General features: G+C 70.9%; 81 protein-coding genes, 2 tRNA genes and 1 pseudogene (2 of these 84 running past the window's edge). 42 read left to right on the top strand and 42 right to left on the bottom strand.

Going from position 1 to position 115,343, the window contains the following annotated elements; translation table 11 throughout:
- The 3 genes from ACIOGX_RS23495 to ACIOGX_RS23485 form a co-directional block, all read left to right on the top strand.
- Positions 1–397, top strand: partial view of a class I SAM-dependent DNA methyltransferase gene (locus tag ACIOGX_RS23495; protein WP_401915860.1) — the 3' portion only. It extends 221 nt beyond the left edge of the window; only the last 397 of its 618 coding nucleotides appear in the window; the start codon falls outside the window, past its left edge; it ends in the stop codon at positions 395–397.
- Positions 394–1,146, top strand: a complete 753-nt coding sequence (locus ACIOGX_RS23490) for a glycosyltransferase family 2 protein (protein WP_356516543.1) — start codon at positions 394–396, stop codon at positions 1,144–1,146. The genes ACIOGX_RS23495 and ACIOGX_RS23490 overlap by 4 nt, the downstream gene beginning before the upstream one ends.
- Before the next feature lie 91 nt (positions 1,147–1,237).
- The gene (locus ACIOGX_RS23485; RefSeq protein ID WP_240045510.1) at positions 1,238–1,393 is read left to right on the top strand and encodes a DUF6131 family protein; all 156 of its coding nucleotides are present in this window, start codon (positions 1,238–1,240) and stop codon (positions 1,391–1,393) included.
- A gap of 111 nt (positions 1,394–1,504) precedes the next feature.
- Here the strand turns inward: ACIOGX_RS23485 and ACIOGX_RS23480 are convergent, their stop codons facing one another.
- The 4 genes from ACIOGX_RS23480 to ACIOGX_RS23465 all read right to left on the bottom strand — a co-directional run bounded on the left by ACIOGX_RS23480 (position 1,505) and on the right by ACIOGX_RS23465 (position 6,282).
- On the bottom strand, positions 1,505–2,833 hold the full coding sequence (locus tag ACIOGX_RS23480) for an enolase C-terminal domain-like protein (RefSeq protein ID WP_356516545.1): 1,329 nt from the start codon (positions 2,831–2,833) through the stop codon (positions 1,505–1,507).
- A gap of 172 nt (positions 2,834–3,005) precedes the next feature.
- Complete coding sequence (locus tag ACIOGX_RS23475; RefSeq protein WP_383963951.1) at positions 3,006–4,343, bottom strand: gluconate:H+ symporter; 1,338 nt, start codon at positions 4,341–4,343, stop codon at positions 3,006–3,008.
- A gap of 122 nt (positions 4,344–4,465) precedes the next feature.
- The gene (locus ACIOGX_RS23470; RefSeq protein WP_356516549.1) at positions 4,466–5,425 is read right to left on the bottom strand and encodes a 5-dehydro-4-deoxyglucarate dehydratase; all 960 of its coding nucleotides are present in this window, start codon (positions 5,423–5,425) and stop codon (positions 4,466–4,468) included.
- A 335-nt stretch (positions 5,426–5,760) separates the two neighbouring features.
- Complete coding sequence (locus tag ACIOGX_RS23465; RefSeq protein WP_356516550.1) at positions 5,761–6,282, bottom strand: MarR family transcriptional regulator; 522 nt, start codon at positions 6,280–6,282, stop codon at positions 5,761–5,763.
- 142 nt (positions 6,283–6,424) lie between these two features.
- On the opposite strand from ACIOGX_RS23465, the gene ACIOGX_RS23460 reads away from it, so the two are divergent.
- From ACIOGX_RS23460 to ACIOGX_RS23445, 4 genes are all read left to right on the top strand, one after another.
- Complete coding sequence (locus ACIOGX_RS23460) at positions 6,425–7,615, top strand: FAD-dependent monooxygenase (RefSeq protein ID WP_401915856.1); 1,191 nt, start codon at positions 6,425–6,427, stop codon at positions 7,613–7,615.
- Positions 7,616–7,702: 87 nt separating this feature from the next.
- A complete protein-coding gene (locus ACIOGX_RS23455; protein ID WP_401915853.1) occupies positions 7,703–8,272 on the top strand; it encodes a TetR/AcrR family transcriptional regulator in 570 nt (189 codons plus the stop codon).
- A 109-nt stretch (positions 8,273–8,381) separates the two neighbouring features.
- The gene (locus tag ACIOGX_RS23450; RefSeq protein WP_401915851.1) at positions 8,382–9,566 is read left to right on the top strand and encodes a GDSL-type esterase/lipase family protein; all 1,185 of its coding nucleotides are present in this window, start codon (positions 8,382–8,384) and stop codon (positions 9,564–9,566) included.
- Positions 9,567–9,714: 148 nt separating this feature from the next.
- Positions 9,715–9,801 (top strand) — tRNA-OTHER (locus tag ACIOGX_RS23445).
- Between the two features lie 96 nt (positions 9,802–9,897).
- Here ACIOGX_RS23445 and ACIOGX_RS23440 read toward each other — a convergent pair.
- The gene (locus ACIOGX_RS23440) at positions 9,898–10,287 is read right to left on the bottom strand and encodes a hypothetical protein (RefSeq protein ID WP_356516558.1); all 390 of its coding nucleotides are present in this window, start codon (positions 10,285–10,287) and stop codon (positions 9,898–9,900) included.
- A gap of 56 nt (positions 10,288–10,343) precedes the next feature.
- On the opposite strand from ACIOGX_RS23440, the gene ACIOGX_RS23435 reads away from it, so the two are divergent.
- Positions 10,344–11,123 (top strand): helix-turn-helix transcriptional regulator, encoded by a 780-nt coding sequence (locus ACIOGX_RS23435; protein WP_383963940.1) that lies wholly within the window; start codon positions 10,344–10,346, stop codon positions 11,121–11,123.
- 50 nt (positions 11,124–11,173) lie between these two features.
- On the opposite strand, the gene ACIOGX_RS23430 is transcribed toward ACIOGX_RS23435, so the two are convergent.
- The 8 genes from ACIOGX_RS23430 to ACIOGX_RS23395 all read right to left on the bottom strand — a co-directional run bounded on the left by ACIOGX_RS23430 (position 11,174) and on the right by ACIOGX_RS23395 (position 19,635).
- Entirely contained in the window at positions 11,174–12,544 is a 1,371-nt protein-coding gene (locus tag ACIOGX_RS23430; RefSeq protein WP_401915847.1) for an NAD(P)/FAD-dependent oxidoreductase, read from the bottom strand.
- Positions 12,541–13,083, bottom strand: a complete 543-nt coding sequence (locus ACIOGX_RS23425) for a flavin reductase family protein (RefSeq protein WP_356516564.1) — start codon at positions 13,081–13,083, stop codon at positions 12,541–12,543. The genes ACIOGX_RS23430 and ACIOGX_RS23425 overlap by 4 nt, the downstream gene beginning before the upstream one ends.
- Positions 13,084–13,189: 106 nt before the next feature.
- The gene (locus tag ACIOGX_RS23420; RefSeq protein WP_384771617.1) at positions 13,190–13,714 is read right to left on the bottom strand and encodes an SRPBCC family protein; all 525 of its coding nucleotides are present in this window, start codon (positions 13,712–13,714) and stop codon (positions 13,190–13,192) included.
- Positions 13,711–16,080 carry an MMPL family transporter gene (locus tag ACIOGX_RS23415; RefSeq protein WP_401915843.1) on the bottom strand — a complete coding sequence of 790 codons (2,370 nt, stop codon included), beginning with the start codon at positions 16,078–16,080 and terminating at the stop codon, positions 13,711–13,713. Before ACIOGX_RS23415 ends, ACIOGX_RS23420 begins: the two co-directional genes overlap by 4 nt.
- Complete coding sequence (locus tag ACIOGX_RS23410; RefSeq protein WP_356516569.1) at positions 16,077–17,096, bottom strand: hypothetical protein; 1,020 nt, start codon at positions 17,094–17,096, stop codon at positions 16,077–16,079. The genes ACIOGX_RS23415 and ACIOGX_RS23410 overlap by 4 nt, the downstream gene beginning before the upstream one ends.
- 91 nt (positions 17,097–17,187) lie before the next feature.
- Positions 17,188–18,627 carry a cytochrome P450 gene (locus tag ACIOGX_RS23405; protein ID WP_401915840.1) on the bottom strand — a complete coding sequence of 480 codons (1,440 nt, stop codon included), beginning with the start codon at positions 18,625–18,627 and terminating at the stop codon, positions 17,188–17,190.
- Positions 18,628–18,644: 17 nt separating this feature from the next.
- Positions 18,645–19,325: a methyltransferase domain-containing protein gene (locus ACIOGX_RS23400; RefSeq protein WP_356516573.1), complete on the bottom strand. Its 681-nt coding sequence runs from the start codon at positions 19,323–19,325 to the stop codon at positions 18,645–18,647.
- Between the two features lie 211 nt (positions 19,326–19,536).
- Positions 19,537–19,635 (bottom strand) — tRNA-OTHER (locus tag ACIOGX_RS23395).
- A 178-nt stretch (positions 19,636–19,813) separates the two neighbouring features.
- Here ACIOGX_RS23395 and ACIOGX_RS23390 point away from each other — a divergent pair.
- The gene (locus tag ACIOGX_RS23390; protein ID WP_383963922.1) at positions 19,814–20,563 is read left to right on the top strand and encodes a GDSL-type esterase/lipase family protein; all 750 of its coding nucleotides are present in this window, start codon (positions 19,814–19,816) and stop codon (positions 20,561–20,563) included.
- On the opposite strand, the gene ACIOGX_RS23385 is transcribed toward ACIOGX_RS23390, so the two are convergent.
- The 7 genes from ACIOGX_RS23385 to ACIOGX_RS23355 form a co-directional block, all read right to left on the bottom strand.
- A complete protein-coding gene (locus tag ACIOGX_RS23385) occupies positions 20,550–21,806 on the bottom strand; it encodes a beta-ketoacyl-[acyl-carrier-protein] synthase family protein (RefSeq protein WP_401915837.1) in 1,257 nt (418 codons plus the stop codon). The two genes, ACIOGX_RS23390 and ACIOGX_RS23385, sit on opposite strands and share 14 nt — an antisense overlap.
- On the bottom strand, positions 21,806–22,045 hold the full coding sequence (locus ACIOGX_RS23380) for an acyl carrier protein (protein WP_356516579.1): 240 nt from the start codon (positions 22,043–22,045) through the stop codon (positions 21,806–21,808). Before ACIOGX_RS23380 ends, ACIOGX_RS23385 begins: the two co-directional genes overlap by 1 nt.
- Positions 22,046–22,065: 20 nt before the next feature.
- Positions 22,066–22,542, bottom strand: a complete 477-nt coding sequence (locus ACIOGX_RS23375; protein ID WP_356516581.1) for a hypothetical protein — start codon at positions 22,540–22,542, stop codon at positions 22,066–22,068.
- Positions 22,542–23,057 carry an SRPBCC family protein gene (locus ACIOGX_RS23370; RefSeq protein ID WP_356516582.1) on the bottom strand — a complete coding sequence of 172 codons (516 nt, stop codon included), beginning with the start codon at positions 23,055–23,057 and terminating at the stop codon, positions 22,542–22,544. Before ACIOGX_RS23370 ends, ACIOGX_RS23375 begins: the two co-directional genes overlap by 1 nt.
- Positions 23,050–24,384, bottom strand: coding sequence for an aspartate aminotransferase family protein (locus ACIOGX_RS23365; protein ID WP_401761972.1), 1,335 nt, complete (start codon positions 24,382–24,384; stop codon positions 23,050–23,052). Before ACIOGX_RS23365 ends, ACIOGX_RS23370 begins: the two co-directional genes overlap by 8 nt.
- A gap of 14 nt (positions 24,385–24,398) precedes the next feature.
- Complete coding sequence (locus ACIOGX_RS23360; RefSeq protein WP_401915833.1) at positions 24,399–25,538, bottom strand: acyl-CoA dehydrogenase family protein; 1,140 nt, start codon at positions 25,536–25,538, stop codon at positions 24,399–24,401.
- 116 nt (positions 25,539–25,654) lie between these two features.
- On the bottom strand, positions 25,655–27,211 hold the full coding sequence (locus ACIOGX_RS23355) for an aldehyde dehydrogenase family protein (protein ID WP_356516588.1): 1,557 nt from the start codon (positions 27,209–27,211) through the stop codon (positions 25,655–25,657).
- 337 nt (positions 27,212–27,548) lie between these two features.
- Here ACIOGX_RS23355 and ACIOGX_RS23350 point away from each other — a divergent pair, with 337 nt between their 5' ends.
- Complete coding sequence (locus ACIOGX_RS23350; protein ID WP_129768349.1) at positions 27,549–28,556, top strand: bifunctional lysylphosphatidylglycerol flippase/synthetase MprF; 1,008 nt, start codon at positions 27,549–27,551, stop codon at positions 28,554–28,556.
- On the opposite strand, the gene ACIOGX_RS23345 is transcribed toward ACIOGX_RS23350, so the two are convergent.
- From ACIOGX_RS23345 to ACIOGX_RS23335, 3 genes are all read right to left on the bottom strand, one after another.
- The gene (locus tag ACIOGX_RS23345; protein WP_356516590.1) at positions 28,540–29,337 is read right to left on the bottom strand and encodes an AfsR/SARP family transcriptional regulator; all 798 of its coding nucleotides are present in this window, start codon (positions 29,335–29,337) and stop codon (positions 28,540–28,542) included. The genes ACIOGX_RS23350 and ACIOGX_RS23345 overlap by 17 nt on opposite strands.
- A 549-nt stretch (positions 29,338–29,886) precedes the next feature.
- Positions 29,887–30,546, bottom strand: a complete 660-nt coding sequence (locus ACIOGX_RS23340; protein WP_384771593.1) for a response regulator — start codon at positions 30,544–30,546, stop codon at positions 29,887–29,889.
- Entirely contained in the window at positions 30,543–31,838 is a 1,296-nt protein-coding gene (locus ACIOGX_RS23335) for a sensor histidine kinase (protein ID WP_401915828.1), read from the bottom strand. Before ACIOGX_RS23335 ends, ACIOGX_RS23340 begins: the two co-directional genes overlap by 4 nt.
- A 134-nt stretch (positions 31,839–31,972) precedes the next feature.
- Between ACIOGX_RS23335 and ACIOGX_RS23330 the strand changes: the two genes are divergently transcribed.
- Together ACIOGX_RS23330 and ACIOGX_RS23325 are read left to right on the top strand one after the other, a co-directional pair.
- Positions 31,973–32,881, top strand: a complete 909-nt coding sequence (locus tag ACIOGX_RS23330) for an ATP-binding cassette domain-containing protein (RefSeq protein ID WP_356516596.1) — start codon at positions 31,973–31,975, stop codon at positions 32,879–32,881.
- Positions 32,878–33,765, top strand: coding sequence for an ABC transporter permease (locus ACIOGX_RS23325; protein WP_401915824.1), 888 nt, complete (start codon positions 32,878–32,880; stop codon positions 33,763–33,765). The genes ACIOGX_RS23330 and ACIOGX_RS23325 overlap by 4 nt, the downstream gene beginning before the upstream one ends.
- An 85-nt stretch (positions 33,766–33,850) precedes the next feature.
- Here ACIOGX_RS23325 and ACIOGX_RS23320 read toward each other — a convergent pair.
- Positions 33,851–34,030 (bottom strand): annotated as a pseudogene (locus ACIOGX_RS23320) (hypothetical protein); the annotation flags it as partial.
- Positions 34,031–34,061: 31 nt separating this feature from the next.
- On the opposite strand from ACIOGX_RS23320, the gene mptB reads away from it, so the two are divergent.
- Positions 34,062–35,588: a polyprenol phosphomannose-dependent alpha 1,6 mannosyltransferase MptB gene (gene mptB / locus ACIOGX_RS23315; protein WP_401915821.1), complete on the top strand. Its 1,527-nt coding sequence runs from the start codon at positions 34,062–34,064 to the stop codon at positions 35,586–35,588.
- 38 nt (positions 35,589–35,626) lie between these two features.
- Here the strand turns inward: mptB and ACIOGX_RS23310 are convergent, their stop codons facing one another.
- Both ACIOGX_RS23310 and ACIOGX_RS23305 read right to left on the bottom strand, forming a co-directional pair.
- Positions 35,627–37,816, bottom strand: coding sequence for an FUSC family protein (locus ACIOGX_RS23310; protein ID WP_401915922.1), 2,190 nt, complete (start codon positions 37,814–37,816; stop codon positions 35,627–35,629).
- Between the two features lie 301 nt (positions 37,817–38,117).
- Positions 38,118–39,452, bottom strand: a complete 1,335-nt coding sequence (locus ACIOGX_RS23305; protein WP_401915818.1) for a geranylgeranyl reductase family protein — start codon at positions 39,450–39,452, stop codon at positions 38,118–38,120.
- 374 nt (positions 39,453–39,826) lie between these two features.
- On the opposite strand from ACIOGX_RS23305, the gene ACIOGX_RS23300 reads away from it, so the two are divergent.
- The gene (locus ACIOGX_RS23300) at positions 39,827–40,123 is read left to right on the top strand and encodes a hypothetical protein (protein ID WP_356508183.1); all 297 of its coding nucleotides are present in this window, start codon (positions 39,827–39,829) and stop codon (positions 40,121–40,123) included.
- A gap of 200 nt (positions 40,124–40,323) precedes the next feature.
- On the opposite strand, the gene ACIOGX_RS23295 is transcribed toward ACIOGX_RS23300, so the two are convergent.
- The 3 genes from ACIOGX_RS23295 to ACIOGX_RS23285 all read right to left on the bottom strand — a co-directional run bounded on the left by ACIOGX_RS23295 (position 40,324) and on the right by ACIOGX_RS23285 (position 55,327).
- Positions 40,324–41,196 (bottom strand): TauD/TfdA dioxygenase family protein, encoded by an 873-nt coding sequence (locus tag ACIOGX_RS23295; protein WP_384771575.1) that lies wholly within the window; start codon positions 41,194–41,196, stop codon positions 40,324–40,326.
- Positions 41,197–41,303: 107 nt separating this feature from the next.
- Positions 41,304–51,269: an amino acid adenylation domain-containing protein gene (locus ACIOGX_RS23290; protein ID WP_401915815.1), complete on the bottom strand. Its 9,966-nt coding sequence runs from the start codon at positions 51,267–51,269 to the stop codon at positions 41,304–41,306.
- Positions 51,269–55,327 (bottom strand): amino acid adenylation domain-containing protein, encoded by a 4,059-nt coding sequence (locus ACIOGX_RS23285; RefSeq protein WP_401915812.1) that lies wholly within the window; start codon positions 55,325–55,327, stop codon positions 51,269–51,271. Before ACIOGX_RS23285 ends, ACIOGX_RS23290 begins: the two co-directional genes overlap by 1 nt.
- Before the next feature lie 611 nt (positions 55,328–55,938).
- Here ACIOGX_RS23285 and ACIOGX_RS23280 point away from each other — a divergent pair.
- The 7 genes from ACIOGX_RS23280 (at position 55,939) to ACIOGX_RS23250 (ending at position 71,907) form a co-directional block, all read left to right on the top strand.
- Positions 55,939–56,397 (top strand): VOC family protein, encoded by a 459-nt coding sequence (locus ACIOGX_RS23280; protein WP_356508177.1) that lies wholly within the window; start codon positions 55,939–55,941, stop codon positions 56,395–56,397.
- 283 nt (positions 56,398–56,680) lie between these two features.
- Complete coding sequence (locus ACIOGX_RS23275; protein ID WP_401915809.1) at positions 56,681–57,262, top strand: superoxide dismutase family protein; 582 nt, start codon at positions 56,681–56,683, stop codon at positions 57,260–57,262.
- 351 nt (positions 57,263–57,613) lie between these two features.
- Positions 57,614–58,564, top strand: a complete 951-nt coding sequence (locus ACIOGX_RS23270; protein WP_401915807.1) for an LLM class F420-dependent oxidoreductase — start codon at positions 57,614–57,616, stop codon at positions 58,562–58,564.
- 176 nt (positions 58,565–58,740) lie between these two features.
- Complete coding sequence (locus ACIOGX_RS23265; protein ID WP_401915804.1) at positions 58,741–59,928, top strand: DUF418 domain-containing protein; 1,188 nt, start codon at positions 58,741–58,743, stop codon at positions 59,926–59,928.
- A gap of 155 nt (positions 59,929–60,083) precedes the next feature.
- Positions 60,084–64,385, top strand: coding sequence for a LamG-like jellyroll fold domain-containing protein (locus ACIOGX_RS23260; RefSeq protein WP_401915802.1), 4,302 nt, complete (start codon positions 60,084–60,086; stop codon positions 64,383–64,385).
- Positions 64,386–64,574: 189 nt separating this feature from the next.
- The gene (locus ACIOGX_RS23255; RefSeq protein WP_401915920.1) at positions 64,575–71,441 is read left to right on the top strand and encodes a polymorphic toxin-type HINT domain-containing protein; all 6,867 of its coding nucleotides are present in this window, start codon (positions 64,575–64,577) and stop codon (positions 71,439–71,441) included.
- Positions 71,380–71,907, top strand: a complete 528-nt coding sequence (locus ACIOGX_RS23250) for a DUF4265 domain-containing protein (protein ID WP_401915799.1) — start codon at positions 71,380–71,382, stop codon at positions 71,905–71,907. Before ACIOGX_RS23255 ends, ACIOGX_RS23250 begins: the two co-directional genes overlap by 62 nt.
- Positions 71,908–72,590: 683 nt before the next feature.
- On the opposite strand, the gene ACIOGX_RS23245 is transcribed toward ACIOGX_RS23250, so the two are convergent.
- Positions 72,591–74,024, bottom strand: coding sequence for a M20/M25/M40 family metallo-hydrolase (locus tag ACIOGX_RS23245; RefSeq protein WP_356508169.1), 1,434 nt, complete (start codon positions 74,022–74,024; stop codon positions 72,591–72,593).
- Positions 74,025–74,261: 237 nt separating this feature from the next.
- On the opposite strand from ACIOGX_RS23245, the gene ACIOGX_RS23240 reads away from it, so the two are divergent.
- Positions 74,262–75,464 carry a cytochrome P450 gene (locus tag ACIOGX_RS23240; protein ID WP_401915796.1) on the top strand — a complete coding sequence of 401 codons (1,203 nt, stop codon included), beginning with the start codon at positions 74,262–74,264 and terminating at the stop codon, positions 75,462–75,464.
- Positions 75,465–75,594: 130 nt separating this feature from the next.
- On the top strand, positions 75,595–75,861 hold the full coding sequence (locus ACIOGX_RS23235; protein WP_383963844.1) for a hypothetical protein: 267 nt from the start codon (positions 75,595–75,597) through the stop codon (positions 75,859–75,861).
- A 142-nt stretch (positions 75,862–76,003) separates the two neighbouring features.
- On the opposite strand, the gene ACIOGX_RS23230 is transcribed toward ACIOGX_RS23235, so the two are convergent.
- The gene (locus ACIOGX_RS23230; protein WP_356508163.1) at positions 76,004–77,407 is read right to left on the bottom strand and encodes a cytochrome; all 1,404 of its coding nucleotides are present in this window, start codon (positions 77,405–77,407) and stop codon (positions 76,004–76,006) included.
- Between the two features lie 478 nt (positions 77,408–77,885).
- Here ACIOGX_RS23230 and ACIOGX_RS23225 point away from each other — a divergent pair, with 478 nt between their 5' ends.
- The 3 genes from ACIOGX_RS23225 to ACIOGX_RS23215 all read left to right on the top strand — a co-directional run bounded on the left by ACIOGX_RS23225 (position 77,886) and on the right by ACIOGX_RS23215 (position 83,460).
- Positions 77,886–81,989 carry a CHAT domain-containing protein gene (locus tag ACIOGX_RS23225; RefSeq protein ID WP_401915792.1) on the top strand — a complete coding sequence of 1,368 codons (4,104 nt, stop codon included), beginning with the start codon at positions 77,886–77,888 and terminating at the stop codon, positions 81,987–81,989.
- Positions 81,990–82,052: 63 nt separating this feature from the next.
- Positions 82,053–82,760, top strand: a complete 708-nt coding sequence (locus ACIOGX_RS23220) for a hypothetical protein (protein WP_356508159.1) — start codon at positions 82,053–82,055, stop codon at positions 82,758–82,760.
- Between the two features lies 1 nt (position 82,761).
- Positions 82,762–83,460 carry an RES family NAD+ phosphorylase gene (locus ACIOGX_RS23215; protein ID WP_401915789.1) on the top strand — a complete coding sequence of 233 codons (699 nt, stop codon included), beginning with the start codon at positions 82,762–82,764 and terminating at the stop codon, positions 83,458–83,460.
- A gap of 60 nt (positions 83,461–83,520) precedes the next feature.
- Here ACIOGX_RS23215 and ACIOGX_RS23210 read toward each other — a convergent pair whose 3' ends face one another.
- From ACIOGX_RS23210 to ACIOGX_RS23180, 7 genes are all read right to left on the bottom strand, one after another.
- Positions 83,521–84,726 (bottom strand): CaiB/BaiF CoA transferase family protein, encoded by a 1,206-nt coding sequence (locus ACIOGX_RS23210; RefSeq protein WP_401915787.1) that lies wholly within the window; start codon positions 84,724–84,726, stop codon positions 83,521–83,523.
- A gap of 104 nt (positions 84,727–84,830) precedes the next feature.
- Positions 84,831–86,291 carry a sensor histidine kinase gene (locus tag ACIOGX_RS23205; RefSeq protein ID WP_401915784.1) on the bottom strand — a complete coding sequence of 487 codons (1,461 nt, stop codon included), beginning with the start codon at positions 86,289–86,291 and terminating at the stop codon, positions 84,831–84,833.
- The gene (locus tag ACIOGX_RS23200; protein ID WP_383963824.1) at positions 86,288–86,989 is read right to left on the bottom strand and encodes a response regulator transcription factor; all 702 of its coding nucleotides are present in this window, start codon (positions 86,987–86,989) and stop codon (positions 86,288–86,290) included. Before ACIOGX_RS23200 ends, ACIOGX_RS23205 begins: the two co-directional genes overlap by 4 nt.
- Positions 86,986–89,244, bottom strand: a complete 2,259-nt coding sequence (locus tag ACIOGX_RS23195; protein ID WP_401915782.1) for an MMPL family transporter — start codon at positions 89,242–89,244, stop codon at positions 86,986–86,988. Before ACIOGX_RS23195 ends, ACIOGX_RS23200 begins: the two co-directional genes overlap by 4 nt.
- 107 nt (positions 89,245–89,351) lie before the next feature.
- Positions 89,352–89,678: a DUF4387 domain-containing protein gene (locus ACIOGX_RS23190; RefSeq protein ID WP_401915779.1), complete on the bottom strand. Its 327-nt coding sequence runs from the start codon at positions 89,676–89,678 to the stop codon at positions 89,352–89,354.
- Between the two features lie 2 nt (positions 89,679–89,680).
- Positions 89,681–91,045, bottom strand: coding sequence for an acyclic terpene utilization AtuA family protein (locus ACIOGX_RS23185; protein WP_401915776.1), 1,365 nt, complete (start codon positions 91,043–91,045; stop codon positions 89,681–89,683).
- A 1-nt stretch (position 91,046) separates the two neighbouring features.
- Positions 91,047–92,408 carry an MFS transporter gene (locus ACIOGX_RS23180; protein ID WP_401915774.1) on the bottom strand — a complete coding sequence of 454 codons (1,362 nt, stop codon included), beginning with the start codon at positions 92,406–92,408 and terminating at the stop codon, positions 91,047–91,049.
- Between the two features lie 103 nt (positions 92,409–92,511).
- On the opposite strand from ACIOGX_RS23180, the gene ACIOGX_RS23175 reads away from it, so the two are divergent.
- On the top strand, positions 92,512–93,225 hold the full coding sequence (locus tag ACIOGX_RS23175; RefSeq protein WP_401915772.1) for a GntR family transcriptional regulator: 714 nt from the start codon (positions 92,512–92,514) through the stop codon (positions 93,223–93,225).
- 118 nt (positions 93,226–93,343) lie between these two features.
- Positions 93,344–95,179, top strand: coding sequence for a Na+/H+ antiporter NhaA (gene nhaA / locus ACIOGX_RS23170; protein WP_401915917.1), 1,836 nt, complete (start codon positions 93,344–93,346; stop codon positions 95,177–95,179).
- A 9-nt stretch (positions 95,180–95,188) separates the two neighbouring features.
- Here nhaA and ACIOGX_RS23165 read toward each other — a convergent pair whose 3' ends face one another.
- Positions 95,189–95,494, bottom strand: a complete 306-nt coding sequence (locus ACIOGX_RS23165) for an STAS domain-containing protein (RefSeq protein WP_401915770.1) — start codon at positions 95,492–95,494, stop codon at positions 95,189–95,191.
- 270 nt (positions 95,495–95,764) lie between these two features.
- Here ACIOGX_RS23165 and ACIOGX_RS23160 point away from each other — a divergent pair, with 270 nt between their 5' ends.
- The 4 genes from ACIOGX_RS23160 to ACIOGX_RS23145 all read left to right on the top strand — a co-directional run bounded on the left by ACIOGX_RS23160 (position 95,765) and on the right by ACIOGX_RS23145 (position 99,827).
- Positions 95,765–97,084: a PP2C family protein-serine/threonine phosphatase gene (locus ACIOGX_RS23160; protein WP_401761921.1), complete on the top strand. Its 1,320-nt coding sequence runs from the start codon at positions 95,765–95,767 to the stop codon at positions 97,082–97,084.
- 7 nt (positions 97,085–97,091) lie between these two features.
- Positions 97,092–98,810, top strand: coding sequence for a CHASE3 domain-containing protein (locus ACIOGX_RS23155; protein WP_356508134.1), 1,719 nt, complete (start codon positions 97,092–97,094; stop codon positions 98,808–98,810).
- Entirely contained in the window at positions 98,807–99,268 is a 462-nt protein-coding gene (locus tag ACIOGX_RS23150) for a response regulator (RefSeq protein WP_356508132.1), read from the top strand. The genes ACIOGX_RS23155 and ACIOGX_RS23150 overlap by 4 nt, the downstream gene beginning before the upstream one ends.
- 100 nt (positions 99,269–99,368) lie before the next feature.
- Complete coding sequence (locus ACIOGX_RS23145) at positions 99,369–99,827, top strand: ATP-binding protein (RefSeq protein WP_129768383.1); 459 nt, start codon at positions 99,369–99,371, stop codon at positions 99,825–99,827.
- Between the two features lie 18 nt (positions 99,828–99,845).
- On the opposite strand, the gene ACIOGX_RS23140 is transcribed toward ACIOGX_RS23145, so the two are convergent.
- Positions 99,846–101,030: a PP2C family protein-serine/threonine phosphatase gene (locus ACIOGX_RS23140; protein WP_401915765.1), complete on the bottom strand. Its 1,185-nt coding sequence runs from the start codon at positions 101,028–101,030 to the stop codon at positions 99,846–99,848.
- 96 nt (positions 101,031–101,126) lie between these two features.
- Between ACIOGX_RS23140 and ACIOGX_RS23135 the strand changes: the two genes are divergently transcribed.
- The 6 genes from ACIOGX_RS23135 to ACIOGX_RS23110 all read left to right on the top strand — a co-directional run bounded on the left by ACIOGX_RS23135 (position 101,127) and on the right by ACIOGX_RS23110 (position 105,857).
- Positions 101,127–101,642 carry a MarR family transcriptional regulator gene (locus ACIOGX_RS23135; protein WP_356508128.1) on the top strand — a complete coding sequence of 172 codons (516 nt, stop codon included), beginning with the start codon at positions 101,127–101,129 and terminating at the stop codon, positions 101,640–101,642.
- 207 nt (positions 101,643–101,849) lie between these two features.
- Positions 101,850–102,185 (top strand): STAS domain-containing protein, encoded by a 336-nt coding sequence (locus ACIOGX_RS23130; RefSeq protein WP_356508126.1) that lies wholly within the window; start codon positions 101,850–101,852, stop codon positions 102,183–102,185.
- 132 nt (positions 102,186–102,317) lie between these two features.
- On the top strand, positions 102,318–102,737 hold the full coding sequence (locus ACIOGX_RS23125) for an ATP-binding protein (protein WP_356508245.1): 420 nt from the start codon (positions 102,318–102,320) through the stop codon (positions 102,735–102,737).
- A gap of 191 nt (positions 102,738–102,928) precedes the next feature.
- Positions 102,929–104,122, top strand: coding sequence for a Gfo/Idh/MocA family protein (locus ACIOGX_RS23120; RefSeq protein ID WP_401915761.1), 1,194 nt, complete (start codon positions 102,929–102,931; stop codon positions 104,120–104,122).
- Between the two features lie 2 nt (positions 104,123–104,124).
- Complete coding sequence (locus ACIOGX_RS23115; protein ID WP_401762687.1) at positions 104,125–105,099, top strand: PmoA family protein; 975 nt, start codon at positions 104,125–104,127, stop codon at positions 105,097–105,099.
- Positions 105,096–105,857 carry a cupin domain-containing protein gene (locus ACIOGX_RS23110; protein WP_401915759.1) on the top strand — a complete coding sequence of 254 codons (762 nt, stop codon included), beginning with the start codon at positions 105,096–105,098 and terminating at the stop codon, positions 105,855–105,857. Before ACIOGX_RS23115 ends, ACIOGX_RS23110 begins: the two co-directional genes overlap by 4 nt.
- 89 nt (positions 105,858–105,946) lie before the next feature.
- Here the strand turns inward: ACIOGX_RS23110 and ACIOGX_RS23105 are convergent, their stop codons facing one another.
- Positions 105,947–108,304, bottom strand: a complete 2,358-nt coding sequence (locus tag ACIOGX_RS23105; RefSeq protein ID WP_401915757.1) for a discoidin domain-containing protein — start codon at positions 108,302–108,304, stop codon at positions 105,947–105,949.
- Between the two features lie 299 nt (positions 108,305–108,603).
- Between ACIOGX_RS23105 and ACIOGX_RS23100 the strand changes: the two genes are divergently transcribed.
- Positions 108,604–111,984: a family 78 glycoside hydrolase catalytic domain gene (locus ACIOGX_RS23100; RefSeq protein WP_401915913.1), complete on the top strand. Its 3,381-nt coding sequence runs from the start codon at positions 108,604–108,606 to the stop codon at positions 111,982–111,984.
- 127 nt (positions 111,985–112,111) lie between these two features.
- On the opposite strand, the gene cobF is transcribed toward ACIOGX_RS23100, so the two are convergent.
- Positions 112,112–112,993 carry a precorrin-6A synthase (deacetylating) gene (gene cobF, locus ACIOGX_RS23095; protein ID WP_401915755.1) on the bottom strand — a complete coding sequence of 294 codons (882 nt, stop codon included), beginning with the start codon at positions 112,991–112,993 and terminating at the stop codon, positions 112,112–112,114.
- Positions 112,994–113,161: 168 nt separating this feature from the next.
- On the opposite strand from cobF, the gene ACIOGX_RS23090 reads away from it, so the two are divergent.
- The 3 genes in view from ACIOGX_RS23090 to ACIOGX_RS23080 are tightly spaced (each overlapping or abutting the next) and all read left to right on the top strand, a layout consistent with a single transcriptional unit that may run on beyond the window.
- A complete protein-coding gene (locus ACIOGX_RS23090; protein ID WP_356508117.1) occupies positions 113,162–113,881 on the top strand; it encodes a (Fe-S)-binding protein in 720 nt (239 codons plus the stop codon).
- On the top strand, positions 113,878–115,317 hold the full coding sequence (locus ACIOGX_RS23085) for a LutB/LldF family L-lactate oxidation iron-sulfur protein (protein ID WP_401761908.1): 1,440 nt from the start codon (positions 113,878–113,880) through the stop codon (positions 115,315–115,317). The genes ACIOGX_RS23090 and ACIOGX_RS23085 overlap by 4 nt, the downstream gene beginning before the upstream one ends.
- Positions 115,314–115,343: the beginning of a lactate utilization protein C gene (locus ACIOGX_RS23080; protein ID WP_401915751.1), read on the top strand. The gene runs 669 nt beyond the window's last position; the window shows 30 of its 699 coding nt (coding positions 1–30); it begins with the start codon at positions 115,314–115,316; the stop codon falls past the right edge of the window. The genes ACIOGX_RS23085 and ACIOGX_RS23080 overlap by 4 nt, the downstream gene beginning before the upstream one ends.

Genomic DNA, 115,343 nt, shown 5'->3' with positions numbered 1-115,343 from the left:
CTCGGCGGTCAGGACGGCCTCCGGGCGCGTACGCGATCTGCCGCACGTCGAGGTACGCCGGCTGACCGTTCCCGACGAGTGGCCGCCGGGCACCTTCGACCTCATTGTCCTGTCCGAAGTCCTCTACTACTTCGACGATCACACACTGGACCGGCTGTTCACCCGTGTCATGGACAGCCTCGAACCCGGTGGGACGCTCGTCACCGCGCACTGGGACCACCCCGTCCCCGAACACCGGCGCGTCGGCTCGGACCTGGCCCCGCTGACGGCGTCCCTGCCCGGCCTGAGCCTGTTCGCGGCCTACCGCGATCCCGACTTCACCCTGAGCGTCCTCACCCGTCGCCACCCCGACGGGAGCGCCGCCCCGTCGCCGGCCGCCGACGAGGGGCTGGTGTGAACACCGCGCCGGCCGTGTGCGTGGTCGTCATCCCCGCGCACAACGAGGCCGCCACCCTCCCGGCGGCCCTGCGGAGTGTGCGCACGGCCGCGCGCCATCCGGCGCTGACCGGCGTCGGCGTACTGACCGTGGTCGCGGCCGACGACTGCGGCGACGACACCGCCGCCGTCGCGCGAGCGCTCGGCGCACATGTCGTCGAGATCCTCCGCCGGAATGTGGGCGCCGCCCGCGCCGCCGGGGTCGCGCGGGCCCTGGACCTCCTCCGTCACCACCGCGACGGTGTCTGGATCGCCTCCACGGACGCGGACACGGTGGTGCCCTCCCACTGGCTCGCCCACCAGTTGCACCACGCGCGCGGCGGCTGGGACTGCGTCGTCGGTACGGTGCGCGTCGCGCCGCACCCTTCGCTCACCGCCGCGGCGGCCGTCCGGCACGACGCCCGGTACTTCGCCGGCCGCCCGAGCGCGGCCGGCGGCTGGTCACATCCGCATGTGCACGGCGCCAACCTGGGCGTGGCCGCCGCCTCCTACCAGCGGGTGGGCGGCTTTCCCGAGCTGAGACACAGTGAGGACCGCGCGCTGGTCGCCGCCCTCGAACGGGCCGGTCACCGGATCGTACGCACCGACCAGTGCCCTGTCCTCACCTCGGGCCGGACCACCCCCAGGGCCCCTTACGGTCTGGGGGCCCTGCTCGGTTCGATGACACGGGACCTGTCGGGTTCCGGGCACGGCCGCGGGGACCGGCCGTAGCTTCGCCGCAGCCGCGCGACGACCGCCCGCGGGTTTACCGGGGGGCCATCCGGGGATCTCTGACATGGGGGACTCCATGATCGGAGGCATCATGATCATCGTCGGAGTCATTCTGCTGATCATCGGTTTCGTGGTCGGCATCCACGTTCTGTGGACGATCGGCATCATCCTGGCAGCGATCGGCATCGTGCTCTGGGCACTCGGAGCGCTGGGGCACGCGGTCGGCGGACGGCGGCATTACTGGTGACGCTTCCGGTGCGTCGGTGACGCCCCCGGTGCGTGCCCTCAGCCGGATGTCCGGCCGAGGGCCCCTGGCCGTCTTCGCTGTCGCGCGCGGCCAACTCGTACCGCGGCGCCCTCAACGCACCAGGCAGGGGCGTTTGCTGTCGAACGTCCAGTCGGGGACGAGGTAGCGCATCCCGACGGCGTCGTCGCGCGCCCCCAGTGCCTTCTCCTGGTACAGCTCGTGGGCCGCCAGGAGGCGGTCCATGTCGATCCGGACTCCCAGGCCGGGGGCGTCGGGTACGGCGATCTCGCCGCCGACGATGCGTGGCGGGGCGGTGGTGAGGCGTTCCCGTCCTTCCTGCCAGATCCAGTGGGTGTCCAGGGCGTTGTACTCGCCCGGGGCCGCGGCTCCGCAGTGGGTCACCATGGCCAGGGAGATATCGAAGTGGTTGTTCGAGTGGCATCCCCAGGTCAGGCCCATCGCGTGGCACAGCTGGGCCACGCGTACCGAGCCCTGCATGGTCCAGAAGTGCGGGTCGGCCAGCGGGATGGACACCGACTGGAGGGCCAGGGCGTGGGTGAGCTGCCGCCAGTCGGTGGCGATCATGTTGGTCGCCGTGGGAAGGCTGGTGGCGCGCCGGAACTCGGCCAGGATCTCGCGTCCGGAGTAGCCGCCTTCGGCTCCGCACGGGTCCTCGGCGTACGCGAGGGTGCCGACCAGGGGCCGGCACAGCTCGACCGCCTCGCGCAGCGACCACGCGCCGTTGGGGTCGAGGGTGATCCGGGCCTGGGGGAAGCGGTCCTTGAGCGCGCGTACGGCCTTGACCTCCTCGCCGCCCGCCAGGACGCCGCCCTTGAGTTTGAAGTCGCGGAAGCCGTACAGGTCGTAGGCGGCCTCGGCCTGACGGACGATAGCCTCGGGCGTCAGGGCCTCCTCGTGCCGGATCCGGTACCAGTCCACGGCGGAGCCGGGATCGCGGACGTACTCCAGATCGGTGCGGTCGGGGTCACCGACGTAGAAGAGGTAGCCGAGGACCCGGACGGAGTCACGCTGCTGCCCGTCGCCGAGGAGTGCCGCCACGGGCACGTCGAGGTGCTGCCCCAGGAGGTCGAGCAGCGCCGACTCGACGGCGGTGACGGCATGGACGGTGGTGCGCAGGTCGAAGGTCTGGTCGCCCCGTCCGCCGGAGTCGCGGCCGGCGAACCGGTCGCCGATCTCGCGCAGGACGCGCTTGTAGTCGCCGACCTTCGCACCGACGACGAGGGACTCGGCATCACGCAGCGTCCGGGTGATCTTCTCTCCGCCCGGTACCTCCCCCAGCCCCGTACGTCCCTCGGAGTCCTCGAGGACCACCACGTTGCGGGTGAAGTAGGGGCCGTGCGCGCCGGAGAGGTTGAGCTCCATGCTGTCCCGGCCGGCGACCGGGTAGACGGAGAGTGCGGTGACGGTCGGCTGGCTCATGACCGGGTACCTCCGGGGGTGCGGCGGCTGTGCGCCGGGGTGGCTGTCAGTGGCATGGGAGTGGTGAGTCCGATTCTCATCAGGATGCGTTCTGTCGCGAGGCGATCAGAGGTTTCGGCGGCTTCGGTGGCTTCGGGAGCTTCGGAGGTCGCGGAAGGCGCAGTGCAGTGGTTCAGAGGCTGAGGACGTCGAGGGCCCACTCGACCGCGAGCACGCCGCCCAGCCCGAGGACCGCGAGCACCGTCGTGTAGGTGGTGCGGGTCTTGATCGCGTCGATGACCGAGAGGTTGAAGTACTCCTTGAACATCCAGAATCCGGGGTCGTTGACGTGGGAGAGCGCGATCGATCCGCAGGAGACGGCGAGGACCATGAGCTCGGGGTGGACCCCGCTGCCCGCCAGGAGCGGCAGCACCACGCCCGAGGCCGTGACGACGGCGACCGTCGCCGACCCGAGAGCGACCCGGAGGATGACCGCGATGAGCCACGCGAGGATGATCGGCGAGATGGACCAGCCGTGTGTGAGGTCCTTGATGTAGTCGGAGATCCCGCCCTCGACGAGGACCTCCTTGAAGGCGCCGCCGGCTCCGATCACCAGCAGGATCATCGCCATCGCCTGGGCCGCCGAGGTGCAGGACGCGGCGACGTCCGCCAGACCGCGGCCGATCCGCGGTCCGAACACCCAGATCGCCAGGAGCAGGGTCAGCAGGAGCGCGATCGGCGCCGATCCGATGAAGGCGACGAAGTGCAGGAACGGGTTCGAACCGGATACGGCCATGTCGGTCACGGCCGCGCCCGCGATCAGCACCACGGGGAAGAGGGCCACGGACAGCGACCAGGCCATGCCGGGCATCTCCTCGTCGGTGAACACCCGCTCACTGACGAGCCCCTTGGGCAGGGAAGGGTTCATCGCCCTGACGAAAGGAAGGCGCGGCCACACCAGGGCGATCAGCGCGCCGATGGGGATGGCGATGAACAGGCCGTAGAACAGCGTCAGGCCGACGGAGGCGTGGAAGGAAGCGGCCACGGCGGTGGGGCCGGGGTGCGGCGGGAGGAAGCTGTGCATGGTGGACAGGGCGATCGACATCGGCAGCCCGACCCACAGCAGGTTCGCCCCGGTGACGCGGACGATGGTGAACGCGACGGGCACGATGATGACGAAGGCGACCTCGTAGAACATGGTGACGCCGATGAGCATCGCCGTCACCACCATGGCCACCTGGACCCCACGCGGGCCGAAGGTGTCGAGGAGCTTGCCGGCTATGCGCTGCGCCGCGCCGGAATCCCCCATGACGCGGCCGACCATGGCACCGAGTCCGATGGTGAGCATCGTGTCACCGATCTGGCCCCCTATGCCCTCCGAGAGGACGTCCGGGATCTTGGCCACCGGAATCCCCTGGACCAGCCCGACCCCGACCGCGACGAGCAGGAGCGCGGCGAAGCCGTTCAGTCTCAGCCTGGTCATGAGGAGGAGCAGAACGAGAACGCTGATCCCGACGACGAGCAGAGGCATGTCAGTTCCCCTTTGAACTGTGGATCGATTGGCCGGAGGCTCTGCGGGGCCGTCGGGTGGCGCGGTGGCGCGCGGTACGGCGGCAGAGCGGGCACGGTGTGGGCGCGGTGTTCGCGCGTGCGTCAGCCCGGTCGTCGTACGGCCCCCACCAGGTTCAGGCCGTCGTCCAGCACCTTCGTCAGCTGGGCGAGATCGTCCGGACCGGGGTCGGTGAGCGGGGCGCGTACCGGACCGACCGGGAGGCCGCGCAGCCGGGCGGCGGCCTTGACCAGGGAGACGGCGTAGCCGGGCACCCTGTCGCGCAGCTCGACCAGCGGGACGTAGAAGTCCCGCAGGAGCGTGTCGACACGAACCGCGTCCCCGTCCCGCAGAGCGGTGAAGAAGGCGTTCGCGATCTCGGGCGCGAAGGCGTGAACGGCCGACGAGTACGCGGGAACGCCCACCGTGCCGTAGGCGCGGGCCTGGATCTCGGCGGTGGCGGCGCCGTTGAAGAAGAGGAAACCGTCAGGTGCCGCGAGGGTGAGGCGCTGGAGCCGGTCGAGGTCGCTGTGCCCGTCCTTGAGCCCGATGACGGTGGGGATGTCCGCGATCCGGCGCAGACTGCCGGCGGTGAAGGCCACTTGGCCGCGCTGGTACGCGATCAGCGGCAGCCGGGTGCCGGCGGCGATCCGGCGCAGCTGCTCCACCAAGCCGTCCTGCGGGGCCTCGACGAGGTAGTGGGGGAGCACCAACGCGGCGTCCGCGCCCGCCTCTTCCGCGATCCGGGCGAAGCGCAGCGCCTGCGCCCAGCCGTAGCCGATGCCCGCGACGACCGGCAGCCGGCCGTCGGTCACCTCGACCGTGGCCGTGACGACAGCGCGGTACTCGTCCTCGTCCAGTGCGCCGAACTCCCCGGTACCGCAGGCGGGGAACACCGCGCCGGGCGCCGTGGCCAGCTGGGCGGTCAGATACGCCCGGTACGACTCCGGATCGAGGCCGCCGTCCTCGCGGAAGCTCGTGAGAGGGAAGGCCAGCACCCCGCGCGCCATGCCGTCACGCAGCCGCTGGGTAATGCCTTCGACCTCCGCGCTGAACCGTGTCATGAAACCTCGTCCCTGTATGCAGATGGTGTCTACGTATGGGAACAGAGGTTAGAGTCGTGAACGGGGCGGGGTCAATGGGTGTGGACGACACGGATGTGGCGCCGTGGTGGGGTGGGACCGCCTCTCGCGCCGTCCGGGTGTGCGCTGTGGGTGTGTGCGGGCAGGAGAGCGCGCGGTCCGGTCCCGGGCCGGTCGGCGCCGGTGTGCTGCCGGGCGGGCCTGGTTCGTGGATGTGAACTCTGGCCCTCGGCCTTCGGTCATCGGCCGCTGCCCGGGGGTGTGCGACGGCCGATGACGCCGTGGCCGGGTGCCCGTCCCCGAGGCCCCCGGTGGTCCTACTCGGAAGCCGGCTGGTCGTCGAGGGCTGCCAGATGTGTGGTCAGGTCGTCGGCGAAGCGCCCGAGGAGGCGGCCGAAGTCCTGGCGGTCCTGCCGGGGCCAGTCCGCGAGGGCGTCGGAGAACCATCCGATGAGGGTGCGCATGTAGCGTCCCGCCGCCGCCGCGCCGTCGGGGGTCGCCTCGATGAGGCGGGCCCGCTGGTCGTCCGGGTCGGTGACCCGGAGGACCAGGCCGCGCCGCTCCAGCTCGTTCACCTGCCGGGTGATGTGCGGTCCCGCGACCTGCATCCGCGCGGCGATCTCGCCGATCCGCAGCGGCCGGTCCGCCATGTGCAGGGCGAGGAGTACGGACATCGCCGGCCGGTCCACGTGGATCGCGGCGGTCTCCATGGCGCGTTCGACCAGGCGGCCGCGGTTCAGCACGTTGCCGAGCTGCGTCAGCCGGGGGAGCGCGGCCAGTATGTCCTGCTCGCGCTCGTCGTCCCGCGCCGCGGACGCGTCTGGCTGCTGGGGATCCATCTCGACTCCTCATTGGATACCTAAGTTAGGTATATAGTTCCTTCATGGCGCACGGACCGGCGGTTCGTCGCGCCTGCCAAGAAGATAACTAACGTACGTATCTGGTCGCGTTCCGCGGAATCCGGCCAGGGGAGGAGCCCCCATGAACACGGCACCCGACCGGACGGTCCTCATCTCCGGCGCCAGCATCGCCGGGCCCGCGCTGGCCTACTGGCTTCACCGGTACGGCTTCGAGGTCACCGTCGTGGAGAAGGCCGGCGCGATACGCGGCGGCGGTTACCCCATCGACATCCGCGGCACCGCGCTGGACGTGGTCACGCGGATGGGCCTGCTCCCGCGCCTCCGGGCCGCGCACGTCGACAGTCGCGAGATCACCTTCGTCGGCGCCGACGGCGGCCCGGTCGGCTCCGTACGGCCGGAGGCGATCACCGGCGGTGTCGAGGGCCGCGACCTCGAAGTGCGCCGCGGGGACCTCGCCGACGCCCTCCACGACACCGTCCGGCAGGACGTCGAGTTCCTCTTCGACGACTCCATCGCCACCCTCCACGACCACGACGGAGGTGTGGACGTGACCTTCCGCGGCGGCGCCCGGCGTACCTTCGGCCTGGTCATCGGCGCCGACGGACTCCACTCCCACACCAGGCGCCTCGCCTTCGGGCCCGAGGAGGACTACCACCGGTACCTCGGCTACTGCTTCGCCGGATTCACCATGCCCAACCATCTCGGCCTCGCGCGCGAGGCGATGATGTGGAACGTCCCCGGCCGGGCCGCGGCCCTCTACGCCGTCGGCGCGGGCGAACAGGTGCACGCCTTCCTCAACTTCGTCCGCCCCGAACCGCCCGTCGACGCCTTTCGCGACCCCGACGCCCAGCGCGAGCTCGTCGCGGCCGTCTTCGCCGACGCGGGCTGGGAGATTCCGCGCATGGTCGCCGCCCTGCGCACCGCCGAGGACCTGTTCTTCGACACCATCAGCCAGATCCGCATGCCCCGCTGGTCCACCGGACGGGTCGCCCTCGCCGGCGACGCCGCCCACGCCCCGTCCTTCCTCTCGGGACAGGGATCCAGCATCGCGCTGGTCGGCGCCTATGTCCTCGCCGGTGAACTGGCGTCCCACGACAGTCACATCGCGGCCTACGCGGCCTACGAGGACCGGACCAGGGAGTTCGTGAAGCTGAACCAGGACCTCGCCACCGCAGGAGGCGCCGGCGTCCTTCCCCGCACCGCCGACGAACTCGCCCTGCGCAACCGCGCCCTGCGCGACCCCGCCCGCCTCCCCGGTGACCAGGGGCGGTCCGCCCACTCCGCGCTCGTCCTCCCCGACTACGCCCGCTGACCCGGCGCGGGCGCCTGAAGTGCCACGGGATTTGCCTAGGACGATTAGGTAGATGCATAATCGCCACAGGCTGAGGGAAGGATGGTCATGGCAAGGGCTGGGCTGACGGCGGAACGACTGACACAGGCGGGGGCGGAACTGGCCGACCAGGTCGGCTTCGACAAGGTGACCGTCTCGGCGCTCGCCCGGCGGTTCGGCGTCAAGGACGCGAGCCTGTACTCGCATCTGAAGAACTCCCAGGACCTCAAGACCCGGATCGCTCTGCTGGCCCTGGCGGAACTCGCCGACCGGGTCGCCGCGGCCCTGGCGGGGCGGGCCGGCAAGGACGCCCTGGTGGCCTTCGCGAACGCCTACCGCGACTACGCCCGGGAGCACCCCGGCCGCTACGCGGCGACGCGGCTCAGGCTCGACCCGGAAACGGCGGCCGCCAGCGCCGGCGGCAGGCACGCGCGGATGACGCGGGCGATCCTGCGCGGCTACGACCTGACGGAGCCGGACCAGACCCACGCGGTCCGGCTGCTGGGCAGCGTCTTCCACGGCTACGTCAGCCTGGAGATGGCCGGAGGCTTCAGCCACAGCGCCCCCGGCTCGGAGGAATCCTGGTCACGGGCGCTGGACGCGCTCGACGCCCTGCTGCGGAACTGGCCCGCACCCTGAACCCGGCCACCACGGCATCCACCGGCCGCCGACGCACCGTCAGGACACCTCGGCGCGGCCGGACTCCTGAGTCGTCCCGACCCGGGCGTCTTGATCAACAGGCGGAGAAATGAACACCACGCACCACTGGATCACCACCCCCATCACCACCGACATCCTGCGCGGCGCGCTCGACCTGGAACACACCGCACACGGCGTCCTGCCGCACCGGCTGCCCGCCCGTGCCCGCGCCCAGTACTCCGACGGACAGCTCGCCATGGCCGAGTCCCAGCCCTCCGGCGTCCGGCTGGCCTTCCGCACCGGCGCCACCGTCATAGAACTGGACGTGCTGCCCACCAAGCGGGTCTACGTGAGTGCCCCGCCCCGTCCCGACGGTGTGTACGACCTGCTCGTCGACGGCCGCCTGGCCGGCCGGGCCAGTGTGACCGGCGGCAACACCCTGACCATCGACATGACCACGGGGACCGCCGAGCACCGGCCGGGGCCCGCCGGCAGCCTCCGCTTCGCCGACCTGCCCGACGGTGTCAAGGACATCGAGATCTGGCTGCCGCACAACGAGACCACCGAACTCGTCGCCCTGCGCACCGACGCCCCCGTCGAGCCCGCACCGGACCGGGGCCGCAAGGTATGGCTGCACCACGGCAGTTCGATCAGCCACGGCTCCGACGCCGCGAGCCCCACCACCACCTGGCCGGCGCTGGCCGCCTCCCTCGGCGGTGTGGAGCTGATCAATCTGGGTCTGGGCGGCAGCGCCCTGCTGGACCCGTTCACCGCCCGCGCGCTGCGGGACACCCCCGCCGACTTCATCAGCGTCAAGATCGGCATCAACGTGGTCAACGCCGACCTGATGCGTCTGCGCGCCTTCACCCCCGCCGTCCACGGCTTCCTCGACACCATCCGCGAAGGCCACCCCACCACACCGCTGCTGGTCGTCTCGTCCATCCTGTGCCCCATCCACGAGGACACCCCGGGCCCCAGCGCACCGGACTTCAGCGACGTCAGCGAGGGGAAGATCCGGTTCCGGGCCACGGGCGACCCCGGGGAACGGGCCGCCGGGAAGCTGACGCTCACGGTCATCCGGGACGAACTGGCCCGCATCGTGGAGCAGCGGGCGGCCGAGGACCCGAACCTGCGGTACCTGGACGGCCGTGAACTCTACGGCGAGGCCGACGCCGCCGAGTTGCCGCTGCCCGACCGGCTCCACCCGGACGCCGCGACCCACCACCGCATCGGCGAGCGCTTCGCCGGACTGGCCTTCGCGCCGGACGGCCCCTTCGCGGACCGCAGCGCCTGACACCGGTTCTGTGCGCCTGGCCATCGGGGGAACGGCGCGCACGGCCAACGCGCTTGAGGCGTCTCAGGATGGTGTCAGCGAAATCTCAGGCGGGTCCAGCAGAATCATGAGCACCGAAGGGAACGGGGGAGACCCCGCCCCGAGGTGGGGAGAGGTACCCGAAGCGGCCCAACGGGGTTCCGGGGAAACCTGGACCGGGTGCAAGCCCTCGCAGGTTCGAATCCTGCCCTCTCCGCACACCGGTGGCCCGGCCGCCGCCCGATACGGGCGGCGGCCGGGCAGTGGACACCGGGGAGGCGAGGTGCGGACGCGCACCTCGCCTCCCCGGTGTTCAGGCGTTCTTGCGCCAGACCAGGACGGCCGCCACCGCCAGCAGTGCGATCGCCGCGATATCGATCCGCGCCACCCGCATCGTCGCGTCGTTGAGCCCCGGGGTGGAGTAGGCGAACAGCAGGAACGTGCCCATGCTGACCCCGCCGCCGACGAGGGCGGGCACCCGCAGCGACGGGATGAACGCCGCGCAGAGCAGGGCGATTCCGACGAGTCCCAGTAACACCGCGCGGTGCCGCAGAAGCACCGTCAGATCAGCGGAGTGGGGACCGTCGATCGACACCCCGTAGGCCGTGGTGATCCGGGACGGGGCCAGTGCGACGACTCCGGGCAGGAGGTTCACCGCCCCCACGACGACGAACAGCGCGGAGGTGAGTCGGTCGGTCCACATGTTTTATCCGTTCAACAGAAGAAAGGGATGATCGGGGTGTTGGTTAGCATGCCCGCATGCGACCGGCGCTGCTTTCAGAAACGTGCCGTGACCAGGCCGCGTTGTGGTTGTGGCCGGGGCACGCGCTGTATGTCGGACCGTCCCTCGAACTGGACGTCCACTCCGGGGCGGTGAGCTGTCTCGCGGTGGGTGTCGACGGGGAGTTCACGGTCCGGCTGGAACACGGCCGGGCCCGCGCCGCCCGCACGGCGCTGGTGGCGGCGCGCGTGCGGCACCGGATCGTGGCCGGCGGGAGCCGGATGGCCTTCTGCTACCTGGACCCGGCGTCCGCGCGGGAGCGGGCGTGCCGCCGGCTGATGAGCGGGAGCGCGGAACTGGCGGGAGACCACCGGTACGAGCACGAACTGGCCTCGCTGGCCGCCCTGTTGGAACAGGACGCGCCGCTGCCGACCGTACGGCGTTGGCTGGACCTCGCCGGACCCGACGGCCTCTCGGGCCGCCGGGATCCGCGCGTACAGCAGGCGACCCGCCGGCTCTCCGAGGGGTCCGGGCAGCGGCTCCCGGCAGCGGAACTGGCGGCCGAGGCCGGTCTGTCCGTCTCGGCCTTCCTGCGGCTGTTCCGGGCCGAGACGGGCACGACGTTCCGCCGCTACCGGATGTGGACGCGCATGCTGAGGGTGGCGACCCTGCTGGAGACCTGGCCTGATCTCAGCACGGCGGCCGTCGAGGCGGGCTTCGCCAGCCCGTCCCACTTCAGCAGCGCCTTCCACGCGATGTTCGGCCTGCGGCCCAGCAGTCTGTTCTCCTCTCGGCTGACGATCAAGGCCGCCGGCTAGGGCGTGTTGCGAAAGTCCCGCCCGGCCCGACCGGCTCACGGATCCCGGTCTCATGGTGTGCGGCGGGCTTCCCGGTCCATGCTGTTCAGGTAGGCCCGCAGCAGCCCCCTCGCCGGGCGCGCGGTGAGCGGGACCCGTGGGGCCCGGTCGCGGTGCCACGGGTGGGGGCCGGGGCCGCGGGTCGCCGAAGGGTCCTCGACGAGGGACTCCGCGACATGCGCTCCATGGGCCACCGACATGGCCAGGCCATGGCCGCAGCAGCCGCCGATGTACCAGACGTCCGGGTGGCCGCCGACGCGGCCGACCACGGGGAGGTCATCGGTGGTCATGCCTATCTGCCCCGACCAGCGATGGGTGACCGGCACCTCGGTGAGGGCGGGGTGCAGCCGCCGCAGCCGCTCCTCCAGCCAGGTCCAGGTGGCGGTGCGCAGCGCGGCGGCCCGGCCGGCGGGCAGCCCCGGCAGATGGACGGCCCTGCCGCCGCCCACCACCAGCCGGCCGTCGTGGGTGAGCCGGAAGTACGGCGCCAGGGACATGCTGTCGACGAGGGACGTTCCGGTGCCGCCCCCCAGCGCCGCGCGGGCCTCGGGGCCGAGCGGGGCGGTGGCGACGGCGTGCACCTGAAGGGGCAGGACCGTGCCGACCGGCAGCCCGAGCGGCCCGGCCGCCGCGTTGACGGCCAGGACCGCCTTGCGGGCCCGGAGCGTGCCGCTGGGGAAGAGCAGTTCGGTGGGTGTGCCGCCGTCACCGGGGTGCATCCCGCGCAGAGGGCTGTCGTCGTGGAAACGGACGCCCTTCGCGGCACAGGCGGCGGCCAGCGCACCGCTCAGCGCGGCCGGGTCGAGGGTGGCGGCGGTGCGGTGGAACAGGCCCGCGTGATAGGGGACATCGAGGCGCTCGCGGATGCCGGCGGCCGACAGTACCGGGACGTCCAGGCCGAGCGCCTGATACGTCCGCGCCTGCCGGGCGAGGGACGCCAGGCCGGAGGCGGTACGGGTCGCCACGATCTGCCCGCCCTCGCGCAGCCCGCACGGCGCGCCCAGCTCCTCCGTCAGCGCGATCACGCGCTCCACCGCGGTCACGGAGGCCAGATACATGTCCCGTGCCATGGACGGGCCGTAGCGGCGGGCGGCCCGGTCGATGGACGGACCGACCCGGGGCCCGAGGAGGCCCGTGCCCCGGCCGCTCGCACCGGCCGCCGGATGGCGGGCGTCCACGACGACGACATCCAGGGAGGGATCGCGTTCGATCAGGTGGTAGGCGGTGGACAGACCGGCCAGTCCGGCTCCCACCACGGCGACATCGGCGGTGAGCCCGCCGGTCACCCGCCCGGAGGACGCGCCGGCGGTGGCCCGGCCGGGGCGGTCCCCGGGGGAGGCGTCGGGCGCCCAGCAGGGCTCCTCCCGTACCGGGGCCGTCACCGCCCGTCTCCTTCCGCCAGGGTGTGGAAGCCGCGGTCGTGCCAGATCAGGGGCCGTCCGCCGGCCGTGTGCAGGGCGGCCACGCGCCCGACGACCAGGCAGTGGTCGCCGTACGCGCGTACCTCCTCGGTCCGGCAGACCGACCAGGCGAAGGTGTCCGAGAGCACCGGCGCGCCGAGCACCTCCTCGTACGGTTCGGCGGCGAAACGCTCGGCGGGGGTGGCGGTGGAGAACAGCCGCGCCCGGCCGCTCTGTTCCGCGTGCAGCAGGTGCACCGCGAAGGCGGAACCCGGTGTGATGGCGGCGAGCGTCCGCGAGGTGTGGGACAGGCAGACGAGCAGCAGCGGCGGGTCGGCCGAGAGCGAGGTGACGGTCGAGACGGTCGTCCCCACCGGCCCGTCGTCCGAGGGCGCCGTGACCACGGCGACGCCGGAGGCGAGGCCGGCGTAGAAGTCCAGGCAGAGTTGGGCGCCGGGAACGGACGTCTGATCCACTTCCGGGCCGCCGGTACGCGCACCGGCTATGACGGGCTGCATCATGAGGCTCCTTCCTGTCCGGTTTCTTGTGTTCTGTTCCGGCGGCCCGGGGGTGTGACGGCATGGCGGAGCCGACAGCCCGCGGACCGCGTCTCACGGGCGGACGGCGCTACTTCGACGATCGGCCGGACTCCAGCGTGTCCCGCAGCGCCACGAGGGTGGTGCGCATGGTCGCCCGGTTGCGGGCCCTGCGGCGTACGACGCCGGTCACCAGCGGCGTGACGGCGGTGAGCGCCATGCCGAACGGGCCGGAGCGCCGGTCCCGCCACTCCTCGTGTACCTCGCATCCCTCGGGCAGCGGTGTGAAGCGGTACGTCCAGCCCGCCACCGCGATACCGAGGAAGCTCACATGGAAGGCGAAGGCGCGGCCGGGATCCGCCTCGACCACATGGCACAGGGTCGGCCACGGCAGCCATCGGGCGCGGTTGCGCCCGATGAACCGCATGCCCGTCCTGGCCGGGCCGTTGCGTCCGATGATCCACGCGCCGCGGCACTCCGGGCTCCACTCGCCCATCCTCGCCACATCGCTGACCGCCGCGTAGGCGGTCTCAGGCGGCACCCGGATAACGATGCTCTCGGATATCCGTGAGGGGGACTCGGCTTCCGGTGGTGTCGCGGCGGTCTGGTCCGTCACTTGTGGGTCGTCCTCTCCATGCCGGCCATCTCCGTGGCCTGTACGGGTTCGGGCACGTGCGTGGGCCCCGGGGCGTGCTCACGGCCCGGCAGCCACCAGTTCCAGCGGCTCATCAGGCGCATGGACGCCGGGACGATCAGCAGCCGGATGACCGTCGCGTCGAGCGCGATGGCCAGAGCCATGCCGAGGCCCAGTTGCTGCATGGGCAGGATGCCAGTGAACGCGAAGGCCGCGAAGACCGCGACCATGAGGACGGCCGCGCCGGAGATCAGCGGCATCGTGGCGGACATACCGCGCGCCACGCTCCCGATGTCGTCCCCGGTGGCGAGATGGTCCTCGCGGACCCGGCTGAGGAGGAAGACCTCGTAGTCCGTGCTGAGGCTGAACAGCAGGGTGACCAGCAGTACGGGAACGAAGTTGGTGAGGTGGCCGTCCACGTCGAAGCCGAACAGCCCGCCGCCCAGGCCGTCCTGGAAGACCAGCACCAGCACCCCGTACGTGGCACCCACCGAGAGCAGGTTCATCGCGATGGCCTTGAGCGGCAGGAACAGCGAGCGGAAGGTGAGGAGCAGCAGCAGATAGATGACGGCGAGCATGGTCGCGATGACCAGCACCAGCCTGTCCTCGATCACCTTGTTCGCGTCGACACCCTCGGCCGTCTCCCCGCCGACATCGATGTTCCAGCCTCCGCCGCCGGCCGTGAAACCGGCGGCCTCGGCGCGTACGGACGTGAGCAGGTCCCGTACCGGGCCGGAGGAAGCGGTGTCACCGCCCACCACCTCGATGAGCAGGGTCCTGCCGTCCGCGGACACGAAGTGCCGGACCGTGCCGCGGGCGTCGGCGGGAAGCCGGTCCGGCGCCGCGAGGACGGCGAACGGCCGGTCCCGGCCCGCCTCGCGGAGCGTGCCGATCGCCGAGTCGGTCCGTACCACCCCCGGCAGTCCGGCGACGGAGTCGTGGAACCGCAGCAGCTTCGCCACCTCCGCGTCGGAGCGCGTGTGGAGCGGTACGCGCGACTCGACGACCACCTGGACCGGCGCGGCGCTGCCCACCCCGAACTCGTCCCTGACCGCGTCGTATCCCTGGCGTACGGCCGCGTCCGCGGGCACGACCCGGGCGTCCGGGGTGAAGGTGTCCAGGCGCAGGGCGGGCAGGGCGAGCGCGGTCAGCGCCGCGACACCGACCACCAGGAACAGCACCGGGCGGCGCATGACCGCGTGGGTCACGGCGACCCAGCCGCCGCCGGACCGGGCCGTGCGCGCCCCGCGGCGGCCGATCCGGCCCCACTCGATCCGGGACCCCAGCAGATGCAGCAGCACGGGGAGCAGCAGCACACTGGTCAGGACCGAGAAGGCGACCACGACCACGGCGCCGAGAGCCATCGACTGGATGACGCTCAGATCCACCAGGAAGAGGGTGGACATGGCGGCCACGATGGTGATACCGGACGCCACGACGGTCTCGCCCGAGGTGCGCAGTGTGCGCGCGAGCGCGCGCTCGCGGTCCTCCCGGGAGAGCGGGCCGCCCCCGGTCGGCAGTTCACTCTTGAACCGCATGATCATGAAGAGCGAATAGTCCACGCCCACGCCGAGCCCCAGCATCGTCGCGGCGTTCTGCACGAACACCGACAGCTCGGTCCGCCGGGCGATCAGCGCGAGCACCGCGAGGGCGAAGACCACCGAGGAGACGCCGACCAGCAGGGCGGCGAGCGCCGCCGCCACGCTGCGGAAGAGCAGCAGCAGGACGAGGAGGATCAGCGGCAGGGTGACCAACTCCGCGAGGATCAGCCCGCGTTCGCTCAGATGGTTCACCTCGCCCCACAGCGCGGCCTGGCTCACCAGCGACACCCGCAGGCCCTGCGGCTCGTACTGCCGGCTCAGCCTGTCCTGGATGCCGGGCAGCAGGCGGCGCGCGGTTCCGTCGTCCAGCTCGGAGCCGACGCGGACCAGCGCGGTACGGTCGTCGTCGCCGAGGAAGGCGGCGCGCGCCCGGTCACCGGTGAGCGTCGTGTATCCGTAGCCGCCCGAGGCCCTGAGGGTGTCGTCCCCGAGCACGGCCCCGGCGGCGTCCCGTACCCGCGCCTCGAAGGCGGGATCGCCGGCCCGGTGCCGGGTGTCCTCGATCACCAGGGTCAGGGAGGTGGCGCCGCGCCCGTCGAACCCGTCGGTCAGCCGCTCGGCGGCCACGGCGGAGCCGGAACCCGGCACGTACCACCCACCACCACTGAGCAGCCCCGGCAGCGGGGCGGCCTGCCAGCCGGCGACCACGAGCAGCAGCAGCCACAGGACGGCGAGCGGCCGTCGCCGACGGCTGGTCAGGCGGGACAGACGCGTCGGTAACCGGGACGGGGCGCGGCGGTCCCTCATGCGCGGATCGCGATTCCGTGTTCGCGGTCGTCGGTCAGGATCTCCATCAGCGCGCGATTGCCCGTGGTGAGACGCTGGCGCTTGCCGGTCGCCTTGTTGACCATCTCCAGCTCGCACCTGCCGATCTTGGTGTTCAGGCAGTGCTTGATGCCACCGGGCGGGTTGTAGTAATTGAGCCCGACGAAGTCCTCGGGCGCCGCGGTGAAGCGGCCCCGGATGGCGACGGTCTCGTCGGAGCTGCTGAAGTCCCAGAAGAAATAGCCGAAGTCGGCCTTGGCCTTGAGCGCCTGGCGGGGCGCGGACAGGGAGTACTCGCGCTCCTCGTGACGGAGCACCAGGAACGTGATCTTCGGCGTCTTGACCGGGCCCACCAGCTTCGTACGGCCGGTGACGATCTCCAGGAAGCTGTCCGGGTGCTCGTCGAACCCGGCCACCTGGCCGAAGGCGTAGTGATCGGTGTGCCGGCTGCCCCAGTTGTGGTTCTGGCTGCCGGTCCAGCCGTCGACGTCGATCGTCTCGCCGTCGACCGTCAGCTTGCCGCTGTATGTCGCCAGGGGGACCCCGACCAGGCTCTTGGCCTTGGGGAAACCTCCTGTGTACATGCCCGGCGGCAGCAGGAGCAGCGGTGGTTCCGAGCCCTCGTACGTCAGGTCCCAGCCGATGTGACCGTTGGTACCGGCCGCCTCGCCCTTCAGCGCGCCCGTCTCCAGGACCCGGTCGTTCACCCGGGCGCCGAAGGAGTCGGGGCTGAAGTGGCAGTCGGAGATCGGGTGTTCCTCCTTCGCCACCACATGACGGCCGGTCGTCCCGTCGAAGTAGATGGCCCACAGTTCACCGATGGCGGCCTGGGGCATGCCGGCGGGACTGAAGATCGTGTACCGGATCCAGAAGGCCCGGGGCTCCGTCGGGTGGTTGCCCCGCTGGTAGAAGCTCTCGTAATGGCCGGCTTCCTGACCCGGACGGTACTGCGTCCAGTTCAGGCGCTCCGCGTCCGCTGTGCTGGGGTCCAAGTTCATCGGGTCCGTCTTCCCATCCGATACCGGTACTGGCTGTGCTGTGCGGTGCTCTGCCGTGCTGGTGGTGGCACCCCGCGCCGGAGCGCCGCCCTTATGAAGCGCCGGGCGCTCCCGTACGCGCGTGCGCGGTCATCGACATTCCGTAGCGCGGTCGCAGGGTGATCGACGCCTGGTTGACGACCCGGTGCGAGGGCACGTGCCGGAACTCGTACCGCCGTACCAGGGCGGCGAGCAGCAGATGTGCCTCCATCAACGCGAAGTGCTTGCCTATGCAGAGATGCGGACCGGCTCCGAAGGGCATGTGCGCGAAGCGGTGGCGGCCCTTCCTGCCCTCGAGGGAGAAGCGGTCCGGGTCGAAGCACTCCGGGTCGGTCCAGTGCCGCTCATGGCGGTGGATGTTGTAGAGATTGACCAGCAGCCGTGAGCCGGCCGGCACGGTGTGGCCCCCCAGCACGGTGTCCTTGAGCACCAGCCTGGGGACGATCGGCGCGGACGGGTACAGCCGCAGCGCCTCCTCGAAGACCTGGAGCGCGTACGGCATGGCCGCCAGGTCGTCCATGGTGGGCATACGGTCGCCGAGGACCTCGTCCACCTCGTCCTGGACCCGGCGCAGTGCCCGGCGATTCCCGGAGAGCAGATAGAAGGCCCAGGTGAGGGTGATCGCGGTGGTCTCGTGCCCGGCGCCGAAGGTGGTGATGACCTCGTCGCGGACCTCGCGGTCGCTCATGCCCTCGCCGGTGTCGGCGTCCCGTACGTCCAGCATCATGTCGAGCAGATCGGGCGGCCCTTCACCGCGGGGGACACCGCCGGCCGCCGCCTTGCGGCGCTCCGCGATGATCCCGTACGTCATCTCGTCGATGCCCCTCATCACCTCCTGGAAGCGGCGATTGCGCGGTGTGGGCCACTGGGTCGGCGGGCTGAACGGGTTCTGGAGGCGGTCGAAGGCGTAGTTGATGGCGACATCGACGGCCTCCGGGCTGATGCCGTCCCTGGTCTGCTCGACATCGGTGCTGAACATGCACCGGCTGACGATGTCGAGCGTGACCCGCATCATCTCCTCGTGCACGTCGACCACATCGCCGCTGCGGTACGTGGCGGCCATGTGGGTGACCTGGTCCGCGGTCGACGCGGACATCGACTCAAACATGCGGGCGATCGCCTGCTTGGTGTAAATGGGCTGCATCATGCGCCTGTTGCGCATCCAGCTCTCGTGATCGTCGCTGGTGAGCAGACCCTCACCGAGGATCAGCCGGAGCGGGTTGTCCGGGCCGAGCTTCCCGTAGGTCGCGCTGTCGGTGAGCACCTCACCGGCCAGCTCGGGGCTGGACACGCCGTGCACGACGACGGGACCGAGCCGGTAGCGGACCAGATCACCGTGGTCGCGCCAGCCCTGGTGCATGGCGTCCAGGATGTCCTTGCGGAAGTCCAGGACGCTGCCCAGCACGGGCAGCCCACGCGCCTCCGGCGCGGAAGGGGGCGTCGCCCCGGACGCGGACGGAGCGGTGGCGGCGGTGCCGTGTGTTGCCGTCATACGAGAATCCCTCCCCTTCACTTCCGGGCCAGGGCGCAGACCCAGCCGAACGAGCGGAGCGGCTCCGCGACGAACCGGGCGTCCTGGAAACCGGCCTTGCCCAGCATCTCCACCAGATCGGCCCCCGACAGGATCCGCAGACCCTCGCGCTCGGAACGCTCGGTGAACCGCCGCCCGAGCAGACGCTGTTTCGCCGTGGGCCTCTCGGCGGCCTCCCGGCTCATCTCCAGGGTGATCGCCACCTGGCCGCCGGGCTTGAGCACCCGGTACGCCTCGCTGAGCCCGCGCATCGGGTCGGGCCAGAAGTAGAACGTCTCGATGGCGCTGACCTGGTCGAAGGACGCGTCGCCGTACGGCAGTGCGCCGGCGTCGCCCCGCTTGATCTCCACCCGTCCCGCGGCGACGCCGTCGACATTGCGCCGCACGGACTGACGGACCATCTCCTCGGAGTAGTCCACGCCGGCGACGAACCCCTGAGTCGCCTGCTCCGACAGCAGCTTGACGGCCATTCCGCCGCCGCAGCCGATGTCCAGGACGCGCTGGGAACGGCGTATCTCCATGTGCTCGATCGCCCACACGGTGAGCGTACGGTGCTGCTTCGCCATCACATGGCCGATCAGCCGCCCGGCGCGCCCGTTCGGCTGCCGGAAGTTGTCCTCCACCAACTCGAGCGGCCTCTTCAGCAGTTTGTCGATCATCCGGACTTCCCTTCGCGGTTCGCAACGTCTCGGGTGGTGCCACGGAAGGGGACGCCGACCCCGGAGGGCGGGCCCGGCGACTTCCGGGAACGGGTATGCGGGCCGCGGCGCGCACAGCGGGCGGCGCGCCGGTACCGCGTCTGCCTGACGGCCCTGGGCGCGGTTCCCGCACCCACGGGAACGGCGCCGCGGCACGGCGTCGGATGGTCGGCGGAGAGGGCAGGATTCGAACCTGCGCGGGCCGGAGCCTGTACGGCGACCCGATCCGGGTTGCCCCGGAACCCCGTTGGACCACTTCGGGTACCTCTCCCTGCCGCGGAGGCGGACCGGCCGCTGCTCCCGCCGCGCCACCGATGCTGCCGCAGCTTCCTGAGATCACGCTGAGATCTTCCTGAGACCGCTCGCCGCGCCGCGGACAGGGGCAAAACGGTGGAGTGGACCGGAATCGAAGCGGGCAGCAAGGAAGGGTTCAACGGGAGGGGAACACCATGAACGACACGACCGGACAGCGAAAATCCCATGTCCGGGAGGGCGCCGACCCACGGTGCCTGCGGCCCGGCGAGGCCGGACGGCTCCTCGCCGGTGCCCCCTGGCGCCGCCTGGTGGTGCTGGGCGACATAGCGGTGGAGCGGGCCGTGGAACAGGTCGACGGATACGGGCCGAGGCCCTGGTACGACCGGGTCGCGACGGCCCTGGGCGACGCCGCCGAGGGCTTCGCGTACCTCAACCTCCTCGGCCGGCGGGAGCTGCGCGCCGCGCAGGTGCGCTCCGGGCAGCTCCCGGCCGCGCTCGCCTTCCGGGGAGACCTCGCGCTGGTCTGCTGCGGCACCGCGTACACACCGGACGAGGCGCTCGACATGTACGGACCGACGGCGGAGCTGGCACGGATCGTCGCGCCGCTGCGTGACGCAGGGTACGACGTCGCGCTGCTCGGCTCCTACCAGCTGGCGGGCTGGCCCGGACTGCCGGCCGGCCGCCGGGAACAGGTGGCCGAACAGCAGAAACGGGTCTCCGAACAGGCCAGGGCCGTCGCCCTGCGCCACGGCACGCTCTACATCGACCTCGCGTCCCACTACTCCGACACCGAGGTGGCGGCCGTGTGGAGCCGCGACCGGGCGCGGCCGAACAGCCTCGGCCACGCGGTCGCGGCCGCCTCCGTGGTGCGTGCCCTCGGCGGCAGGACGGCCGCCGCCGTGCCCACGGCCGGCGCCGACCACGGCCCGGTCAGGCCCTGGTGAACAGCAGTACGGCATTCTGACCGCCGAATCCGAAGGAGTTGCTGACGGCCACCTCGGCGCGCAGATCGCGCCCGGCCTTGAACACCATGTCCAGTTCCAGTTCCGGATCCAGGCTCTCCAGATTGGCGGTCGGCGGGATGTGACCCTCCTGGAGGGTCAGCGCCGTCACCACCGCCTCGATGGCCCCGGCCGCGGCCAGGGAGTGGCCCACCACACCCTTGACGGAGGTGACGGCGGGCCGCTCCCCGAGCACCCGGCGGATCATGCGGGCCTCGGTGGCGTCGTTGAGTACCGTCGCCGTGCCGTGCGCGTTGACATGGTCCACCTCGCCCGCGCCGACCCCCGCGTCGCGCAGCGCGGCGCGCACGGCGAGCTCGGCGCCCCCGCCGTCCGGATCGGGGGCGGTCGCGTGGAACGCGTCGGCGGAGGCGCCGTACCCGCTCACCATGGCCCGGATCGTGGCTCCGCGCGCCCTCGCGTCCGCGGCGCGTTCCAGGACGAGTACGGCCGCGCCCTCGGCCGGTACGAATCCGTCCCGGTCGGCGTCGAAGGGACGGGAGGTGGCGGACAGATCGTCGCGGCGGTCGGCCAGGGCCCGCATCTGGCCGAAGCCCGTGATGAGCGAGGGGACCAGGGGCGCCTCGGTGCCGCCGGTGATCACCACGTCGCAGGCTCCGCTGCGCAGCAGTTCGCGTGCCGTGCCCACCGCCGTGGTCCCGGAGGCGCAGGCCGTCGCCGTCACCAGACTGGGTCCCCGGGCGCCGAACATCATGGACACGTATCCGGCGCACATGTTGGGCGACAGCATGGGGACGAGCAGCGGGGAGACCTTGCGCGCCCCGCGTTCCAGCAGCACCTTGTGCTGTTTCTCCCAGGTGGCGGCGCCGCCGATGCCGTTGCCCAGGACGACACCGACCCTGGTGGCGTCCCAGGAGTCCCGGTCGAGGCCGGAGTCGGTGACCGCCTCGTGAGCGGCGACCAGCGCGAGCTGGCTGCTGCGGTCCAGCCGCCACAATTGCTTGCGCTCGATGAGCCCGCCGGGGTCGAAATCGGTGACGGCGCACGCGAAGTCGGCGGGCAGGCCGGCGAGCGCCGGTACGTCGGTGGCCGCCGTACCGGCCCCGGCACGGATCCGTTCCCAGCTCCGCTCGACCCCGGTCCCGGCGGCCGTGACCATGCCGACCCCGGTGATCGCGGCGTCGAACGGGGCCTGTGCCGGGGCGGTCGTCGGTGGACGGCCCATCAGACGGTGGCCAGCTTGCCGGAGATCAGCTCGGCGGCCTGCCCGACGGTCGACTCGGGGCCCAGGTCGCTGTCCTCGAGCGGTACGCCGAACTCCTCCTGCGCGGCGACGGAGAGCTCCACGAGGGCGAGGGAGTCGAGTTCGAGGGCGCTGAGCGTGCTGGTCGGTTCGATGCTCTCGGCGTCCAGGCCGAAGGTGCTGGTGAGCAGTTCCAGCAGCTGCTGGTAGACGTCGTCCATGAGGGGTTTCCTTCCGGAGCCTAGACGTTCGTGGGTGTGCCGGCCGCCGGTGCCGGCGCGGCGTCGAACTGATCGGTGAAGCGGGAATACGCGGGATGGGCCACCGGCTCGAACTCCAGCGCGAAGGGCTTGAGGAAGTTGCCGAACAGCGCGCGGTCGCCGAACAGATGGATGGGGATGACCAGCAGCGCCCACTCGGGGCCCCACAGCCAGATCCACGCGAGCACCACGAGGGTCTGGGTGACCAGGCTGTGCATGACGTTGTAGAGCACGTAGTACGCCCGGTGTATCCGCTTGGACGCGCTGCGGTGGTACGCGATCGCCCCGGGGATGTATCCGATGAGGTCGATATAGGCGAACAGCAGGATCGCGGGGAGCCATCTGACCTCGTCGAGATGGGTGAAGAAGAAGGCCGCGGCGATCACGAGACCGAGTCCGTACTCCAGCCGGATCAGCCGGTAGGTGGTACGTGTCTCGAAGAGGTTCTTGCCGTCCATCAGCGCGATCCCGACGCGGCGGTGACGGGCGCGGCCATCACCTCGGCGACGGCGCGGGCGACCGCCTCGTCGCCGACCACCGAGGCGTTGCCCTCGAAGAGGCTGATGACGACACGGGCGATGGTCTCCTTGAAGACCCGTTCGGCGACCGGGTCGAGGATGCCCGCCAGGCTGGGGATACCGAAGTCGAACTCGGCGCTGAAGTCGACCACGCAGTCGTCGCCGTCCGCGACGAGCCGCCAGACACCGGAGAACTCGGCGAAGTCACCGTCGGTCTGCTCGAAGGTGATGGTCAGACCGTCCCGGTCGAACCGGTCGGTCTCGGTCCAGCACAGGATGCCGTTGCGGAAGTAGACCTCCCAGTCGCTGACCTCCTGCGTGCCGGATTCCTGACGGGATGTCACCGAGCGGATGACCTCGGTGAATTCGGAGTACCGGCCGAACGCGCTGACGCGATCGAACGCCACCGCCGCGTCGACGTCGTGGACGCGGACCTTCACTTGCACGCTACGCATGGATGTTGTCACCTTCTGCTGTGGGTGCGTACCGGGCGCCCTGCGCGCGGCACGCGCGGTCGACCGCCTCGTAGAAGAAGTCCAGGTCGCTTCTGGTCAGAACCGCCGGCGGGGTGAAGCGCAGGACGAGATGGGAGTTGAGGGAGTGGTTGGCGATGACACCGTTCATGATCAGCTCGATCAGCAGATCGCCCGCCGGCCCCGGCTGGGCGAACTCGATCCCCAGCAGCAGCCCCTGGCCCCGTACCTCGCGCACGGCGTCGCCGTAGTGCGACCGGACGATACGGTCCAGCTCCGGGAGGATCTCGGCGCCGAGCTCGCGGGAGCGGGTCACGAGATCGTCCTCGCGCAGCGCCGTGAGCGCCCCGCGTACGGCGGCCATCGCCAGCGGCGCGCCGGAGAACGTGGACGTGTGCAGATACGGGTCCCGGTCGAAGGCCCCGAACGCCTCGCGGGTGGCGACCACGGCCGACACCGGTACGACGCCGCCGCTGAGTCCCTTGCCGACGAGCAGCACATCGGGGCTGATGTCCTCCCGGTCGGCGCCCCACCAGGAACCGAGCCGGCCCAGACCGGTCTGGATCTCGTCCAGGACGAGGAAGGCCCCGTACCGGTCGCACAGCTCCCGCACCGCGCGCAGATAGCCCGCGGGCGGGATCACCACTCCGGCCTCGCCCTGCACCGGCTCGACGAAGACACACGCCTCGCCGGGGGTCGCCGCCAGCAGCGATTCGAGCGCGGCGGCGTCGCCGTACGGCACATGGCCGGTCTGCGGCAGCAGCGGCCGGAACGGGTCCTGGAAGACGCTCTTGCCGGTCAGGCTGAGCGCGCCCATGGTCTTGCCGTGATAGCCGTTCTCCATCGCGATCAGCCGGTGGTGGCCCCGGGTGCGGGCCAGCTTGATGGCCGTCTCGGCCGCCTCCGCCCCCGAGCCGGCGAAGTGCACCCGCTCCAGGCCTCGCGGCGCCACCGACACCAGGGCGTCGGCGGCCAGGGCGACCTGCGGTTCGAGGAAGAGCCGGGTGGCGACGGGGTGCGTGGCCAGCTGCTCGGCGACATGCCGGATGACGGTGGGATGCCGGGCGCCCATCAGGAAGACGCCGTACCCCCCGCAGTTCAGGAAGCGTTCGCCCGTCGAGGTGGTGACCCAGGCGCCTTCCGAGGCCACCTCGATGTGCCCGCCGAACAGCTCGCCGAGGGTCGCCCGGCCCTTGCTGAGGCGCGCCCGGTACAGCTTGCCCAGCTCCTCACGCCCGAGAGCGGGCGCGGCGGGGACGGCCGGGGGCACGGCCGGCGGAAGAACGGATGTCGCTGTCGTCGATGGCATGGATCTCCCTCTCTTCAGGTCAGGCGCAGGGGATGGCCCGCGACATGGTCGAGGTACGGGCCGGTGAAGCTGGACCGCGACGGCGGATGGAACGACAGACCGTGTGCGGCGCCGGCCAGGTAGGCCACGTCGGAAGAGGACATGAAGGCCGTGCCGCCGAGCAGTTCGACGGCCTGGTTCAGCGCGTCGCCCAGCGCGTCCTGGGCGGCGTACCGGGCGACGAGCGTGCGGGCCAGCGCCGCGTTGCCGGTCTCGCCGTCCCTGATCATCCGGGCGGTGCCCTCCAGCAGCAGGGCGGCCGTCTCCAGCCGGGTGAGCACCCGGGCACGGTCGGAGTCGCTGCCCCGGCCGCCGTCGACGACCCGCTCGACCAGTCCGCTGACGATGCCGAGATAGCAGGCGGAGATGAGCAGTTCGAACCAGATCAGGCCGACGGTCTGGAGATCGTCCAGATTCCCGGCGTCGCCCTCCGGCTCGGTGCGCATCAGCAGCTGCTCGTCGACGAAGACGTCCGTGAGCCGCACCTCGTCGCTCTCCGCGCCCGCGAGGGTCCGGCTTCCCCAGAACGGATGGACACTGACCCCCTCGGTCTCCCGGGGAATCAGCAGCACCGCCATTCTCGGCTCACCGCTGTCGGTCGGCAGCGCCACGCTGGCGGTGAGCAGGTCCATCGAGTGCGACAGACTGCACGGCTTCTTGGAACCGTTGATCACATAGCCGTCGTCCGCCTTCGACGCCGACATCATCGGCGAGAGGATGCCCCGCCCCGGCCGGCCCTCCGCGAAGCCCGAGGCGACCAGCAGTCGCTGCTCCGCGATCCCTTCGAGCAGCGCCCACTCCATGCCGCTGCTCTGGATGGAGCCGGCCAGGGTGAACAGGGTCGCCACCGAGAAGTGGTGCATCGTGGTGGCGATCGCCAGGGACGGTGCCCGGGAGGCCAGGGCCCGCACCACGGCGAGGGCCTGGAGCGGATCGGCTCCCGTCCCGCCGTAGGTCTTGGGGATCACCAGACCGGGACCGCCCGCCGTGCGGAAGTGGTCGAGTGCGGGGTTCTTCGGTGCTTCCAGCTCTTCCAGCGGGGTGCCGGAGAGCAGATCGAGCAGGCCGGGCAGGAATGATTCGCACGTCTCGCGTGCGGCTTCCAACGAGCGCATGGATCCCCCTCTGTTCTGTCGTTCCGTCGTCGTTCTGTCGTGATGGCTCGCGGCCGGGGCGTGCGACGGGTTCCGTACGGGCCGTGCGGGCCGTACGGGACCGGTGCGCGGTGCGGTCAGCGGCCGGCGGCGGCCTGGAGGGCCTTCCAGGCGCCGAACACCGCTTCCGAGGGACGCGCGCCGGACGCGACGCTCACGCCCTGGATGTGGGAGGTGCGCAGGATCGGGTAGTTGGCCTCGCCGAACACACCTCCGGTGAGCCCGGTCCCGCCATGCGTCGGCAGATAGGGCAGGAACCCGATGTGGGAGTCGTTCACCTTGAGCAGCCCGCCCTGGGTGATCCGGGTCACGATCCGGTCGACCACCCCGGGATCACGTGCCCACGCCGAGTTCCGCAGCCCGTAGGCGTTGCTGTTGACGAAGTCGATGAACCGCTCCAGCTGCACCTCGTCGGGGGCGGGCTCGGCCACGATCACCGGCAGCAGCGGGAAGAACGTCTCCTCGCGGACCGCCTGGACCTCCCGGGCCTCATCGAGACCGCGTACCCGCACCACCGTGGGTTCGAGGAAGATCCCGGCGGTGTCACGGGTTCCGTCCTCCTGGATCGCGTGCCCGCCGCACACCAGCTCCGCGCCCCGGTCGAGAGCGTCACGCAGACACGAGAAGAACTTCTCGTTGCGCAGCACCGGAGTGAGCAGAACGCCCTCCTCCGACGACCGGCCGGGCCTGATCCGCGCCGCCTTCTCGGCCAGCAGGGCGACGAGTTCGTCGCTGACGTCCGGGTGGACCACCACCTGGTTGGGGATCATGCACAGCTGGCCGGAGCCGTAGAAGCTCTCCGTGATGGCCTCGGCCGCCAGATCCAGGTCGGCGTCCTTCCACACCAGCACCACGTCGTTGCCGGCCAGTTCGAGGATCGGCTTCTTGCCCGCCGCGATACAGCGCTCCTGGAAGCGCATCCCGTTCTCACTGCTGCCGAAGTACATGATGTCGTCGACGAGCGGGCTCTCCAGCCAGGCGTCCAGCATCGGAGCCGGGTCGCCGCACACCACACCGAGGGTGCCCGAGGGAGCGCCCAGCTCGGCCAGTACCGGCGCCACGACCTCCTGGAGCACGTACATGACGCCCAGCGGGGCGCTGCGCGGCGCCCGTACGACCAGGGAGTTGCCGGCCATGATCGCGGTCACACCGAGCAGCGCACTGGAAAGCGGCGCGTTCTGCGGGGGGTTGAGGCAGACCACACCGTCGGGACGGCGGCGCACCGAGATCTCCCGCTCGCCGTGCCGGTACTCCTGGAGCATCTGGCTGCGGTAGAAGCCCAGCGACTCGGGCCCGAACACCTCCAGCGCCCCGGACACCTGCCAGCGGGCCAGTGCCAGCGGGTGCCCCTCCTGGACGAGCACATCGGTGATCCGCTCGGCCTGCTCGGCGAGCCTGCGGTACAGCAGGGTGCCGAACTGCTCGATCCGGGTTTCCGGGGGGAACGCCGCCCAGGGCGCGGCGGCCGCGGCCGCCGCCTCGATCGCCAGATCCGTGGTCTGACGGTCCGCCCGCGCCACCCGGCCCACAATGGTGGCCGGCAGGTTCTCGGCGGGAATGCGCCCGCTCTCCAGCTTCCGCTTCATGGTGAGCGTGGAAAAGGCGTCGTCGAGCAGGGCGTCCGAGTCGACCACGTACACCCAGGTCCCGCTCGGAACGGCCTTTCCGTCAATGAGGGAAAGGTAGGTGGGGATTTCCTGACGAGGCGCTCCGGAATCTTCTTTTCCTGACGCCGAAGGCGTCGCGATATCGCTGCTCACGCAGCCCCTCCGCTCTCCATTTCCCATCGGCAGACGGGAATGTTCGCAGTTCCAAGTGGTGGCTACGACTTTCACACGGCCACCTGAAAATCCTCGGAGACGGCGCTGAGACGGCGCTGAGACGGACGTTTCAGGCAAATGGAAGAGGTGCTGAGGAGCATGTCCCCGGGCACCGGCCCGGTAAATCGACGCCTGAGGCAACGGGAGTGAGATGACGACGCGCAGCGGAGAGGTATCCGACGAAGAAGTACTCGGAGTGCTGGAAAAGCTCCGTAAGGACGGCGACAATCCCAGTGCCTTCCTCGCGCTCAACTCCGGTAACGCGTACTTCACCGATCCGGCGGCGGACGGAGTGGTCGCCTATCGCGAGGCGGGCTCGTATCTGATCCAGTTCGGCGGCGTCCACGCCGCGCCGGAACAGCGGGAGGCGCTGCTGCGGGCCTTCCTCGCGCACGCGCGCCGGCGGCGCCGCAAGGTCGTCGCCGTACAGGTCCTCACGTCGGACGTGGAGCTGTACGTCCGGTGCGGTTTCACGGTCAATCAGGTCGGCTCGTCGTACTCGGTGCACCTGCCGGACTTCGCCCTGCGCGGCACGCGCTTCATGAAACTCCGCAACAAGATCTCGCGGGCCCGGCGCAGCGGCCTGGAGGTGACGGAGGTCTCCCACGAGGAGTGCGCGGCGGACATAGCCGGCATCGACGGCGCGTGGCTGCGGAGCAAGGGCCGGCACGTCAAGGAGATCGAGTTCCTGGTCGGTGAGCTGGGCGGGCCCGTACAGCACGCGCGCCGGCTGATGCTCGGCCGGCTCGACGGAGTGCCCATCGCCTATATCTCGTACTCACCCGCGTACGGCTCGCGTCCCGGGTGGCTGCACGACCTGAGCCGCCGGCTCCCGGACGCGCCTCCCGGTGTGATGGAGGCGATCAACCTGACCGCGCTGGAGATGTTCCGTCAGGAGGGGGCGGAGTGGCTGCACTTCGGCTTCACCCCGTTCACCGGACTGTCCGACGAGCACGATCCGCCCGAGGCCAGCGGGGCCACCCGGAAGATCATGCGGCTGCTGGCCGACCACGGGGACAAGGTCTATCCCGCGGCCAGCCAGCTCGCCTACAAGGAGAAGTGGGGCCCCCAGCTGGTACTTCCGGAGTATCTGGCCTTCCACGGGCGCGCGAGGCTGGGTGCCATCTGGCAGATCCTCCGCGTCACGAAGTCCGTATGACCTCTTCCCCGGCCCGGGATATGGACAGGTGGGGGGATTGCCGGAGGATGTCCTGGAACCTGTCTCTCAGTCCGTGTCCGGGCTGAAGTCCCAGATGCTGCGACAGGTACTCGCGGGTGCGGTGGTACGTGTTGAGCGCGTCGGCCTGCCGTCCGGACAGGTAGAGGGCGGTGATGAGCTGTTCGCAGAATCGCTCGTGCAGCGGGTACCTGGCGTGCAGTTGCTCCAGGCCGGGGATGACGGCCCGGGGATGGTCGAGCCGGAGCCGGATATCGAAAAGCCTTTCGTAGGCTCCTACTCTGATCTCTTCCAGCTGGGTGTAGGCGACCTGACAGATCATTCCGTGCCCGGCGTCGATCAGCGCCGGGCCCCGCCATAGGGAAACCGCCTCGGTCAGCAGATCGACGGCGCCTTTGGGGTGGTGCTCGCTCGCCGCTTCGGCGCGGGCCACCAGGTGGAGGAGCCGGGAAGCGTCGACGTCCTCCTCGGTCAGCTCCAGGACGTATCCGGTCGGTGAAGTCCGGATGACATTGCGCAGAGCCGCCTTCCCGCCGTGTGCGACCAGAACCCGGCGCAGCCGGGCGATATGACCGTGCAATGAGTTCTCGGCGCTGTTCGGAGGCTCTTCGCCCCATAGCTCGTCGATGAGTTCACTACGCGAAACGGAGCGCCCCACCGATAACGACAATGCCGCGAGGATCGAGCGTAATTTCTCTCCCGGTATCCGGACCTGAACCCCGTCATCCATTACTTCCATCGGTCCCAGAAGATTGATCTGCAATTGGTGCCCATTGCCTTTCTCATACGACCGGGGATCAGGCGCATGGAACGCCTCCCCCGGGGCCGACCCTGCGTACCTGTCGATAGTGACGTCCTACTCGTAGGTAAGAAGGTGCGGCGCGACAGGTCGGATGCATCGGCCATGAAATTTGGCTCGTTCTCGACGTTCCATGCCAGATATCACGCCAACGAGAGGTGGGTGCGCGCCACGTCGTCCGGAAGCTTCTCCCGGGGCGAGGAGAAAACGCCGCAGGGACGGCCGGGCGTCGCCGCAGACCGAATCCGAAGTTCCGTTTGGATGCCCCACCCCCGAACAGGCCCTTGCTCCGCCGGGCTTCGCGCGGGGGCGGCGCGGAACCGGCGAAACGGGCGGTGTTCGTTGATCTGAATTTGTTCAGTTATTTGCCATACACGTGCCGGGGGAAGTGGCATCAAGAGGCCGTCAATTTCCGGTCGGTGCCGACCGGCGAACGGGGCCGCCGCCTTGCCCGTTTCCTTCCTGCCGCCGCCCGTTCCGCCCGGCTCGGCGGGGCCGCTCGCCCGCGCCGGCTCAGGACGACGGGGTCACGAGACCCGTCTCATAGGCCAGGATCACGAGCCGCACACGGTCGCGGGCGCCGAGCTTGGAGAGCAGGCGGCTGAGATACGTCTTGGCGGTGGCGACGCTGATGCAGAGCCGCTCGGCGATCTCGGTGTTCGACAGACCGCGGCCGACCAGCGTCAGCACTTCGCGCTCCCTGTCGGTGATGCCGCCGAGATCCGCCCTTCGCGCTGGGCCGGCCGCCGGGCGGCCGGCGAACTCCTTGATGAGGCGGCGGGTGACGCTCGGTGCGATCAGGGCGTCGCCGGCGGCGACGGTGCGTATCGCGGCGAGGATGTCGTCCAGGGCCATGTCCTTGACGAGGAATCCGGACGCGCCGGCGCGCAGTGCCCCGTGGACGTCATCGTCGTCGTCGAAGGTCGTCAGCATGATGACGTGAGCGGAGCCGGTGGCCGTGGTGATCAGCCGGGTGGCCTCGATACCGTCCGTACCCGGCATCCGGATGTCCATCACGACGACATCGGGGGCGAGTTCCCCGGCCAGAGCGACGGCTTCGGCGCCGTTCGCCGCCTCGCCCACGACCTCGATGTCCGCGGTGTCGGTGATCACCATCTGGAGGGCGGCGCGGACCAGGGGCTGGTCGTCGGCGAGCAGGACGCGGATGGTCATCGGGCGTCCGCCTTCGGTTCCGCCTCGGTCCACGCGGACCTCGGGACCGGCAGCCGGGCCGAGACCAGGAACCCGCCGCCGTGGCGCGGTCCGGCCGTGAAATCGCCGTGCAGCAGGGCGACCCGCTCGCGCATGCCGACGAGGCCGTACCCGGTGCCCGTACCGCCGGCCCTGCCGCGGTCCTGGCCACCGCCGCCGCCGCGGTCCGAGACCTCGATGGCGAGCGCGTCGTCGAGCTGGTCGACACGCACCCGGCAGGACGTGGCCCCCGAGTGCCGTACGACATTGGTCACCGACTCCTGGACGATCCGGAACGCCGCGAGGTCGACGTCCGCGGGCAGCGGGCGGCGCCTGCCCCGCCATCGCAGATCCACACGGACACCGGCGGCCGTGGTCGTGGCGACGAGCCGCTCCACGTCCGCAAGACCGGTGGCCGGCGGAGCGGCCGGTGCGGGCCGCGGGCCCCCGGGGGTACGTTCCCGGTCCTGGTCCGTACGCGCCTGTTCCTGGTCGGCCTGGCGCAGCGCGCCGAGCGTCCGCCGCAGTCCGGACAGCGTCTCGCGGCCGGCCTTCTCCACGGTGAGCATCGCCTCGCGGGCCCTGGCCGGCTGGGTGTCGACGACCCGGGCGGCGGCGCCCGCCTGGAGGGCGATGATGCCGATGCTGTGGGCGACCGTGTCGTGCATCTCCCGTGCGATGCGCAGCCGTTCGGCGGTGACGGCCTGGGCGGCGGCGCGGGCGTGCAGCTCCTCGGTGTGGGCGCGGGCCTGGAACACCGAATTGCCGACGAGCCAGGCGATGACGACGGTCAGGGCCACGTACGGCTCGGCTGCGGTGCCGGAATCGTCGCTCGCGAACGGCCGCAGGAGGAGGTAACCGGACAGTACGCCCAGCGTCACGGCCGCCGCGCGGAGCGAGATCCGCCGGGGCCGGGTGGCCGCGACGTACCCCAGGACGACATCCACTCCCAGGAACTGCATCGGCGGGATCTCGTTCTGACGCCACGCCATCGTGGAGAGGACCGTCCCGGCGAGGACCAGTCCGTACGCCACCGACGCCCCGCGCCGGAGCAGGGCGCTGCCCGCCAGGACGAGCGCGAAGGCGACGAGGAGCAGCGTCCGGGCCGCGAACGAGTGCAGTCCGTCCCGGGGATAGTCGAGCGAGTACCCGGGCCCCGGCGGCAGCACGACGTACTCGATGATGGGCTGCACGGCCGCCGCGAACCACACCAGCGCCGTCCACAGGCCCGGCGGTACGCGCTTGAGCAGCGGCAGAGGCGGTGAGGCGGACATGCCGCGATCGTAAACGGCGTGCGTACGGGCGGTCATCGGCCCGTGGTCGTACAACCGGGGTCGACATCGGCGCCCCGCGATTGCCGGCCGGAGCCGGACGACGGACACGGCCGCCCACCGGCACCGTTGTTTCCGTGATCGAAGTCAACGAACTCACCAAGCGGTACGGCCGCACGACAGCCGTCAACGATCTGACCTTCACCGTGCGCCCCGGCCGGGTGACGGGTTTCCTCGGGCCGAACGGCGCCGGCAAGAGCACCACGCTGCGGATGATCCTCGGCCTGCACGAGCCCACCGGTGGCACGGTCACCGTCGGCGGCCGGCCCTTCCGCGACCGCCCCCGCGGTCTGCGCCATGTCGGCTCGCTGCTCGACGCGCACGATGTGCACGGCGGGCGCAGCGCGCTGGCGCAGCTGTCCGCCCTGGCCCGCGGCAACCGCATCCCGAAGCGCCGGGTGGACGAGGTGCTGGAGGAGGTCGGCCTCGTCGAGGTCGCACGGCGCCGCGTCGGCGGATTCTCCCTCGGCATGAAACAGCGGCTCGGTATCGCGGGCGCCCTGCTCGGCGATCCTCCGGTGCTGCTCTTCGACGAACCGCTCAACGGCCTCGATCCGGAGGGCGTGAAGTGGGTACGCGAGCTGTTCCGGCGGCTCGCCGCCGAGGGCCGCACCGTCTTCGTCTCCAGCCATCTGATGTCCGAGATGGAGCACACCGCCGACCAGCTGATCGTCATCGGCCGCGGCGAACTGATCGCGGCGGAGAGCCTCGCGGAGTTCTCGGCCCGCGGAACCCGGCAGAGCGTCACGGTGGGCACATCCGCCGCCTCCGTTCTGAGCGACCTGCTGACGGCGCGGGGCGCGACCGTGCACGCGGACGGCGAGTCGCTCACCGTCACCGGTCTGGACTCGGTCCGGATCGGTGAGATCGCCCAGGAGCACCGCATCCCGCTGCACCACCTCCATACCAAGTCCGCCTCCCTGGAAGAGGCGTTCATGGAGCTCACGGCCGACAGCGTCCAGTACCTCGCAGGAGAATCCCGATGAGCGCGACCAGCTCCACGCCCACGCCCACGCCCACATCCACTTCGGCGTCGTATGTACCCGCTGGCGCGTCCGGCGCCGCCGAACCCCGCGCGCGCTTCCGCGATCTGGTCGCCGCCGAGTGGATCAAACTCCGGTCGCTGCGCTCGACCTTCATCGCGTACGGCGCGACCGCCCTGGCCGTCCTCGCCTTCAACGGGGGGACCGCCTACGACACATACAACTACTGGGGCATGCGCGACGCGGCGGACCGGGCCGGCTTCATCGAGGACGGAATCGCGCTCCAGCATGCCTTCACCGTGAACGGCGCGATGGTGATGGTGCTGGCCCTCGGTGTGATGGGCGCGCTCGCCGTCATCGGCGAGTACGGCACGGGCACGATCCGTACGACCTTCGCGGCCGTGCCCGCCCGCCGCTCGGTGATGGCGGCCAAGGCGGTCGTCGTCGCGGGGATCACGACCGTGTTCGGTGTGTTCGTCGCCGGAGCCTCGTTCGCGCTGACCCAGGCGATTCTCGGCGCCCGGGACGTGGGCGTCCCGATCGGCCATCCGGGCGCCCTGACCGTCGTGGTCGCGTCCGCCCTCCTCGCGCCGGTGTGCGCGCTCGCCGGTCTTGCGCTCGGCGCCGTCATCCGGCACACGGCGGCCACCATGACCGCCACCGTCGCGGTGCTCGTCCTGCTGCCCCTGGTCTTCACCGATGGCCGCCGCTGGTCGGCGGTGATCAGCCATGCCCTGCCCACGGAGGCGTGGATCCGGCTCACGGAGGCCGACCACTCACGGACCGCCTTCCCCTGGACGGCCTCCGGAGCGTGGACCGTCTACGCGGTGTGGGCCCTGGCGGCGGCCGTGCTCGCCGTCCTCAGCGTGCACCGGCGCGACCAGTAGGAAGCGCCCACCCGTCCCGTCGGGATCGTCGCAGCGCGATGGTGTCGCGGGCGTTGACGGCCTCGCCCCGGGTGGCAACCCGACGCGTGGCGGCGCCCCTGGCCGCGTCCGGCACCGCACCCGGCGTGGTCGTGGTGCCGGTCGGTGTGAGGGCGACGGAGCACACCTTCACGCTCCCGGCACCGTCGTCCACGCTCAGGGCCGGCTTCGCCGCCGTGCCTGCGCTGAACGTGCTCTGCCCGACCCACTGGGGTGCGCCGCTGGTGGCCGCCGGTCGTTCGATAGGTTGGCTGGTCATGTGGGCATGGAACGCCGGTGGGTACCGCCGGCTGGGCGCGACCGGTTCCGTGGCGGTCGCCGCCGGCGGCTGGGTCGCCGGTACGCTGCCGGACCGTGAACCGTGGGGGATCTGGGTGCCCCACGGGGCCGGGTCCGCGGTGACCGTGGCGGGCGCCGTCCTGGCCTACGCCGGGCTGACGCTGCTCGTCGTCGCCTGGTGGCGGTACGGCAGGACCGGGGCCTCCACGCGCGACACGCTCGTCACCCTCGCCTGGTGGGCCACCCCGCCGGCGCTGGCGCCGCCGCTCTACAGCGCCGATGTGTACAGCTACATAGCCCAGGGCGCGATGGTCCTCGAAGGACACGACGTCTACAGCGCCGGGCCGTCCGTCCTCGACCCGGCCGGGCTCGGTGGCGACGCCGCCGCGAGTGTCGGCGGGAACTGGACCGACGCCCCCGCGCCGTACGGTCCGTTCTTCCTGATCCTCGCGCGCTGCGTGACCTGGGCGACGGGCGGGACGATCGTCCCCGCCGTGCTGGGGATGCGCCTCATCGCCGTGGCCGCGCTGGTGCTGATCGTGTGGGCCCTGCGGCGTCTCGCGCGGGAGCGCGGCACGAGCGAGAGCGGCGCGCTGTGGCTCGGGGCGCTCAACCCGCTGTTGCTCATGCATGTGATCGGCGGCGTGCACAACGACGGGCTGATGATCGGTCTCATGCTGGCGGGCGTGGTGTTCGCCCTGCGCGGCAGGTGGATCGTGGGGGGCGCGCTCGTCGGTCTCGCCATGATGGTCAAGTCCCCGGCGGCGATGGCACTGCTGTTCATCGGCGTGTTCGTGGGCAGGGCGGCGACCGGACCGCTCGTACGGCGGGTGGCGAAGGGCGCGGCGCCCGGCCTGGTCGCGGTGGGGGTCGCCGTCGCGGCGACGCTGCTCGGCGGCACCGGCTTCGGCTGGCTCAGGACCCAGAGCGTCGCGGGCACCATACACACCGCGCTCTCGGCCACCAGCGACATCGGTCTCGGCCTCGGCGAACTGCTGCGCCTGCTGGCCGGTACCGACCCGGGCCCGGTCAAGGCCGCCGTCCAGAACCTGGGGCTGGCGGCGGCGCTCGTCCTGATCGCGTGCCTGGCGTGGCGGACGCTGCGCGCCCGCCCGGACGCGGCCCGCGCCCCGGACACCGACCCCGCCCCGGAACGTGTCCGTCCCCTGGACCCGGTCCATGCCCTGGGGCTCGCCCTGGTCGCCCTGGTCGCCCTCTCGCCGATGGTGCAGCCGTGGTACCTGCTCTGGGGCATGACGGTGATCGCCGCCACCAGGCCGTACGGCCGTACCGCCACGGTGCTGACCGTGCTGTCGGCGGCGCTCGTGTACGAGACCCATCCCTCCGGGGCCACCCCGTGGTACGGCTTCGTCCTGGTGGCCGTCGTGTGCGTGATCGGCACGCTTCTCGTCCGCCGCGACCGGAAGACCCCGGACGCGGCCCCGCCGCCGGTTGACGCGCTTGCCGCCGCCGCACACCCCCGGACCGGCGGCGCGGTGCCGTAGCCGTCGTCGCACGCCCGGCTGGGATTACCGGACAGGGCCTAGTCCTGAGCGGCCCTGCGCTCCGCGCGGTCCGCGACCGGTACGCCGAGGGGGCGCGCGAGGCCCGCCACGCCTTCGTCGAGACGTTGCAGATGGCGCAGTACGCGAGCCGTCACCGTGTCCGAGTGCGGCGCGCCCGAGGCGTCGGTCCTGAGCATGGAGGCGATGCTCGCGCCGGACTCGACCTCGCCCTCGGTCCTCGCGTCCTTGACGCGCGCGGCGATCACTCCGATGTTGTGCGCGATACGCCGCCCCGCCCGCCCCAGGCGCGGGTCGGGCGAGACCGTCCTGCTCTGCGGCACCAACTCGGCCGTCGCCGCCAGGGAGCGGGCGTGATAGGCGCAGGTCTCCAGCAGCGCCACCAGATAACGGACGGTCCTGCGCCGCACGCGCAGCGGGGAGATCGGATGCGTCAACGGCTTGGTGGAATCCCGCAGATCGTCCAGCGCGGTGTCCAAATCCCGCGCCTTGCTCAGCAGATCGGACGCCGGGCCGCCGCTGAGCTGCTCCACCGCCGCCGACACCACATCGCCGAGCCGGTCCAGGACCGTGCCCAGCAGTTCGTCGGTACGGCGGTCGGTGTGCACCGGCAGCACCAGTACGGCCGCGATGATGCCACAGACCGCGCCGAGCGCCGTCTCCTCGATGCGCAGGACCAACACGTCGAAGCTGTACTTGTTCAGCAGTGTGTAGAGCAGTCCCAGCATCGCCGTGACGAAGAAGGACATGAGCGCGTACGACAGCGGCGCCGTGAAGAACATGGCGAAGATGAAGACCAGGACCAGCGTGAACGCGAGCCAGGTGTGGTGGCCGACCAGCCCCGCCAGCAGGACACCGGCGACCACCCCGAGGACCGTACCGAGCACCCTCCGGTAGCCCTTGACCAGGATCTCGCCCGTGGACGCGGTGTTGAGGAAGACCACCCAGCAGGTCAGCACCGCCCAGTACCAGCGCTGCGTGGAGAGGAACTCACCGCCGATGATGGCCAGCACCGACCCCACCGAGACCTGGAACGCCGCGCGGGTGGTGGGGCGCCGGAGGCCGGTGCGGTCCTCCTCCTCGGGCTCCTCGGGACCGGTGAGGGAGACATCCTCGGCGTCGAACTCCTCACGCGAACGCGTCGTCGCCGGTGAGTCGCTGGACTCGTCCTGCGGCCCGTCCAGCGCGAGGCGCAGGCCCAGGACGGCGCGGGCCACCTCACCGATGCCGCGGAAGACGTCCTGGACGGCGTCCGAGGCGCGCGGCAGCCGCTCCTCGTCGCGGTAGCCGAGCAGCCTGTTGCGTACGTGCGCCAGCGCCGTACCCCGGTCGTCGGTGCCCGCGCGGGCCATCAGCAGGTGCAGTGCGTTCAGGTCCCGGCGCAGCGTCCCGATCACGTCGCCGCCGGCGGCCGTCACCAGGTTCCCCGTGGCCGGCACGGGCGCGTTCGGCAGATGAAGCGTGAGGGTGTCCGCGCTCTCGGCGCTGCGGGCGTTCAGCAGCAGTACGCCCAGCCGCTCCGTGGTGATCTCGGCGTCCGCGACGCGCCGTTGCAGCAGCGCAGCCGTGGCCGCGTCGCGCGTGCCCTCCTCCAGACGGCTCTGGATCATCAGAGCCGCCTCGTGCAGTCGCGCGGTACGCCGCCGCAGATCGTCGAGGACCTTGTCCAACTGCTCGGGGGCGGCGTCCAGCAGCTCGATCTGACTGGTCACGACCTGGGCGAGCCGCGCCCGGAAGGCGTCGCGGAGCCGCAGCAGTTCGCGCTGGGGCGTTTCCGGTACGACGGCGAACCGTACGATCGCGCTGCACACGAAGCCGATGGCCAGGGTCGCCCAGAGTACGGGCAGACCGGCGGGGCGGGCTCCCACGAAGAGCGCGACGAAGTAGACCTGGAAGCCCATCAGCCCCAGAGCGGTACCGCGTTCGCCGAATCTGCGGCTGTAGACGGCGGCGAAGATCAGGGCGATGAAGAGCACGTCACCCGCGATGATCCGGGTGCTCAGCAGCGCTCCCAGGGAGATCGCGGCGAGCGCGACGGGCAGGCCGAGCGCGAGCGTGATCGCCTGGTCGCGTACCTGCCTCTCCTTGATCGCGAAGGTGGAGACCATCGCCGTCATGGCGCCCGCGACCAGGTACGTGACGCCGGTGCCGAGCAGGGCGAGGACGAGGAGGGTGAGCGCGATCGCCGCGACCGTCCGCAGCCCCGCCATCAGCCGCAGCAGACCCGGGTCCGATGCCGCGAAGCGATCCCAGGTGCCGGTGCCGGCCCGTCGTGTCCCTGCTCTCACGCTGCCGGACTCTCCTGTTCTCCCGCTGTGTTCCGCGCGGTTGTCCTCGCCGCCGTGCGCGCGGCCGTCCGCCCTGATGGCCGCCCCGACGTCTGTCCTGACGTCTGCCCTGTTCTCCGCACTGTTGTCCGCACTGTTGTCCGCACTTCAGCATCGCATGCGCGGTGGTGCCGGACGCGGCCGGCCGGAACCCGTCACTCCGGTGTCGTGGACGGCCGCGTCCTCAGCGGCGGCGTACGGGCGGTGCCGGGACCAGCCGGACGACGGTGTTGAGCAGATGGTCGGTCATGTCCCGCGAGGGCTTGTCGGTGAGGTTGGAGAGCAGCCGGGCCAGGGTCCTGAGCAGAAACGGCGAGCCCATGACATAGCGGTTGAGGACCGGTTGGAAGCCCGACCGGCTGAAGACGACATCGGCGGCGGCATTGCCGAGACGGTAGTAGCGCCCCCAGCGGCGGTTCATCTCCACGGGGTAGTCGCGCAGCACACGCTCGCGCCTCGGCCCCGCCGGAAGGGCCAGGGCGAGCGCCGCCCGCTCGGCCGCGACCTCGCCCGCCTCCAGGGCCTGGCCGATGCCCTCGCCGTTCCACGGGCTGATCATGCCCGCGGAGTCGCCGACCAGCAGGAGCCCGCGCGTGTACAGCGGATGACGGTTCAGGCCCAGCGGCAGAGCCGCGCTCCTGACAGGACCTTCGGCGTTCTCGTCACGCAGTCCCCAGGCGTGCGGGGTACGGGCGAGCCAATGGTCCAGCGCGGACCGCAGATCCGCGTTTCCGTACCGGCGGTGCGGCAGCGCGCCGAGACCGACATTGACCCGGCCGTCGCCCATCGGGAAGATCCAGCCGTATCCCGGCAGGTAGTGATCGGTTCCCGCATAGCGCAGATCGGCCCACAGCTCCAGGTAGTCGTCCTGGGAGCGCTCCGCGCTGCGGTAGTAACGGCGGGCGGCCGTCGCGATCTGCCTGCTCGGGTCCCGGCGCAGGCCCAGGGCGAGGGCGAGGCGGGCGGAGGCGCCGTCGGCCGCGATGACGATCGGCGCGCGGTAGACCGCGGGCTCCCCGGCCCCGGCCGCCGTTCCGGGCCCTGCCGCAGGTGCCGCCGCCCCGTCCGCCGCTCCCGCCGCCGTCGTTTCGGCCGCGGCGGTGACACCGATGACACGCCCGCCGCGATCGGTCACCGGGCCCGTCACCTTCACGCCCTCGCGCAGCCGCGCTCCGGCGGCGACCGCGCGCCGGGCCAGGATGTCGTCGAAATCGTGCCGGCTGCGCGAGAGCCCGAAGTCCGGATAGCTTCCCAGGCCCGGCCAGTCGATATGGACCCGGTGCTCTCCGGCCACCCAGCGCATCCCGCGTGACCGCATCCACCCCGGAGCCTTGATGTCGACGCCCATCCGGATGAGTTGATGCACCGCCCGTGGCGTGAGGCCGTCGCCGCACACCTTTTCCCGGGGGAAGCGGGTCTTCTCCAACAGCAGGACGTCGATGCCCGCCCTGGCCAGATGGTAGGCGGCGGACGAGCCGGCCGGCCCGGCCCCCACCACGATCACCTCGGCTTCGTCCATGAGGAACCCCTTCCTGGGACAGCCGGTGCCGCACCGAGGAGCGCGGCCCTGCACGTCATCATCGGCCAGGACGAGCGGATGCGGAACCTGGCCCCGTGGCGCCGAGGTCGTGAGTGTCCCGGGCCGGTGGAGCGGCCGGCCGATCCCGCCCACCTGGTGCGGCGGTTGTTGGGCCGAGAGGTCTTCTTGTGCGGCGCCGAGGCACGCCGATATCCTGGAAGGCTTTCCACCCGTACGGAGAGCGCTGTGAACCGCCGTCCGCTCCAGGACGGCCGGTACGGCGGACAGAGAAAGGGGTGGGTCGCCGTGAGGTGGCGAACCCGGCCGCCCGCCCGGAAAGTCCGGGACGGGGCGGCGGTTCCGGAAGGAACGAGATGTCCCGTACGGACAGGACCAAGCCCCTGCGGGTGCGCTTCACGGAGCACAACCCCCGGCCGGTCCACGATCACCGCTACGGCCCCTGCGATCTGCCGGCCAGCCCGATGTGGGAGGACACGGACACCCGCTGCCGGTGGGGACACTCCGACTTCGGCCGGACGTGCTGTTCAGGACCGAACGGACGTGCCGCCAAGAAGGAATGGGGGGAGATGAACAGGGCCCGCAACCGCAAGGATCGCTACGCGGCCCGGCGCGAGGCGCGCCGTTTCGCCACCGGAGAGTACGGCGACTGACACCGTCCGCTCGTCGGCGTCGGCGTCGGCGTCGGCTTCGGCGTTGTCGGCACGGTCGGCTCCGTCGGCCTCCTCATGGGCCCTTTGCAAGACACCCCCAGGGTCCGTCCGCTGTCCCGCCGTCCGCCGTCCGCCGTCCGCTGTTCGCTGTCCGGCGGATCTTCGCTCGTCCGCGAAGGTCCGCCGGACACGACCGCGCCCTACCCCTTGAGCGGGCCGCCGTTGATGGCGACCCGCTGGCCGTAGCGCGTGAACGGGTAGTAGTCGTACGTCGCGTGGTGCTGTACGCAGCGGTTGTCCCAGAACACCAGGGTGTTGGGGCTCCACCGGACGCGGCAGCTCAGCAGCGGCCGGTTCGGCACCACGTCGAACAGCATGCCGAGCACGGCCCGGCTCTCGTCGGCCGACAGCTGCGGTATCCGTCCGGTGTAGGCCCTGTTGACGTAGAGGATCGGCCGGCCGGTCTCGGGGTGACGTACGACCAGCGGGTGTTCGCTCTTGGGGATCACGTACCCCGGCGGCGGGGTGTGGCCCTGAAAGGCGATGAGACCGTCGTGGATGGCGGTCATGCCGTCCAGGAGCCCGCGCATGGCCGGCGACAGCATCTCGTAGGCCAGGTGCATATTGGCGAACAGGGTGTCGCCTCCGCTGCCCGTCTCCGGTACGCGGGTGAGGTAGAGCATCGAGCCCAGCGACGGTTCCGCGTCGGCGGTGCCGTCCGCGTGCCAGCCGTTGCCCGCCACGTTCGACGCCTCGGCGGTGGTACTGATCTCCAGGATGTAGGGATCGCCGTCCTCCGGCGGCGGGTTCACCGGGCGGAGCTCGCCGAAGTGGCCCGCGAAGCGCTTGTGGTCCTCCTGCGTGAGGAACTGGTCCCGGAAAACCAGGACATGGTGGTCGAGGAACGCGGTCCTCACCTCGCCCAGTTGCTCCTCCGACAGCTCCTGGGAGAGGTCGACGCCCGAGACCTCCGCGCCGATGACGGGGGTGAGGGAGGCGACCTCGATGGTCCGGTACTCCCTCGGGGGACGTGAGGTGACGCGTTCCAGGGCGTCCAGTTCGTACTGCTCCACAACTTCCTCCTGTGAGGTGGGAAAACGGGTTTGGATCACCAACGCGCCCAAAGCCCGCGGGCCATCAGTCGGACAGGATGAGACGTCCGCACTCCACGCGGGCGCGGTCAGCGGTGCTCGGGCGCCTCGTGCACGCCCGCGTCGATCGACTCGGCCACCGCCTCCACGTACGGCGGTCGGACGATGCCGTAGTGGGTGGTGTCGAGCCGGTGCCAGGCGGTGGACTCCGGGAGGTACGGCCGCCACAGCGCCCGCTGTTCATCCGGGGAGCCGAGCGAGGGCATGCCCGCCACCGGCCGCTCGGCCAGCCACAGACCGCTGGGAGTGACGGCGAGCCGTCGCACCCGGTGGCCGGCCATGCTGCGCAGATTGGCCCGGCAGCAGTGGGCGAGCCGCTCCGCATAGGCCCGTGCGTGGTCACCGGCCGACGTGCCCGACTCGTCCCCGCTGTGTCGGAGTTCGGCCGCGAACACCGCTTCGAGCTGTGTCTCGTCGTACTCCTGGAACAGTGTTCCGGCACCTGGCGGCGGCGGGTCGAGCAGATGGAGCGTCTCCACGGGACGGCCGGCCGCCTCCGCTTCCGCGGCCATCTCCGCCGCCACCCACGCACCGAAGGACCACCCGGCCAGCCGCAGGCGCCACGCCGCCTCGGGGAAGCGGGCGAGCAGCGCGGCGCGGTACCGCCGGGCGCGTTCCGCCAGGGTCCAGTCCGGCGGTACGGGCCGCCGCAGCGCCGGGTCGGCGATGAGGCAGACCGTCAGCCGGGGGCCGAGGGCGGACACCAGCGACCGGTACGCCTGGATGTCACCGCCGACGGGGTGCACCAGACAGAGCACCTCGCGTCCGGTGCCCTCCTGCCAGACCTCCAGCGCCACGTCCTCGTCGGCGGCTCCGGCCGCGGTCCCCTCGGGAGTCGTCGAGTCGAGTCGCGTCAGGATCTCGTTGAGCGAGACCCGGTGGCTGAGCCACGACAGTTCGAGTTCGACCCCGAAGTGCCGTTTGACCTCGCTGATCAGATCCAGCATCGTCAGCGAATCCGCGCCCAGGTCGTAGAGCGGTACGTCCGGGTCGAGCTGGTCGACGCCCACCCACTCGGACAACCGCTCGGCGAGGAGACCGGCCGCCGTGCCCGTGGCACCGCGCCTGCCCTCGCGCGCGCCCTCGCCGCCGTCGGAATCCCTGACAGGTGCCGGAACGGGATCGGTTGTCGATGACGCGGCCGCGAACGGCACGGATGGCACTGATGGCGCTGACGCGGCGTAGAAGACGCGTGACTCGTCCAGACCGGTCGTGGAGACGAGCAGCTGCGGCAGCCGCAGTCCGACGGCTCGCGCGAACAGCCGCTTTCCCTCGTCCACCGTCAGGCCGACCGACAGATGCGCCTGGTGGCGGGCGTCGGACAGGGGCGCCCGCAGCGCCATCCCGGTCTCGCGCCACACATCCCAGTTGACGGTGATCCGCGCGGTGGTCTCGGCGTCGCCCGACCGGTGGTGGGCGAAGCCGTCGAGGAGCGCGTTGGCGGCGGCGTAGTCGAACTGGCCGACACCGCCGAGCAGAGCCGACATCGACGAACAGTAGACCGCGACCTCCGGCAGGTAACGCTCGATCAACCGCTCCATCAGCAGCGCGCCTTGTACCTTGGCCGCCGTCGCCTGCCGCATCGCGGTGGCGTCCCGCCGTACGAGCAGCCCGCCGGCCGCCACGCCGGCCGCGTGGATCACGCTGCTGAGGCGCGCCGTCCGTCGGCCGATCCGCGACAGGATCTCCTCAAGTGCCGAGGGTGCCGAGGGCGCCGAGGGAGCCGAAAGCGCGGTCGCGGCGAGGTCCGCCTCGATCAGCTCGACCCGGTCGGACCAGGGCGTCAGCTCCGCCGGAAGCCGGGACGTTCTGGCCAGCAACAGCACCCGGCCCTCGGTCCGTTCAAGGAGCCAGGCGGCGAGGGCGGTGCCGAGGCCGCCCGTGCCGCCCAGAATCAGATGGACGCTCTCCTCGCTCCCCTTACTGTCCTCGCTCCCCTTGCCGTCCTCGTTCTCGTCGGTCTCCCCTTCGAGCAGCGCCATGGGGGCGATTCCGGCCGGGGACACCGGAAGCGTGATCTGCTCCCACCAGAAGCCCTGGCGCAGTGCGAGCTGTCGCGGCAGCCGGACCTCGGGACCGGCCTCGGCGTCCGTCCCGGCCAGCAAGGCGGCCAGTCGTGGAGCCCAGCCGGCCAGATCCGCGCTGGGCAGATCGAGCCAGTGGCCGTCGATCTGACCCTCCTGCGGTGCCACCTCGACGGCACCGGCCAGCAGGTTCAGTTCCGGGCGCGATACGGAACCGTCGACCGGCCTGGCGCGGTACGACAGCCACCACGGCCGCACCCTCGGTGCCCCGGGCGCGGCGGCCACCGCCCGCACCAGCGCGGCCGGCGTGTCGAGACACGCCCGGTGGGCGTGCGCCAGCGTGTCGGACCCGACCGGACCCTCGACGGCCAGCGGCAGCGCGTGCAGCCAGTCGATGCCGTCCCGGCCCGCCTCCGCCAGCGCGTCGAGCAGCCGGGCCAGCGATATGTGGTCGGACGGGTCGACCTCGAAGACATCCTCGCCCCGCCGGGCGAAGGCGTCGGCCGGGCTGACCCGTACCACTCGGGTATAGACCGCCGCGAAGGCGCGGACCGTTTCGGGCGGCGTCGGACGGTCCGTCAGCACTACCAGCAGACGGGAGGTACGCGACGCGGTCCTGGGAGCGGCCCTGCGCAGCCGTACCCAGTGGGGTTGGTGCAGCCAGTCGGCCTCCGGAAGCCGTGACGGTCGCTCGCCGCCCGCCGTATCGACCGGGCGCGCCGGGCGCGTGGTGCGCGTGAAGTCGTACTCCGCCAGCTCGAACGCGGGCGGCGGGAAGTCCCACGGCGCCTGCGCGGGACCGGCCGGCCAGTCGATCCGCCGGCCGGCCCGCCAGGCCTCGGCCAGCTCCTCCGCCGACCGGCCCGCCGCCGCGAGCGATTCCCCTGCCGATTCTTCTTCTCCGGCGACGGCGATGGCGACGGCGACCGGGGCCGGTACTGATAGCGGTACCTGTCCCACTCCCGGGACCGCCGTACGGAGCCACTCCACCGCGGTCGACGCGTCCGGGCAGACCGCCGCGATCCGCAGCCGCCGCGCCGGCCGGCCCGCCTGCACATGGCGCAGTACCTGCCGGTACGTCTCGGGACGGGCCGTCAGATAGTCGGCGATACGGGCGGCGTCCCTGCGGAGACCGGCCTCGCTGCTGCTCGACAGCACCAGGCACGGTTCCGTCGCGTCCGGCGTGAGCGCGTCCGGCGCGAGCGCGTCACCCCGCTCGTCCGCTTCGAGGAGCACATGGGCGTTGGTGCCGCCGATCCCGAAGCTGCTGACCGCCGCCACCCGGTCCCGTCCGGCGGGCCAGGCCCGCGCCTCGGTCGGGATGTAGAACGGCGTCGGATCGGGACCGATCTGCGGACTGAGGGCGTGGAAATCGGCGTGCGGCGGGATGAGGCCGTGATGCACGGCGAGGGTGGCACGCACCAGCCCGACCACGCCCGCCGCGGCGCCCAGATGACCTATCTGGCTCTTGACCGAGGTCAGGGCGCAGCGACCGGACTCCGCCAGGTCGAACGCCTGCCGCAGAGCGCCGACCTCGACCGGGTCGCCCAGCCGGGTGCCGGTGCCATGCGCCTCGACATAGCCCAGGTCGGCCCCGCCGCGGCCGGCGCGGCGCAGGGCCGCGCGGATCACCTCGCGCTGACCGGAGAGCGAGGGGGCGCTGTAACTCAGCTTGTCGGAACCGTCGTTGTTGATGGCCGAGCCGGTGATCACCGCGTACACGGTGTCCCCGTCGCGCCGGGCCAGCCGCAGAGGCTTGAGCACCACCACACCGACACCGCTGGCGCCGATGGTGCCGCTCGCGTCATCGCTGAAGGCCCGGCAGTGTCCGTCCACGGAGAAGATGTGCTGCGGCCGGTAGCGGTACCCGTCGGTCAGCTCCGTGTCGACCAGCACCCCGCCGGCCAGCATCACATCGGCGTCGCCCTGGCGCAGCAGCCCTGCGGCGAGGTGGACGGCGACCAGTGAACTGGCGCACGCCGCCTGGGCGGTGAAGGCGGGTCCCGTCAGGCCCAGGTGGTACGCGGCCTTCGTCGCGAGGTAGTCCTTCTCGTGGTGCAGGGCCAGCTGAAAGCCGTCGGGCAGCTGTCCGGGGTCGGCCTCGCGCAGCATGGCCTGGAAGTAGGTGTTCTCACCGGCACCGGCGATCAGTCCGACGCGCCGGGCGGAGGGGTCGGCGATTCCGGCGTGTGCCAGCGCGTCGGCACAGCTCATCAGCAGATGCCGCTGCTGGGGGTCCATCAGCCTGGCCTCCTGCCGGCTGATGCCGAAGTGGTCCGGGTCGAAGGCCAGCAGACCGTCCATCTGGCTGCGCGCCCCGACGATGCCGTCGGGTGCGTCGAAGTGCTCGATCCCGCTGCCGCCCGCCTTCACCATGTCCCAGAAGGCGGACAGGTCCGGCGCGCCGGGCAGCCGTACCGCCATGCCGATGACGGCGATCGGTTCGTCGGCCGCGCCGGAGGACACAGGGGCGGCCTCGGTGGTGACATCCGCGATGGCGGACACAGAGGCGGCCGAGCCGGCGGCTGCCGTGACGGCCACGCCGGTGCGGCTCGGATCCCGCTCCGCCGTGGCCGCCCGTCCGTCGAGGAAGCGCGCCAGCGCGCGGAGCGTGACGTGCTCGAACAGGTCGGCGACGGTGAAGCGAAGGCCCAGTTCAGTGGTGCAGCGCAAGTGGAAGCGCATCAGTCCCAGGCTCGATGCTCCGGCGTCGAAGAAAGTCTGGTCGGGGCCGATGGCCGAGCCGGTCACCGCCTCGAACGCCTCGGCGAGCCGGGCCTCTCGTGGCGAGAGCGGGGTCGCCGGAACGTCCGCGAGGCCGGCCGCCGCCTCGGGACCAGGGCGCAGCTCCTCGCCCGGAGCGCGCAGGACGCCGCGGCGGTCCAGCTTGCCGCTGGGGGTACGCGGCAGGGCGCCCAGCAGCCGGAAGCGGCCGACCCGTACATGGGGCGGGAGCAGTGGTGCCAGATGGGCCGTGAGAGTCCGGGCGGTGAGCGGCTGTCCCGGTGTGCTGCCCGGTGCCTGTCCCGGTGCGCTGCCCGGTGCATGTGCCGAAGTGCTGCCTGATACGTGTCCCGGCGCCCGGACCGGTTCCTGTCCCGCGTCCTGTCCCGCGGCCCGGCCCGCGTCCCGATCCTCTTCCCGGCCCGCTTCCCAGCCCGGCGTACGGTCGCGGCGCTGGACACAGGCCACCAGCTCGTCGCCGTCATGTACCACCACGGCCTGGACGATCTCCGGGTGCCGCAGCAGCGCCGCCTCGACCTCTCCCAGCTCCAGCCGGTGTCCGCTCAGCTTGATCTGATCGTCGTCCCGGCCCCGGTAGTGCAGCAGGCCCTCCCGGTCGAAGCTCGCCCGGTCACCACTGCGGTAGAAGAGGCCGAGACCGGGCAGCTCCACGAATCGCGCCTCGTTGAGCGCCGTGTCGCCGAGATAGCAGCGGGCCGCCATCGTTCCGCCGATGAGCAGGTCGCCGGTGCGGCCCGGCGGCAGGGGCTCGCCCGCCTCGTCCACCACCCGCAGCACCGCGCCCGCCACCGGCCGGCCGATGGCCGGGCGGTCCGGCCAGCGCGCCGGGTCGCCGTCGAGGCACAGGGCGCTCACCACATGCGTCTCTGTCGGGCCGTAGTGATTGAACAGCCGCGCGCCCGGCATGCCCGCGAACCAGCGGCGGATCGCGTCGGTGCACACCAGCTGCTCGCCCGCCGTCACCACCTCCCGCAGCCGCGAGGGATACCGGCCCAGGTGTACGGCGTGCTCGGCGAGAAGCTGAAGCGCCACGTAGGGCATGAAGACGCGCTCCACACCGGCCGATTCCAGCTGGTCGAGGAGGGCGGGGGCGTCCTGCCGCCAGCCGGGGCGCACCAGATGCAGACATCCGCCGGTCCACAGAGTGCCGAAGATCTCCTGGAAGGACACGTCGAAGGAGAGCATGGAGAACTGCTGGGTGGCGGCGGGCGCCGCCAGACCGCCCGACTCCGCCTGCCACTGCAACAGGTTGCTCAGCGTACGGTCCGGCACCCGCACGCCCTTCGGGGTGCCCGTGGAGCCCGAGGTGAACAGTGTGTAGAGCGGACGAGCACCGTCGTGCGCGGGACAGGCCGCCGGTTCGGTCGGCCCGCCGGAGGTCGACAGAATGACCAGGTGCCGTACGGTGCCTCCCGGATCGACGGCGTCGAAGGCCGCGTCACCGCCGGGCGGGAGCAGCACGCAGAGCGGCTCCACCTGTTCCAGGATCCGCCGCAGCAGCGCCGGCGGATAGGACGGGTCGAGCGGCACGATGGTCAGGTTGAGCCGGGCCAGCGCCAGGAGGGCCACCACGTGCTCGACCGAGGGTTCGAGGAACAGCGCGACGTGGCAGGGCCGGTCACTCTCCTCAGGCAGCGGGTGGTCCGCCCGCAACTCGGCGGCGAGCGCGGCCGCGTAGGCGTCGAGTTCGGCGTAGCTGACCACGCCGTCGCCCTCGGTGCTGCTGACGCTGCTGTCACCGCTCCTCAGGGCCGGCGCGTCGGGCGTACGCGCGACCTGCCGCGCGAACCCCTCCGCCACCGTCGTGCAGATCAGGGACACGGGCTCGGCGCGGCCGGGCTCGGGCAGCGCGCGGCGGTACGGAGCCGCCAGCTCGGCCGGGGTCGCGGTCGCCCCGTCGGCGAGCAGATCCAGAGCGCGCCCGAACAGGCCGGCCATCGCCGCCACTTCGGCGGCCTCGAAGCGGTCGTCGGCGTACTCCCACAGGCAGTCGAGACCGTCCGCCCGCTCGACGACGGAGAGCGTCATCGGGCACTTGGCCTCGGCCGGTGCCCACCACAGGGGCCTGGAGGAGCAGCCCGGCAGGGCCGGTGTGCCGAAGTCGGTGTTCTCCAGAACGAAGAGGAAGTCGAAGGGCGGCGCCCCACCGGCGCCCGTCTCGCGATCGGCCAGTACGTCGGCCAGCGCCACGTCCTGCCGGTCGAGCACCTCCCGAGCGGCGGTGCCCAGGCGCCGCAGCTGGCTGCGCAGTTCCTCGCGTGGCGCGACGGCCAGCGGCAGCAGGACGGTGTTGGCGAACATGCCGACACTGGTCTCGAACTCCCGCACCGGCCGGTTGGCCACGGGACCGGCGACGCGCGGACGGGTGCTGCCGGTCACCCCGTACAGACTCGACGCGAAGACTCCGAGCAGCAACTGGAAACGTGTCAGGCCCAGTTCACCGCAGAGCCGGTCCACGGAGGCGCGGCGTACGGCGTCGAGAGAGGTGTGCAGCAGCCGCGCGCGCGAGGACCGCCGGGAGCCGGCCGGTGCCTGCGGCCCGCCCGGTCGGTTCGTCCTGTCCTGCTCGCCCGGATCGTCCGGCTCACTCGTCTCGTCCAGCCCGGCGTAGTGGGCGCGCAGTTCCGCCCGCTGGGCCAGGTAGGCGGGGCTGGAGAACCACTCGGCCTGCCAGACGGCATAGTCGAGCGGGGTGGGCGCCCCGGAGCCGGAGGAGGGTACGGGGTCCACCGCACCCGCTGCGTCCTCGCCCCGGAGGGCGTCGGCGTACCCCGCCGACAGATCCGCCAGCAGCACATTGAGCGACCAGCCGTCGACCGCGATGTGGTGCAGGTGCAGCAACAGCAGGCCGCCGCCCTCCCGGGGCAGCCAACTCGCGCGCAGCATCCGGGGCTCGGCCAGATCGAAGGGACGGCCGAAGAGACGGTCGGCGAAGGCCCGCCCGCCCGTGTCCTCACCGTCAGTCCCGTCCGTCCCGTCCGTCCCATCCATCGGATCCGTCCCGTCCGTCCGTCCCTCACGGAGCGCGTCCGGACCGGGGCCGGCCCACGGCTCGTCCTCGTCCTCGGCGTCGGCACACGGCTCGGCATCCGCGTCGGCGAACGGCAGGTCATCGGGGTCGACCCACGGGTCGTACGGTTCGCCCACGACCTGGCGCAGCCCCTCGGGCGCCGCCTCGAAAGCCGTACGCAGCGCGGGGTGGCGCTCCACCAGTCTCCGCAGCGACCGCCGCAGCGCGACCGCGTCGACGGTTCCCTCCAGCCGGAGGACCTGGCCCACGTTGTACGCCCGGGACCCCGGCGTCCGCTGTTGCAGGAGCCACAGGCGCTGCTGTTCGCTGGTGGCCGGAGCCGAACGCGCACCCGTGGGAGCGGCCGGCACCGGATAGGGCGTGTCGTCCGCGTTCCTGGCCCGGTCGATCGCCTCGGCGATCCCGGCGAGGTTCCCGTCGAGGACGGCCGCCTGGGACAGCTCGCAGCCCCAGCGCCGCCGCACCTCGAAACGCAGCCGCAGGGCCTTGAGCGAGTCGCCGCCGACGGCGATCCAGCGGTCGCCGAGGCGCGGTCGCGGCACCCTCAGAACCTCGGCGGCCACACCCAGCACCTCGCGCTGCCAAGCGGTGGCGGCAGGCTCCTCGCCGTGCGGACTCCGCCAGGGGCGATGGCCGGCGCGCTCCAGCGCGGCCTGGTCGACCTTGCCGTTGGCGTTACGGGGGAGCGCGGCCACGACATGGATGTGGTGCGGGCGCATATATGCCGGCAGCCCGGCCGCGAGATGCCGGTCGAACTCCTCGAAGGACAACTCCCCGGACGACGCGCCGCCCAGCACCACATAGGCCAGCAGTTCGTTGGGCCCGTCCTCTCCGTCGCGACGGGTGCAGACGTACGCCTGGCGTACGGCGGGATGCGCGACGATCCGCCGTTCCAGCTCGCCGGGTTCGACACGGAAGCCCCGGACCTTCACCTGACGGTCGGCGCGCCCGAGATACTCGACGAGGCCGTCCGCGTCGGCGCGTACGAGGTCGCCGGTGCGGTAGTGGAGTGTGGTGCGGCCGTCGCCGTGCCGGGGGAGCGGGACGAAACGCCGCTCCGTCTCCTCGGGCAGGTTGCGGTAGCCGGCCGCGAGCCCCTTGCCGGCCAGCAGGAGTTCGGCCGTCTCACCGGGCGCGGCCGTACGGGTGGTGCCGGGGACCACCAGCAGCGTGTCCGTTCCCGGCAGGGCCCGCCCGATCGGCACCCGGTCCCCGTCGAAGTCGCGCGGGACGGGATGGCACAGGGCGAACGTGGTCGACTCCGTCGGCCCGTAGACGTTGTAGAGCTGGGTGGCGCTCGCCGCGTTGTGGCGGTACCAGCGGCGTATCAGACGGGCGTTGAGCTGTTCGCCGCCCACCAGGACCTGCCCGGCCCCGGCGAAGCAGTCGGGCGCGGTGTCGACCACCGCGTTGAACAGCGCCGTCGTCACGAACGCCGTGTCGACACGTTCGCGCAGCAGCGCCGCCGCCAGCTCGTGCGGTGTCTGGACGGCCGCGTCGCCGAGGATCACACAGCAGCCGCCGGTCAGCAGCGGCACCCAGACCTCGAAACTCAGCGCGTCGAACGCCGGATTGGACAGACAGGCGAAGCGCGCGCCCTCCGCCTGCCGGATGTATCCGGACCGGGCGAGGCGCAGGACACCGGCGTCCCGCACCTCGACTCCCTTGGGACGGCCCGTCGTTCCCGAGGTGTAGAACAGGAAGGAGACCGGCGCGCCGGTGAACGGCGGTTCGGACGCGGTCTGTTCACGATGGCCCGCCGCGAGGAGACCGGCCACCGGCAGCGCCTGTACGGAGTCCGGCAGGGCCTCCGGGGCGGCCGTCCCGTCGTGGATCACCGCCACACTGGCCGAGTCCGTCAGGATATGGCGGTGGCGCTCCGGCGGGCTCTGGGCGTCGAGCGGTACGACCAGGGCGCCGAGCCGCAGGATGCCGAGCATGGCGCAGACCAGCTGCCAGGAGCGCGGCAGCGCCACGGCCACGGCCTGCCCGGGACGGACACCGGCGCGGCGCAGCGCCCCGGTCACCGCCGCGCCGGTGGCGTCGAGTTCGGTGTAGTCGAGCCGCCGGTCGCCGTCAACCAGTGCGACAGCCCCCGGGGTACGCAGAGCCTGCTCGTACACCCCTCGCGCCACACCACCGGCGCCCGGCGAGGCGGGAGAACCCGTTCTGGAGAGGTCCGCTCCGGATCGCATCAGACCTCCAGCGCCGCGGACGGACCGGCCTGGCGCCCCACACGGGGATACCCGTCGCCCGGTGGGGCGGATGCGGTGGACATCCGGGCCAGCTCGGCCTCGATCAGCTCGGCCACCCGCGGCAGCTCGTCGCTCTCCAGCATGTCCCAGTGACCGCACTCCACCGGCTCGGCCAACAGGCCCCCGTCGGCCCGCCGTTGCCAGAACGCGCGCACCTCCGCCCCGTCCTCGCCGTCCGCCGTGGCCTGTACGAGAACGAGCCGGGCCGCCGACGCCGGTGCCAGGTAGTCACGGGCGGTCATCCGGTTGTGGTTGTAGATACGGAAGTACCGGTCGATCTGGTCGTCCTCGATACCCGGATACATTCCGTTGAACCTGACCAGTTTCTCCCGGAACTCGGACGCGTCCACCGGCGCGATCGCCGCGCGTTCCGCCGCGTCCTCCGTGCCGTGCGTGTCGAGCAGGACCACGCTCAGCCGGGTGTGTCCGGCCGACGCCAGCCGTTGTCCCATCTCATGGGCGATCAGTCCGCCGTAGGAGAGTCCGCACAGGACCAGCGACTCATCGGGCCGCGCATCGACCAGCCTCAGATACTCCTCCGCCATGGCCTCGACCGTGGGCAGTGGTATCTCACCCGCGTTGAGGCCGGGGGACTGGACGCCCTGCACGCCCACCGACCCGGGCAGCGCGGCGGCCAGCGGCAGATAACAGAAGGCGGTCCCGCCCGCCGGATGGACACACACCACCCGCTGCTTCCCGTCGCCCGCGCGGAACTCGATCAGGTTGTCGCCCGGCCGCGCCGGCGCCGCCCCCTTCCGCAGCCGCTCGGCCAGCGCCTCGATGGTCGGGTGCAGCATCAGGTCGCGGATCGGCAGGGTCTCGCCGAACTCCTCCTGGACGGCATGGGCCACCTTGATGGCGGAGATCGACGTGCCGCCCAGTGCGAAGAAGTTGTCGGTGACGCCGACGGCGGGATGGAGCAGCAGCCGCGTCCAGATCCGGTGGAGCGCCATCTCGACATGATCGCGCGGCGCGGCCGTGTTCACCTGGGCGGGCAGCGCGGACCGCGAACGCTCCAGCAGCGCCGTACGGTCCAGTTTGCCACTCCGGTTCAGCGGCAGGCGCGGGAGTTCGACGAAGACCGTCGGGATCATGTAGTCCGGCAGCCGCGCGGCGAGCGCCGCGCGCCACTCGTACGGGGGCCGGGCCGCCCCGTCACCCCGGCCGACGCCCGCCACCAGACGCGGCCCGCCGGGGGCGTCACGGTCGGCGAGCACGGCCGCCTCCCGTACCCCGGGCAGTTCCCGCAGCGCCGCCTCCACCTCGCCCGGTTCGATACGGAAACCCCGCAGCTTGATCTGGTCGTCGAGGCGGCCCACGTACACGGCGTTGCCGTCCGGCAGCCAGCGGGCCAGATCGCCCGTGCGGTACATGCGCTCTCCGGGCACGAAGGGGTCGGGGACGAACCGTTCGGCCGTCAGATCCGGACGGCGCACATAGCCGCCGGCCAGGCTCGCACCGGCGACGCAGACCTCGCCCGCCACCCCGGGCGGCACCGGCCTCAGCCGCTCGTCCAGCAGATAGAGACGCGTGCGGGGGAGCGGCCGGCCGATCGGGCAGGGCCGGTCCAGCGGACGCGGATCGGTGTAGGCGGTGGTGTAGAGCGTGGCCTCGGTCGGCCCGTACCCGTAGCAGATCCGCAGGCCGGGCAGCACCTGCCCCATGCGGTACAGCGCTCTCTCGGGAAGAGACTCCACCCCGGTCAGCAGCTGGCGCAGCGCCAGTCCCTTCAGCCGCGCCTCGGGGGCCTCGTCGATCCACGTGACGTAGGACGGCGGCAGGAACGCGGTCGCGACGTGGTGGTCCCGCATCCAGCCCATCAGCGCCTCCGGGTCGCCGCGCAGCTCGTCCGGGACCAGATGCAGGGTGGCGCCGGTGGTGAGCGGCAGGAGGATCTCGTGCACCGACGCGTCGAAGCCGATGCTCGACCAGGCCGACGCCGCCTCGCCGGGCACGCCGCCGAACCGGGCCAGCCACTGGTCGAACAGCTGGGTGACGGAGGCGTGCGTCACCACCACACCCTTGGGGCGGCCGGTGGAGCCGGAGGTGTAGATGACATAGGCGGGATCCGAGGGGCGGACCACGATCCCGGGAGCGTCGTCGCGCCGCCCCTCGGCCTCGACGGCGGTCAGGGAGCACCAGTCCGCGCGCGGCGCGTCGGGGACGTCGCTCAGTACGAGTACGGGTGCGGCGTCCTCGACCATGGCGGCGAGACGCTCGGCGGGCTGGCCCGGATCGAGCGGCAGATAGGCGGCGCCCGCCGTGAGGATCCCGAGGACCCCCACCACCAGCTCCGTCGACCGCCCCGCGTGCAGGCCCACCACCCGGCCCGGTCCCGCGCCACGGCTGATCAGGGCGTGGGCCAGCCGGTTGACGCGCCGCTCCAGCGTGGCGTAGTCGAGCCGTTCGCCCGCGTGGACGAGGGCGGCCCCGGTGGGGCGGGTGCGCACCTGGGTCCCGAAGCGCTCGACCAGACCGCCGGGCCACGGGGCCGGGGGAGCCCCGGTCTCCTCGGCGGTGCTCCAGTTCGCCAGCAGCTCCCGGCACTCCCGCGCGTCCATGAGGGCGACGTCCGCGACCTCCCGGCCGGCCTCCTCGGCCAGCTGCGCCAGCACCCGCCGCAGATAGCGTGCGTACCGCTCGACCGTCTCGTGGTCGAACAGGGCACTGGCGTAGTCCAGCTCGCCGACGATCCGGCCGTCCTCCTCGGCCAGCGCGAGCACCAGATCGAACTTGGCCGGCGCGTACGGGATATCGAGCGGCTCGGCCTCGACGTCCGCCAGATCGAGCAGGCCCCTCAGCGAGGGAACCCAGGCGAACATGGTCTGGAACAGCGGGGTGTGGGCGGCGCTGCGCGGCGGATTGACGAGTTCCACCACGCGCTCGAAGGGCAGGTCGGCATGGTCCAGGGCGCCCCGGAGGGTGCCGCGCACCCGCCCCAGCATGTCGGCCCCCGTCGGAGATCCCGACAGATCGACCCGCAGTGCGAGGGTGTTGACGAAGAAGCCCATCAGTCCGGCGACATCACCGCGCCTGCGGTTCGCCGTGGGGGCGCCGACAACGATGTCGGACTGTCCCGTCAGACGCGACAGCAGTACGGACCAGCCGGTCAGCAGGGTCGAGTACAGCGTGGTGCCGTGCCGCTGGGCGAGCGCCTTGAGAGCCGTGGTGAGATCGTCGTCGAGCGAGATCCGCACCCGGGCGCCGCGATAGTCCTGCTCGGCGGGGCGCGGCCGGTCGGTGGGCAGTTCGAGCAGCGGCGGGGCGTCGGCCAGGGTCTGCGCCCAGTACGCGGTCTGCTCGGCGGGCTCGTCGCCGGCCAACCACTGCCGCTGCTGGTCGGCGTAGTCGGAGTACTGCCAGGTCAGCGGCGGCAGCGCGGGATCCTCGCCGCGCAGGAACGCGGTGTGGAGCACGCCCAGTTCACGCAGCATGATGTTTCTGGACCAGCCGTCGAACACGATGTGATGCACCGTGATGAGCAGCACATGGTGGTGCGCGTCCAGCACCAGCAGCCGGCCGCGGGCCGGCGGGCCCCCGCTCAGATCGAACGGGGTGGTGCATTCCTCGCGTTGCCGGGCGGCGAGCCGCGCGTCGGCGTCCGGCTGTCCGGTCAGGTCCTCGACCACGAGCGTGAAGCCGGTGTCCGGCGGATCGATCCGCCGGTACGCCTCGCCCGCCACGGGGACGAACCGGGTCCGCAGCGCCTCGTGCCGGGCGACCAGCGCGTCCAGCGCGCGGACCAGCACCGCGCGGTCCAGCGGACCCCGCAGCGCGAAGGCCACCGGTTCGTTGTACGCCGCGTTCGCGCCGTCCAGCTGGGCGAGCGCCCACAACCGCTCCTGCGCCGGCGACAGCGCCGGAGGCGTCTCCTTCTCCGGAGGCGTGCCCTTCTCCGGGTGGGGCGCATCGGCGTCGGCGTTCCGCGCCGGTACCGCGCGCTGCCGCGTCGTGGTGGTGGTCGTGGCCGTGGTGGAGGAGGTACGTATCGCCGACAAGACCGGCCCTTTCCCGTAGGGGAGGCTCATTGCGGAGGTGGGATCGCGGAGAGGCGCCATCGCGCTGGGCTCGATCGCGGTGGGCTCGATGGGGTGAGGCGCCTCGCGGTGGGGCGCCATCGCCCGGGGAGGTGGCCGACGAGCGCGGGCGATCGCTCTCCGTACGTATCGACGCGGTGCAGGTCGACCTGTACATGCCAGCCCGTACATCCGTACGTATCAACCCGCGCGTATCAACCGGGACGAGACGGCCGACCGGGCGCGGAACCGGGGCGTCTCATCCGTCCGCCCGCGGCGCCCTGCTGTTCACCAGTTTGATCAGCATGTGCCTTCAATCACTCGCATCGCTCATGTCACTGGCATCACTGGCGTAACTGTCTGGATGATGATTGGACAAGTGCTCGATCATGTCAATGGCGGCCTGAGGCAGGGGTGTTCAGCCCGATGGCCGGTCCGAGTCGCCGCCGTCGGCGGTTCCTGCGACGCGGGCGGCGGGGAGGCTCGGACCCGCCCCCGGCGCCCGGACGCCGAGTTGCCCGCGTACCCCGGTGCCAGCAGGGTGGAGACGACTGCCCCGACTCCCCGCGGGCCGACAGAAGTGGGCGACGACGATGGCGAAGCGAGAGGATCTGCCGGCCCCCGCGCAGGGGCTGGTGCTGACACACTTCCTGACCGTGCGGGACGTTCATGTCTCCAGCCGCTTCTACGCGGACATCCTCGGCGGCGAGGTGGTCCTCGCGGAGAATCCGGGCATCGTGAAGATCGCCAATGGCTGGATCATCATGAACCCCGGTGGCGGGCCGACCCCGGACAAGCCCGAGGTCGTCCTCACCGCGCCCGAGCCCGGCGACCCCGTGTCGTCGTTCCTCAATGTGCGGGTGGCCGATCTGGCCGCGTTCTACGAGCAGGCCACCGCCAAGGGTGCGCAGTTCCTGACCGAACCGCTCGACCGCAAGGCCGAACTCCGCTGCTATCTGCGCGATCCCGACGGCTATCTGGTGGAGGTGGGGCAGGCGACCGGCATGCTGCACGGCGTCTTCGCCGATCGCACGCCCGCCGACGGCGGCTGAGCGGTCACACACCGCCGATCAGCGGATGTCCCGCCGCCGCGTCGGCGCGGGCGGCCGGCGGCGGCGTGCGGAGGCGGTGGACGGCGACGGCGTACGGGGCGATGGCGTGCGGCGACGGCGTGCGGTGATGCTGGGGGCGACGGGCAGGCGGCGACGCGGGAAAACGTACGCGTCGCGCACCGCGGCAGTCGGCGGTCGGCCGCAATCCATTCGGGTTCCCGCACATCCTCGGCCCGCCCTTCTCCGTTGACATGGTGATCAGACCCGTCGAAGGAGGCCGCTCGTGACGTTCCGTTCCAAGGCTTCGGTTTCAGCCGTTCTCGCCGCCACCGCGCTGCTCGCGACGCCGCTCACGGTGGCAGCGGCGCGGGACGGCTCCCCCGGGGTGCGGGCAGAGGGCCGATTCCTGCCGCCGTCCCCGTACTTCCCGCCGGACGCGGTGACGTATGACGTGACGAAGGTGCCCGTGGGCGCGCACATCACCGTGGTCGAGCGCACCGGTGCCAGGGGCACCGGGATCGAAATCGCCGTGTCCGGCCTGCTCCCGAACCGCGTGTACGGGGCGCATGTGCACACCAAGCCCTGCGGCCGCGTCCCCGAGGACGCGGGGCCGCACTACCAGCACGTCAAGGATCCGCACCAGCCCTCCACCGACCCCGCCTACGCGAACGCGGCCAACGAGATCTGGCTGGACTTCATCAGCGACACCCGAGGCCGGGGCGTCGCCGAGTCCGCGCACGACTGGCGCTTCCGGCGGGGCGAGGCGCGGTCCGTGGTGATCCACGACCACGGCACCATGACGGACCCGGGTGAGGCGGGCACGGCGGGGGCTCGCCTCGCCTGCCTCACCGTGCCGTTCGTGTGAGGCGCAGGCGCGAGCGGCACGTCCTGGCGGGCAGGGTGACGGGTGACAGGTACCGGCGAGAGGGCTCTTCACGCGGGAGATCCAGCGGGAACCGCTGAACCTGCTGGGGCCGATCGGCACGAGGCGGCCGGGACGTGAGGACCGCGCCGGCCATGTGGTCGCCCGGCTCGGCGACGGCGGGCACGCCAAGGGCGTCATGTCCCTGGTGCCGCCCGACGTCGCCGAGGACCCGGACAAGCCGCGCGCGATGGGGGACAGGCTCGAAGAACCCGCTACCGCATTCACACAGCTGAAAGGAAGCCGTCACGCGCCACCCGGAATGCGTGTCGATTGCCGCTGGTTCGCACGGACATGACTGTGGGAGTAGCACTCAACGCGACCGGTCCCGACAATCAGATCGACGCCACCGTGCGGCTGGCTCAGGAGGCCGCGACAGCGGGGCTGCGGTCCGCGTGGTTCGGCCAGACCCTGGGCGCCGATTCACCTCAGCTCGCGGCGATCGTCGGACGTGAGGTCCCCGGGCTACAGGTGGGCACGTCCGCGATCCCCGTCTTCGGACGCCACCCGCTGACCGTCTCCAGCCAGGCCCTGACCGCGCAGGCGGCCACGCACGGCCGCTATCACCTCGGACTGGCGCTCGGCAGCAAACTCGTGGCCGAGGGGGCTTTCGGCATCCCGTTCGAGCGGCCCGTCGCGCGGCTCCGTGAATTCCTCACCGCTCTGCGGCAGTTGACGGAAACCGGCACCGCCGAATTCCGTGGCGAACTGCTCACCGCGAACACGCCGTTGCCCGCACGGGTGCCGGGCGCCGAGGCCGGTGTGCCGCTGCTCGTGGCGGCGATGGGGCCGCAGGCGCTGCGTGCCAGCGGTGAACTGGCGGACGGGATCCTGCCCTATCTCGCGGGGCCACGCGCGCTGGCGGAGCATATCGTCCCGGCCGTCACCGCGGCCGCGGAGGCCGCCGGCCGGCCCGCTCCCCGGATCGTGGCCCTCGTGTACGGCGTGGTCACCGACGACGTCGACGCCGTACGCGCGAAGGCCACGGAACAACTCGCGTTCTACGAGCAGATCCCGTCCTACGCGCGGGTCATCGAGCTGTCCGGCGGTGAACGGGCCGCCGATGTGGCCGTGATCGGCGACGAGGCGACGGTCGCCGCCGAGGTACAGCGCTACCGGGACGCCGGCGCGACGGAGGTGGTGTTCGCGGGAACGGACATCGCGGGGGAGGCCGACCGACGCCGCACCTGGGCCCTCCTGGGGGACCTGGCGGAGAAGCCCTGGACGAGCGCGAGCCCGACGTAGCGTCGTCCGCCGGAAGGGCGTTCCTGGGCGGACGGGGAGGACGTGCTCGTCCAGGCGTGCACCGGCCCGCGCGAGGGCTGACGGCACCGCGCGCGGGCCTCGTACATCTTTCGATGTAGCGGCTGTTCGTCTGCGGTCATGACGTGACCGGCCGGCCGCGCCGGGACGATGAACCCATGACCGAGACCCTGACCTCCGCGGCCACGACGCCCGGCCGGCCCGCCCGTCTCCCGCTGCTCGATGTGATGCGAGGGGTCGCGATCCTCGGCACGCTGATGACCAACGTCTGGATCTTCACGAGCCCCGGCGCGGAATGGGCCGTCCTCAGCGGCGGACAGGGCGAGATGTCCTTCGACTCCGTCCCGGCGGCGGCCGAGAGCACGATGCGACTGCTGGCCAACGGCAAGTTCCTGTCGTTGCTGACGATCCTGTTCGGTGTGGGCCTGGCCATCCAGTACAGCGCGGCGGAGCGACGCGGTGACCCCTGGCCGGGCCGGTACCGGTGGCGGGCCCTGTTCCTGTTCGCCGAGGGGACGGTGCACTTCCTCCTCGTCTTCGCCTGGGACGTCCTGATGGGGTACGCGGTCACCGCGCTGCTCGTGGCCTGGCTGCTGACCCGTACGCCGAAGGCGCGGCACCGGGTGATGTGGTGGGCGGCGGGGCTGCATCTGGCCCTCATCGGGCTGCTGACGGCGGGTCTCCTGGCGGAGGGCTCGCAGGGCGGGACACAGGGCGGCCAGTCCGTGCCGCCCGAGGTGGTGGACCTGTACGCGCACGGCGGCTACCTCGAACAGGTCAGGTTCCGGCTGGACAACGCGCTGGACTTCCGTATGGAGCCGCTGCTGTCGTTCTGCCTGCTCGTCTTCCTGTTCCTGCTGGGCGTACGGCTCTTCCGCGCGGGCGCGTTCGGCTCCGACGCCACGGGGCGCCGCCTCCGCGCACGCCTCCTCGCATGGGGCCTGGGCCTCGGGCTCCCGCTCAGCGTCGCGCTCTCGCAGGCGGGCCCGGACCTCTTCTTCCTGGACCGGTATGTCGCGGGTCCGCTGATGGCGCTCGGCTATCTCGGACTGACCGGTGCGCTGGTGGAACGGGTACGGCGTCCGGGCCCCCTGCTGAACGGCCTCACCGCCGTCGGCAGGACCGCGCTCTCCGGCTACGTCCTGCAGAACGTGCTGTGCGTGTTCGTCTCGTACGGCATCGGCCTCGGCCTCGCGCACCGGCTCGACGAATCGTGGCGGCCGTGGTGGATGATGGGACTGTGGGCGCTGGTGTGCGCCGTGCTGATGGCGGGCTCCACACTGTGGCTGCGGCGCTTCCGGACGGGCCCGCTGGAGTCGGTCCAGAAGTGGGCCCTGCGCCACTGACCCCGCGCGCGATCCGAACCGGGGCGTCGTTGTCGCCGCGCTCTCTTCATGGAATTGATCACTATTGACAACGCTGTGCGATAGCCCTTTAACTCTGCGAAGTTGTTTGGTTTCTGTGAAGGTCGGGGCGGGGATTGATGGGCAAGGTGCGGGGGATGCGTGCTGTCCGCGTGGCAGTGCGCGAGCGGCGTCGGGGCGTTCGGACACCGGTAGCGCTGTTGGTGTGCGGGCTTGCGGTCGTGCTGCCAGCGGGCCTTGTACCAGCGATGGCTGCTCCTGCCGTTGCGCAGACGTCGGTACGTACGGCGAGTCCCGCCCAGTCTGTTGACGAAGACCCGAGCCGGGCGACTACGGATGAGGCTCTGGCCGAGGCGAAACGTTCCGGCAAGTCGGTTGAGGTGGGTTCGCTGCGTGGGGAGCGCAGTGATGTTTTCGCCAATCCCGACGGGACGTTGGAGGCGCGGGAGTATCTGCGGCCCGTGCGTGCCCGGGTGTCGGGCGAGTGGAAGCCGATTGACACGGACCTGGCCGCGTTGCCGGACGGGGCGGTCGCTCCGAAGGTGACCACGGTGGGGCTCACGTTCTCCGGGGGCGGGGATGGGCCACTGGTGCGGTTGGAGAACGCGGGGCGTGAGGTCGCGCTGTCGTGGCCCGGGGCGCTTCCGGTCCCCGAGTTGGACGCTGCGACGGCTACCTACCGTGAGGTGCTGCCGGGTGTCGACCTGAGGATGGGGGCCCAGGAGGACGGTTTCACGCAGCTCCTCGTGGTGAAGACGGCGGAGGCGGCGGCGAGCGGAAAGCTGGCCGCGCTGCGTCTGAGTCTCGCCGCCGAGGGCGTGGATGTACGGGAGACCGCGGAGGGCGGTCTGGAGGCGGTCGATCAGGGGGCGAACGGCGCGGTGTTCGAGGCGCCCAAGCCGATGATGTGGGACTCCAGCGCCTCGTCCGACAACGGCGCGACTTCTGCCCGGCTGCGGTCGGCCCCAGCCGGCGCCGAGGGCGCTGACGACGCCGGCGAGCCGGGGGCGGGTGAGTCGGGCAAGTTGGTTCCTGTCGAGGTGGAAATTCCGGCTGGCGGCGAAGCGTTGGTGTTGAAGCCGGACATGGATGTGCTGTCCGGCGTGGATACCGTGTATCCGGTCTTCATCGATCCGCAGTGGTATTCGCCTCGGGCGACGGCGTGGACGATGGCGTCGAAGTACTGGGCATCGTCGCCGCAATGGAAGTTCAACGCGGACTCGGACGCGGGCCTGGGCTTCTGCAACTGGGCGTACTGCCAGCCCAATGACACCAAGCGGCTCTTCTACCGGATTCCGACGGCGACGTTTGCCGGGAAGTCGATCCTGAGTGCTGAGTTCGTGGTGCGGAACACGTGGTCGGCGTCGTGTGAAGCGCGAAGCGTGGAGTTGTGGCGGACGAAGGACATCTCGTCGTCGACGACGTGGACCTCACAGAACGCGTCCGGGTTCTGGATCAAGCAGCTGGCGTCGAAGTCGTTCGCGTACGGCTACAGCGGCTGCGCGGCGAAGGACGCGGAGTTCGATGTGAAGGCGGCGGTGCAGGAGGCCGCGAACGGCAAGTGGCCGACGATGACGTTCGGGCTGCAGGCGGCGAACGAGTCGGACGGGTCGGGCTGGAAGAGGTTCTCGGACAAGGCATACCTACGGGTGAAGTACAACCGGCCGCCGCCACAGATCAAGATGTCACAGCTGACCATGGAGTACGGCGGTACGTGCAAGAAGCCGGAGAGCGCGGCGCGGGTGCGGACGCTGGGCAAGGTCTACGCGAACAACATCACGGACCCCGATGGTGACAACGTCGCGGTGCAGTTCCAGGCGTCGTGGGACACCGGAGACGGCAAGGGGATGGTCGCCCGCTGGAGCCCGTCCCTGACCTCCTACAAGAAGTCCGGTTCGAGTTACTCCGTCAGCCTGCCGACTTCGATCCCGAAGAACAAACAGGTGGCTTGGTACGCGCGGTCGTACGACGGAGGACAGTACTCACCGTGGTCGACGGCGGGGGATCCGACGGGCTGTTACTTCGTCCACGACACGAGTGTCCCGAAGGCCCCGGCGGTCATGTCCGGGGAGTATCCGGAATCCGATCCGGAGAATCCGGAGGATCCATGGCTGGACGGAGTCGGTAAGTACGGCACGTTCGAGCTGAAGGCGTCCGATAGCGATGTGACCAAGTACTGGTACGGCGTCAACGGTGATCCGACGTCGAAGAACACCGTGACCACGACAAGCGGTGCGGTGAAGACGATGCAGGTGCTTCCGTCCGAGCCGGGGCTGAATTTCGTCACCGCCCAGGCATTTGACGCCGCGGGCAATGGCAGTGAGATCCGTACGTACCAGTACCGGGTCAAGGCCGGACAGCCCGAGCGTGCGGCCTGGACGCTGGATGATCCGGCCGGTGCCACCCAAGCACAGGGCACAGCCGGCCTCCGCGTAGCGGACCTGCACGGCGGCGCCACTCCGGGCGTCCCGGGTCAGATCGGGACGGCGGTGTCGTTCGACGGTGCAGACGACTACGCCCGGACGGACATTCCCACCGTGGCTACCGAGAGCGGCTTCTCAGCCGCGGCCTGGGTGAAGCTGTCGAAGGTGCCCGATACGGCGGCGATCATCGCGGCGCAGCCGGGCAACTACAGCCCCGGCTTCGAGCTCTACTACTCGAAGTCCTATGACCGCTGGGTGTTCAATCAGTACGTGTCCGACACCCCGGATTCCAACGCGGTGCGGGCCATGTCAGCGACAGCGGGCGGGGCGAAGGCCGGGGAGTGGACGCACCTGGTCGGCACGTACAGCCAGACGGATGGTGAGCTGAAGCTCTACGTCCAGGGCCAGTTGGTCGGCACGACGCCGTACACCACTCCGTGGGACGCGCGGCGTGGGTTGCAGATCGGCGCCGGCTCGTACAGCGGGAAGCCCGGTTCCTTCTTCCCGGGGACGATCGACGATCTACGGATCTACGACAAGCCGCTCACGGCGACGGAGGTGACGCGCCTCCACAACAAGCAGGCCATCGGGACCGGCCGCCCGGCCCGCGCGGTCTTCCCGCTGGACGAGCCCGCCGACGCCACCCAGATCACCGGCCACGCCGATGTCCACCCCGCAGTTTTCAAGGGCGGGGCAATCGCGGGCCGGCCCGGTGTGGACGGCATGTCGCTCACTTTGGACGGAACGGACGACTACGCCACTGCCGCGGCCCCGCACGTCAACAACCGGCGGAGTTTCACGGTGTCGGCGTGGGCGAAGCTGCCGAAGACGAAGCCAGACCATGCCGCGATCATCGCGACCCAGGCAGGGGAGCACAAGTCCGGGTTCGAGCTGTATTACTCCAGCGCGTATGACCGGTGGGTGTTCAACCAGTTCGTTTCCGACACCACCGATTCCAGCGCCATCCGTGCCATGCAGGCCGAGGGTAAAACCGCGTACGGCGGCGAGTGGACGCATCTGGTGGGTGTGCACGACACGGTCGCCAACCAGCTGACCCTGTACGTCAATGGTGTCGAGGCGGGTAAGGCGGCTGTCTCCCAGACCTGGTACGCGGGCGGTCCGGTCCAGATCGGCGCCGGATCGTACGAAGGCCGGCCCGGTTCCTTCTTCCCCGGCCAGATCGACGACGTGAAGCTCTTCGACCGCCCCGTATCCGCCGACGAGGTACAGCAGCTCTTCAAGCAGCGGCCTGTGGTCAAGGGGCGGTGGAAGTTCGAGGACGTCACGGAAACAACTCCGGCGACGACTCCGGACGATTCCGCACAGGGCAACACGATGACGCTCCAGGGCGGGGCAAAGCCCGGATACGGATTCGTGGATCTGGGTGGCGTCGAACTGAACGGTGTCGACGGCTACGCTGCCACGGCCCGGATGCCGGTGGACACGTCCGGCAGTTTCACGGTGACAGCCTGGGCCCAGGCTTCGTCGACTCCCTCTGGCGAACGCGCTCTGGTAAGTGCCGATGGCCGTCGGACCAGCGCATTCGCGGTGCGGTACGTGCCCGATGCCTCGGATCGCGAGGGGCTTGGCCGATGGCGACTGAGCCTTCCGGACCAGGACGCCGACACGGCGGTCGTCGCGGAAGCGGACAACGGAAACTTCAACGACGTCCGTGACTGGAACCACTTGGCCGTGGTCTATGACGGGTTCACCAAGCAACTGCGGCTCTACGTGAACGGGAATCTCGAAGAGGTTGCCTGTTCCGACGCGGACAGTGATGGCGCGTCGGACGATGCGGGGTGCGCGGACCTGGTGCCGTGGGCGGAGAACGCGCTCTCGTTCCAGGCCCCTGGCGCACTCCAGGTCGGCAGGGCCAAGAAGGACGGCACATTCGGTGGGTATTTCCCCGGTCTGGTCGACGATGTATGGGCCTTCCAGGGGCCGTTGACCGACGCGCAGATCGAGAAACTGGCCGGTAGTTGGTTCGACGTCCCCACTCAAGTACCGGGCGGCTGAGGACGTTCCGTCCGGTGCTGAAACGCGGCCTGGGTGGAGATCCGGCTCGAACGTGAGAATTGCCCGCCGTCGGCGAAACGGCGTGGACCTGAGTCGACCTTGCGAGGAACGAGAATTCGGATGAATGGCAGATTGGGCAGACACGGCTCCGTGCTGCGGGGGCGGATAGCACTGGCGACCGCCGCAGTGATGGTGGGCACACTTCTGCAGGCCACGGTAACCCCGGCCGCGAGTGCCGACGACGGAGAAGTACCTTCCGCCCGCGCCTTGGTGGAACGGCCCGTCAAGGGCGGCGAAGGCATCAAGGTCAAGCCCCGCAAGGTGATGAAAGGGCCTCGTACACCGCAGGGGGCGCCGAAGGCGGCCTGGCCCTCACCGGGGTCCGCTGTCGTCACGCTCCCCGAAGCTGTGCAGGCGCGCTCCTCGCGGGCGATCAAAGCTAGTGGTCTGCCGCTCACGCTGAGCCCAGGCGCGAAGCCGGACAAGCGTGGAAGTGCCGCCGGTGATGTCGCGGCGCGTCTGCTCGACAGGAAGACCGCTGCGAAGGCGGGTGTCGACGGTCTGCTGTTCACCCTTCAGCCGCAGAATGAAGCGGCCGCGGGCGCGGTGGGCGCCACCGTGGACTACTCCGGTTTCGACGAGTCCTTCGGCGGCGGTTACGGATCCCGGCTCACCCTTGTCGAGCTGCCTCAGTGCGCGCTCACCACGCCGCAGAAGAAGCAGTGCCGCACCGGTGAGCCGGTCAACACCGTCAACGACACCGAGAAGCAGACCCTCACCGCCAGTGACGTCGAACTGCATGACGGCGCCCCCACCGTCCTCGCGGCGCTCGCCGCGGAGGGCGGAGGAACAGGTGACTTCACGGCCACGTCGCTCTCACCGTCCGCCGCTTGGAACACCAACCTCAACACCGGTGATTTCACCTGGTCCTACGACATGCCGGTTCCCAGTGTGCCCGGCGGCCTGACGCCTTCGGTGGGACTGTCGTATTCGTCCGGTTCGGTCGACGGACGCACCGGCAGCACCAACAACCAGTCTTCCTGGGCCGGTGACGGGTTCGACCTGTGGCCGGGGTACATCGAACGCCGCTACAAGCCCTGCGCTGAAGACGGCGTCGTGAGCGACGACGGAAGCAAACCAGGCGATCTGTGCTGGACATACGACAACGCCTTCCTCACGTTCAACGGCAAGAGCGGTGAGCTCATCTCCGCCGGGAACGACGAGTGGAAGCTCAAGAAGGACGACGGCACCCGCATCGCGCGCCTCACCTCCACGAATCGTGGCAACGGTGACAACGACGGCGAGTACTGGCGGCTGACCTCACCCGAAGGCACGCGATACTACTTCGGCTACAACCGTCTGCCTGGCTGGGCGGAGGGCAAAGAGACCACCGACTCCACGTGGGCCGCGCCCGTCTTCGGTAACAACTCCGGCGAGCCCTGCCACAGCACCAGTGGCTTCGCCGACTCGTGGTGCCAGCAGGCATGGCGGTGGAACCTCGACTACGCCGTCGACACCCACGGCAACGCCGTCGCCTACTACTACGACCAGGAGAAGAACTCCTACGGGCGCAACCAGAAAGTCGCTGATGACACCCGCTACACCCGCGGCGGCTACCTGGACCGCATCGAATACGGCCTCAAGTCGTCCTCCATGTACGGGACCAAGGCCCTGGCCAAGGTCACCTTCGGAAACTCCGAACGCTGCCTCCCCAACGCCGCCACGACATGCTCGTCCATCGGCAGCGACTCCTTCTACTGGTACGACACCCCCTGGGATCTGAACTGCGAGAACGGGACGGACTGCGACGACGGCAAGTTCGCGCCCACGTTCTGGACCCGTAAACGCCTGACCTCCGTCACCACCGAGGTCCTCAAGGGCGACGGAAGTTACGCCCCGGTGGACTCCTGGAAACTGGCTCACCGCTGGGGCATGGCCGACACGGACTACCAGTTGTTGCTCGACTCCGTCCAGCGCACCGGTCAGAGCGCCACGCCGGCGATCACCTTGCCGAAGACCACCTTCGCCTACACCCAGCTCGAAAACCGCCTTGACAAGACGGGGGACGGTTACGCGCCGTTCATCAAGGCACGTCTGTCCAATGTGTCCGACGAGTCCGGCGGGCAGATCAGCGTCAACTATTCAGCGCCGGTCTGTGACTGGAACGCGCTGCCGACACCCGAGACGAACACGACGCGCTGTTTCCCGCAATTCATCGGCGGCAGCTTCAGCGACGATCCCGAGCGGCAGTGGTTCAACAAGTACGTCATCACCTCCGTCACCGCCACCGACCGTACGGGCGGCGCTCCGGACCAGGTCACCGCGTACGAGTACAAAGGCGACGCTGCCTGGCACTTCGATGATGACGACGGCTTGACCAAAGAGAAGTTCAAGACCTGGTCCCAATGGCGAGGGTACGGCCATGTCAGGGTGAAGACCGGTGGGCAGGGCGGGGCCGCAGCCCTGAAGTCGCAGGGAGACACGTACTTCCTGCGCGGTATGGACGGCGACCGCAAGACTGTCTCCGGCGGCACCAAGTCCGTCAGTGTCACTCTCAACGCGGGGGAAGGCGATCCCCTCACCGACGACGAGGCAGCGGCGGGCTTCGCCTACAGGACCGTCAGCTACTCCGGTCCTGACGGCAAAGTCCTGTCCAGGAGTGTGAACCGTCCGTGGCATCACGAGACGGCCAAGAAGGTGCGCGACTGGGGAACGGCCACGGCCAACTTCACCGGCACCGCCCAGACCAAGACCTGGGCCTCCACGGACAACGGCGCGGGGAACACATGGCGGATCACATCCGCCAGTACCGCGTACGACACGGTCGCGGGACGGCCCGTTCAGGTCGACGACTTCGGCGACAACGCCACAGCCGCGGACAACCGGTGCACCCGCACCACCTACGCGTCCGACACCGCCGGGAGCCTTCTCAACCTCGCCTCCCGCGCCGAGACCGTCGCCGTCGCCTGCGACGCCACCCCTGACCGCTCCAAGGACGTCATCTCCGACATCCGCACCGCCTACGACGGCCTCGCCTACGGCGCCGCACCCACCAAGGGCGACGCCACCGCTACCGCCGTGCTGAAGAAGCACGACGGCACGACCGCCACCTATCTTGAGTCCGGAGCGACCTACGACACCTACGGGCGCCCGCTGGCCAGCACCGATCTGACCGCGAATGTGACCGCGACGGGAACGGGCAGCCCCGTACGCGCGGCACGCGCCGACGGCCGGACGACCACCACGTCCTACAGCCCCACGACCGGTTTCGCTGCCTCCGTCACAACGGTCACGCCACCGGCCGTGACGAGCGACACCACCACCGCACAGAAGACGGTCACCACCCTGGACCCGCTGCGCGGCCAGTCCGCCGAGGTCACGGACACCAACAGCAACAAGACCAAGTTCACCTACGACGCCCTAGGCAGGAAGAACAAGGTCTGGCTCGCCGACCGGTCCACCACCAGCGACAACCTGCCCAACTTCCAGTTCGACTACCGGATCGAAGAGAACAAACCTGTCGCCGTCGCCACCCGCACGCTCAGTGTGGGCGGCGGCCATCAGGTCACCGGCCACACGCTCTACGACGGATTCCTGCGCGAACGGCAGACACAGCGCGCAGGGCCGGACGGCGGCCTTCTTCTCACCGACGTGTTCTACGACGAACGTGGCCAGGCCGCCAAGGAATTCGCCGACTACTACACCCTGGATGCCACGGCCGGCGCGCTGTTCAAACCCGCTGACGCGCTGAGCGTGGAAACTCAGACCCTCCACGCCTACGACGGACTGGGCAGGGAAACCGAGACCACGAACATCGCCGGCAACGGTGAGGGCGGCACGGTCCTCGGCGTCACCAAGACGATCTACGGCGGTGACCGTGTCACGGTCATCCCGCCCGAAGGCGGCACCGCCGCCACCACTCTCGTTGACGGGCGTGGTCAGACCACCGAACTGCGCCAGCACCACCAGCGCACCGCCGATGCCGCCTACGACACGACCTCCTACACCTACACCAGCCAGGGTGCGCTGAAGAAACTCACCGATCCGGCCGGCAACAGCTGGAGCTACACCTACGACCAACTCGGACGCCAGACCAAGGCCGACGACCCGGACAAGGGCATCGCCACCCGCACCTATGACGACCGCGGCCGGCTCACCTCCACCAGCGACGCCCGCCCCGGCAACAGCCTCCACTACACCTACGACGACCTCGGCCGGCAGACGGAACTCCGCCAGGATTCCGCGACCGGTCCGCTGCGCGCCAAGTGGGTGTACGACAAGGCCACCGGCGCCAAGGGGCAACTGGCCGAAGCCACCCGCTATGACGGCAGCAACGCCTACACCTACAAGGTCACCCAGTACGACCGGCTCTACCGGACCGTACGCAGCGCCGTCACCATCCCGACCGCGGAACAGGGACTTGGCGGCACCTACCAGACGGGTGTCTCCTACAAGCCCTCCGGCGTCGTCGGCGCCGTGAGTTACTCGGCCGCGGGCGCCCTTCCCGGCGGCAGCTACAGCATCAGCTACGACGAGGACACCCAACGCCCCCTGGCCATGCTCGGTGACGGCTACAGCACAACCACCAGCTACAGCCTCACCGGCAAGCCACTCGTCTCCTCACTGGGCAATACCAGCGGCGGGACGAAAACACAGATCACCAACACCTACGAACGGGGCACGCAGCGCCTGTCGACCTCCCGCGTCGACCGGCTGGACGTCGCAGGAGTCGACAAGCACCTCACCTACCAGTACGACCAGATCGGCAACATCCGCGCCGCCGCGGACGTCTCCCGATCCGGCACCGACAACCAGTGCTACACCTACGACTACCTGCGACGCCTGAGCGAAGCGTGGACCGAGCCGGACACCACCTGCTCCACCGCACCGGCGGCCCAGGCCGTCGGCGGGCCGGCTCCGTACTGGAACAGCTACAGCTACGACAAGACCGGCAACCGGCTCACAGAGACCCAGCATGACCCCACGGGCGACAGCGCCAAGGACATCAAGAGCACCTACACCTATCCGGAAGCCGGCAAGCCCCGCCCGCACGCCCTCACCTCCGTCACCAGCACCGGCCCCACTGTCACCTCCCAGGACAACTACACCTACGACGAGACGGGAAACACCGCCACCCGCACCCTGTCCGGAGACACCCAGACCCTCACCTGGAACGCCGAAGGACAACTCGCCAAGGTCACCGAGCCGGACGGAAGCGGCAGCAAGACCACCGAGTACCTCTACGACGCCGACGGCAACCGCCTGATCGCCCGCACTCCCACCGAGACCACGCTCTACCTCGGCCATACCGAGATCACCGTGCCCAAGGGCACCAGCACCCCGAAAGCCACCCGCTACATCGATCTCGGCAGCGGCAACCAGGCCGTCCAGGACAACAACGGCGCCATCACCTTCACTCTCGCCGACCACCAGGGCACCGGCCAGCTCGCCATCACCTCCGACAGCCAGAAACTCACCCAGCGCCGCACCCTGCCCTTCGGCAGCCCCCGCGGCACGGAACCAGCCACCTGGCCCGGAACCAAGAGCTTCGTCGGCGGGACCAACGACACGTCCACCGGCCTGACCCATCTCGGCGCCCGCGAATACGACCCTGACACAGGCCGCTTCATTTCCGTCGACCCCCTCATGGACACGGCGAACCCGCAGCAGCTGAACGGCTACTCCTACGCCGACAACAGCCCCGTCACCATGAGCGACCCCAGCGGCCTCATGGCCTGCGCAACACCGATCGAGTGCGGCGGCGGAACCCAGTACGGCAACAACACCCCGACCAAGAAGAGCGGAGGCAAACCGCTCAACGACCCGTCCTGGGGATGCAACGGCTGCGACGGCAACAGCTACGACGACGGCTGGTGGGTCAACAGCGGCTGGAACGACGCCCCCAGCGGCCCCTCACTCGTTCCTGGCTATCAGATGGCCCTCCCTGGCGTTCACGTACCGGCCGACTGGGATCAGGCACAGAAATTCAAGAAAGAACTCCGGCAAACCCTGCAAGGCGGGGGATGGAGCATCGGCGACATCGCCGGATACAACACCAACCCAGTCGACGAAGAGGCATTCAACACCGGCCAACGCGTCGTCGACCTTGCCAAATACAACGTCTGCGGGCGCATCGAAGGCCACTGCCCTGAGACGGTCTCCTCACTCAGTGGCGCCCTCGGCGCCGGTGCCGCGTTGGCAGTGGCCGCGGGCACCGGCGGAGGACGCGGCCTCGGCGGCAACAGGCTGAGCGGCCCGTGCAACAGCTTTGTCCCCGGTACCGAAGTTCTCCTCGCGGACGGAACCTCCAAGCCGATCGAGGAACTGAAGGTCGGCGACAAGGTACTCGCCACCGACCCCGAAACCGGCGAGACCAAGGCGAAGACGGTCACAGCCGAAATCAAGGGCGAGGGGCTCAAGAAGCTGGTCAAGGTCACCTTCCGCCTGGACAGCGAGAAGACGGCCGACTCGACCGCGTCAGTGACCGCGACGGACGGACACCCCTTCTGGGTCCCCGAGCTACGTGAATGGATCGATGCAACCGACCTGGACGCGGGACGGTGGCTTCAGACCAGCGCCGGAACACGCATCCAGATCACGGCGGTCAAGCGCTGGACGCAGCAAGCAACGGTCCACAACCTCACGGTCGCCGACCTCCACACGTACTATGTGCTGGCGGGGGCTACGCCGGTCCTGGCTCACAACTCTGGGCCGTGCCCGTCAGGTCCAGCTCGATTTGAAGTTGACAGCAGTGGAATCGCTACCGATCTCACGGCTAATATGACGCGCGGGGGGAGAGCATTTACTCCGGCTGGAAAGCGCGCCGTGATCCAAGGTAACGCGGATCGCAACGGCGGAAAGGTGATATGCAACAACTGCGGAGTGGAAACCGTTCCTGCGCAGCGATCACGCAGAGGAGTCGTTCCACCCGAAAACGAGGTTGCGGTCGACCACATGTGGCCCCAATCGCAAGGTGGTCCCGGATCTCCATGGAATGGGCAGATCCTGTGCCGGGCCTGCAATAGAGCCAAATCGGATACATGGCCATGGCCGTAGTGGCGGGTGGCATTGGGGTGATCGTATGGACAAGGTGAAGGTTGTCTTCCCGTTGGAGCGCGATGCAGACGGGTACCCACCCGTAGACGTTGAGCTTGCGTGGGCGACTCCACTAGATGAGCCGGGGCTCTGCCGTCTAGAGAACATTCCGTTCTATGCGGTCGGAGTAAGCTTGGGGGATGAGATTGGAGTCTCCCTTGTAGAGGGTAGAATCGTTTTCAACGGGACGGTTCGTAGCAAAGGTCATGCAACGATCCGAGTAGTCGTATTTAATCCGGGAGAAACCGGAGCCGTAATTCGCGACGTCGAAAGTGCTGGCGGACGTTGCGAGGTCGCGAACATTCCCAATCTTATTGCCGTTGATGTTTCGGATTCTTCGCTAATTCCTGCGGTGCGGCGTGCTCTGGGGAGATGGCTGATGGGGCGGAAAATTGACGTCGAAGAATCCAATGTGCGGGTCGGTTAATTAGCCCGACAAATGCAGCCGAAGGCCCGTCCTGAGAGATTGTAGGCTTTCAGGACGGGCGGCCTTGGATAGTCAGATTCAAGGAAGGAGCCCCGCAGGCAGGAACATTCAGCGGGGCTCCTGAGGCGTTTGACGGCAACGCTGACGGCAATGTCAGCGGATGACGACTGCAACAGGTGGGTCGTCAGGGGCGTCGTCCCGGCCGTCGGCTCAGGGCGTCGACGGCGTCTTGCTGGAGGCGGAGTTGGACGCGGGCGTTGACGGTGGCGGAGACGCGGTTGTGGGCGTGGCCAAGGAATTTCTTGATCACGACGAGGCCGACGCCCTGGTCCAGGAGCGGCGTGGCGGTCGAGTGCCGGGGTTGAATGCGGCTACGGCGGAGGACCGGTCCTGCCGAGGAGCGCGGTGAATGCTCAGCCGGAGGCTGGGCGTACGCCGCTGACGCTCGGCAGGTCGAGATCGTCCCCAAGCCGGTTGAGCGTTGGGTGAACCTCGGGAACAGTCCGCATCGTGCAGCCGGTCTGCTCGGTGGATGCGGGCTCCTGTTCTCCTGGAACAGGAGCCCGCTACCGTGGATCGGTCCGGCCGTTCTTCCATCGCGCCCTGTGTGTCGCAACGACCGCTCGAACGGAAGAGGGTCCCCGGGGCGAGCCGCCCCGGGGCAACGTGACGGACCGGGCCGGTCAGCTCTGGGGCGCTGGGAAGGCGACCGGGCTGCGGTGACCGGCGCGGTTCACCGCGCGGACGCCGAAGAAGACGTTGTCCTTGGAGAGGTCCACCGTGTGGCTCGTCGCGTCACCCGCCCTGATCACATGCGTCCACTCCGGCTCGGTCGTCTCGCGCCACACCACCTCGTAACCGGCCAGATCGGGTTCGGTTCCGCGCTCCCACACCAGCTCGGTGGCGTTGGTCAGTGTGCTGGTGACGATCTTCACCCCGCGCGGGGTCCCCGGGGCCTGGGCCAGGGTCCACAGCACCGCGCCGTTGACGCGCGCCACGCGGGCGATGTAGCCGAAGTCGCAGAACTCCGGCAGATCGCCGTACTGCCGGCCGTCCTCCACCCGGACGTCCTGGTGCTGGTGTGCGAAGTCCTCGGCCGGCTCGGTGAACCGGGCCGCGCTGTAGCCGCGTTCGAGGAAGGGGATGTGGTCACCACCGCGCAGATAGCGGTCGCGGCGGTAGACCACCCGGACGTCCATGCCCGTGGCGTCGTTGCTCGCGACGTCCCGGACGAAGCGTGCGAGCTGGCGGGTCGCCGAGTCGTTCTCGCCGCCGATCGAGCGGCGGGTCGCGGCCTGCTGCGGGGTCTCGGACGTGGGCACGCCCTCGGCGAAGAGCCGCACGGTGTAGGGGTCGCGGGTGCCGTCGTCGGCCCGGGAACTGCCGACGATGTCATTGGTGAACATGGCCCGGACGTCGGCTCCCGCCGCCTTGAACCGCTCCGCCATGTGCGCGGCCCCGTACAGCCCTTGCTCCTCACCGGCCACGGCGGCGAAGACGAGGGTCGCGGCGGGCCGGCGTCTGGCCATCACGCGGGCCAGTTCCATCGCCACCGCGACACCGGAGGCGTCGTCGTCGGCGCCCGGCGCGTCGCTCACCGCGTCCATGACGTCCGTGGCACGCGAGTCATAGTGGCCGGAGACGACATGGATACGGCCGGGGTCGACCGAACCGCGCAGTGTCGCGACGACGTTGGTGATACGGGTCGCCACCGGGATCCGTGAGGCGGGCTCCTGTATGTACGACTGGAGCTCGACGGTCATCCGGCCGCCGGATGCCTCGGCGTACCGCTTCAGCTCGGCGTGGATCCAGTCCCGGGCGGCGCCGATTCCGCGCTCGGGGTCGTCCTGGGTGGACAGGGTGTGCCGCGTGCCGAACGCGGCGAGCCGGCGTACGGTCGCCTCGATCCGGTCGCGGTCGATCTCCTTGAGCAGTTCCCTCAACTCGCGGTCGGGGGACTGGGCGGTGACGGGCCGGTCTCCGGCCCCTCGCCCGGCGGACGCGGCCGAGGGGCTCGCCGACGCCGTCGACGCCAGCGCCGGAACCCCCACCACGGCGGTCGCGACGGTGGCGGACAGGGCGGTCCTTCGAGGTATCCCGGGGGAGTGCTGCGACATGGCGAGTTCCTTCCACGGCTGCGTCGGTGATCCGGCGCTCCATGGTCATGGACAGGCCAACCGCGGCACAAGGTCGGCAAGCCACAATCCCACCGCTCGGCAGGGAAGTTGACGGCGTGGACCGTCGGCGGGCGGTGCGTAGGGTGCGGGCCGAGCGGCGGCGCGGGCGGGAGCGGTCCGGCCGTCGCAGCCGGGAGCGTACTGGTCTTCGTCCCCGCCGCCGGATACCTTCCTGGAATGTCTGACTTCGCCCCCCGGTCGGCCGCGTTCCTCGCCGACCCCTACCCCGCCTACGCAGAGCTGCGAGCCCGTGGCCGGGTGCACTACTACGAGCCGAGCGACCAATGGCTCGTCCCGCACCACGCGGACGTGTCGGCGCTGCTCAGGGACCGGCGGCTCGGCCGCTCCTACGGGCACCGGTTCAGCCACGAGGAGTTCGGGAAGACCGCTCCGCCGCCCGGCCGTGAACCGTTCCACGAGCTGAACGACCACGGCATGCTGGAGCTGGAGCCACCGGACCACACCCGGATCCGGCGCCTGGTGGCGAAGGCTTTCACCCCGCGTACGGTCGAACAGCTCAAGCCGTACGTGCGCCGGCTCGCCGCCGAGCTGGTGGAACGGCTCGTGGAACGGGGCGGGGGTGACCTGCTGGAGGCTGTCGCGGAGCCGCTGCCGGTCGCCGTCATCGCCGAGATGCTCGGGGTCCCCGAGGCGGACCGGCCGCTGCTGCGGCCGTGGTCGGCGGCGATCGTCGGCATGTACGAACTGAACCCGTCGGAGGAGACCGCCCGCCGCGCGGTCGTCGCCTCCCGGGAGTTCTCGGCGTATCTGCGCGAACTCGTCTCCGTACGGCGCGAGAAGCCGGGCGAGGACCTGATCTCCGGGCTCATCGCCGCCCACGACCACGGCGAGAAGCTGACCGAGGCCGAGATGGTCGCCACCTGCGCGCTGCTGCTGAACGCCGGGCACGAGGCGACCGTCAACGCCACCGTCAACGGGTGGTACGCGCTGTTCCGGCATCCAGGGCAGCTCGCCGCCCTGCGCGCGGACAGGACCCTGCTGCCCACCGCCGTCGAGGAGCTGATGCGCTACGACACGCCGCTCCAGCTCTTCGAGCGCTGGGTGCTCGACCCGGTCGAGATCGGCGGTACCACCGTGCCGCGCGGAGCCGAGGTCGCCCTGCTCTTCGGCTCCGCCAACCGAGACCCGGAGGTCTTCGCCGACCCGGACGGTCTCGATCTGTCCCGCCGGGACAACCCGCACATATCGTTCAGTGCCGGCATCCACTACTGCATCGGCGCGCCCTTGGCCCGTATCGAACTGGCCGCGTCCATGGCCGCCGTGCTGGAGCTGGCTCCCGGGCTGCGGCCGGCCGCCGAGCCCGTACGCAAGCCGAACTTCGTGATCCGCGGGCTGGAGTCGCTGCCGGTCGAGGTCTGAGGCCCGCGCGGTACCAGTACGGCGTACCCCGGAGGAGGGCGTGCGGGCCTCAGACCGGTTGGTCAGGACGAGCCGGTCCCTCGACCGGCTCGTCCACCGAGTGTCAGTGGTGGGTGGGACGCTGGCTGTCATGGACGAACTGATACGGCGGCGGGTGTACGGCGCCGACCACGACGACCCCGACCCGGGGCCCCGGCCCGGCCATGTCTACCGGGAGCTGGTCGCCGGACCGCTGGACGGCCTGCTCCTCGATGTCACCGGCTGGACGGCGGGACAGTTGCGGGAAGGCGCCGCGCTGGCCACCGAGATCGGCGCGTACGGACCGGGCGGGCGCGCGCTGTACGGTCCCGGCCCGGCCGACCCGCGGATATGGGAGTGGCAGGGCGACACCCGCTGACCCGCCCTGCCCTCCACCCCTGCCCGCCGCGTCCAGTGCCCGCGTCACGTCGCCGCGTCCAGTGCCAGTGCCCGTGCCCGGTGCCCTGCCCGGCGCCCGGGACCTGCGCCCCTGCCCCCCCGCCGCTGTCTGCGCCGCCGGTCTAGAAGGAGTACGGGTCTATCGTCCCGGTGACCGTGCCCGCGAGGAGCCGGCGCAGCGTGGAGGCCGGGGCCGCCTGCTCCTCGCTCGCCGCCCGCTCGTCGTCCGCCGCCCGGTCGGGGGAGGGGATCTCGTAGTCCGCCCTCAGCTCGTATCTGATGGGCAGGGAGCGCAGGCCGCGTACGAACGGCGAGGAGCGCCAGGGGAGCTGGTCCGCCGGTACGGCCAGTTCCAGCGTCGCGAAGTGTTCGAGCAGGCACTCAAGGGCCAGAGTGGTGATGGTGGTCGCGAGTTCACGGGCCGGGGCCGGGCACTGGCGCGGTCCCGCTCCCCAGGAGAGATGCGCGCGCGTGCTGGTCGCCCGGTCCGCCGACGTACCGGCCGCCGAGCGCAGGTCCGCGTGCGTGGCGGCGGTGGCGATCCATACCGGCTCGCCCGCCCGGATGAGATATGCGCCCAGCCGCTGGTCCCTGAGCGGGAACCGCGGCATGAAGTTGGCCAACGGAGGCTTCCGGAGGACGACATGGTTGACGGTCTCGCGGATCATGCCCGCCGACAGACTGGCGCGTGCGCGGCCGTCGCCGGTGATGATCTCGACGACGGCGTTCGCGATGAGGATGCCCGCGTGGTCGGAGATCATCCCCATGAGCATGGTGAGTTCGTGGGCCAGCGCCGAGGACGTCAGCCGGGGCTGAGCTGCCAGCATGTAGGAGGGGAAGTCCTCGCCGGGCCGACGCCGCTTCTCCTCGGCGAGCGCGACCATGGCGGTGTGCACGCGTGCGGAGGCCACGGCCGAGTCCGGTCCGGCGTCCAGGATCCGCCAGATGTCCATGAGGGTCCGCTCGCTCTGGGGTCCGGAGACGCCCAGCAGTTCGCCGGCCACCATCAGGGGCAGCGGCCGGGAGAACCGCGCGGCCAGATCCGCCACACCGGACCTGCCCTCCTGGGCGAGGAGCATGACGAGTTCGTTCGCGGTCCTGCGGATGTTGTCCTTGAGCCGGCGGGTTCGCGGATGACCCGGGTCCTGGAAGGGCTTCAGGGCCGCGTCCCACGCGGCCCTGTACCGGGCGTGATCGGCGCCGCCGCGCGCCATCGTGTTGTCGGCCTCCAGCGCGGGAGCGACCGGCCAGTCGGCCGGGACGCGGCCTTCGTTGCGAGCGCGCCAGTACTGCATGCCCTTGGGCCACATCGCGTCGTTCTGGAGTATGTGCAGCGCCTCCGCGTAGTTCAGCACCAGCCAGACGGGTACCCCCAGCAGGTCCACGGGAGCCACCGGGCCGTGCCGGCGTCGTAAGCGCTCGTGCACGTCCTCCGGGCGGTCCTGATACTCACGCCCGAGCAGGGGCTCCGGTGCCAGTGACTCCAGAGTGATGTCCGGGGGAAATCCCCCGCTTACTCGTTCCACGCCTGTCTCTTCCACTCTTCCCTCGGTGCGGCTCACCGCACCGAGGGTCGACTGGCGGCGCGGCGAACTGCGCAGCCCTCAACATGCAAGTACGCGAACCCGGTTCGGTGTGATCGTTCCCGGCCGCCCAGTCGCGTTACACGGTGCTCCGGACGGGCTCCGCTTGCCAAGCCCGGCAACGTCAAAGGCTTGGACAACAAATGGGCCCGGACGGACCGGGGCCGGGGTCCGGGGCTGGGGTCCGGGGCTGGGCGGAGTGTCGTGGGCCGGGACCGGGACCGGGACCGGGCCCTTCTGGTTGGTCACCGGTCGCGTTCCGGTTGTCTTCCGGGTGCTCGCCTCCGTACGGCCGCCCCGTACCGCAGAGTGGCGGCAGGGCCGCCCGTGCGGGCGGCAACGCCGCCCGGGGCGTGCGCAACGGCGTTACGGTGAAGAGACATTGACGGTAGGTCAGCGGCGACCGGCAGGGAGGATCGCGATGACGGAGATCCACAGGTTGGACCCGGTCGAGCGGGCGCGCCAACTCGCCGACTGGGGAATCGCGTTGGCCGACCGTTTCCTGCGGCTGGGAGACCGTACGCCGGGCGCCGATCTCCTCGCGCCCGACCGGCCAAGGGACAAAAGGGTCAGTCAACTGGCCGTGGAGGAAGCGCGGGACGTTCTGCTGGAGGCCGACCGGGAGCTGCCCCTCGACGACCCCCGGCGCCTCCGCCTGGACGTCAGGCTCGGCAGTGTGCTGATGATCCGGCACGTCCGGTTCGGTGGTGAGGACGAGGAACGGCAGATCGCGCTGACGGTGTTCCGGCGCATCCTCAACACCGCCCGGCCGGGCACCTGGGACCACGACTACGCCCAGCTCTGGCTCGGCTGGATGCTCTTCTTCCCCGCACTGCCCCGGCAGCTGAGACTCGGCGGGCCCAGCGACTTCGAGACGGTACGGCGATGGATGCAGGCTCCGCCGAGCGATCCCGCCGTGCGGGCGCGCCTTGCCGCCAATGCCGACGAGGCGGTCGGCTATCTCCAGTACAGCAGCACCTGCCCGCGGTGGCCGGACTCCGTCCGTGGCTCGCTGAAGCTCATGCTCGGTCTGGTACCGGTGCTGCGCATGGCGCTCGGACAGCGCTTCGACCCGCTGTCGCTGATGCGGTCGCTGCCCCTGTTCCAGCAGGGAGTGGGGCTGATGCCCAAGGGCGCCGAGAACCGGACCGAGCTCCAGTCCTTCGCGCAACTGGCCGCCCTGGAAGCGTCCCGCCACACCGACGGCGCGCCCGGCGAGACCGGCCCGGCGCTGGAGGCGGCGATCGACACCCTTCCCCCGGGACACATCCTGCGGGACGCGCTGCTCGGCGAACTGGCGCAGGAGTACCTGGAGCGGGCGTCGGACTCGGGCACCGACGAGGATCTGGAGGCCGCGTCCGCCGTCCTGGCCAGGGCGAGGGCGGAGATCACCGCGGACAGCCCGTGGTACGACTCCGTACTGGACATGCTCGGCTCACGGCAGTTCCTGGAGGCGCTGCGGCACCGCTCCCCGGAACTGGTGGACGAGTCGATCGTGGCCGGGGTGCGCGCGCTGCTGCGCTGGCGCCCCGAGGGCGCGCCCGCTCCCCGGGCCGCCTCGCCGCACACACTGTCCGAGGCGCTGGACGCCGCGGACGAGATGCTGGAGCGTACGTCCGGGCTCGGCCCTGACGACTCCCACCCCGGCATCGCCCATCTCCAGGTGGGCGGTTCGCTGATGCTCCGGGCCGCGATCTCCGGCGATACGGAGGACAGCCGGCACGCCCTGGCGCATCTGCGGCGGGCCACCGAACTGATCCCGGCGGAGCACGCCGTCGCACCGGCCGCTCTGGCGATGCTGGGAGGCACGCTCGACTTCCACTATCTGCGGTACGGCACCCGTCAGGACGCCGAGGCGGGACAGATCTTCCTGGACCACGCCATCGGCGCGGCGACCGCGCACCGGCCCCGTAAGCGGCCCGCTGCCTATCAGAAGTTCGGCGAGACCTTCCGGGCCCTCGCCCTGGGGCTGCGCGCCCATGAGGAGGGCGACGACGCGGCGGAGGCGCTGGCCGATCTCCGGACCATCATCGGGAACGGCGGTGCCCCTCTGTGGCCCGTGAACATTGCCGCGGCCTTCGGCGTGCTCAGACAAGCGGTGATGAACCAGAACTGGGACGAACTGCCCGCCGTGCTGGACCTGTTGGACGAGAAAGCGCTGGGTGACGACTTCTCCGTCTTCTGGCTCCGGCCGATGGCGGCCACGTTCCGCGGGCTGGCCGCCGTGGTGCGAGGGGCGGTGCGGGGGGACACCGCCGAGCTGCGGCGCGGGACATCCCTGCTGGAAGAGCTCATGGCGGACGAGTCACAGCTCCCCGCGGACATCCGCCTCCTGGGACACGCGGGTGTCGGCTCGGCCCGGCTGATGCTGAACCTGCTCACCAACGATCCCGAGGTACTGGCGACGGCGCTGCTCGGCCTGGAACGCGCCCGGGAGCGGATGGGTCCCGACACCCCGCCCATCGCGGCCGTCGCCGTACTGGACGGACTGGCCGACGGCTACCGGCGGCGCGGTGATCCCGCGGCGGGCGATTCCTCCGCCGCGGTCGACGCGGGTCTCGCCGTGATCCGGACCGTGGCCGCGGAGGTGATGCTCCAGCGCGGCGCCCACCACGGGCTGCTCCCGGCCAGGGGCGCGGCGCGCAGGGCCGTACGCGTCGCGCACTGGAGCCTGGAGGACGGGCATCCGCGCACGGCCGTGGAAGCGCTCGAACTCGGGAGGGCGCTCGTACTACGGGCCTCGACCACCGCGACCGACGTACCGGACCGGCTGGTGGCGGCCGGGCGGGCGGACCTCGCCGACCGCTGGCGCGAGCGGGTACTCGACAACCCGGCGCCGGTGCTGCCCCCGGCGCCTCCCGTCGCTCCTGCTTCTCCTGCGTCTCCTACCTCTTCTGTGTCTCTTGCTTCGCCCGCCTCGCCCGCCTCTCCTGCCTCTCCCGCTTCTTCGGATGCTCCGGATTCCGCGCTCCTCCCGGCCCCCGCGCTCCCGGCCTTCGCGCCGGAGTCCGAGTCCGGGTCCGGGGGCGCGCCGGATCGGGACGCCGTCGTGACCGAGAGCCTGCGCAGTACGGTGCGGCTGCTCCTCGAACAGGGCATGCCCGGCGGGGAGATCCCCAGCGAGCTGCGGCGGGAGGCACTCGGCGTGCTCGCGGAACACGACGGCCGGCACAGCCTGCACGAAGCGCTCACCCCCGAGGCGCTCGGGAAGTCCCTCGCCGCGGTGGACGCCGACGCGCTGGTCTATCTCCTGGACGGGCCCGAGGACGGTGACAGCCCCGGCGCCGCGCTGCTGGTGGACACGGAGGGCCGCGTCGTGCACGTACCCCTGCCCGGACTGGCACAGCACGCCTGCGGTCCGCTCCGCGCGTACATCTCCGCCCGCGCGGCCTTCTCCCGGGCCCGCGGCGCCGCGCGTGACAGCGCAGGCACCGACTGGCGGGCGGAGCTGGAACGCCTCTGCGACTGGGCGTATCCGGCGGCCATGGGACCGGTACTGGACGAGATCGCGACCTGGGACCGGAAGGGGGAGCGGGACCGCGAGCACGACCGGACGCCGCATCTGGTGCTCGTGCCCTGCTCCACCCTCGGCGTGGTCACCTGGCACGCCGCCCGTACGCCCACCGGTGCCGCCGGCACGGGCGCGCCCTCGGACCTGGGCACGGGCGCGGGTACGGGCACGGGAACGGATGCAGGTACGGGCTCGGGCTCGGGCGCCGGCGACGCGACCGGGTACCGGTACGTGATCCAGGACGCCGTGGTGTCCTACGCGGCCAGCGGCAGGCAGTTCGCGGAGGCGGCCGGACGGGACCAACTCCCGCCCGCCGACGACCCTGTCATCGTTCTCGACCCCAGCGGCGACCTCCTGTGGCCGGTCCTGGAGGCGGAAGGCATCCGCGACGCGCACTACCCGGGGGCCCGCGTCCTCGGCGCCGAGACGGAGACCGCGGAGGAGCACGCCCGGCTGCCCGAGCGCGTACTCGCCTGTCTGCCCAGCAGAGGAGAGCCGGGGGCCTCCCTCCTCCATCTCGGCTGCCACGCCGACACACGAGAGGTCCCGCTCGATTCGGCCCTGCTCTTCGGCGAGACCAGGGAGAGTGAGCGTGCCGCGCGGACCGAGCTGACGCTCCCGATCTCCCGGGTGCTCGAACGGGCGGCGGGCCGCCGCCCCGGCAGCCCCGGCGGTCTGGTCGTCCTCAACGCCTGTCTCAGCGATCTGAGCGAACGCGACCACGACGAGGCGCTCACACTCGCCACGGCCTTCCTCACGGCCGGAGCGACCGGTGTCGTCGGCTCGCGCTGGAACGTTCCGGACCGGCCGAGCGGCCTGCTCATGACCGTGCTCCACCACCATCTCTCCCGGGGCGCCACCCCGGCGCGCGCCCTGCGCGCCGCGCAGCTGTGGATGCTCGACCCGGAACGCGCGCCCGTCCCGGGAATGAGCCGGCTGATGGCCGCGCAGGTGTCCGACCCCGAACACCTCCACACGTACGCCTGGGCCGCGTACACCCACCAGGGCCGCTGATCCTCCACCGAACCCCTGCCGACCCCCTACGACCCTCTGCCGTCCGAGCCGGAGTTGACGCCGATGAGCATGGAAGACCTGAACAGGATCGTGGCGGACCACCTGGCCGAGCTGGTGGCGCGGCTCGACGCCGACGGCCGGGCCGAAGTCGCCTCGATCCAGGCGCGGATGCGGGCCGCCAGTGACCCGAAGCCGTACGCGAGGCGGCTGCTGCTCGCCCTCGCCGAAGCGCTCCCGCCCGACCATCCGGTGGCGCAGGCGATCCTGCGGCAGGCCAACTGGCGCGCTCCCGACGTGCTGGACCGGGCGGCCATCGACGCCGAGGCGGCTGCCATCCTGTCCCTCGCGGGTCTCTCCTTCGAGCCCCAGGACGCCACGGACACCGCGATGACGGACGCCGCTGCCGCCGCCCCCGGACCCGCCGCGCTCATGGACCTCGTCCGGCGGCGTGTACTCGCTGCCACACCCGTGCTCAGCGACGACGAGGCACGCGCCCTGGGGCGGCACGGGGCGGCGCGCGATCTCATCCGGCTGGACCGGCCCGGAGGGGCGACGGCCCTCCCCCGCTTCCAGTTCGAGCCCTCGGGCCGGCCCCGGGAGGTGGTGGTACGGGTCAACCAATTGCTCGGTGCCGACCGCGACCCGTGGGGCGTGACCGCCTGGTGGCTGGCCACGAACGTCTGGCTGGGGGACCCGCCCGCGGATCTGCTGGGCGCGGACCGCGACGACGATCTGCTGGCCTGCGCCGGCGCGACGCTGGGGGAGGACTGACATGACCGCGCAGGCCCTGCCGGACGTACCGGTCTTCCCCCACGCGCACACCGTCCCCGCCGGAACCGTGCTGTGGCGGGTGCATAAATCCACCCGAGTGGTGACGGAGTTCAACCCCCGTCCCGCGGACCCCTACTTCGGCGGCTCCCGCTTCGACGGCGTCACCGAGAGCCCGTACCCGTTCCTGTACGCCGCACCCGACCCGGCGACGGCGCTCGCCGAAGTGCTGCTGCGCGACCGGGACTTCGACCTGAGGCTCGGGGTACGGGTGATCCTCGGCCATGAGGTCGCCGAGCGGACCCTGTCCGCGCTGGAGGTCACCGAGGATGTGCGGGTGGTGTCGCTGTGCTCGGCGGTGGAGCTGGCCGCCGTGTGCCAGGACGGCTGGCTCGTCGAGGCCGACGGCCCGCAGTACGCCTTCACCCGCCGCTGGGCCCGGTACTTGCGCGACAGCGCCCCCTGGGCCCAGGGCCTGCGCTGGCAGGCGCGCCGCAACCGTCCCCAGGAGTCCCTGATGTTCTTCGGCGACCGCCGCGCCCCCGACGCGCTGAAACCCTCGGCGACACCGCCGCTCCCCCTGGGAACGCCCGAGGGGATCGCGCGCGTCAATGAACTGCTGGCACCCCTGCGGGCGGTGATCTTCCCACCGGTCACGCTTCCGGTCGGCGGTTCGCGGGACGTTGCCTACGCCGCCGAGTAGCCGGGAGCCGGGGGCCGGGAGCCCGGCACGGGGGCGGGGGCGGGCGCCGCATCCGTTGTGTCAGGCCCCCTGAGAGACGCCCTCGGAGACATCCTCGGAAACGCCCCGAGTGACACCGTGGCGCGTCGCCGTCGAGTCGAGTTCCGCCAGGATGCGCCTGCGGTCCTCGTCCAGGGCCGGTACGCGCCCCATCCTCGGCTCCCGGCCCGCGACGGTGACCGGCGGCAGGAGCGCGTCGAGCGGGCCCACGGGGGAGTCCACGACGCGCCAGCGGTTCCGCGCGGCGAGCTGCGGGTGTTCCGCGAACTCCGCCACATCGCGCAGCCGGGCATGGGCGATGCGGGCCGATTCGAGACGCCGCTCGGCCTCGTCGGCGCTCAACGTGGCGAAGCGCTCCTCGATCCGGGTCCGCAGCGCGTCGCGGTTCTCCACCCGCAGGGAGTTGCTCGCGAACCGGGGGTCGGTGGCGAGGCGGGGCGCGACCAGGACCCGCGCGCAGAAGTCCTCCCACTCGCGCTCGTTCTGGACGCCGAGGAAGACGCGTACCCCCTCGCGCGTCGCGTACGGACCGTAGGGGGCGATGGCGGCGTGCTCGGCGCCCGAACGCGGCGGCTGCGCGCCGCCGTAGCGGGTGAAGTAGCCGGGGTACCCCATCCACTCGCCGAGCGCCTCCAGCATCGACACTTCGAGGGCGCTTCCCCGGCCGGTGCGTTCGCGTTCGTAGAGCGCCGTGAGGATGCCGCTGTACGCGTACATCGCGGCGGCGATGTCGGCGACCGGGATGCCGATCTTCGCGGGCACCTCCGCCGTGCCCGTCAGTGACATCGCCCCGGACTCGCACTGCACCAGCAGGTCGTACGCCTTCCGGTCCGTGTAGGGGCCGCCGGTTCCGTAGCCGGAGATGGCGCACACGACGAGCCGGGGATGGGCGCCGGCGAGTGTCGTGGTGTCCAGGCCCAGCCGGCCCGCCGCGCCCGGGGCGAGGTTCTGTACGAACACATCGGCCCGGCCGATGAGCCGCCGGAGCACCGAGGCGTCCTCGGGCCGCTTCAGATCGAGGGCGATGGACTCCTTGCCGCGGTTGAGCCACACGAAGTGGCTGGACATGCCCCGGACCGTCTCGTCGTAGCCACGGGCGAAGTCGCCGGTTCCCGGCCGCTCCACCTTGATGACCCGGGCGCCCAGGTCGGCGAGCTGACGGGTGGCGAACGGGGCGGCGACCGCCTGCTCGACAGAGATCACGGTGATGCCGTCCAGTGGGAGCACGGGAGGTCCTTTCGAACGAGGCCGGGCGGTTGCCGCCCGCGGGGACCCGCCCCGGGGGGCGGGGGAGACCCTACGATCGTCCCCCTCCGGCCCGTTTTCTCCCGTTATTCCCGCTCTCGCGGAGACCGGGACGTGTCGGCGACGGGCGATCTGACGGGCAGTGTGACCGCGACCGTCGTTCCGGCACCGGCCCGGGACCTGATGTCCACGGTTCCGTGGTGGGCGTGGACGATGGCGCGCACGATGGACAGACCGAGTCCCGAGCCGCCGTGGGCGCGGCCCCGGCCGGAGTCCGCCCGCCAGAAACGGTCGAAGACACGGGCGAGGTCGTCCGGCGGGATACCCGGGCCCCGGTCGATGACTTCGACGGTCGCGCGGGATCCGGTCCGTTCGACGGCGACGTGGATGGCCGTACCGGGCGGGGTGTGCTGGATCGCGTTGCCGACGAGGTTGTGAAGGACCTGCTGGAGCCTGGGCCGGTCCCCGGTCACCCGGACCGGCAGGGGCGCGTGGAGGTGAAGGGCCCGGTCCGGGGCGACGACACCGGCGTCCTGGACGACATCGGTGGCCAGGCTCCGCAGTTCGACCTCGCAGGTCTCCAGTGGCCGGCCGGCGTCGAGACGGGCGAGCAGGGACAACTCCTCGACGAGGAGCCGCATTCTGCCGACCTCGCCGTCGACCCGCTCCAGCGCCCGGTTCAGCTCGGCGCCCGTGGTCAGACCGCCCTGGTGGTAGAGGTCCAGCCAGCCGGAGATGGTGGCCAGCGGTGTGCGCAGCTCGTGAGAGGCGTCGGCGGCGAAGGCGCGGATATTGCTCTCCGCGCGGGCCTGCGCGTCGAACGCGTGGTTGACGGCGATGGCCAGACGGGCTGTTTCGGTGTGTTTCCCGTGCGTGGGGAGCCGTTGGTTCAGAGCTCCGGAGGCGATGGCGTCCGCGGTGTCCGCCATCCGGCCGAGAGGACGCAGCCCGATCTTCAGGATGAACAGCGCGGTGGCGCCACCCAGGACCAGCGTGAGACCGACGGTGGTGGCCTGACCGGAGACGAAGTCGGCGACGGTCATCCGGTCGATGTCCGTTCTCATGGTCAGGATGACGGCGGAGGCCGCCACCCGCCGTTCGCCCGTGTCGACGGTCAGTCCGGCGGTGGGGATGCGCAGGGCGATCAGGTCGGGGAGTGCTTCGGCGTCGGTGAAGGAGACGGTCCGGTCGAGCCGTCCCGCGGTCAGCTCGTTGATCGTGCCGGGGACGCCGGTTCCCGCCTGTGCGGCGACGGTGCCGCCGACGCTGATGACCGTGATGCCGAGGATCGGCTCGACCAGGGCGGCCAGTTGCCCGCCGTTGACCGTCTGGGGCTGTCCGTCCAGCATGCGGTGAACGCGGTCGCCGGCTTCGCTCAGGGTGACTTCCGCGCGGTGCCGCAGATAGTCGCGCAGGGTCAGGGCGCTGATGGCGGAGTTGCCGACGAGCCCGGCGGCCAGCAGGACGATGACGCCGACGAGGAGCCGTCCGCGAAGGGTCGCCGGCCGCCGGGACGCGAACGTGGGGAGCCACGCGGGTCTCTTCATCCGGCGGGGCGGCGCAGGCTGTAGCCGATACCGCGGACGGTGTGCAGCAGGGGTTCACGCCCCTGGTCGAGCTTCCGCCGCAGATTGGAGATGAATCGCTCGACGACGACGGAGTCGCCGCCGAAGTCGTACTGCCAGACAGCTTCGAGGATCTGGGATCTGGTCATCACATGTCCGGGGTGGGAGAGGAGGAAGCGCAGCAGCCGGAATTCGGTGGGGGACAGGTCGACCCGGTCGCCGGCGCGGTGGACGGTGTACCGGCGCTCGTCGAGTTCGAGATCGGCGTAGCGGAGGATGCCGTCGTCGACGCCGCTCGCGGTGCCGCGCGAACGGCGGATGAGGGCCTGTAGACGGGCCCCGACCTCCACCACGCTGAAGGGTTTGGTGACGTAGTCGTCGCCGCCGAGGCGCAGGCCCCGGACACGGTCCTCGATGGCGTCCCTGGAGGTCAGGAACAGCACCGGTGTGGTGACCCCGCGCGAACGGATCAGCTGGAGGACATCGAAGCCGTCCCCGCCCCCGGGCAGGCCCACGTCGAGGACGACGGCGTCGGGGGCGTGCCGGGAGAGCCCGTCCAGGGCCTCGGGCACATCACGGGCGAGGCGGACGTCGAAGCCCGCGTAGCGCAGGGCCGAGGTCAGCAGATCGCGGATGCCCGCGTCGTCGTCCACGACGAGGACCGTGTCCGGGGTGCTCATGGCGAGACGTCCTGGGCAGCGGTGCGGTCCGGTTCCGCGATCACCGGTTCGGTCGCCGGGTGAAGCCGCGGTACGACAGTTTCCGGCCGTACGTCTTCGAGCCGCGCGCCCTCGACATCGAGATCGGGCAGCCAGGCGTCCAGACGGCGGGGCAGCCACCAGGCGCGGTCACCGAGCAGGGCCAGAACGGCCGGGACCAGTGTCATCCGTACGACGAAGGCGTCGATGAGCACGCCGACGGCCAGCGCGAGGGCGATCGGCATGATCGTGGCGTCATGGGTGAACAGGAAGCTCGCGAACACCGCGACCATGATCAGCGCGGCGGCGGTGACCACCCGGGAGGCGTGCTGGGCCCCGCCGGTGATGGCAGCGCGCGCCCGCCGGGTCCTGACGTACTCCTCGCGCACGGCCGAGACGAGGAAGACCTCGTAGTCCATGGCCAGACCGAACAGTACGGCCATCACGATGATCGGGACGAAGCTGGCGACCGGCCCCGTCGTGGGCACCCCGAGGGTGTCGGCGAGCCACCCCCACTGGAATACGGCGACGATCGCGCCGAACGAGGCGCCCACCGACAGCAGGAAGCCGATCGTGGCCTTGACGGGAATGGCGAGGGAGCGGAAGGCGGCCATCAGAAGCAGCAGCGAGAGTCCGGCCACCACGGCTCCGAACGGCAGCAGCGCGCCGCTGAGTTTGGCGGAGACCTCGATACTGACGGCGGTCTGTCCGGTCACCGCGATGTCGCTGCTTGTCAGGGCGGCGATCGGAGCGGTGCGCTCCTGGAGCCGGGTGACCAGGTCGCCGGTGGCCGGATCGCGGGGACCGGTCGCCGGGATGACCTGCACCCGGGCCGCGGCGCCGTCGGGGGAGTAGTCGGCGGGGCCGACGCTCGCGACACCGGGTACGTCGGCGATCTGTTCGGCGACGCTGTCACCGGTCGGCTTCAGTGTGCCAGGCGGCGCGCCGGTCACCAGGACCACCAGGGGACCGTTGGCACCGGGGCCGAACGCCTCGCTGATCCTGTCGTAGCTCTGACGTGCCGCCGTACCGCGCGGTTCGGTGCCGTCGTCGCTCAGCGCCAGCTGGAGTCGCGTGGCGGGGAGCGCGAGGACCGCGAGGCCCAGGGCGACGGCGACCACCGTCCGCCAGGGATGGCGTACGACGCCCCCGACCCAGCGGGCGCCCATCGTGGGCCGGCCGTCGGAAGCGGCGGCACGCCGGATCCTGTGCGCGGCCCGCGAGCGGGGACCCGGCCGGAGCCGTTCGCCGGCCAGCGCCAGCAGAGCCGGCAGCAGCCCCAGGGACATGGCGACCGCGACGGCCACCGCCGCCGCGGCGCTGAGGCCCATGGAGGTGAGCACCGGTACCCCGGCGACCGTCAGACCGGCCAGCGCGATGATCACGGTCAGCCCGGCGAAGGCCACGGCGCCGCCGGCTGTCGCGGTCGCGTGGGCCGCCGCTTCCTTGACGCCGCGGCCCCGGGCCAGTTCCGTACGGTGGCGCGAGACGATGAACAGGGCGTAGTCGATGCCCACGGCCAGCCCCAGCATCACCGCCAGCGTGGGCGCCTTGTCCGAGATCCCGGCCACGGAGGACAGCCCCACAAGCCCCGCCATACTGGCCGCGACCGAGGCCAGGGCCGTGATCAGGGGCATGCCCGCCGCGAGCAGCGACCCGAAAGTGACGGCGAGGACGGCCAGCGCGACCAGCACGCCGACCCCCTCCATCGGCCCGACCGGAGCGCTGGACCGCTTGTAGGCGTCGCCGCCGAAGACCACGTCGATTCCGGCGGCTCGACTGCCCGCGGCGGTGTCCTCCAGCGCGTTCAGCTCCGCCGCCCCGATGTCGGTGTCCTTCGGCACCGAGAACTCGACCTGGGCCACGGCCGTCCGCCCGTCGCCGGAGACGGCCCCCGTGCGGGCCGGATCGCTGACCGAGGTCACTCCTGGGACGGTGGCGGCGGCGCTGAGCGTGCGCTTGAGGGCGCCGGCCTTCGAGGGGGCCTTCAGCGTGGTGCCCGCGGGTGCTTCGAAGACGATCCGCGCGGACTGCCGGCCGGAGGCGCCGAAGTGGCGGTCCATCCTCTCCAGCGCGCTCCGCGCGGTGGAGCCGGGGATCTCCGAGCTCGACTCGAAGGTGCCGGAGAACGTGAGCCCCAGGGCCGCTGTCGAGGCGATGACGAACAGCCACGCGGCCAGCACGGCACGGCAGTTGCGCACCGCGAACGCGCCCCATCGATGGAGCAGGGAAGCCATGGTCACAGCCTCTTTCCGGGAGGGAGGGGAAGAACGTCCTCATCAAAGGACGGCCGGTTGACGGCACCCCTCACCTCGGCCTGACGATTGCTTGACGGCCTCGGCCGTCACACCGGACGGCCGGGATCCGGCAGCTTCATCTCCAGCAGCGGCGCGTACTGCTGACCGGCGTAGCAGTCCGAGTCGCGCACGCTGCCCTGGACGGTGGGTCTCGGCAGCGACACCTTGACGGCGAGGGCGAGCGGGTGCGCGATGACCCGGACCTCGGAGACATCGGTGTCGAACAGGTCGGCGAACAGAGCGGTGCTGAGCACGTCGAGAGCCACCAGCGACCGGTAGGTGTGCTCGTCGTGGCACATGAAGTCGAAGGTGAGGGTGAACGGTCCGGCGTTCTTGGAGCGGACCAGGGAGCAGTAGTCGAGCAGGGTGGCCATCGTTATCGGATCTCCTCGGTCGTTGTGCGGAACAACTCGGTGGGGCCGACCCCGACCGCGACATGGTTGAGGGTGAAGCGGTACAGCGGCCCCCGGTCCGTCTCGGGCGGCGAGAACGGGTAGGCGATCGTGCTGACCATCCCCTCGTACTCGGGAAGGGGCAGATGGGAACTCGCGTGCGCGACGAAGGTGCTCACCGCGTGCGCGGTGCTCTGATCGGGTGCGGTCACCGTGATCAGCACGCCGAGTTCGGCGGGGTCCAGGACCGCGGGCTCATGCGCGCCGAGGACCGCCCCGGCCCCGTAGAGCCGGTAGTCGATGTCGACGTCGGCCGGGTCGATCCGGCCGTCGAACACGTCCAGGATCTTGGCGTCGAAGTAGGCGCGGGCCATGGGCAGCAGCTCGGGGAGCCGGTCGATCACGACCTTGTCCCGGATCCCGCCGATCATCACGGTCTGATGACCGGCCAGTTGGGCGCCCTCCAGCTTGACGGTGTACTCCGGCGACGGGTGGTACAGCGCCCCGGCGACCCGTACGGTGCGCTCGTCGACGGCCGTGTAGCGGGCATGGGTGGTGTCCAGGACCCCGGACGGCTCGGTGATCAGATACGGGTCGGCGTTCTCGTACAGGGTGTGAGCGGCGACCGAGCGCGGCGTGAGCCGGGTGCCCGGCAGCAGCGTCTCGACATCGAAGTGATCGTCACGGAGGCGGACCAGCAGCCCGTTGGCGGACGGGGGTATGGCGCAGGCCGCGCCGCATTCGACGGTCTTGGCCGCGTGCCAGGTCAGCCCGGGGTCGGCGCCGTGCAGATGGGGATACGCGGCGAACAGCGCGGTGTCACTGGCCCGTCCGGCGAGGATCACGTCACACCCCTCGCGCAGCGCCTGCTGGAGGGGCTCGACGCCCATCATGGCGACGACGGGCCCCAGCCCGAAGGTGTCACGGTCGATGGCGGGCGCGTGTGGAAGGGCACGGATCCGTCCGGCGTCCCACAGACCCTGGAGACGGTCCGCCGACTGGTCGGAGTAGATCAGGCCGAGGGTGAAGCGCAGGCCCTCCTCGGCGGCGATGCGGCGCAGCAGCCCGGCGGTCCAGTCCACCCCGGTGTCCCGCCCGCTGGTCCCGCACGAGCCGATGATCAGCGGTACGCCCAGCTCCTGACGGGCCCTCAGCAGTAGCCGCAGATCGCGTACGACCGCCTCGGCCGACAGCTTCGACACCCCGGAGCCGAGGGCCGCGGGTCCGCTGTCGGTCGACCCGGCGTCACAGGCGATCACCTGCGGACGGGCGGCGACGCCGCGCCGGAAGGCGTCCGCGTCGAAACCCGCGCCGAGGACTCCGGTGGGCGCGAGGATACGGAATTCCATGTCAGTGGCTCTCTGTCGAAGAAGGGGGAGGTGTCGAAGAGGGGGGAGGTGATGAGGCGGGAACGTCCGCGGCGTCCGGGCAGGCGTCCTCGCCGCCGGTACGACCGACGGGGGTGATACGGCTGATACGGGTGAGGGCGAAGAGTGCCAGGGCCGCGACGAGCGCGACATCGAGCAGGAGATACGTCCAGCCGGTGAGGTCGACGAGCGAGCCGACCAGGGCCGGCCCGAGGGCGGAGCCGGTGGCGTTGCCGACGCCGTACAGCGCGGTGTAGGTGCCCAGGACCCTGCGGGACGGGGCGAGATCCCACAGCACGACGACGGCGTTGACGGAGAACGCGGCGTAGCCGACGGCACCGAGCACGACCGCCGCGCTCGTCCCGAGCGGCGTACGGACCAGCACGCCCAGCACCATCGCGCCGATGAACAGCACCAGGCCCCAGCGGATGAGCCGGAGCCGGCCCACCCGTCCCGCGAGCAGGGCGACGGGAAACGCCGCGATGATGAACGCGAGCCCGCCCGGCAGCCCGAGCCCGCCGGCCCGGCCCTTGGTCAGCCCGAGGACCTCCGTGCCGTACGGGGTCATCAGGGCCCGTGAGGCGGCCCAGGCACCCGCCACAAGGAAGACGACGGTGAGCATCCATACCCGGCCGCGGTCGCGGTCACGCAGCAACTCGCCCAGCACGTCGCGCAGTCGGGCCGACGCCGGCCCGTTGGGCGCGACGGTGTCCGCGACCGCCTCCTGATAGGCGGGCGCGCGCTGTTCCTTGACGGTCAGTACGAGAACGCCGACGGCCGCGATCATCAGCAGGGCGGGGACCGCGAACGCCAGCTTCAGATCGTGGTCCACGAGCAGGACGCTCACCAGTGAGGAGACGACGATCGTCAGACTGGCCGCGATCCTGGTGAGCGCGTTGGCCTTGCTGCGGTGTTCGGCGGCGACGAAGTCCGGCATCAGCGCCTCGGCCACGGGTTTATAGCTGTTGGCGACCAGCGCGTACAGGAACATCACCGCCAGCAGCGCGGGGAACGAGGTGGTGAACGGAAGGGCCATGAACAGCACGGCCGCGACCGGTGTGCCGGCCACGATGTAGGGGATCCGCCGGCCCCATCGGGTGCGGGTGCGGTCGGACCTGCTGCCCATCCATGGCTGGACGAAGATGCCCAGGACGTTGTCCAGGCCCATCAGCAGCCCGATCAGGGCCGCGCTGGAGACATGGTTCCTGAGAAGGGGCGGTACCTGCGCGTCATAGAAGTTCCAGGTGGACTCCTGGGCGAAGACGGCCAGTGATATCAGGGCGGGGACCCGCCAGCTGAAGGGTGTCCGGCCGGTGAGGGAGACGGGAGGGGTGCGGCTCGGCATGAAAGCTCCCGGAGAGGGTGGATCTCATGGATCGATGCTATAGCAAGTTTCACAGAGATGAATTTTGCTATGTGCGATGCCGGGATCGTGTAGCATCGCGGGCATGGTGGTCAAGGTCCTCGGCGAGCTGAAGAACGAAACACTGGCCGACCGCGCGTACGCCGCTCTGCGGGACGCCATCGCGGTGGGGGAGTTGGAGCGGGGAGCGCGCATCACGGAGCGCGGTCTCGCCGCCATGCTGTCCGTCAGCCCCACACCCGTACGGGAAGCGCTGCGCCGGCTGGAGCAGGACCGCCTCGTCGAACGGACCGGGCCACGCACTCTGCGCGTCGCGGAGCTCGCCCCCTCCACGCCCGAGGAGATCTCCGAGGTCGAGGCCGCGCTGCGCGGCCTCGTGGCGCGCTTCGCCGCCACGAAGGCGACCGACGCGCAACTGGACGGCCTGGACGCCCTGTTGGACGAAGCCGACGAGATCGCGCTCACGATCGACCAGCGCCAGGGAGCGGGGCTCTCCGTCGCGTCGCAGGTGCCCGCGCTGATGGCTGTCCTGCGCTCCTTCGACGCCGCGCTGGAGGAGGCCTGCGGCAACCCCGTACTGACCGCGCTGCTCGCCCAAACCCGGGTCTTCACCCCGCGGGAGCGCGTCGAACGGACCCTGGAACGGCTGGACAGCGCGGAGTTCGGCGCGGAGGACCGCTACCTCCAGCACCGCCGTCTCGTACAGGCACTGCGCGCCCACGACAGCGCGGCCGCCGAAGCGCTCGCGCAGCACCATGTGGCGACGGCCCTGGCCGGCCTGCGCGCGCGGCGGGACTGAGCCGGGCCGGGCCCGGTTCCCCCGGCGGGCCGTCGCGCCGGGGCCGCAGGAGAATGGCGAGGTGACTGTGGACCCGGCGCTCCCGAACCTCTCCGGCCAGACCGAGCGCGGCGACGAGATGCGCACCCCGTTGCGTGACTTCCTGCGTACGGAGACGGGCAGCGCGGCCGTCCTGCTCGCCGCGGCCCTCGCGGCGCTCGTCTGGGCCAACGCGGGCCCGGGTACGTACGAGGAGTTCTGGCGGACGGTGCTCTCGGTCCGTATCGGCTCCGCCGGGATCTCGCTGGGGCTGCGCGAGTGGGTGAACAGCGGACTCATGACGCTGTTCTTCTTCGTCGTCGGGCTGGAGGCCCGCCGTGAGTTCGACATGGGGGAACTGCGCGAACGGAAACGGGTCACGCTCCCGGTGCTCGCCGGCGTCAGCGGCATGCTCGTACCGGTCGCCGTCTTTCTCGCCTTCAACGCCGGGCACGCCTCGGTGCACGGCTGGGGCGCCGCCATGTCCACGGACACGGCGTTCGCGCTCGGCATGCTCGCGGTCTTCGGCAGGCGGCTGCCGCGCGGGCTGCGGATCTTCATCCTGACCGTCGCCGTCGTGGACGACTTCGTGGCGCTCGCCGTGATCGCGGTCGCCTACAGCGGGCGCGTCCATCTGGTCGCGCTGATCGTGGCCGTGCTGATCTTCGGTCTCGTCCTGCTGCTGCGGACCTGGGGAGTGCGCCGGGGCGTGGTGTACGGCGTGCTGGCGGTGGCCATCTGGGTGGCGATGCTGGAGTCCGGGGTCGACCCGGTCGTCACCGGTCTCGCGATGGGCCTGGTGACCTTCGCGTACCCCGCCTCGCGCAGCGATCTGGAGCGGGCGAGCGGACTGTTCCGGCTCTTCCGCGAACAGCCGACACCGGAGCTGGAACGCACGGCGCGGCAAGGGATCGCCTCGGCGATCTCACCGAACGAGCGGCTCCAGCGCATGTACCACCCCTGGACGAGCTATGTGATCGTGCCCGTGTTCGCGCTCGCCAACGCCGGTATCACCATCAGCGGAACCCAGCTGGCGCGGGCCTTCGAGTCGCCGATCACCCTCGGCATCCTGTGCGGCTACGTACTGGGCAAACCCCTCGGCATCCTCGGCTCCTCGCTGCTGACGACCCGGCTGAGCCACGGGCGGCTGCGCCCCCCGGTCGGCTGGGGCGCCATCACGGCCGGCGGCACCCTCGCCGGTGTCGGCTTCACGGTCTCGCTGCTGATCGCCACCCTCGCCTTCGACAGCGAACAGCTGGAGCAGGCCAAGATCGGCATTCTCGCCGCGGTGATCTGCTCGTTCGCCACCACCTGGCTCGTCACACGCGTGATCGGAGCGCTGCCCCGGCAGCGGCGGATCCAGGCCCTGCTGGGCAGCGCCGAGGAGATCGTCGATCTCTCCGAACCGGTGGACCCGGACCGCGACCATGTGCGCGGACCGCGCGAGGCACCGGTGACCGTGGTCGAGTACGGCGACTTCGAATGCCCGTTCTGCGGGCAGGCCGAGCCGGTGATCCGCGAGCTGCTCGCCGATTTCGGGGACGTCCGGTACGTCTGGCGTCATCTCCCGCTCAACGACGTCCACCCGAACGCCCAGCTCGCGGCGGAGGCCGCCGCGGCCGCGGCGGAACAGGGCGCCTTCTGGGAGATGCACGATCTGCTGCTCGGCCGCCAGGACGCCCTGCGCCCCTCCGACCTGCTCGGCTACGCGGAGGAGCTCGGACTGGACACGGACCGCTTCCACCGGGATCTGCGGTCGCACAAGGGGTCCGCGCGAGTCGCCGAGGATGTCGAGAGCGCCGATACGAGCGGTGTGTCGGGCACTCCCACGTTCTTCGTCAACGGACGACGCCATCAGGGCGCGTACGACATCGACGCCCTCACCGCCGCCGTACGCGCCGCGAAAGCACGGTCCGTCCTGGCCGGGCCGCCCTGATCCGGCCGGTCAGCCGGGCCCGCCCTCGCCGGTCGGGGTATGCCGTCCGGTCAGGATGAGACGGACGTCATCGGCCTCCGCGAGACGTCTGATGATCAGCAGCGCGGCCAGCCCCGTGGAGTCCCCCGTCATGGCGGGACCGCAGTGCAGCTCCAGCCGGCTCACGCCCCGGTGGACGCGCAGCAACTGCCGTACGGTGTCCACCACTTCGTACGAGGTCTCGTCGTCCATCTCGCCGTCGAGCCGCACCTCGACCGTGTCGGAGCGGGGGGTGGTGACGATGATGGTCAGCGGATCGGGAGAAGAAGGGGTCATAGCGGCATACCGGGCGTCCTGGCGAGGTGATTCTCGGCACTGCGGCCCAGCACCGTGGTCCTACGCAACGGTCCTCCCCCGCGGCGCGGGGCGCAATCCCCTCCAGCCGGGATCGATCCATTCGCGAGCGAACCTGTCCTGACCTGGCATTTGTCCACGGAACGGCGCACCGCCGCGGGGGTGCCGCGCGGATCGGCGCTCCGGTTGTCGCATATGCTTCCCGCCGGAACGGCGCTGGTCGAACAGCGCCGCCGGGTGAGGGGGTGGAGTGTGGCCGAGTTGCCCGTGGGCCTCTCGTCGCGGACCGCGCGTCCCGCGCGGGGCCGGCGTACCGGCGGGATCATCACCACGCCCGCGCCGCCCCCCGACGTGTCGCAGAGCGCCGCCGCGGTCGCACGCGACTCCCTCTGGTCCGTCGACGCCGAGATCCTGCTCGTGGAGGACGACGCGGGCGACGCGCTGCTCGTCGAGGAGATGCTCACCGACAGCGACCTCGATTCCTCTTTCACCTGGTGCCAGTCACTGGCCGAGGGGCAGCGCTTCCTCACCGGCCGCACCACCCCCGTCTGTGTCCTGCTCGATCTCCATCTGCCCGACGTGCACGGCGTCGATGCCGTCACCCGTATCCTCCGCACGGCCCCGGACGCCGCCATCGTGGTCCTGACGGGCATGGCGGAGGGCGAAGCCGGGCTCGCGGCCGTGGCGACCGGTGCGCAGGACTATCTCGTCAAGGGGAGGATCGACCCGGAGGCGTTGGGCAGGGCTGTTCGCTACGCCCTCCAGCGCAAGCAGGTCGAACAGGCGACCGCCGCGCTGCGCGCGAACGAGCTGATGGCCAAGGAGAACGCCCGGCTCGAACGCGGACTGCTGCCCGTTCCGCTGCTGCGCGGAGACGACTTCGAGGTGATCGCCCGGTACGAGCCCGGACGCGCCCACGGTCTGCTGAGCGGTGACTTCTACGACGTCGTCCAGACCGAGGACGGCGCGGTGCACGCGGTGATAGGGGACGTATCGGGGCACGGCGCCGCGGAAGCGGCCCTCGGGGTCTGTCTGCGGGTCGCCTGGCGTACGGCCGTACTGTGCGGGACCGAGCCGCAGGACCTGGTCCCGCTCCTGGAGGAGATCCTCGTCGCCGAACGGTCCGACCACCATCTCTTCACCACCGTCAGCTCGCTGGTATTCCCGCCCGGTGGCCGGGAGGTACGGGTCGTACGCGCGGGCCATCCGGGTCTGCTCGTCCGGGATCGCGGCGAGGTCCGCTGGGAGGAGCCGCCCGTCGGCATGGCCCTCGGTCTGCTGCCGGGCACGGGAAGCTGGACCGAGACCACGCTTCCGCTGCCGCCCGGCGGCCAGGTGGTGGTCTTCACCGACGGCCTGTTCGAAGGACGTACGGGTCCCACGACCCGGCTCGGGGAGGACGGTCTGCTCGAAGTGGCCGGACGGCACAGCGCGCTGCCGGCGAACGCCTTCGTCGACACACTGATCGAAGAGGCCGCCGAGGGCGCGGCCCCCTACGGCGGACTCGCGGACGATGTGGCCGTCCTCCACCTGGGCTGGGGCGAAACAGGGAGAGCGAGGACGACATGGTGAGCACGACATGGTGAGCACGACCCCCCGCCGGGCCCCGGGATGGCGCGAGGTGAGCGCCCGGCTGTCGGTACAGGGCTGGATGCGGCTGATTCTGGCCGCCCTGGTGCTGGTGGTCTGCGGCTGCACCGTCGTCGGCGGTCTGCTGCTGTCGAGGACGAACGACCGCACCAACGAGATCGTCGACCATATCCAGCCCGCCCGCTCCAGCGCGTTCCAGTTGCAGAAGTCCCTGCTGGACCAGGAGACCGGCGTGCGCGGCTTCGCGCTGACCGCCGATCCGTCCTTCCTCACGCCGTACGAGCAGGGCCGCCGGGACGAGCGGACGTTCACCCGGCGGATCGACTCCATCCTGGCGTCCGACTCCCCGTTGCACGCGGACCTCGCCCGCATCACCCACGCCGCGGAACGGTGGCGGCGCGAGGCGGCGGAACCGCTCATCGCGTCCGTACGGACACGGGGCGCCGAGGCGGCCTCGGCGGACCGGGTGACGGGGAGCAAGGCACGGTTCGACGAACTGCGTGACCTCTTCGCCCTGCAACAGAGCCATCTCGACACGGCCAGGGACCAGGCGCGGGCGGAGCTCAACGGCGCCCGCTCGCTGCGCGACGCCGTGTTCGTCGCGATCCTCGCCTTCTTCGTCCTGGCGGTCGTGGGCCTCGCCCTCGTACTGCACCACATGGTGGGCCGGCCGCTGAACGCCCTGCGGACCGCGTCCGACGACGTACGCGCCGGGGCGTTCGACCGGCGCATCCAGGTCGGAGGCCCGTCCGATCTCCGGTCCGTGGGCGCCGCCGTCGAGGACATGCGAGCGCGCCTCGCCGACGAGATCGCCGCGACGCGCTCGCGTGAGGCCCTGCTCGCCGAACAGGCCGAGGAACTGCGCCGCTCGAACTCCGAGCTGGAGCAGTTCGCGTATGTCGCCTCGCACGACCTCCAGGAGCCGCTGCGGAAGGTCGCCTCGTTCTGCCAGCTGCTGGAGAAGCGTTACGGCGATCAGCTGGACGGCCGCGGCAAGCAGTACATCGACTTCGCGGTCGACGGCGCCAAGCGCATGCAGGTGCTGATCAACGATCTGCTCACCTTCTCCCGGGTGGGACGGGTCCATGACACGTGGCGGACCGTCGAGCTGGACGCGTCCCTGGACCGCGCGCTGGCCAATCTGGCCCTGGTGATCGAGGAGGAGGACGTCACGGTCGTACGGGACGACCCGCTGCCCGAGGTGACCGGCGATCCGACCACACTCACCATGCTGTGGCAGAACCTGGTGGGCAACGCGATCAAGTTCCGCAGGCCCGACGTACCCTGCCGGATCACCATCGGATGCACGCGCGACGGCGACATGTGGCAGCTGACCGTCTCGGACAACGGCATCGGTGTCGCGCCCGAGTTCGCCGAGAAGGTCTTCGTCATCTTCCAGCGGCTCCACGCCAGGGACGAGTACGAGGGAACCGGCATCGGTCTCGCGCTCTCGCGCAAGATCGTCGAGTTCCACGGCGGCCGGATCCGGCTGGAGCCGGGACCGGAGGGCGGCACGTGTATCCCCTTCACGCTGCCCGTCATCGAAGAGGCCGACGAATCCGGGGAACCGGTGACGACGGCGGAGAATACGGAGGAGCGGAGACCGGAAGAAGCACGGACAGGGACACAGAACCCCGAGCTGTCCGCGGGCGAGCGGGCCGGTGACGGCGACGTACCAGCGACCACCCCACCGGGAGTCACCTCATGAACAGCACGACCGGACCGAACCCCTCCGTACAGCCGATCGAGGTCCTCCTCGTGGAGGACGACGCGGGCGACGAGCTGATGACCCGTGAGGCGTTCGAGGACAACAAGATCCGCAACACCCTCCATGTGGCGCGCGACGGGGAGGAGGCCCTCGACTTCCTGTACCGGCGCGGTGCCTATGAGAACGCGCCACGGCCGGATCTCGTCCTGCTCGACCTCAATCTGCCGAAGTACGACGGACGCCAGGTGCTGGAGCGGATCAAGACGGATCCCGATCTCGCGCACATCCCCGTCGTCGTACTGACCACCTCGTCCGCCGAGGAGGACATCCTCCGCAGCTACAAACTGCACGCCAACGCGTATGTGACCAAGCCGGTCGACCTGGATCAGTTCATCGCCGCGGTCCGGCAGATCGACGAGTTCTTCGTGAGCGTGGTTCGCCTCCCGGGGCGTACGTGACCCCCTTCACGAAACCGGTGAGCATACCGACGGCGTGTGGGGGCATAAGGGGATCCAGAAGGGGGCCCCGATCGCCCTCACAGGTGCGCGGGGAAGAAATATGAACGAACGGTCCATCGACGGTGCCGCATTCACGGACGCCGTGCGGCCACTGCGCAAGGCGGCCGAATTCAGTGGAGAGCCCGGCTGTATCGCCGCGGCCAGGATGCTCGCCGTCCGCTTCCTGCAACAGCTGGAGGCGGAGTGGTTCGCCGCGCTCGGGGAGCGCACGACAGGAGACCTGCTGCTCGTCGTCAGCGAGCTGGTCACCAACGCCGAGCGGCACAGCCATGGACCGTATCTGCTGGAGCTGGAGGGCACGGACCAGCAGGTGCTCGTCACGGTGTACGACAGCAGCACGACCCTCCCGCACCGCTACGAGCGGGACCCCGGCCGACTGGGCGGACACGGTCTGGAGATCGTCCACGCGCTGGCCGACCGCCTCAGCGCCGAACGGGTCCCGGTCGGCAAGCGCGTCCAGGCCGCCTTCGACCTGGAGCGCCGCCGGGTGTCGACCTGACCCCGTGAGGCCCGTCCCCTACCCCTCCGCCCCGCACTCCTCCGTCCTGCCGAACCAGTCCAGGCAGAGCACCAGCGCGTCGTCCGTCGACTCGGTCTCGCGATAGGCGGCCAGCTCGCGGAGCACCGCGCGCGGCACCATCGCCGCGGGCAGCAGACTCGTCGAGCTGATCGCCCGCGCCAGTGCCCGTTCCCCGTAGACCTCTCCCCGGGGCGAGACCGCCGCGTACACCCCGTCACTGACGAACAGCAGCCGGTCACCCGGCATCACCTGGAACGTCTGCGCCACATAGTCCGACTCCTCGAACATGCCGAGCGGCAGCTGCGCGTCGAGCGCGATGCGCTCCACGATCTTGTCCCGCTGCCGCCACAGCCGCGGCGAACCGGCGTCCACCGCCTCGACCCGTCCCGTGGCGAGCTCGAACCGGAGCAGCAGCGTGGACACGTACGACGCGCCCCGGTGCTGCTCGTACAGCGCCTGGTCCGCCAGCGACGCCTGGTCCGCGATTCCGATCCCGGCCCGGCGGGCATTGCGCAGGGCGTTGACGGCGAGATTGGTGAGCAGGGACGCCTGGATCCCCTCGCCCATTCCATTGGTCACCGCGAGCGTCAGCTCGTCGGCGTCCGCCGCCCAGTCGAAGTTGTCGCCGTGGATGGCGTAGGCGGGCTCCAGCTGCGCGCCGATGGCGTACTCCCGCGCGGTACAGGCCCGCGCCGGGAGCAGCTCCCACTGCATCTCGGCCGCCAGCGTCAGCCGGGCCGTCCGGCGCGCCCGCTGGTAGAGATCGGTGTCCCGCTCGGCCACCAGGAGCTCGTGGCCGAGCAGCTCGGCCACCTGCGTCAGATCCTCCACGGTGTCCGGGGTGGAGCGTTCGCCCGGCAGCCGGACCGTGAGAATGCCGAGCCGCTCGCCGCGGACGGTGACCGGCAGATGGTGGTCCACCGCGTCCCCGTGCCGCACCTGCTGCTCGCGCGGCTCCTGGCTGCCGAAGGCCCGGCCCTCCGGGGAGTTGTGCAGTGACAGCGTCGGTGCCGGCGGCCGCCGCTCGGCGCGGCCGGTGACCGCGTCGACCCGCTGGAGCACCGTGAGTCCGTAGTCCGCGAGATAGAGCTGTACGGATGCCGCGCCGTATGCCGTGGCGAGCGCGCCACGGAGCGCGTCCACCAGGGCATGCGGCGCCGCTGAGCGGACCGCTCTTTCCACATCCGCGAGTAGAGTCACTGTCGTTCAGGCCTTCTTCTTCCAGGGGCGGATCCGTCCGGGCTGACAAAGGCCCATCGCGGATGAAAGGGTGGATCGATGTCCCGTTTCACCGGTCAGCCGTACCCGAGCGAACAGGTCGCCGAGGCCGCCTGCGCCGCCTCGGAGCTGCTTGAGGTGCTGTGGGGGCGTGGTCAGGAGGCCGCGCCGTCCGGACCGGTCTCGCCTTCCCAACTACGGGCCCTTCTCGTCATCGAAAAGCGCGAGGGCGCGAATCTGCGCGCGCTGGGAGAGGTCCTCGGCTCGCGTCCTTCCTCGTTGAGCAGGCTCTGCGACCGGATGGAGGCCATGGGGCTGGTGGTCCGTTCGCCCAGCCCGACGAGCCGGCGTGAGGTCGAGCTGAGGCTGAGCCTCCGGGGTCACCAGGTGCTGGACGAGTACCGCGCCTTCCGTACCCGTGAGGTCGGACTCGTGCTGGAGCAGATGGATCCCTCGGACATCATGACGCTCACGGAGGGCCTGGCGGCGTTCCGCGCGGCGGCGAACGAGCGTCTCGGAGCCGTGGACGGCGCACCCGCCGATTCCGGACGGAGCCACGTGGCGGACAGCGCGTAGCTTCATTCAGGCCCACTTCCTGGCTGGGACACACTCAGCGTCGTGCACGGGTGTTGTGCGGAAACAGTGAACAGATTGTTGCGCAGGAGGGAATGTTGTCAAATGGCAACTATCACTTCTATCGTGTCTCTTGCGAGGTGCTCTTCCGCCCCTCCGTCAGGCACCCGAAGGATCCCCGTGCAACCTCAGCACAGTGCAGGTCAGACCATGCGCATGACCGCGAGACAGGTCGGTGACGCCATCGTTCTCGCCCTCCATGGTGATCTCGACCTGGAGAGCATCACCCCACTCGCCCCCGCGGTGGGGGAGGCGGGCCGGACGGTGGCGGGGCCCGTCGTCGTGGACTTGTCCGGCGTCGACTTCGCCGACTCCACCACGGTGAACGTATTGCTCCAGGCGCGTGGTGAGCTGGGCGCGCGGCTGCGGCTGGCCCAGCCCTCCGCTTTCGTGCGTCGGTTGTTCGACGTCATCGGGCTGGAGCAGGCGCTGCCCGTGTACGGAACGGTCGAGGACGCCCTCGCGGTGACCGACCCGGCGGGGTGACGGCCCTCGGGCCGAGGGCCTGACGGCCCCCGTACGAAGAAAGGCGCTCTCGGGCTCTTCGCTGTCGATTGCTGGGGTAAACGACGGGAGGAGATGGCCGCGAGAGAAGCCCAAACCGACGGGGTGAGCCCGATGTACCACCCGCTGACGCACGACGACCAGCCCCTCGATCATATCGAGTGGTCCTGTCAGCCCGAAGTGGCGGCCGAGGCCAGGGACGTGACGTATGGATTCATCGCCGGTCTGAGCCCGGCGCCGTCCCCGCACACCACCCAGAATCTGGTGCTGGTGGTCTCCGAACTGGTCACCAACGCTCTGCGTCACGCGGGGGAGGTGACCTCTTTGCAGCTGCGCGCGGATCGCGGCAGCCTCCAGATCGTGGTGAACGATCCCAGCCCCGCCCCACCACTGGACCGCACGCCCGACCTCACCGGCCGGAGCGGCGGGTTCGGCTGGCCGATGGTCCAGCGACTGGCGGAGCGCGTGACCGTACGGCCCCGCGCGGGCGGCGGCAAGGCGATCCAGGCGGTGCTCGCCAGGCGCTCGGCCTAGGCGCTCGGCCTAGGTCCTGTCCGCAAAGCACGTCCGGTGCGGCCCGCCCCTCGGGGCGGGCCGCACCCGTTGACATCGTTGTACGGCCATCCTACGTTTCTCGTGGAAAGCGCTTGCTGTCCGAGCGTCCGAGTGTGCGAAGAGCGCGCGAAGGATCCGGTGACGCACAGGATCCGGAGTGCGAAGAGGGGGTGTTCGCGACGTCTCCGCGCGACCTGGTACACGAGCCTGCACGCGACCTGACCGGCCGGCGGATTCGCGCCGCCGTCATCGGCACGGGAGGGATCGCCAGAGGCGCGCATCTCCCGGCCCTTCGCGCGCTCCGCGACGAGATCGAGATCGTCGCCGCCTTCGACATCGACGAGGAGGCCGTACGGGCGTTCTGCGCCGAAGGCGGCGGCCCCGATGTCCCGCGTCCGTACACCGATCTCGACCGCATGCTCGACGAGCGGCGCCCCGATCTGGTCACGATCTGTACGCCCCCCGTCTTCCACCGCGAGCAGACCGTGGCCGCGCTGCGCTCCGGCGCCTGGGTGTGGTGCGAGAAGCCGCCGTGCCCCTCGCTCGCCGAGTTCGACGCCATCGAGGCGGCCGAGGACGGCACGGGCGGCGGCGGGCCGTACGCCTCGATCGTCTTCCAGCACCGGTTCGGCTCCGGCGCCCGCCATGTGCGCTCCCTGATCGCCGACCGTGCGATGGGCCGTCCGCTGGTCGCCCACTGCCAGACCACCTGGTACCGCGACACCGCCTACTACGCCGTGCCGTGGCGCGGCAACTGGGCCGGCGAGGGCGGCGGCCCCGCGATGGGCCATGGCATCCACCAGATGGATCTGCTGCTCGAACTGCTCGGGCCCTGGACCGAGGTACGCGCCATGGCGGGCCGTCTGGTGCACGACGTCGAGACCGAGGACGTCTCCACGGCGCTCGTACGCTTCGGGAACGGGGCGCTGGCCACCGTCGTCAACAGCGTGCTCAGCCCGGACGAGGTCAGCCGTATCCGCGTCGACTGCGAGCGCGCCACCGTCGAACTGACGCATCTGTACGGGTACACCAACGACGACTGGCGGATCACCCCGGCCCCCGAGGTGGACGCCGCGGAACTGGCACGCTGGCGCGATCCGGGCGAGGACGTGCCCAGCTCGCATCTGGCGCAGCTCCGTTCCCTCGTCGCCGATCTGCGGGCCGGACGCCGGCCGCGCGCCAGCGGGGCCGACGGCCGGACCAGCCTCGAACTGATCACCGCGCTCTACAAGTCGGCGTTCACCGGCACGACCGTCAGGGCCGGCGAGATCGTCCCCGGCGACCCCTTCCACACGGCCCTGCACGGCGGCGTCCCCGGCTGGGCACCGCCGCGCCCGCTCCCCGCGACGGAGATCCCCGTATGACCATGTCAGCAACGCCGGACACCTGGGACGCCCCGGACACGGCGGCGGTCCGCACCGGCCCAGGACTGCGGCTGTCCCACACCCACGATGACCGGATCGAGCTGCGGTCCGGTGGGGTCGCCCTGCTCAGCTACGTCTACCGGCCCGAGGCGGCGTGGGAGGCCGCCAAGCCGTATCTGCATCCGCTGCGCACGCTGTCGGGCGGCGTGGTCACGGACTACCGCCCCAACGACCACCGCTGGCACAAGGGACTCCAGCTCACCGCCTCCCATCTGTCGGGACAGAACCTGTGGGGCGGCAACTCGTACGTACACGGCGAGGGTTACCTCGCGCTGCCGGAGCGCGTCGGCTCGATGAGCCACGAAGGCTTCGACGAGGTGTCCGCCGACGCGGAGCGCGCCGTCATCGCCGAGCGGCTGGTGTGGCGCAACCACGACGGCGACGCGTGGGCCGACGAGGCGCGCCGTATCGAGATCCATGACGTCGACACCGAGGCCGGCGCGTGGACGCTGACCTGGTCCGGCGCCATCACCAACCGGCGCGACGAGCCGCTGCGCCTCGGCAGCCCCACCACCGAGGGGCGCGAACTGGCCGGCTACACCGGTCTCTTCTGGCGCGGGCCGCGGGCCTTCCGGGGCGGGCGGCTGCTCGGCCCCGGGCTGGAGGGGGAGGAACTGATGGGGACCCAGGCACCGTGGGTCGCGTACAGCGGTGAGTTCGACGGCATCGACGGAGAGGCCACCCTCGTCTTCGCGCACGCGCCGGAGAACGACCACACCGGGGCGGGCGGACAGCATCCCTCCCACTGGTTCGTACGCAGCGATCCGTTCGCGGCCGTCGCCGCCTCCTGGGCCTTCTTCGAGGAACTGGTCCTCCAGCCGGGCGACACACTGACCCGGCGCTGGCGGGTGATCGTGGCCGACGGCCGCTGGGAACGCGACGACATCGTCCCGTATCTTGAGCGGCGGTCGTGGTGAGCCGGGCGACCGGGTTCTCCGGGCTCCCCGGGGCGGTCGCGGTCTCGCATCTGAGCGTGTACGACTGGGAGTCCGCCGACGGAGTGTGCGGTGGCACCCCGCATCTGCATCTCACCTGCTCCGAGGCGTATGTGGTGACCGAGGGCCGGGGCGCCGTACAGACACTCAGCCCCGCGGGCCTCGACACCACACCGCTGGCGCCGGGGGCGCTGGTGTGGTTCACGCCCGGCACCATCCACCGGCTCGTCAACGAGGACGGGCTGCGGATCGTCGTCCTGATGCAGAACAACGGTCTGCCCGAGGCCGGGGACGCCGTACTGACACTGCCGCCCCGGTACCTCACCGACCCGGACACCTACGCGCGGGCCGTGCGCATCCCGGACGCGGCGGAGCCCGAGCAGGCCGCCGCCGCGCGCCGTCGGCGCGATCTCGCGATCGAGGGATTCGTGGCGCTGCGCACGGCGTGGGAGGCGGGTGACCGGCAGCCCCTGCTCGACTTCCAGCGGTCGGCCGCCGCGCTCGTGCGGCCCCGGGTGGCGGAGTGGCGGGCGCGCTGGGAGGCGGGCGCGGCCGAGGCGGCCCGGCAGACCGGGGCCCAGCTCGACCGGCTGGCCGCCGGTGACGCCACGCATCTGACCGAGGCGGGTCTGCACGCCCGGCTCCCGGCGGCCCAGGGCAGGTTCGGCATGTGCGGGCGGCTGAACACGTACGACATCCACGCCCCGGACGCTGGCGGTCTGGACGGTGGTGGCTCCTGACGCCAGGCGTATGTGAGCCGTGGACGAGCCGTACGTGAGAACGCCCGGCCGGGATCTCCCGGCCGGGCGTTCCGTGCGTGGTGCGCGGCTCAGCTGCTGTATGCCTCCAGCTCGGAGAGCTGCGCGGCCGGCCAGCCGGTGTTGCCCGTGACCGTCAGCCGCAGATAGCGGGTCGGGGTCCCGTCCAGCGTGACCGTCGCGGTGTTACCGCTCGACGGGTTGAAGGTGTAGCCCGCCGACGGCTTCAGCGTGCTGTACGCGGAGTTGTTGGTGCTCCCCGACACACTGAGCGTCTGGGTGCGGGTCGACCACGCCGCCGCCGGAGGCAGCTTCAGCACCACCCGCTTGACCGCCTTCGACGCGCCGAGGTCGACGGTGATCGTCTGCGGGAAGGCGTTGTTGGTGCTCTCCCAGTACGTGTTGGGGTTGCCGTCGACCGCGTTGGCCGCGCCGTACACCTCGGCGTGCCCGGACTCGGTGACCGGGCGGCCCTGCGCGAGATTGCCCGGGTCCGTCGGCGGGTCCGTCGGCGGGTCGGTGGGCGGGTTGGTGGGACCGCCGGGTACACCGCCGTTGGTCCACACCGGGTCGGGCCATGTACCGGTGCACGCGGGCGGGTTGGCGTACCAGCCCGAGTTCCCCGCGCCCTGCGTGATCTGGAAACCGCTGCCCACACAGTTGTGGATCGGGTTGGACTGCGCGATGTGGGTGGCGGTCACATTGGTGAAGGAGGCGGTGCCCGGCGCCTGGATCTGGAGCGCGTACGTACCGGCGCCGTCGATCCGGATGTTGTTGAAGCGCAGCCCGTTCGTCGCGCCCTCGATCAGATGGATGGCGGCGTAGGAGCTGTCCAGGACCTCGCTGTCGGTGATGTTGATGGTGGCGTTGATCGGTTCGTTGAGACCGCTGAACCAGATCGCGCCGACGCCGAAGCGCCAGTTGTAGTCATTGTTCCCGGCCCGGATCAGGGTGTTGCGCGCGGCGGTGGTGGTGCCGGAGACCGCCGTGCCCTGACCGGAGTTGACGCCGGGGTAGCGGTTGGCGATATGCAGCCCGCCGCCGTTGGTGATGGTGTCCGACATGACGTTGTCGGAGATGGTGATGTCCCTGCCGCCGTACGTGACGATGTTGTTCGCCAGGATCGGCAGGATCACGGTGTTGAACGTGAACTTGTTCTTCACGTTCGGGACGTTCTCGGCCCACATGGCCAGCCCGTCGTCACCGGTGTTGCGCACAAAGGTGTTGGTGACCGTCGAGTTGGTCACGCCCATGTGGAAGTTGACGCCGTCCGCGGTCTGGTCGAGGATGCGGCTGTTCTTGATGGTGAAGTTGTCCATCGGGCCGTCCATCCAGGCGCCGCACTTGGTGTGCTGCATCCAGACGTTGTCGACGACCGAGTTGGACATGGCGCCACCGATGGCGTTGACCTGGTCGTTGTCCACGCGCTCACGGATGTCGCCCATGATGGCGAAGTCCTTGAGGGTGACATTGCTGCTGCCGCCCGCGTTGGCGTACTTGCCGTAGACACCGACGGCCTTGCTGCGGTCGGACGGGTCACGTCCGGTCAGCACGCTGTACCAGGGACCCGCGCCGCGCAGCGTGACCTTGTCGACGATGATGTGGTCGCGCACCTGGAAGGTGCCCTGCGGTATGTAGACCTCTCTGCCCTGCGTACGGCCCGCGTCGACCGCCGCCTGGATCTTGGCCGTCGAGTCGGCGGCGCCGCTCGGGTCCGCGCCGAAGTCGGTCACCACGTCGAGGGCGCCCGAGGGCTTGCCGATCGGCGCGGCCACCTGCTCGAAGTCGGCGAGGTCGATGGTGAACGTCGGCGACGCGGCGGTCGAGGAGACCTGGAGCCGGACCTTCGTACCGGCCGGCAGCGTCGACCCGAACATGGTGCGGGTCTCGTCGTAGAAGTGGTGCGGGTTCGTGTCGCCCGGGTTGTTGTTGAACGGATAACCGCCGTAGTACCAGCCGTACTTGGAGGTCACCGGCACGCTCTTGAGGGACGTTCCGTTGACCCGCAGATCGATGGTGGCGTCCCGGCCGGTGCCCGCCGCGTTGTCCGGCAGCGAGTAGCGGAACGACATCGCGTTCGCCGGGGCGGTGAGGGTGAACTCCACATACTCGCCGACCGCGTCGAGCGTCACGGCCTGCCGGCCCGAGGCTTCCGAGGGCAGCGTGCCGTACAGGCGGTTGGGGCCGATCAGGGAGCCGTTGGTGGCGGCGTACTCGGCTTCCTGTTCCTTGAACGGCACCGTGGCGCCGCGGCCGGGGACATTGATGGGGGAGGGCGCGGGGACCGCCGCCGCCTGGGCGGCGGGCGCGGTGGAGAGCACCACCGCCGCGGCCGTCCCGGCCACGGCGAGTGCGAGAGAGAGGGAGGCGGAGATGCCGCGCCGGAGCAGGCGGCCTCGTGGGGGTCCGGTGGGGAGTGTCACAGACATACGTCCTTGCGGCTCGTGGGGACTCTGCGGACGCGAAAAGGTTAGAAGTTGGCTTACAAGAAGTCTATGAATCCGCGCAAATTTTGGAGACCAACGCAAAAATCCTCGACCCGGCAGGGGGCTCGGGCCCGGGAGCGGGTCTCGGAGGCCGGGTGGTACCGGAGTGATGCGCGGTGATGCGGGGCTGTCTCGTGGCCCGTCCGCACCAGGGGCCCCGCGCACACCTCTTGTAGCGCGGACACGGTCGGCCCTACGATGCCCGGCAGGACATGAAACGTTTCAATTCAAGGGGAGCCGCGATGGGCATGGGCTGGACACGCCGAGGTCTTCTGCACACCTCCGTGGCGGGCGCCGGGGTGGGGATCGCGGGGCTCGCCGCCGCCTCCCCCGCCGCGGGCGCGCCGTCCGGCGGCTCGTCGGGAACGGGCGGGCGGCGGAGCGGGCTCCGTGTCGCCACCGCCACGGTCGAGTACACCGAGCGGCTCCTCGGTACCGATGTCGCGGCCCCGCTGCTGTCCTGGGAGCTGAGCGGCGCGTCGGACACCCGGGGCGCCCGCCAGAGCGCCTATCAGATCCGGGCCGCGACCGATCCGCGCGCCCTCGCGGCCGGTCGCCAACTCCTCTGGGACACCGGCCGCGTGGCCTCCGACCGCAGCGTCGCCGTGCCCTACGCGGGCCCCGCGCTGCCGCCCCGTACCCGCTGCCACTGGCAGGTCCGCGTCTGGGACGGCGACGGACGCGTCTCACCGTGGAGCACGGCCGGCTGGTGGGAGACCGCGCTCGGCGCCGAGCCGTGGCAGGCGCGCTGGATAGGCGCCGACCAGGCGCCGGAACCGCCCGGCTTCGACGGCGCGTCCTGGATCTGGACCGAGGGAGCGACCACCGGCGGCGCCCCCGTGGGCGCCCGGTGGTTCCGCGGCGGACTCCAACTGCCGCCCGGCGTCCGGGGCGTGGACATCGCGCGGGCGACCGTCCTCGCCACGGCCGACGACGATTTCACCCTCCATCTCAACGGCCGGCAGGTGCTCCACGCGCCCGAGCAGGTGGACGGCTGGCGCACCGGACACATGGCCGACGTCACCGAGGCCGTACGGTCCGCCACCGACGGCCGGATCGTCCTCGCCGCCCTCGCCGCCAACCGCGGTGCGGCCTCCGTCAACCCGGCCGGGCTGCTCGTCCGGCTGCTCGTCGAAACCGCCCGGGGCACCCGTCACGAGCTGGTCACCGGCGCCGGCTGGCGCGCCGCCGGAACCGGGCAACAGGGCTGGGAACAGCCGGACTTCGACGACAGCGGCTGGACCGCGGCGGCCGTACTCGCCCCCTACGGACAGGGCCCGTGGGGAACCGGCGTCTCGATCGCCACGCCCGAGGCGCCCGCGCCGCTGCTGCGCCGCGAGTTCACCCTGTCCGGACCGGTCAGCCGCGCCCGGCTCTACATCAGCGGACTCGCCTATTACACAGCCGAGTTGAACGGGAAGCGGATCGGCAGTCAGGTGCTCGACCCGGCCTTCACCGACTACGACGAGACCGTGATGTACGCCGTCCACGACGTGACCTCGCTGCTGCGACGCGGCGACAACGCGATCGGGGTGACCCTGGGCCGCGGCTTCTACGGCATGACCACCCCGAACGTGTGGAACTGGCACCAGCCGCCGTGGCACGGCGAACCCCGGCTGCTGTGCCGGCTGGAGGCCGAGCACCCCGACGGCTCCCGCACCACCGTCGTCTCCGACACCGACTGGCGCATCACCGAAGGCCCCACACTCACCAACTCGCTCTACGCGGGCGAGACATACGACGCCCGGCTGGCCCCCGAGGGCTGGACCATGCCCGGTTTCGACGACAGCTCCTGGCGCGCCCCGAATCCCCAGACCGCGCCCAAGGGCGCGCTGCGCGCGCAGCCGCACGACCCCATCGAGATCATCGAGACCCTCACCCCCACCGCGATCACCGAGCTGCGGCCCGGGGTGTACGTCGTCGACATGGGCCGTACGACGGCGGGCTGGACCCGGCTGACCGTACGGGCCCCCGCCGGGACCGTCGTCCAGCTCGTCCACGGCGAGAAACTCACGGCGGACGGCAGCGTCCATGCCGAGACCGGGCATGTGCCGGGCCGGTTCCAGCGCGACGAGTACATCTGCGCGGGCGGCACGCGGACCAGCGGCAGCGCGACCGGGGGCAGTGCGACCGGCGGAAGCGGGACCGGGGGCGGCGGGACCGGCGGGGGAGAGGCCGAGGGCGCCGAGGTCTGGGAGCCGTCGTTCTCGTACAAGGGCTTCCGCTATGTCCAGGTCAGCGGATTGCCGAGCCGCCCGCGCCCCGCCGACGTGCTGGGCCGGGTCGTCCATACGAAAGTGGCCGAGGTCAGCTCGTTCGACTGCTCGGAGCCCTTCTACGGACAGCTCGACCGCGCGATGCGCCGCACCCTCCTCAACAACCTGCACGGCATACCGACCGACACCCCCATGTACGAGAAGAACGGCTGGACGGGCGACGCGCAGCTCGGCGCGCCCATCATGGCGTACGCCTTCGGAGTCCACCGCTTCCTGGCGAAGTGGCTCGGAGACCTGGCGGACAGTCAGAACCCGGACGGCCAGCTGCCGGTGATCGTGCCCAGTGGCGGCTGGGGCTACGGCGACCTCGGGCCCTCCCCGGAGTGGACGACCGTATACCCGTTCCTGATACGGGAGATGTACCGGATCTACGGCGACGACCGGGTGGCGCGCGAGCACTGGTCCACCCTGATCACCTATCTGGACTGGGAGTTGGACCGGCTGGAGGACGGCCTCGCCATCACGGCACTCGGCGACTATCTGCCGCCGGGATACGGCGGCAATCCGCCCGAGGACACCCGGCTCACGGCGACGGCGTATCTGCACCGCGCGCTGACCCAGACGGCCGAACTGGGCGAACTGCTGGGCCACGGCGAGGTCGCGGACCGCTACCGTACGGCCGCGGCCGGACTGAAGGACGCCTTCAACGCCGCCTTCCTGGACCCCGCGTCGGGCCACTACCGGACCGCGAAGGACCCCGGCTACCGGCAGACCTCCAACGCCCTGCCGCTCGCCTTCGGCCTGGTCCCGAGCGGCGCACGCGCGCCGGTGCTCGACAGCCTCGTCGCCGACATCGCCGCCCGGGGCGACCACCTCAACACCGGCGCGCTGGGCACCAGCGTGCTGCTGCGCGTCCTGTGCGCGCACGGCCGCCCCGAGGTCGCGCACGCCATCGCCACCCAGCGTACGTACCCGAGCTGGGGCTACTGGTTCGACAACGGCGCCGACACCATGTGGGAGATGTGGCCCGTCGACTCGCGCTCGCGCGACCACTACTTCCAGGGCACGGTCGTCCAGTGGCTGTACGAGAACGTGGCGGGACTGCGCCCCGGGGACGCGGGGTACCGGACCTTCACCGTACGGCCCGACGGCAGGAGCGGAGTCACCTGGGCGCGCACCTCGATCCGTACGGTACGCGGCACGGCCTCGGTGGACTGGTCCGCGATAGGCCGTGATCTGCGGCTCTCGGTGCGCGTGCCGGTGGGCGCGACGGCGGAGATCCATGTGCCCGCCGAGCGCCGCGAGCTGGTGAGGGCGCCGCGCGGAGGGGAGTATCTCCGCACGGAGCCGGGCTTCGTGGTGTACCGGGCCGGGCAGGGTGTCTGGGACTTCGTGGGGCGGAGCTGACCGTCGAGGGCGATGGAGAGGGCGCCTGGGCGACGGGGAGTGGGGCGGGGGTGGGGCGGGAGTGCGACGGGGAGGGCCTTTGAACGTTTCACCACGGCCGGGCGTCACGCTCCGGCCGTGGTGGTCCTCAGGGCCTGTCCGGCGGAGCTCCGTCGGACAGGCCCGGGTCCCGGCGCAGCAGATACGTGTCCATGATCCAGCCCTTGCGTGCGCGCGCAGCGGACCTCAACTCCCCGATCCGGTCCGCGACTTCGGAGAGCCGTCCGGAGACCAGGATCTCGTCGTCCGTCCCCACATAGGCGCCCCAGTGGATGACCGGATCGGCCGCCAGATGGTGCCGGAAGGACTCGTGCGCGTCCAGCATCACCACGACATCGTCCACGCCCTCCGGCCAGCCCTCGGCGAGCCGGCGGCCGGTGGTGATCTGCACGGGGCCGCCCACACGGTTCAGTCCGACGCGGTGCCCGGCGGCCAGCGCGGAGACGCTGCTGATGCCGGGGATCACCTCGTACTCGAACCGGACCGAGCCGCGCGCCAGGATCTCTTCCAGGATGGCGAGCGTCGAGTCGTACAGGGAGGGATCGCCCCAGACGAGGAACGCCCCGGTGCTGCCGCGGCCGGGCCCTTCGTCCTCGTCAGGGCCCTCGCCGTCGCTCAGCTCGTCGATGATCGCGCGCTCGTAGAGGGCGGCGCGCCGGCTCCGCCAGTCGTCCACGGTCCCGGGATACCCGGCGCCGTCGGCCGCGCGCTCCCGCTCCGGGTCGCGGACCTCGACGAGCCGGTAGCCCCGGCCCTGGCCGGACTCGCCCGGGGTCCCGTCGCCGGACTCGCCCGCGGGCTCCCCCGCATGGCGGCGGAGGATCTCGTGCCGGAGCCCGATCAGATCGGACTTCCGGTCGCCCTTGTCGAGCAGGAAGAAGACATCCACGCGCCGGAGCGCCTTGACCGCCTGGACGGTCAGCTGGTCGGGGTCGCCCGCGCCGATACCGATGACATAGATCTTTCTCACCCCGTCGAGTCTGCCCCATGCCCCTCGAACGCCGTGCCGGGCGCCGTGGTCACCCCGTCGCCCCCCGCCGCACGGAAGGAGGAAGGCCGTATCCATCGGATGTCTGATGATCCATCACGCTCTTCGAGGGGCTTCCGCGCACCCGCGCGCCCGACATATGCTCCGCCCATGCGCGCCGCCCTTTTCGTCACCTGCGTCAACGACGCCGTCTATCCGGCCACCGGTATCGCGACCGTACGGCTCCTCGAACGTCTGGGCGTCGACGTCGACTTTCCCGAGGCGCAGACGTGCTGCGGGCAGCCCCAGTTCAACACGGGCTACCGGCGTGAGACCGAGCCGCTGGTGCGGCGGATGACCCGGGCCTTCGAGGGTTACGACTATGTCGTGACCCCATCCGGATCCTGCGCGGCCATGGTCCGCCACCACTACCCCAAGATCGGCGACGAGGCCGCGGGCGCGCTGGCGGCGCGGACGTACGAGCTGACCGAGTTCCTGGTCGATGTGATGGGCGTGACGGATGTGGGGGCTCACTTCCCGCACACCGTCACCTACCACCCCTCCTGTCACGGCCTACGGCTGCTGGGCCTGGGGGACCGGCCGCGAAAGCTGCTGGAGTCGGTACGGGGGCTGGAACTGCGGGAGCTGCCGGGCGCGGACGAGTGCTGTGGCTTCGGTGGCACCTTCGCCGTGAAGAACTCCGATGTTTCTGCCGCGATGGGCCAGGACAAGGTGAGCAACGCGGTCTCCACCGGGGCCGAGGTGCTCTGCGGAGCGGACAATTCCTGTCTGATGCATCTCGGCGGGATCGTGAGCCGCGAGGGTGCCCCGCTGCGCCCCGTACATCTCGCGGAGATTCTGGCGGCGACGGAAGAGGAGCCCTGGTCATGAGCGGTACGTATCTGGGGATGCCGGCGTTTCCGGTGGCGGCGAAGGAGGCCGTCGGCAACGAGACGCTGCGCGGCAACCTCCGGCACGCCACCCACACCATCCGCGACAAGCGCGCCAAGGCCGTCGCGGAGCTGGACGACTGGGCGCTGCTGCGGGAGGCGGGCAAGCGGATCAAGGACCACACACTGCGCCATCTCGACCGCTATCTGCTGCGGCTGGAGGAGTCGGTCACGGCGGCGGGCGGAGTGGTGCACTGGGCGGCCGACGCCGACGAGGCGAACCGGATCGTGGCCGAGCTGGTGAAGGCCACCGGCGAGACCGAGGTCGTCAAGGTCAAATCGATGGCCACCCAGGAGATCGGGCTCAACGAGGCGCTGGAGGCCGAGGGCATCTCCGCGTACGAGACCGACCTCGCCGAGCTGATCGTCCAGCTCGGCGACGACCGGCCCTCCCACATCCTCGTCCCGGCGATCCACCGCAACCGGGGCGAGATCCGGGACATCTTCCGCGACCGGATGGGCGCCTGGGGCCGGCCCGCGCCCGACGGCCTCTCCGACACCCCCGGCGAACTGGCCGAGGCCGCACGGCTGCATCTGAGGGAGAAGTTCCTGCGCGCCAAGGTCGGCATCTCGGGGGCGAACTTCATGGTCGCCGAGACCGGCACGCTCGTGGTCTTCGAGTCGGAGGGCAACGGACGGATGTGTCTGACGCTCCCCGAGACGCTGATCTCCGTGGTGGGCATCGAGAAGGTGGTGCCGAGCTGGCGGGATCTGGAGGTCTTCCTCCAGACGCTGCCGCGCTCCTCGACCGCGGAACGGATGAATCCGTACACCAGCATGTGGACGGGCACGCACGACGCGGACGGCCCGAGCACCTTCCACCTGGTGCTGCTGGACAACGGCCGTACGGACACGCTGGCCGACGAGGTCGGCCGGCAGGCGCTGCGCTGCATCCGCTGCTCGGCCTGTCTGAACGTCTGCCCGGTGTACGAGCGGGCGGGCGGACACGCGTACGGCTCGGTCTACCCGGGCCCGATCGGGGCGATCCTCAGCCCCCAACTGCGGGGCACCGGGAGCGAGATCGACGCGTCGCTGCCGTACGCCTCCTCCCTCTGCGGGGCCTGCTACGACGTGTGTCCCGTCGCCATCGACATCCCCGAGGTACTGGTCCATCTCCGCGAGCGGGTCGCGGACCGGGGCGGCAAGGGGCACCGGCTGGAGAAGGCCGCGATGAAGGCGGCGGGCTGGGTCTTCGACCATCCGCGCGTGATGGCGGCGGGGGAGCGGGCCGCGTCGAGGACACGTCGGCTGCATCCCTCGAAACTCCCGGGGGCGGGGGCGTGGACCGACGCGCGCGATCTGCCCGAGCTGCCGCCGGAGTCGTTCCGCGACTGGTGGAAGAAGCACCACAACAACCGTAAGGACACAGGGACATGAGCACCGGCACGGGCGCGGCTTCGGGC

The sequence above is a fragment of the Streptomyces sp. NPDC088147 genome, assembly GCF_044741565.1.
In the GTDB taxonomy this organism is placed as follows: Bacteria; Actinomycetota; Actinomycetes; order Streptomycetales; family Streptomycetaceae; genus Streptomyces.
Note: the sequence above shows the minus strand (reverse complement) of the source record. Positions and strands in the feature narration are given on the sequence as shown.

Excerpts from the sequence above, each read along its gene's own strand:
- ACIOGX_RS23485 (WP_240045510.1), top strand. The coding sequence starts at position 1,238 with ATGATCATCGTCGGAGTCATTCTGCTGATCATCGGTTTCGTGGTCGGC.
- ACIOGX_RS23480 (WP_356516545.1), bottom strand. The coding sequence starts at position 2,833 with ATGAGCCAGCCGACCGTCACCGCACTCTCCGTCTACCCGGTCGCCGGC.
- ACIOGX_RS23475 (WP_383963951.1), bottom strand. The coding sequence starts at position 4,343 with ATGCCTCTGCTCGTCGTCGGGATCAGCGTTCTCGTTCTGCTCCTCCTC.
- ACIOGX_RS23470 (WP_356516549.1), bottom strand. The coding sequence starts at position 5,425 with ATGACACGGTTCAGCGCGGAGGTCGAAGGCATTACCCAGCGGCTGCGT.
- ACIOGX_RS23465 (WP_356516550.1), bottom strand. The coding sequence starts at position 6,282 with ATGGATCCCCAGCAGCCAGACGCGTCCGCGGCGCGGGACGACGAGCGC.
- ACIOGX_RS23460 (WP_401915856.1), top strand. The coding sequence starts at position 6,425 with ATGAACACGGCACCCGACCGGACGGTCCTCATCTCCGGCGCCAGCATC.
- ACIOGX_RS23455 (WP_401915853.1), top strand. The coding sequence starts at position 7,703 with ATGGCAAGGGCTGGGCTGACGGCGGAACGACTGACACAGGCGGGGGCG.
- ACIOGX_RS23450 (WP_401915851.1), top strand. The coding sequence starts at position 8,382 with ATGAACACCACGCACCACTGGATCACCACCCCCATCACCACCGACATC.
- ACIOGX_RS23440 (WP_356516558.1), bottom strand. The coding sequence starts at position 10,287 with ATGTGGACCGACCGACTCACCTCCGCGCTGTTCGTCGTCGTGGGGGCG.
- ACIOGX_RS23435 (WP_383963940.1), top strand. The coding sequence starts at position 10,344 with ATGCGACCGGCGCTGCTTTCAGAAACGTGCCGTGACCAGGCCGCGTTG.
- ACIOGX_RS23425 (WP_356516564.1), bottom strand. The coding sequence starts at position 13,083 with ATGATGCAGCCCGTCATAGCCGGTGCGCGTACCGGCGGCCCGGAAGTG.
- ACIOGX_RS23415 (WP_401915843.1), bottom strand. The coding sequence starts at position 16,080 with ATGAGGGACCGCCGCGCCCCGTCCCGGTTACCGACGCGTCTGTCCCGC.
- ACIOGX_RS23410 (WP_356516569.1), bottom strand. The coding sequence starts at position 17,096 with ATGAACTTGGACCCCAGCACAGCGGACGCGGAGCGCCTGAACTGGACG.
- ACIOGX_RS23405 (WP_401915840.1), bottom strand. The coding sequence starts at position 18,627 with ATGACGGCAACACACGGCACCGCCGCCACCGCTCCGTCCGCGTCCGGG.
- ACIOGX_RS23400 (WP_356516573.1), bottom strand. The coding sequence starts at position 19,325 with ATGATCGACAAACTGCTGAAGAGGCCGCTCGAGTTGGTGGAGGACAAC.
- ACIOGX_RS23390 (WP_383963922.1), top strand. The coding sequence starts at position 19,814 with ATGAACGACACGACCGGACAGCGAAAATCCCATGTCCGGGAGGGCGCC.
- ACIOGX_RS23385 (WP_401915837.1), bottom strand. The coding sequence starts at position 21,806 with ATGGGCCGTCCACCGACGACCGCCCCGGCACAGGCCCCGTTCGACGCC.
- ACIOGX_RS23380 (WP_356516579.1), bottom strand. The coding sequence starts at position 22,045 with ATGGACGACGTCTACCAGCAGCTGCTGGAACTGCTCACCAGCACCTTC.
- ACIOGX_RS23375 (WP_356516581.1), bottom strand. The coding sequence starts at position 22,542 with ATGGACGGCAAGAACCTCTTCGAGACACGTACCACCTACCGGCTGATC.
- ACIOGX_RS23370 (WP_356516582.1), bottom strand. The coding sequence starts at position 23,057 with ATGCGTAGCGTGCAAGTGAAGGTCCGCGTCCACGACGTCGACGCGGCG.
- ACIOGX_RS23365 (WP_401761972.1), bottom strand. The coding sequence starts at position 24,384 with ATGCCATCGACGACAGCGACATCCGTTCTTCCGCCGGCCGTGCCCCCG.
- ACIOGX_RS23360 (WP_401915833.1), bottom strand. The coding sequence starts at position 25,538 with ATGCGCTCGTTGGAAGCCGCACGCGAGACGTGCGAATCATTCCTGCCC.
- ACIOGX_RS23350 (WP_129768349.1), top strand. The coding sequence starts at position 27,549 with ATGACGACGCGCAGCGGAGAGGTATCCGACGAAGAAGTACTCGGAGTG.
- ACIOGX_RS23340 (WP_384771593.1), bottom strand. The coding sequence starts at position 30,546 with ATGACCATCCGCGTCCTGCTCGCCGACGACCAGCCCCTGGTCCGCGCC.
- ACIOGX_RS23335 (WP_401915828.1), bottom strand. The coding sequence starts at position 31,838 with ATGTCCGCCTCACCGCCTCTGCCGCTGCTCAAGCGCGTACCGCCGGGC.
- ACIOGX_RS23325 (WP_401915824.1), top strand. The coding sequence starts at position 32,878 with ATGAGCGCGACCAGCTCCACGCCCACGCCCACGCCCACATCCACTTCG.
- mptB (WP_401915821.1), top strand. The coding sequence starts at position 34,062 with ATGTGGGCATGGAACGCCGGTGGGTACCGCCGGCTGGGCGCGACCGGT.
- ACIOGX_RS23310 (WP_401915922.1), bottom strand. The coding sequence starts at position 37,816 with ATGGCGGGGCTGCGGACGGTCGCGGCGATCGCGCTCACCCTCCTCGTC.
- ACIOGX_RS23305 (WP_401915818.1), bottom strand. The coding sequence starts at position 39,452 with ATGGACGAAGCCGAGGTGATCGTGGTGGGGGCCGGGCCGGCCGGCTCG.
- ACIOGX_RS23300 (WP_356508183.1), top strand. The coding sequence starts at position 39,827 with ATGTCCCGTACGGACAGGACCAAGCCCCTGCGGGTGCGCTTCACGGAG.
- ACIOGX_RS23290 (WP_401915815.1), bottom strand. The coding sequence starts at position 51,269 with ATGCGATCCGGAGCGGACCTCTCCAGAACGGGTTCTCCCGCCTCGCCG.
- ACIOGX_RS23280 (WP_356508177.1), top strand. The coding sequence starts at position 55,939 with ATGGCGAAGCGAGAGGATCTGCCGGCCCCCGCGCAGGGGCTGGTGCTG.
- ACIOGX_RS23270 (WP_401915807.1), top strand. The coding sequence starts at position 57,614 with ATGACTGTGGGAGTAGCACTCAACGCGACCGGTCCCGACAATCAGATC.
- ACIOGX_RS23265 (WP_401915804.1), top strand. The coding sequence starts at position 58,741 with ATGACCGAGACCCTGACCTCCGCGGCCACGACGCCCGGCCGGCCCGCC.
- ACIOGX_RS23260 (WP_401915802.1), top strand. The coding sequence starts at position 60,084 with ATGCGTGCTGTCCGCGTGGCAGTGCGCGAGCGGCGTCGGGGCGTTCGG.
- ACIOGX_RS23255 (WP_401915920.1), top strand. The coding sequence starts at position 64,575 with ATGGTGGGCACACTTCTGCAGGCCACGGTAACCCCGGCCGCGAGTGCC.
- ACIOGX_RS23250 (WP_401915799.1), top strand. The coding sequence starts at position 71,380 with ATGGGCAGATCCTGTGCCGGGCCTGCAATAGAGCCAAATCGGATACAT.
- ACIOGX_RS23245 (WP_356508169.1), bottom strand. The coding sequence starts at position 74,024 with ATGTCGCAGCACTCCCCCGGGATACCTCGAAGGACCGCCCTGTCCGCC.
- ACIOGX_RS23240 (WP_401915796.1), top strand. The coding sequence starts at position 74,262 with ATGTCTGACTTCGCCCCCCGGTCGGCCGCGTTCCTCGCCGACCCCTAC.
- ACIOGX_RS23235 (WP_383963844.1), top strand. The coding sequence starts at position 75,595 with ATGGACGAACTGATACGGCGGCGGGTGTACGGCGCCGACCACGACGAC.
- ACIOGX_RS23225 (WP_401915792.1), top strand. The coding sequence starts at position 77,886 with ATGACGGAGATCCACAGGTTGGACCCGGTCGAGCGGGCGCGCCAACTC.
- ACIOGX_RS23220 (WP_356508159.1), top strand. The coding sequence starts at position 82,053 with ATGAGCATGGAAGACCTGAACAGGATCGTGGCGGACCACCTGGCCGAG.
- ACIOGX_RS23215 (WP_401915789.1), top strand. The coding sequence starts at position 82,762 with ATGACCGCGCAGGCCCTGCCGGACGTACCGGTCTTCCCCCACGCGCAC.
- ACIOGX_RS23205 (WP_401915784.1), bottom strand. The coding sequence starts at position 86,291 with ATGAAGAGACCCGCGTGGCTCCCCACGTTCGCGTCCCGGCGGCCGGCG.
- ACIOGX_RS23200 (WP_383963824.1), bottom strand. The coding sequence starts at position 86,989 with ATGAGCACCCCGGACACGGTCCTCGTCGTGGACGACGACGCGGGCATC.
- ACIOGX_RS23195 (WP_401915782.1), bottom strand. The coding sequence starts at position 89,244 with ATGGCTTCCCTGCTCCATCGATGGGGCGCGTTCGCGGTGCGCAACTGC.
- ACIOGX_RS23190 (WP_401915779.1), bottom strand. The coding sequence starts at position 89,678 with ATGGCCACCCTGCTCGACTACTGCTCCCTGGTCCGCTCCAAGAACGCC.
- ACIOGX_RS23185 (WP_401915776.1), bottom strand. The coding sequence starts at position 91,045 with ATGGAATTCCGTATCCTCGCGCCCACCGGAGTCCTCGGCGCGGGTTTC.
- ACIOGX_RS23180 (WP_401915774.1), bottom strand. The coding sequence starts at position 92,408 with ATGCCGAGCCGCACCCCTCCCGTCTCCCTCACCGGCCGGACACCCTTC.
- ACIOGX_RS23175 (WP_401915772.1), top strand. The coding sequence starts at position 92,512 with ATGGTGGTCAAGGTCCTCGGCGAGCTGAAGAACGAAACACTGGCCGAC.
- nhaA (WP_401915917.1), top strand. The coding sequence starts at position 93,344 with ATGCGCACCCCGTTGCGTGACTTCCTGCGTACGGAGACGGGCAGCGCG.
- ACIOGX_RS23165 (WP_401915770.1), bottom strand. The coding sequence starts at position 95,494 with ATGACCCCTTCTTCTCCCGATCCGCTGACCATCATCGTCACCACCCCC.
- ACIOGX_RS23155 (WP_356508134.1), top strand. The coding sequence starts at position 97,092 with ATGGTGAGCACGACCCCCCGCCGGGCCCCGGGATGGCGCGAGGTGAGC.
- ACIOGX_RS23150 (WP_356508132.1), top strand. The coding sequence starts at position 98,807 with ATGAACAGCACGACCGGACCGAACCCCTCCGTACAGCCGATCGAGGTC.
- ACIOGX_RS23145 (WP_129768383.1), top strand. The coding sequence starts at position 99,369 with ATGAACGAACGGTCCATCGACGGTGCCGCATTCACGGACGCCGTGCGG.
- ACIOGX_RS23135 (WP_356508128.1), top strand. The coding sequence starts at position 101,127 with ATGTCCCGTTTCACCGGTCAGCCGTACCCGAGCGAACAGGTCGCCGAG.
- ACIOGX_RS23130 (WP_356508126.1), top strand. The coding sequence starts at position 101,850 with ATGCGCATGACCGCGAGACAGGTCGGTGACGCCATCGTTCTCGCCCTC.
- ACIOGX_RS23125 (WP_356508245.1), top strand. The coding sequence starts at position 102,318 with ATGTACCACCCGCTGACGCACGACGACCAGCCCCTCGATCATATCGAG.
- ACIOGX_RS23115 (WP_401762687.1), top strand. The coding sequence starts at position 104,125 with ATGTCAGCAACGCCGGACACCTGGGACGCCCCGGACACGGCGGCGGTC.
- ACIOGX_RS23105 (WP_401915757.1), bottom strand. The coding sequence starts at position 108,304 with ATGTCTGTGACACTCCCCACCGGACCCCCACGAGGCCGCCTGCTCCGG.
- ACIOGX_RS23100 (WP_401915913.1), top strand. The coding sequence starts at position 108,604 with ATGGGCATGGGCTGGACACGCCGAGGTCTTCTGCACACCTCCGTGGCG.
- ACIOGX_RS23090 (WP_356508117.1), top strand. The coding sequence starts at position 113,162 with ATGCGCGCCGCCCTTTTCGTCACCTGCGTCAACGACGCCGTCTATCCG.
- ACIOGX_RS23085 (WP_401761908.1), top strand. The coding sequence starts at position 113,878 with ATGAGCGGTACGTATCTGGGGATGCCGGCGTTTCCGGTGGCGGCGAAG.